General features: G+C 58.0%; 99 protein-coding genes and 1 tRNA gene (1 of these 100 running past the window's edge). 73 read left to right on the plus strand and 27 right to left on the minus strand.

Annotated elements, in window-relative coordinates:
• Positions 1–370: 370 nt before the first annotated feature.
• Complete coding sequence (locus IE079_RS18745) at positions 371–550, minus strand: hypothetical protein (RefSeq protein ID WP_227712296.1); 180 nt, start codon at positions 548–550, stop codon at positions 371–373.
• A gap of 9 nt (positions 551–559) precedes the next feature.
• Between IE079_RS18745 and IE079_RS18750 the strand changes: the two genes are divergently transcribed.
• The 3 genes from IE079_RS18750 (at position 560) to IE079_RS03540 (ending at position 2801) form a co-directional block, all read left to right on the plus strand.
• Positions 560–790: an LPD1 domain-containing protein gene (locus tag IE079_RS18750; RefSeq protein WP_227712297.1), complete on the plus strand. Its 231-nt coding sequence runs from the start codon at positions 560–562 to the stop codon at positions 788–790.
• Between the two features lie 5 nt (positions 791–795).
• Positions 796–2070 carry a translesion error-prone DNA polymerase V subunit UmuC gene (gene umuC / locus IE079_RS03535; protein WP_189573008.1) on the plus strand — a complete coding sequence of 425 codons (1275 nt, stop codon included), beginning with the start codon at positions 796–798 and terminating at the stop codon, positions 2068–2070.
• Between the two features lie 65 nt (positions 2071–2135).
• Positions 2136–2801: an SOS response-associated peptidase gene (locus IE079_RS03540; protein WP_189573010.1), complete on the plus strand. Its 666-nt coding sequence runs from the start codon at positions 2136–2138 to the stop codon at positions 2799–2801.
• A gap of 329 nt (positions 2802–3130) precedes the next feature.
• Here IE079_RS03540 and IE079_RS03545 read toward each other — a convergent pair whose 3' ends face one another.
• The 3 genes from IE079_RS03545 to IE079_RS03555 all read right to left on the minus strand — a co-directional run bounded on the left by IE079_RS03545 (position 3131) and on the right by IE079_RS03555 (position 6109).
• Positions 3131–3703, minus strand: coding sequence for a c-type cytochrome (locus IE079_RS03545; RefSeq protein WP_227712298.1), 573 nt, complete (start codon positions 3701–3703; stop codon positions 3131–3133).
• Complete coding sequence (soxC, locus tag IE079_RS03550) at positions 3696–4976, minus strand: sulfite dehydrogenase (RefSeq protein WP_189573013.1); 1281 nt, start codon at positions 4974–4976, stop codon at positions 3696–3698. Before soxC ends, IE079_RS03545 begins: the two co-directional genes overlap by 8 nt.
• 1056 nt (positions 4977–6032) lie before the next feature.
• Positions 6033–6109 (minus strand) — tRNA-Met (locus IE079_RS03555).
• A gap of 443 nt (positions 6110–6552) precedes the next feature.
• Here IE079_RS03555 and IE079_RS03560 point away from each other — a divergent pair.
• Positions 6553–7674, plus strand: coding sequence for a metallophosphoesterase family protein (locus IE079_RS03560; RefSeq protein WP_189573016.1), 1122 nt, complete (start codon positions 6553–6555; stop codon positions 7672–7674).
• Positions 7671–10319: an AAA family ATPase gene (locus IE079_RS03565; protein WP_189573019.1), complete on the plus strand. Its 2649-nt coding sequence runs from the start codon at positions 7671–7673 to the stop codon at positions 10317–10319. Before IE079_RS03560 ends, IE079_RS03565 begins: the two co-directional genes overlap by 4 nt.
• A gap of 98 nt (positions 10320–10417) precedes the next feature.
• Here IE079_RS03565 and IE079_RS03570 read toward each other — a convergent pair whose 3' ends face one another.
• From IE079_RS03570 to IE079_RS03580, 3 genes are all read right to left on the minus strand, one after another.
• The gene (locus tag IE079_RS03570; RefSeq protein ID WP_189573022.1) at positions 10418–12448 is read right to left on the minus strand and encodes a CocE/NonD family hydrolase; all 2031 of its coding nucleotides are present in this window, start codon (positions 12446–12448) and stop codon (positions 10418–10420) included.
• Positions 12445–13839, minus strand: a complete 1395-nt coding sequence (locus tag IE079_RS03575) for an ATP-grasp domain-containing protein (RefSeq protein ID WP_227712299.1) — start codon at positions 13837–13839, stop codon at positions 12445–12447. Before IE079_RS03575 ends, IE079_RS03570 begins: the two co-directional genes overlap by 4 nt.
• Positions 13840–14070: 231 nt before the next feature.
• On the minus strand, positions 14071–14865 hold the full coding sequence (locus IE079_RS03580) for a hypothetical protein (RefSeq protein WP_189573025.1): 795 nt from the start codon (positions 14863–14865) through the stop codon (positions 14071–14073).
• Positions 14866–14937: 72 nt separating this feature from the next.
• Between IE079_RS03580 and IE079_RS03585 the strand changes: the two genes are divergently transcribed.
• The 6 genes from IE079_RS03585 (at position 14938) to IE079_RS03605 (ending at position 20061) form a co-directional block, all read left to right on the plus strand.
• Entirely contained in the window at positions 14938–15786 is an 849-nt protein-coding gene (locus tag IE079_RS03585) for a crotonase/enoyl-CoA hydratase family protein (protein ID WP_189573027.1), read from the plus strand.
• A gap of 27 nt (positions 15787–15813) precedes the next feature.
• The gene (locus IE079_RS03590; protein ID WP_189573031.1) at positions 15814–17607 is read left to right on the plus strand and encodes an AMP-binding protein; all 1794 of its coding nucleotides are present in this window, start codon (positions 15814–15816) and stop codon (positions 17605–17607) included.
• A 210-nt stretch (positions 17608–17817) separates the two neighbouring features.
• Entirely contained in the window at positions 17818–18030 is a 213-nt protein-coding gene (locus IE079_RS03595) for a hypothetical protein (protein WP_189573034.1), read from the plus strand.
• Between the two features lie 3 nt (positions 18031–18033).
• On the plus strand, positions 18034–18612 hold the full coding sequence (locus tag IE079_RS18755; protein ID WP_227712300.1) for a hypothetical protein: 579 nt from the start codon (positions 18034–18036) through the stop codon (positions 18610–18612).
• An 18-nt stretch (positions 18613–18630) separates the two neighbouring features.
• Positions 18631–18987 (plus strand): M23 family metallopeptidase, encoded by a 357-nt coding sequence (locus IE079_RS18760; RefSeq protein ID WP_227712301.1) that lies wholly within the window; start codon positions 18631–18633, stop codon positions 18985–18987.
• Between the two features lie 66 nt (positions 18988–19053).
• Entirely contained in the window at positions 19054–20061 is a 1008-nt protein-coding gene (locus tag IE079_RS03605; protein WP_227712302.1) for an Acg family FMN-binding oxidoreductase, read from the plus strand.
• Positions 20062–20106: 45 nt separating this feature from the next.
• Here the strand turns inward: IE079_RS03605 and IE079_RS03610 are convergent, their stop codons facing one another.
• Positions 20107–21003, minus strand: coding sequence for a cation efflux transmembrane domain-containing protein (locus IE079_RS03610; protein ID WP_189573037.1), 897 nt, complete (start codon positions 21001–21003; stop codon positions 20107–20109).
• A 160-nt stretch (positions 21004–21163) separates the two neighbouring features.
• Here IE079_RS03610 and IE079_RS03615 point away from each other — a divergent pair, with 160 nt between their 5' ends.
• The 3 genes from IE079_RS03615 to IE079_RS03625 are packed head-to-tail and all read left to right on the plus strand — an operon-like array spanning position 21164 to position 22471.
• A complete protein-coding gene (locus tag IE079_RS03615; RefSeq protein ID WP_189573040.1) occupies positions 21164–21484 on the plus strand; it encodes a type II toxin-antitoxin system TacA family antitoxin in 321 nt (106 codons plus the stop codon).
• The gene (locus tag IE079_RS03620; protein ID WP_189573043.1) at positions 21447–21962 is read left to right on the plus strand and encodes a GNAT family N-acetyltransferase; all 516 of its coding nucleotides are present in this window, start codon (positions 21447–21449) and stop codon (positions 21960–21962) included. The genes IE079_RS03615 and IE079_RS03620 overlap by 38 nt, the downstream gene beginning before the upstream one ends.
• Positions 21963–21964: 2 nt before the next feature.
• Positions 21965–22471, plus strand: coding sequence for an opioid growth factor receptor-related protein (locus tag IE079_RS03625; protein WP_189573046.1), 507 nt, complete (start codon positions 21965–21967; stop codon positions 22469–22471).
• Positions 22472–22481: 10 nt separating this feature from the next.
• On the opposite strand, the gene IE079_RS03630 is transcribed toward IE079_RS03625, so the two are convergent.
• Positions 22482–23153: a hypothetical protein gene (locus IE079_RS03630; protein WP_189573049.1), complete on the minus strand. Its 672-nt coding sequence runs from the start codon at positions 23151–23153 to the stop codon at positions 22482–22484.
• Positions 23154–23267: 114 nt separating this feature from the next.
• On the opposite strand from IE079_RS03630, the gene IE079_RS03635 reads away from it, so the two are divergent.
• Positions 23268–23906, plus strand: coding sequence for a metallophosphatase domain-containing protein (locus tag IE079_RS03635; protein ID WP_189573052.1), 639 nt, complete (start codon positions 23268–23270; stop codon positions 23904–23906).
• Between the two features lie 48 nt (positions 23907–23954).
• On the opposite strand, the gene IE079_RS03640 is transcribed toward IE079_RS03635, so the two are convergent.
• A complete protein-coding gene (locus tag IE079_RS03640; RefSeq protein ID WP_189573055.1) occupies positions 23955–24329 on the minus strand; it encodes a hypothetical protein in 375 nt (124 codons plus the stop codon).
• Positions 24330–24480: 151 nt separating this feature from the next.
• Positions 24481–24741: a hypothetical protein gene (locus IE079_RS03645; RefSeq protein WP_189573059.1), complete on the minus strand. Its 261-nt coding sequence runs from the start codon at positions 24739–24741 to the stop codon at positions 24481–24483.
• Here IE079_RS03645 and IE079_RS03650 point away from each other — a divergent pair.
• From IE079_RS03650 to IE079_RS03680, 7 genes are all read left to right on the plus strand, one after another.
• On the plus strand, positions 24721–25257 hold the full coding sequence (locus IE079_RS03650; protein ID WP_189573063.1) for a YqiA/YcfP family alpha/beta fold hydrolase: 537 nt from the start codon (positions 24721–24723) through the stop codon (positions 25255–25257). The two genes, IE079_RS03645 and IE079_RS03650, sit on opposite strands and share 21 nt — an antisense overlap.
• A gap of 553 nt (positions 25258–25810) precedes the next feature.
• Positions 25811–29854, plus strand: a complete 4044-nt coding sequence (locus IE079_RS03655) for an NERD domain-containing protein kinase family protein (protein WP_189573065.1) — start codon at positions 25811–25813, stop codon at positions 29852–29854.
• The gene (locus IE079_RS03660; RefSeq protein WP_189573067.1) at positions 29854–31422 is read left to right on the plus strand and encodes a hypothetical protein; all 1569 of its coding nucleotides are present in this window, start codon (positions 29854–29856) and stop codon (positions 31420–31422) included. The genes IE079_RS03655 and IE079_RS03660 overlap by 1 nt, the downstream gene beginning before the upstream one ends.
• Complete coding sequence (locus IE079_RS03665; protein ID WP_189573071.1) at positions 31419–36752, plus strand: ATP-binding protein; 5334 nt, start codon at positions 31419–31421, stop codon at positions 36750–36752. Before IE079_RS03660 ends, IE079_RS03665 begins: the two co-directional genes overlap by 4 nt.
• The gene (locus tag IE079_RS03670; protein ID WP_189573074.1) at positions 36749–37588 is read left to right on the plus strand and encodes a hypothetical protein; all 840 of its coding nucleotides are present in this window, start codon (positions 36749–36751) and stop codon (positions 37586–37588) included. Before IE079_RS03665 ends, IE079_RS03670 begins: the two co-directional genes overlap by 4 nt.
• The gene (locus IE079_RS03675; RefSeq protein ID WP_189573077.1) at positions 37572–42074 is read left to right on the plus strand and encodes a coiled-coil domain-containing protein; all 4503 of its coding nucleotides are present in this window, start codon (positions 37572–37574) and stop codon (positions 42072–42074) included. Before IE079_RS03670 ends, IE079_RS03675 begins: the two co-directional genes overlap by 17 nt.
• 220 nt (positions 42075–42294) lie before the next feature.
• Positions 42295–44496, plus strand: coding sequence for a DUF262 domain-containing protein (locus tag IE079_RS03680; protein ID WP_189573080.1), 2202 nt, complete (start codon positions 42295–42297; stop codon positions 44494–44496).
• Between the two features lie 93 nt (positions 44497–44589).
• On the opposite strand, the gene IE079_RS03685 is transcribed toward IE079_RS03680, so the two are convergent.
• The 3 genes from IE079_RS03685 to IE079_RS03695 are packed head-to-tail and all read right to left on the minus strand — an operon-like array spanning position 44590 to position 49842.
• Entirely contained in the window at positions 44590–45426 is an 837-nt protein-coding gene (locus IE079_RS03685) for a phosphoadenosine phosphosulfate reductase family protein (RefSeq protein ID WP_189573083.1), read from the minus strand.
• Positions 45413–48811, minus strand: coding sequence for an ATP-binding protein (locus IE079_RS03690; protein ID WP_189573086.1), 3399 nt, complete (start codon positions 48809–48811; stop codon positions 45413–45415). The genes IE079_RS03685 and IE079_RS03690 overlap by 14 nt, the downstream gene beginning before the upstream one ends.
• The gene (locus tag IE079_RS03695; protein ID WP_227712303.1) at positions 48811–49842 is read right to left on the minus strand and encodes a DUF4007 family protein; all 1032 of its coding nucleotides are present in this window, start codon (positions 49840–49842) and stop codon (positions 48811–48813) included. Before IE079_RS03695 ends, IE079_RS03690 begins: the two co-directional genes overlap by 1 nt.
• 42 nt (positions 49843–49884) lie before the next feature.
• Here IE079_RS03695 and IE079_RS03700 point away from each other — a divergent pair, with 42 nt between their 5' ends.
• Complete coding sequence (locus IE079_RS03700; RefSeq protein WP_189573091.1) at positions 49885–51036, plus strand: cysteine desulfurase family protein; 1152 nt, start codon at positions 49885–49887, stop codon at positions 51034–51036.
• On the opposite strand, the gene IE079_RS03705 is transcribed toward IE079_RS03700, so the two are convergent.
• A complete protein-coding gene (locus tag IE079_RS03705; RefSeq protein WP_189573094.1) occupies positions 51023–51268 on the minus strand; it encodes an addiction module protein in 246 nt (81 codons plus the stop codon). The two genes, IE079_RS03700 and IE079_RS03705, sit on opposite strands and share 14 nt — an antisense overlap.
• A gap of 182 nt (positions 51269–51450) precedes the next feature.
• On the opposite strand from IE079_RS03705, the gene IE079_RS03710 reads away from it, so the two are divergent.
• From IE079_RS03710 to IE079_RS03750, 9 genes are all read left to right on the plus strand, one after another.
• Positions 51451–51831, plus strand: coding sequence for a gamma-glutamylcyclotransferase family protein (locus IE079_RS03710; protein ID WP_189573097.1), 381 nt, complete (start codon positions 51451–51453; stop codon positions 51829–51831).
• Positions 51832–51932: 101 nt separating this feature from the next.
• Positions 51933–52391, plus strand: coding sequence for a helix-turn-helix domain-containing protein (locus IE079_RS03715; protein WP_189573100.1), 459 nt, complete (start codon positions 51933–51935; stop codon positions 52389–52391).
• Positions 52392–52725: 334 nt separating this feature from the next.
• Positions 52726–54840, plus strand: coding sequence for an AAA family ATPase (locus IE079_RS03720; RefSeq protein ID WP_189573102.1), 2115 nt, complete (start codon positions 52726–52728; stop codon positions 54838–54840).
• Between the two features lie 152 nt (positions 54841–54992).
• Complete coding sequence (locus tag IE079_RS03725) at positions 54993–55343, plus strand: hypothetical protein (protein WP_189573105.1); 351 nt, start codon at positions 54993–54995, stop codon at positions 55341–55343.
• An 11-nt stretch (positions 55344–55354) separates the two neighbouring features.
• Entirely contained in the window at positions 55355–56710 is a 1356-nt protein-coding gene (locus tag IE079_RS03730; RefSeq protein ID WP_189573108.1) for an APC family permease, read from the plus strand.
• A gap of 27 nt (positions 56711–56737) precedes the next feature.
• Positions 56738–56965, plus strand: a complete 228-nt coding sequence (locus tag IE079_RS03735; RefSeq protein ID WP_189573110.1) for a hypothetical protein — start codon at positions 56738–56740, stop codon at positions 56963–56965.
• Positions 56958–59312 carry a heavy metal translocating P-type ATPase gene (locus tag IE079_RS03740; protein ID WP_189573112.1) on the plus strand — a complete coding sequence of 785 codons (2355 nt, stop codon included), beginning with the start codon at positions 56958–56960 and terminating at the stop codon, positions 59310–59312. The genes IE079_RS03735 and IE079_RS03740 overlap by 8 nt, the downstream gene beginning before the upstream one ends.
• Positions 59313–59336: 24 nt before the next feature.
• Positions 59337–59723 (plus strand): DUF302 domain-containing protein, encoded by a 387-nt coding sequence (locus tag IE079_RS03745; protein ID WP_189573114.1) that lies wholly within the window; start codon positions 59337–59339, stop codon positions 59721–59723.
• Positions 59724–59781: 58 nt separating this feature from the next.
• Entirely contained in the window at positions 59782–60132 is a 351-nt protein-coding gene (locus IE079_RS03750; RefSeq protein WP_189573116.1) for a DUF3147 family protein, read from the plus strand.
• A 79-nt stretch (positions 60133–60211) separates the two neighbouring features.
• On the opposite strand, the gene IE079_RS03755 is transcribed toward IE079_RS03750, so the two are convergent.
• Complete coding sequence (locus IE079_RS03755; RefSeq protein WP_189573118.1) at positions 60212–61426, minus strand: acyl-CoA dehydrogenase family protein; 1215 nt, start codon at positions 61424–61426, stop codon at positions 60212–60214.
• A gap of 293 nt (positions 61427–61719) precedes the next feature.
• On the opposite strand from IE079_RS03755, the gene IE079_RS03760 reads away from it, so the two are divergent.
• Positions 61720–62859, plus strand: coding sequence for a C4-dicarboxylate TRAP transporter substrate-binding protein (locus IE079_RS03760; protein WP_189573120.1), 1140 nt, complete (start codon positions 61720–61722; stop codon positions 62857–62859).
• Positions 62860–62929: 70 nt separating this feature from the next.
• On the opposite strand, the gene IE079_RS03765 is transcribed toward IE079_RS03760, so the two are convergent.
• Positions 62930–64408 (minus strand): amidase family protein, encoded by a 1479-nt coding sequence (locus IE079_RS03765; protein ID WP_189573122.1) that lies wholly within the window; start codon positions 64406–64408, stop codon positions 62930–62932.
• 39 nt (positions 64409–64447) lie between these two features.
• Entirely contained in the window at positions 64448–65482 is a 1035-nt protein-coding gene (locus tag IE079_RS03770) for a hypothetical protein (RefSeq protein WP_189573125.1), read from the minus strand.
• A 335-nt stretch (positions 65483–65817) separates the two neighbouring features.
• Here IE079_RS03770 and IE079_RS03775 point away from each other — a divergent pair, with 335 nt between their 5' ends.
• Together IE079_RS03775 and IE079_RS03780 are read left to right on the plus strand one after the other, a co-directional pair.
• Positions 65818–67578 carry an autotransporter assembly complex protein TamA gene (locus tag IE079_RS03775; protein ID WP_227712304.1) on the plus strand — a complete coding sequence of 587 codons (1761 nt, stop codon included), beginning with the start codon at positions 65818–65820 and terminating at the stop codon, positions 67576–67578.
• Positions 67575–71330 carry a translocation/assembly module TamB domain-containing protein gene (locus tag IE079_RS03780; RefSeq protein ID WP_189573129.1) on the plus strand — a complete coding sequence of 1252 codons (3756 nt, stop codon included), beginning with the start codon at positions 67575–67577 and terminating at the stop codon, positions 71328–71330. The genes IE079_RS03775 and IE079_RS03780 overlap by 4 nt, the downstream gene beginning before the upstream one ends.
• A gap of 46 nt (positions 71331–71376) precedes the next feature.
• Here IE079_RS03780 and IE079_RS03785 read toward each other — a convergent pair whose 3' ends face one another.
• Genes IE079_RS03785 through IE079_RS03795 form a run of 3 tightly spaced genes read right to left on the minus strand, consistent with a single transcriptional unit; the run spans position 71377 to position 73844 of the window.
• On the minus strand, positions 71377–72087 hold the full coding sequence (locus IE079_RS03785; RefSeq protein ID WP_189573132.1) for an SIMPL domain-containing protein: 711 nt from the start codon (positions 72085–72087) through the stop codon (positions 71377–71379).
• Between the two features lie 19 nt (positions 72088–72106).
• The gene (locus IE079_RS03790; RefSeq protein WP_189573135.1) at positions 72107–72856 is read right to left on the minus strand and encodes a gamma-glutamyl-gamma-aminobutyrate hydrolase family protein; all 750 of its coding nucleotides are present in this window, start codon (positions 72854–72856) and stop codon (positions 72107–72109) included.
• Positions 72849–73844 (minus strand): amidoligase family protein, encoded by a 996-nt coding sequence (locus tag IE079_RS03795; protein WP_189573138.1) that lies wholly within the window; start codon positions 73842–73844, stop codon positions 72849–72851. Before IE079_RS03795 ends, IE079_RS03790 begins: the two co-directional genes overlap by 8 nt.
• A 262-nt stretch (positions 73845–74106) precedes the next feature.
• Between IE079_RS03795 and lexA the strand changes: the two genes are divergently transcribed.
• Together lexA and IE079_RS03805 are read left to right on the plus strand one after the other, a co-directional pair.
• Positions 74107–74724, plus strand: a complete 618-nt coding sequence (gene lexA / locus IE079_RS03800) for a transcriptional repressor LexA (RefSeq protein WP_189573141.1) — start codon at positions 74107–74109, stop codon at positions 74722–74724.
• A 53-nt stretch (positions 74725–74777) separates the two neighbouring features.
• Positions 74778–75308 (plus strand): cell division inhibitor SulA, encoded by a 531-nt coding sequence (locus IE079_RS03805; protein WP_189573144.1) that lies wholly within the window; start codon positions 74778–74780, stop codon positions 75306–75308.
• Positions 75309–75397: 89 nt separating this feature from the next.
• Here the strand turns inward: IE079_RS03805 and IE079_RS03810 are convergent, their stop codons facing one another.
• The gene (locus tag IE079_RS03810; RefSeq protein WP_189573147.1) at positions 75398–75658 is read right to left on the minus strand and encodes a hypothetical protein; all 261 of its coding nucleotides are present in this window, start codon (positions 75656–75658) and stop codon (positions 75398–75400) included.
• A 30-nt stretch (positions 75659–75688) separates the two neighbouring features.
• On the minus strand, positions 75689–76162 hold the full coding sequence (locus IE079_RS03815; RefSeq protein WP_189573150.1) for a DUF6586 family protein: 474 nt from the start codon (positions 76160–76162) through the stop codon (positions 75689–75691).
• A 217-nt stretch (positions 76163–76379) separates the two neighbouring features.
• On the opposite strand from IE079_RS03815, the gene IE079_RS03820 reads away from it, so the two are divergent.
• The 22 genes from IE079_RS03820 to flhB all read left to right on the plus strand — a co-directional run bounded on the left by IE079_RS03820 (position 76380) and on the right by flhB (position 97324).
• Positions 76380–76709 (plus strand): SOS cell division inhibitor, encoded by a 330-nt coding sequence (locus IE079_RS03820; RefSeq protein WP_189573153.1) that lies wholly within the window; start codon positions 76380–76382, stop codon positions 76707–76709.
• Between the two features lie 207 nt (positions 76710–76916).
• Entirely contained in the window at positions 76917–78368 is a 1452-nt protein-coding gene (locus IE079_RS03825) for a sigma-54 dependent transcriptional regulator (RefSeq protein ID WP_189573156.1), read from the plus strand.
• Between the two features lie 143 nt (positions 78369–78511).
• A complete protein-coding gene (locus tag IE079_RS03830; protein WP_189573160.1) occupies positions 78512–79792 on the plus strand; it encodes a sensor histidine kinase in 1281 nt (426 codons plus the stop codon).
• 35 nt (positions 79793–79827) lie between these two features.
• On the plus strand, positions 79828–81303 hold the full coding sequence (locus tag IE079_RS03835) for a sigma-54-dependent transcriptional regulator (protein WP_189573163.1): 1476 nt from the start codon (positions 79828–79830) through the stop codon (positions 81301–81303).
• 250 nt (positions 81304–81553) lie between these two features.
• Positions 81554–81922, plus strand: coding sequence for a flagellar hook-basal body complex protein FliE (gene fliE / locus IE079_RS03840; RefSeq protein WP_189573166.1), 369 nt, complete (start codon positions 81554–81556; stop codon positions 81920–81922).
• Between the two features lie 42 nt (positions 81923–81964).
• On the plus strand, positions 81965–83680 hold the full coding sequence (gene fliF, locus IE079_RS03845) for a flagellar basal-body MS-ring/collar protein FliF (RefSeq protein ID WP_189573168.1): 1716 nt from the start codon (positions 81965–81967) through the stop codon (positions 83678–83680).
• Positions 83673–84707, plus strand: coding sequence for a flagellar motor switch protein FliG (gene fliG / locus IE079_RS03850; protein ID WP_227712305.1), 1035 nt, complete (start codon positions 83673–83675; stop codon positions 84705–84707). The genes fliF and fliG overlap by 8 nt, the downstream gene beginning before the upstream one ends.
• A complete protein-coding gene (locus IE079_RS03855; RefSeq protein WP_189573174.1) occupies positions 84707–85555 on the plus strand; it encodes a flagellar assembly protein FliH in 849 nt (282 codons plus the stop codon). Before fliG ends, IE079_RS03855 begins: the two co-directional genes overlap by 1 nt.
• Positions 85536–86912 carry a flagellar protein export ATPase FliI gene (fliI, locus tag IE079_RS03860; protein WP_189573177.1) on the plus strand — a complete coding sequence of 459 codons (1377 nt, stop codon included), beginning with the start codon at positions 85536–85538 and terminating at the stop codon, positions 86910–86912. Before IE079_RS03855 ends, fliI begins: the two co-directional genes overlap by 20 nt.
• Complete coding sequence (fliJ, locus tag IE079_RS03865; RefSeq protein ID WP_189573179.1) at positions 86909–87355, plus strand: flagellar export protein FliJ; 447 nt, start codon at positions 86909–86911, stop codon at positions 87353–87355. Before fliI ends, fliJ begins: the two co-directional genes overlap by 4 nt.
• A 133-nt stretch (positions 87356–87488) precedes the next feature.
• Complete coding sequence (locus tag IE079_RS03870; RefSeq protein WP_189573182.1) at positions 87489–87794, plus strand: STAS domain-containing protein; 306 nt, start codon at positions 87489–87491, stop codon at positions 87792–87794.
• A gap of 52 nt (positions 87795–87846) precedes the next feature.
• Positions 87847–89607, plus strand: a complete 1761-nt coding sequence (locus IE079_RS03875; protein WP_227712306.1) for an ATP-binding SpoIIE family protein phosphatase — start codon at positions 87847–87849, stop codon at positions 89605–89607.
• A gap of 97 nt (positions 89608–89704) precedes the next feature.
• Positions 89705–90052, plus strand: a complete 348-nt coding sequence (locus IE079_RS03880) for an Hpt domain-containing protein (protein WP_189573186.1) — start codon at positions 89705–89707, stop codon at positions 90050–90052.
• 117 nt (positions 90053–90169) lie between these two features.
• Complete coding sequence (locus IE079_RS03885; RefSeq protein ID WP_189573189.1) at positions 90170–91516, plus strand: flagellar hook-length control protein FliK; 1347 nt, start codon at positions 90170–90172, stop codon at positions 91514–91516.
• 216 nt (positions 91517–91732) lie between these two features.
• Complete coding sequence (locus tag IE079_RS03890; RefSeq protein WP_189573192.1) at positions 91733–92236, plus strand: flagellar basal body-associated FliL family protein; 504 nt, start codon at positions 91733–91735, stop codon at positions 92234–92236.
• A 90-nt stretch (positions 92237–92326) separates the two neighbouring features.
• On the plus strand, positions 92327–93325 hold the full coding sequence (fliM, locus tag IE079_RS03895; RefSeq protein ID WP_189573196.1) for a flagellar motor switch protein FliM: 999 nt from the start codon (positions 92327–92329) through the stop codon (positions 93323–93325).
• Positions 93318–93863: a flagellar motor switch protein FliN gene (gene fliN / locus IE079_RS03900; protein ID WP_189573200.1), complete on the plus strand. Its 546-nt coding sequence runs from the start codon at positions 93318–93320 to the stop codon at positions 93861–93863. Before fliM ends, fliN begins: the two co-directional genes overlap by 8 nt.
• Positions 93864–93865: 2 nt before the next feature.
• On the plus strand, positions 93866–94351 hold the full coding sequence (gene fliO, locus IE079_RS03905) for a flagellar biosynthetic protein FliO (RefSeq protein ID WP_189573203.1): 486 nt from the start codon (positions 93866–93868) through the stop codon (positions 94349–94351).
• On the plus strand, positions 94351–95097 hold the full coding sequence (fliP, locus tag IE079_RS03910; protein WP_189573206.1) for a flagellar type III secretion system pore protein FliP: 747 nt from the start codon (positions 94351–94353) through the stop codon (positions 95095–95097). The genes fliO and fliP overlap by 1 nt, the downstream gene beginning before the upstream one ends.
• 10 nt (positions 95098–95107) lie before the next feature.
• Positions 95108–95377 (plus strand): flagellar biosynthesis protein FliQ, encoded by a 270-nt coding sequence (gene fliQ / locus IE079_RS03915; RefSeq protein WP_189573209.1) that lies wholly within the window; start codon positions 95108–95110, stop codon positions 95375–95377.
• 7 nt (positions 95378–95384) lie between these two features.
• Positions 95385–96170, plus strand: coding sequence for a flagellar biosynthetic protein FliR (gene fliR, locus IE079_RS03920; protein ID WP_189573213.1), 786 nt, complete (start codon positions 95385–95387; stop codon positions 96168–96170).
• 17 nt (positions 96171–96187) lie between these two features.
• The gene (flhB, locus tag IE079_RS03925) at positions 96188–97324 is read left to right on the plus strand and encodes a flagellar biosynthesis protein FlhB (RefSeq protein ID WP_189573216.1); all 1137 of its coding nucleotides are present in this window, start codon (positions 96188–96190) and stop codon (positions 97322–97324) included.
• A gap of 262 nt (positions 97325–97586) precedes the next feature.
• Here the strand turns inward: flhB and IE079_RS03930 are convergent, their stop codons facing one another.
• Both IE079_RS03930 and upp read right to left on the minus strand, forming a co-directional pair.
• Complete coding sequence (locus IE079_RS03930; protein ID WP_189573219.1) at positions 97587–98891, minus strand: uracil-xanthine permease family protein; 1305 nt, start codon at positions 98889–98891, stop codon at positions 97587–97589.
• Between the two features lies 1 nt (position 98892).
• Positions 98893–99531, minus strand: a complete 639-nt coding sequence (upp, locus tag IE079_RS03935) for a uracil phosphoribosyltransferase (RefSeq protein ID WP_189573221.1) — start codon at positions 99529–99531, stop codon at positions 98893–98895.
• Between the two features lie 193 nt (positions 99532–99724).
• Between upp and flhA the strand changes: the two genes are divergently transcribed.
• From flhA to IE079_RS04005, 14 genes are all read left to right on the plus strand, one after another.
• Positions 99725–101896 (plus strand): flagellar biosynthesis protein FlhA, encoded by a 2172-nt coding sequence (flhA, locus tag IE079_RS03940; RefSeq protein WP_189573225.1) that lies wholly within the window; start codon positions 99725–99727, stop codon positions 101894–101896.
• Between the two features lie 25 nt (positions 101897–101921).
• Positions 101922–103247, plus strand: coding sequence for a flagellar biosynthesis GTPase FlhF (gene flhF / locus IE079_RS03945; protein ID WP_189573227.1), 1326 nt, complete (start codon positions 101922–101924; stop codon positions 103245–103247).
• 88 nt (positions 103248–103335) lie between these two features.
• On the plus strand, positions 103336–104154 hold the full coding sequence (locus tag IE079_RS03950) for a MinD/ParA family protein (protein WP_189573229.1): 819 nt from the start codon (positions 103336–103338) through the stop codon (positions 104152–104154).
• Between the two features lie 31 nt (positions 104155–104185).
• A complete protein-coding gene (locus tag IE079_RS03955; protein ID WP_189573231.1) occupies positions 104186–104935 on the plus strand; it encodes an RNA polymerase sigma factor FliA in 750 nt (249 codons plus the stop codon).
• A gap of 200 nt (positions 104936–105135) precedes the next feature.
• Entirely contained in the window at positions 105136–105519 is a 384-nt protein-coding gene (cheY, locus tag IE079_RS03960; protein WP_189573232.1) for a chemotaxis response regulator CheY, read from the plus strand.
• 49 nt (positions 105520–105568) lie between these two features.
• Positions 105569–106351 (plus strand): protein phosphatase CheZ, encoded by a 783-nt coding sequence (locus IE079_RS03965; RefSeq protein ID WP_189573234.1) that lies wholly within the window; start codon positions 105569–105571, stop codon positions 106349–106351.
• A gap of 13 nt (positions 106352–106364) precedes the next feature.
• Positions 106365–108554: a chemotaxis protein CheA gene (locus IE079_RS03970; protein WP_189573237.1), complete on the plus strand. Its 2190-nt coding sequence runs from the start codon at positions 106365–106367 to the stop codon at positions 108552–108554.
• Positions 108555–108582: 28 nt separating this feature from the next.
• Positions 108583–109725 carry a protein-glutamate methylesterase/protein-glutamine glutaminase gene (locus IE079_RS03975; protein ID WP_189573240.1) on the plus strand — a complete coding sequence of 381 codons (1143 nt, stop codon included), beginning with the start codon at positions 108583–108585 and terminating at the stop codon, positions 109723–109725.
• Positions 109725–110468, plus strand: coding sequence for a flagellar motor protein (locus tag IE079_RS03980; protein WP_189573244.1), 744 nt, complete (start codon positions 109725–109727; stop codon positions 110466–110468). The genes IE079_RS03975 and IE079_RS03980 overlap by 1 nt, the downstream gene beginning before the upstream one ends.
• Before the next feature lie 31 nt (positions 110469–110499).
• Positions 110500–111300 (plus strand): flagellar motor protein MotD, encoded by an 801-nt coding sequence (gene motD, locus IE079_RS03985; protein WP_189573247.1) that lies wholly within the window; start codon positions 110500–110502, stop codon positions 111298–111300.
• A gap of 150 nt (positions 111301–111450) precedes the next feature.
• Positions 111451–112239, plus strand: a complete 789-nt coding sequence (locus tag IE079_RS03990) for a ParA family protein (protein WP_189573250.1) — start codon at positions 111451–111453, stop codon at positions 112237–112239.
• A gap of 54 nt (positions 112240–112293) precedes the next feature.
• Positions 112294–113088: a chemotaxis protein CheW gene (locus IE079_RS03995; protein WP_189573253.1), complete on the plus strand. Its 795-nt coding sequence runs from the start codon at positions 112294–112296 to the stop codon at positions 113086–113088.
• Positions 113089–113276: 188 nt separating this feature from the next.
• Entirely contained in the window at positions 113277–113765 is a 489-nt protein-coding gene (locus IE079_RS04000; protein ID WP_189573256.1) for a chemotaxis protein CheW, read from the plus strand.
• A 103-nt stretch (positions 113766–113868) separates the two neighbouring features.
• Positions 113869–114267 (plus strand): DUF2802 domain-containing protein, encoded by a 399-nt coding sequence (locus tag IE079_RS04005; RefSeq protein ID WP_189574625.1) that lies wholly within the window; start codon positions 113869–113871, stop codon positions 114265–114267.
• Between the two features lie 28 nt (positions 114268–114295).
• Here the strand turns inward: IE079_RS04005 and IE079_RS04010 are convergent, their stop codons facing one another.
• Together IE079_RS04010 and fliK are read right to left on the minus strand one after the other, a co-directional pair.
• Positions 114296–114601 (minus strand): EscU/YscU/HrcU family type III secretion system export apparatus switch protein, encoded by a 306-nt coding sequence (locus tag IE079_RS04010; protein ID WP_189573259.1) that lies wholly within the window; start codon positions 114599–114601, stop codon positions 114296–114298.
• A 15-nt stretch (positions 114602–114616) separates the two neighbouring features.
• Positions 114617–115343: the 3' portion of a flagellar hook-length control protein FliK gene (fliK, locus tag IE079_RS04015; RefSeq protein WP_189573262.1), read on the minus strand. It continues 665 nt past the right edge of the window; 727 of the gene's 1392 nt are visible here — the last part of the coding sequence; its start codon lies beyond the right edge, outside the window — the gene reads right to left on this strand; it ends in the stop codon at positions 114617–114619.

A 115343-nucleotide genomic window follows, 5' to 3' on the forward strand; every position in this document is an offset into this window, starting at 1 on the left:
GACCGCTACTGATTAAATATTAAGCGGTTAGACCCTGACCTGAACCGGTATGGCGATAGGTCGACCCGTCTGCGAGACTTGTTGGCGGCCTATGAGAAATCCGGGCTGAGGTCACATCCTTTGTCTAGCTATGCATGTGCCATAAAACGGTCGTTTTCTATCCTGCTTGATCGGGCCTCATGCGCCAGTCAGCACCCAGGATCAGAATCCTGAATTTCAGGTCGATACTCTTGAAGAAGCAGTGTGTGATCAAATCTGCCAGGAGAATTTTACTGGCAAGCTCTGAGAGCGACCTGAGTTGTCGCAGTGTCTTCGTAAACTTCGGAAGAGCGATGCGCTGATCATCTGAAAGCGAGATCGACTGGCCCGTTTACTGAAAGACCTGATTGAGGATCGCCATGATCGAGAAACCAGCGCGTGGTTGAATAGTGCCAACGCCCGGCATCATCCCCTTAATCAGAAGTTGCATTACTGCTTCCGAACCATCCTGCTGAGTGACGATGGTGCGGCGCCCAGTGAGCTGTTCCGTTGTTCCCAGAAAGCCGATCATGGTTTGGGTGTGCTTTATTACGCCCGCCCGGAAGAGGTCTGTGCCCGTGCCTTTGAGGCGTTTGTGGAAGACTCTCAGCCGGCCAACAGCTTTCTGGTGCGAGGAACCCGATCTTCGGATGAAGCGCGGGCCGGGTTATATCCTCAGGGAGAACACCGACAGCATATCCGGCAGGCTTTTACGGCGTACTTCGCTGCACTGGGGGCAGCACTCTATCGGGAACAGGCCAGGGCCGGGTGAGGTCGATGTTCGCACTGGTTGACTGCAACAACTTCTACGCTTCCTGCGAAAAACTGTTCCGGCCGGATCTGCGGGATAGGCCGGTCGTGGTGCTGTCCAATAACGATGGCTGCGTTGTCGCCCGCTCCCGGGAGGCCAAGGCCCTGGATATCAAAATGGGTGTACCGGTACACCACATTAAAGCGGAGATGCGCCGCTACGGCATTCAGGCCTTCTCATCCAACTATGCTCTGTATGGCGACCTCAGTCGTCGGGTCATGACCACTCTGGAAACCCTCGCACCGCAGGTGGACGTCTATTCCATCGATGAGGCCTTCCTGGACGTTACCGGAATCAATAGGGTGATGAGTTTCGAGGCATTTGGCGGTCAGGTCAGAGACACCGTCGCCCGTAACGTCGGACTGCCCGTGTGTGTGGGATTTGCACCGACACGCACACTGGCAAAGCTTGCCAACTATGCCGCCAAGAAGTATCCGGCCACCGGAGGTGTCGTGGGCCTCACCGAGACCGCCCGGCAAAGGCGACTGATGGCGAAAGTGCCCGTGGACGAAGTGTGGGGGGTAGGGCGCAAGATCGCTGGCAAATTGCAGGCGATGGGCATCACCACGGCACTGCAGCTGGCCGATGCCGATTCGGCGACCGTGCGCGAACGGTTTTCGGTGGTTCTGGAGCGCACCGCCCGTGAGCTCAACGGCATCCCATGCATTCCCTGGGAAGACGCTCCTGCACCCAAAAAGCAGATCCTGTGTTCCCGCTCCTTTGGCAAACCCGTACAGGCGCTTGCGGGCCTGGAAGAGGCGGTGGCCCACTTCGCCACCCGGGCGACCGAAAAGTTGCGTGGTGGAGGGCAGTATGCCGGGGAGCTGATGGTCTTTGTCCGTACCAATCCGTTCAAGGCGACGGCCCCTCAGTATTCCAGAAGCAGCTCAGTGCGATTGGTGACACCCACACAAGATTCCCGGGAGGTAGTCCGGCAGGCGCTGAACCTGCTCCGGCCCATGTATCGCTCTGGCTACGACTACGCCAAAGCGGGTGTGATGCTGGGTGAGCTGACCGACGAAACCGGTCTGCAGGCCGACCTGTTTGAAGCCTCTACCAAAGACCAGTTCAGTGATGACCGCTCGACTCGGCTCATGTCGTTGATGGACGACATCAACCGCAAATCCCGGGCCTCAATCCGGACTGCCCGCCAGAGCGGACCGGCAGCCTACGCCATGCGTCGGGAACACTTGTCGCCGGCGTACACCACCGATTGGAAGCAGCTGCCCCGGGTGACATGAGAGCATCCACAAGGGACAGTGCGACCACTGAACTATACTGACTGTCTCAATCCGGGAGGTGCTTTATGTGTGGCCGTTACAACGTAACCGACTCGCCAGAGATTCAGGATTTGATGGCTGAGCTGGGCATGCCCGGATCAGCGCCCCGCCCTCAATTGAATGTTCCACCCGGCGGGACCGGGGAGTTTGTAGTAGAGGCTGGTGGTGATCGTTACCTGGAACCTGGCATCTGGTCGCTGCTGATCGAGCCTCATCCTGACGGCCATGGCTACCGCCCGAACCCCAAATTCCACACCTTCAACGCCAAAAGTGATCGACTCTCCTCCAGCCCATTATGGAAGAAAGTCTATCCCTGTAAGCGCTGTGTCATCCCGGTCAGTGCTTTCCATGAATGGAAAGGTAAACAGGTCTACAACATCCATCCTCAAAACGAAGCCACTGCGCTGGCGGGATTATGGCAGTCCTGGCATTTCGGAGAGGAGCAGGTCAGTTCGTTCACTGTGATCACCCTGCCACCACACCCCCGGTTCAGTCATATCCATTCGAAAAGCCTTCCGCTCATGTTGCGACCGGACGATTTTGATCTGTGGCTGGATCCGGATTTTCATCATACGGATGCGTTTGCGCATCTGATGAAAACCCATATTCCGGCGCCGTTGGTTTGTGAGCCGGTCAGGGGCACGAAGGACTTGACGTTGGTCGGAGACGCCGAAGTCCTGGATTCCGACTGACCCTGCGTTTATCTCTCCTACTTGCCAACTGACGCTGTCACCCCAACTCTCAAGCGTTCCATGACAGGTGCACGTCGGGGGGGGGCTGGCCTCCGCGCGAGCTCCGCAGAATAAAATGCCCGCCAGGCAATACTCTTGCATTCCGGGAGGGGCCAGGCAGCTCGATTTTTCATTTCAATAGGGATCGTTGATCAACACCAAAAAACGATAGTCCGATCTCCGACGACTAGGCGAACCGGCCTTTCTGGCGGGTATTTTCATGTAACCATTTTAACAGCGTTCAGATTTGAGGTGGTGCCCTGTAATAGGCCTACTGTTCACCTCGTTTCTTACTTCCCACTTTTACAGTCACTCATACACGCCTCGGCATCGACATCCGGCCGTGGGTCTGGTCGAACGAAGCCATCCCGGTTGGGCATTTTGATTTTTGGAAGTGAGTTGGCGTCGAGGGTTGTGCCTTCGTCCACAATGCCGTTGAGATGAAGAACATAGGCGGTGACGGCATAGGTTTGATCCGGTGAGAGGCTTTGTGGTGAGTGGAATGGCATGGCACGGTGGACGTAGTCGTAAAGTGTGGTGGCATAAGGCCAGTAACTTCCCACAGTCTTGACCGGAGAGTCACTTGCCAACGTACCTTTACCGCCTACAAGTCGGTCCATCTGGCCACTTTTACCGTCAGCGCCGTGGCAGCTCTGGCATTGAGCCTGGTAAACCTCCTTACCTTCAGGCACGCTTCCGGAACCATCGGGCAGACCTTCACCGCTGGGCGGCACATCAATGTTCCAGCCCGCGATTTCCTTATCGGTGGCTTCCCGGCCCAACCCGTAATCTTCATCCTGAGCCATAACCGTGACAGTCCCAACCAGGAACAAAAACATAATGGATGCGATGGTTTTATACATGAACATTGCTGACCCCTCCATCAGAGCTGACTTCCCATGTTTGTATGGCATTCAGGTGATAGACCGAATTCAGCCCTCGCACGTCAATTAACGCCTGAAGGGTGGGCTGAACGTATCCGGTTTCATCAATGGCACGGCTCTGGAGTAGTGCGCTCCCACCTTTCCACCGCCATGGAAGTCTGAATGCAGTCAGTGCCTTAGGCTCCACCGGGCCTTCGAGCTTCGCCTGTGTCCAGTTACGGCCCCCGTCGACGGAGACGTCGACCCGGGTAACCTTGCCGCGGCCAGACCACGCAAGCCCCCGTATTTCGTAAAAGCCCTTTTCCGGAAGTGTGTGCCCCCCTGACGGAAAGGTGATTACCGACTTTGCTTCCATCACGTAGGTAAACTGACGGGCGCTTCCATCTGGCATCAGGTCGGTGTATTTGGACGTTTCTTCCCGGGTCATATAGGGCGCGTCACTGACTTCGAGCCGGCGCAGCCACTTGATCTGGGTGTTGCCCTCAAAGCCTGGCAAGATGAGACGCAAAGGGTAGCCCTGCTCGGGCCGCAAAGCCTCTCCATTCTGGGCGTAGACCACCAGCGCATCGTCCAGTGCCTTTTCCATAGGAATGCTGCGGGTCATTGCGGCGGCATCGGCTCCCTCTGCCAGAATCCATTTGGCCTTATCCCTGACGCCCGCTGCCCGCAGCAGGGTAGACAGGCGTACGCCTGTCCATTCACAGCAACTGAGCAGACCATGCGTGTCCTGAACAGTCTTGCCGGTTGGCTGTTTCCATTCGGTCAGAGTGTTGCCCGAACATTCCAGGAAGCGCTTCATTGATACTTGGGGGAAGCGCTTTATCTCGGCCATATCGAAGATTATCGGCTTCTCGACCATACCGTGCAGCATCAATTGGTGCTGATCAGGATCAATATCCGGAACTCCACCGTGATGACGTTCGAAGACCAGGCCATTGGGTGTAATGGTGCCATTCATATCCTGTAAGGGAGTAAAGCTCCAGGACGAGGTTTTGGTGGGTGTCAGATCCGTGGGTGTGCGGACTACGCCGTCTTCAAACCTGGAGGGGTGACCATAGGGCGGCGACAGAATAGGCTCGCCTTGTGTCAGGGTCCATTTCGGAACATTAGGTGCAAGGTTTCCGCTGCCATTGCTGGCCGCCAATGCCTGGCTGATCGGTAAAGGCAAACTGGCTACCCCGACCGCCCCCAGGGTGCGTTTGAGAAATTGTCGCCTCTCTATCTGCCCGTCAGTGCGGTTATTGTCAGCCATCATTCGATTCCTTGTTATTGTTACTACAACTTTATCACTGCACCTGATGCCTGGATGCTTCATCAATTGCCAGGACAATCTGGTCGACAGGCCTTGAATATTTATTGAACAATTATTAACCACTTAGCAGTAGCCTTAGGTCCTGTCAAATCAGGAAAACCGGGAAAGTTTTATTTTTAAACTGTCTTGGTAGAAAAGCCATGTGAATCTTCATCGGATTCACAATTTGACTGACTTCGAACCGAGTAACGAGCCTATGGCTGAGACATTCACTGTGGCTGTGGCCGAACAACCGAGATAAAACATTGCAAGATGCTCTGCAAGTCCTGGCCGGGGAGGATGTGGGATCGGGCGAGGTTTTGGCTCAGGTGCTCAGCCAACTGCTAATCTCAGTCCTCTACCTCGGATTTTTTCCGGGGCTTGTTTGTTGTCGGTAGGCGGGGTCCGACTGGTGATTTGTAAGCAACGGGCAAGAAAGACCGTTGTTCCCACAAGTGCGTAGCGGTGCCCGTTTCCTTGGCGGCTTGGGTGCGTTGCGGGTGATCCTGGCCCAGTTAGGGGCCTCACTTAATTTTGTCAAGGCCATGGCCTGGTTGGGCTTGGAGGCCCTTGGATTTTTGTGGCCTGGCTGACTGGCGGGCAGTTGATGAAAGGGGGGAATGACGCGCCGCGAACGGATCCGTCTATCCGTCAACTGGTCGAAAATCTGTTTCGGTATTGGCTACAAAAATGGTCGTGGGTGACGGTACTGGCAAATTTCCGTCGTGCCCTGAAAAGCCTTACGGTCAAATTCCATCGGAGTCTAACAAGGACCTGGCCGTAAATGGCACGGGTGGGGCACGCTCAGGGCACGGAGGAAATTCCGGAGAGCTAAACGAAAAAAGGCAGACCAGTAAGTTACTGATCTGCCTTTCTTTTATATGGTAGCGGGGAGCAGGGGCGGCTGAGCGCCTGCGGCAGCAACATAGCCGCACGCAGTGCGGATAGAAGGTGCTGACACAAATAGCCCCCTGCACACACAAAAAAAGCCAGCTTTCCAGCTGGCTTTTTTTAATATGGTAGCGGGGGCTGGATTCGAACCAACGACCTTCGGGTTATGAGCCCGACGAGCTACCAGACTGCTCCACCCCGCATCAAACTTGTCGTTGCAACAAAAAGTTCTGGTTAACTTTCTGTTTTGGAAGCGTTTTTGCTTTGCTGCTCCCTTCAACGTGTGCGTATATTAAGGATTCGTTGGTGGACTGTCAACGGGTATTTTCAAAAAGATCAGGTTAAAACGAAAGTCGGGTCCTCAAACGCCTGGAGTGGGTCGGTCGACCTTCACTATGGTTTTGTCGTAACCGGATTAGTGGTCTGTTCCTTGGTGCTGTTCTTCACCGGCGCCGGGGGGCAATATCTCCATCGTTTGCCACCCGGTGTATCATTCTGATCGTCGTCTGATAATGTCAGCGGACTCCCATGTGACGCCGCAGGTCCGACACGATGTGGTATTGGGGCGCTATGGTCCCGGCAAACAAGGATTCGGGGTTCGCCGGCACGCTAACTGATGAATTTCTGACTGGTTGAGGGTTAATAGATGCCGAGGTTTCTGCACACGGCGGACTGGCAAATGGGGCGGTCATACAGCCGCTTTGAGGCAGAGGATGCGGCCGCTCTGGTTGAGGCGAGGTTTCAGGCTATTGAGAAGCTCGCCGGGCTGGCGAACGAATATGAGTGTGACGCGGTGTTGGTGGCCGGCGATGTGTTTGATGCTCAAACCGTATCCGACCGCACCATTCGCCGGGTGTTTAACGCAACCAGAGGTTTCTCCGGCCCCTGGGTCATGCTTTCCGGCAACCATGATGCGGCACTTGTGGAAAGCGTCTGGACCAGAGCCCGGCGCCTGGAGGCCGTGCCCGGGAACGTCCACCTCGCCCTCGAACCCGGCGTGATCGAACTGGAACAGGCGGGTCTGGCAGTGCTTTGCGCTCCACTGACGCAGAGGCATACCTATAGCGATCTGACTGAGCCGTTCAACTCCCTGGAAACCCCGGAAGGCCTGGTCAGGGTTGGCCTTGCCCATGGCGGCGTGCAGGGCTTGTTGTCCGAAGATATCGATGCCACGAATCCCATTGCCCCTGAACGTTCAGAGGTTGCCCGGCTGGATTATCTCGCCCTGGGGGATTGGCACGGCACAAAGCGGATTGATGAGCGTACCTGGTACTCCGGGACGCCGGAGCCGGAACGGTTCCGGAATAACGAGGCCGGACAGGCGCTGGTGGTGGATATCGCCGGGTCGGGTGAAAAGCCGGAAGTAACCCCGATCCGAACCGGTCGTTACCAGTGGCACCAGTGGCGTGAAACGCTGGCTGTCGAATCCGACCTTGCTCAACTGTTGGAACGGCTGCAGGCCCTGCCCGAATCGTCGGTTATCGACCTGCGCCTGGAAGGGTCGGTTACCCTTGCCGGCGAGGAAAAACTGCTGCGGGCCCTGTCAGTGGCAGAAGCAAGATTCCGGAGCACCCAGTGTGACCGGAGTGAACTGCATCTCGAACCCACCGAAGATGACATTGCCGAGCTGAAAGCCGATGGCTATGTGGGAGAGGTTGTTGAAGCTTTGCGCAACCAACAGCAGGACGATGACAGTGATGTTGCCAGGGAGGCACTGGCCATCCTCGCGGGGCTGTTGCGGGACAAAGAACAGGAGGCCGACCAATGAAGCTGCAACGTGTGCGCATCGAGCAGGTGCGTCAGTTCCGCAAGCCACTGGTTCTGGACAGCCTGCAGCCGGGTCTGAACCTGATCCATGGTCCCAATGAATCCGGCAAAAGCACCCTGGTACGGGCCATTCGCGCCGCGTTTTTCGAGCGTTATCGTTCAACAACGGTAGACGACCTCGCCCCCTGGGGCGATTCAGCGGCAGCACCCACCATCGAGCTGGACTTCGAGCATCAGGAGAAGAGCTGGCACTTGACCAAGAGTTTCCTGAAACGAAAACGGTGCAACCTGAAAGTTGGTACAGACAGTTACAGTGAAGACGAGGCGGAAGAAAAGCTCGCAGAACTGCTTGGCTACCAGTACCCGAAACGCGGTGTCAGCAAGGCGGAACACTGGGGTATCCCGGGATTGCTCTGGGTCGAGCAGGGTACCGGCCAGGATATCGAGCAGGCCGTAGAGCACGCCGGAGACCATCTGAAGTCCGCCCTTAATTCACTGGTGGGGGAAGTGGCCAGCTCCGGTGGCGACGAACTCATTGAATCCGTGCGTTCCCGACGAGATACCCTGCTCACCTCAACCGGCAAACCCCGTGGTGATTACCTGCAGCTGGAGAGAGATCGTGATCAGTATCAACAGGACATCGAAGCGCTCGAGGAGCGGATCCGCAATTACCAGGACCAGGTTGACCGACTACAGGAGCTGACCCGGGAGTACGAGCAAGCCGAGGAAGAACGCCCCTGGGAAGACGCCCAACGGCAACTGGATCAGGCCAGAGAACGATACCAGCAGGTAGAGCGTCTGGAGCAGGATCAGAAGCAGGACGAGGCTGCGCTCGAGCAATTGCTACGGCACCAACATCTGCTGAAGCAGAACAGGGACCATCTTGAAAACCTGACCCGCCAGCTTGAGGGGCGAAAAGCCGAGCTTGACAGGGCACAGCGTGAGTTCGAGCAAACGCAGGCAAGCACTGCGGCCATTACCAGTGGTCTGGCTGATGCAACGTCCGCCTACGAGACCGCTGAAAAGCAGCTTGAAATGGCCCGCCTGCTGGAAACCCGCACCAGACTGGAACAGGACATTCGCCGCCTTGAGCAGCAGAACCGGACGCTGTGCCAGAACCTGGACAAGGCTCGTGACCACCAGAAACAGCTTGACGAGGCCAGGGCCGAAGCCCGGGTGAATCAGATCGATGCCAGCGCAGTAAAAACGCTGAAACGCACCGAACAGCAGCTGAACGAAGAAACCATACGCTCACAGACCATTGCCACCCGCCTGAGCTGGCAACTGGAACCGGGTGTATCGGTCACCCTGAACGGTGCACCAATTGATGAGCAGGGAGAGAAGCAACTGCTGGAGGAATCCAGCCTGGCCATTCCCGGTGTGGGTACTCTGGGCATCACCCCCGGGGGCGAGGAACTGGCCAGCACCCGTCGCAAACTGAATGCGTTGCAGCAGACCCTGGCTGAACAGATCAAGACTCTGGGTGTGAATTCGGTTGAGCAGGCGGAGACCCGGCTGGCGGCTTATGAAACGGCCCGGCGCACGCTGCAGCACGCCGAAGAGTTGTTCAAATCGGTCGCGCCGGCCGGTATCGATCCGTTGGCGTCCGAGCAGAAGGACATCGAGGTTGGACTGGATAAGGCCAGAGCCCAGCTGCAGGCGACACCCGAACCGGATACGTCCCAGGGAGTGCCTGACATGGCCGAGGCCGAAGCGGCCTTTACCCGGGCAGCAGGCAGACTTGAAAAGGCCGAAACCGAGGAACAAAAGCATCGGGCGGATTTGCTGACCAGAAAACAGGCACGGGACAGTGCCAGCGCAGAGTGGCAGCGCCTGGCCGAGGAAGAACAAAGCCCGGAGCGCCAGCAACAACTCCGGCAGCTGGCCGACGATCTGGCCGACAACGAAGCCCGGAAGACGGAACTGGAAACCCGCCTCAGAAACCGTGAGCAGGAAATCCGGGAAGCCCGCCCGAACATGCTCCGGCAGGATATCGAACGCTACCAGAAAAGCATCAGCCATCTTCGGCAGGCACAGGAAACCCGGGGGCGCGAGCTGAGGGATATCAGGGTCAGGCTGGAAGCCTGGGGTGCGGAAGGCCTGGAAGAACAACTGAATGAACAGCGGGCAAAGCTGGAGCAATGCGAGCGCCGCTATCAGGAGCTGCATCGCCGGGCCCTCGCCCTGGACCTGTTGCTGTCGTTATTGACGGAAAAGCGCCAGGCACTGACACGCCGCCTACAGGCACCGCTGCAGAAACACCTCAATCACTATTTATCGTTACTGTTTCCCGACGCCTCACTTGAAGTGGATGAGCAGCTGAAACCCGGAACGTTCAGCCGGGGCACTGAGCTGGGTCAGATTGTCGAATTGAGCTTCGGGGCCAGGGAGCAAATGGGGCTGATCAGTCGTCTCGCCTATGCGGATCTGTTGCGGGAAGCGGGAAGACCCACTCTGGTGATCCTGGACGATACGCTGGTACACAGTGACAGTGATCGGCTTGAGGATATGAAACGCATCCTGTTCGACGCGGCCAGTCGGCACCAGATCCTGTTGTTTACCTGCCATCCTCAGAACTGGAATGACCTTGGTGTTCCACCCATCGACCTACAGAGCCTGAAGGTTCAGGCCGTTGCAGCGTTATGAGCCGGTGCCGGCGTAGCTACGCTTTACGGTATGAACCTTCAGGCGGCGCATAACACGGTGTTCCCGGTGAGACCGGCGCGCTCGCGGACAGGGCGGGGTCAGACCATGTCCCGTGGAATGGTTTCATTCCAGTTTCTTGAAAACACGCGCGTCTCTCCCTCCCAGGCATCCAGTTGTGCATGGATGTAGAAGTGCTCGGCATCGCAGGTCATCACCGTACGGGTGACGGTTTCCACGTGCCAGTCGCCACGACGAAAACCCCATTCGCACAGGGTTTCGCCACGCAATGAGCTGAACTCGTCGTTACAGTAGGTGTACCACTCACGGGTACTGCGCTTTATTTCCAGGTCCACGTCGGTCAGACGGGTCCAGCCTGGATCATTGACCACCTCAAGCGTTGATATGTCGTTGGCCAGGTCGCGTTTTACCCACCAGTTGTTGTGCGCCCTTTCCAGCGCCACCTGACTGATCGGGGGGGCACCCTCCGGTTTTTCAAACTCGGGTTCCGGCGGCTGGTCATGAGGTTGATGGGCAGGAATGATGAAGCGGCTGCCCGACGGGAAAATGGTCAGCCTGGCCGGTTCGGGAGCGGCCCAGGCGAGCGGGAAATAGGAGGTAGACAATGACAGGCGAAGCCGGTGTCCCGCGGGAAAATGCTGACCGCAGCCATTGAGTGTCAGCCGGATCCGGTAACGCTTGCCGGGAACCAACTCTTCCGGGGACTCGTGGCTGTCCCGATGGCAGAGGTTGAGGACACCATAGGTCACCCGTGTGGTCTTGTCATCGGGCGCCATGTCTGACAGCCGCGCGGCCAGCATGGCCACGGGGCGGTCCGAAGACAGCTCCACCTCCAATACCGGTGAACCCAGCAGTTCCAGCGGCTGCTCCAACGGCTCGGATTCGAATATCAGGGCGCCGCCATCCTCTTCACGTTGATCATGGGGCAGGTCCGGGGTAGCCGCGTAGGAACACCATTTGCCCGCGAACAGCCCCACGCTCAGTGGCGATTGTACGGTTCGCGGCTTATCGTTCGTTACCTCACCTTCTGGCAGCAGGCGGTTGCCACTGTCCAGTTGTAGCGTCTGCATGACCACATGGCGGCTGGGCCACTCCGGTTCCGCCAGCCAGCGTCCCGGCCTTTCCTGATAACGGGTAAAGGGCGGAAGACTGTCTTGCAGCCAGGCGCGCAGCACCGGCTCGCGGTCCATACCGTTGTCCTTGCCCTTGAGCCAGTGGTCCCACCAGCGCACCGCCTCCTGCAGGAATCCGATGGCGGGGCCGGGCACGCCCTCATGGGGATACATGTGGCTCCACGGGCCAATCAGGCCCTGGCGCGGTACCTTCAGGTTTTCCATCAGGCGGAAAACCGCATTGGAATAACCGTCCGCCCAGCCGCTCACCGCCATCACCGGGCACTGGATATCGTTCCAGTCCTCGCACACGGAGCCATGCTTCCAGTAGTCGGTGCGATGGGGATGACGCAGCCACTCGACCACCCAGGGTTCATTGGCGCGCAGGCGCTCGAACCAGAGGGCGCGCCACTGCTCGCCGACCATCTCGGGATCCGGTGGCAGAGAGTTGAAAGCGAACATGGTGGAGGCCCAGGACAGATTATCCCCTAGCAGGCAGCCACCCATGTAATGCACATCGTCGGCGTAACGGTCGTCGGTGGCGCAAACGGAGACTACCGCCTTCAGTTCCGGCGGCTGCATGGCGGCGATCTGCAGGCCATTGAAGCCCCCCCAGGAGATACCTATCATCCCGGCATTGCCATTGCACCAGGGTTGTTGTGCCAGCCAGCGCAGGATTTCGCAGCCGTCATCCAGCTCCAGCTGGACATATTCATCCGTCAGCGCACCATCGGAGTCGCCGCTGCCTCGCATATCCACGCGCACAGCCGCATAGCCGTGGCCGGCAAAGTAGGGGTGCATCACGGCGTCTCGCGGACGGGTCATGTCCCGGCGACGATAGGGGATGTATTCCAGTATCGCCGGAACCGGCGCATCCTCTGCCCCCTCAGGCAGCCAGATGCGGGCGGCAAGCTCCACGCCATCAGGCATGGGGATGCGTACATGCTCCATCTCACGAACATTATAAGGCAGGTCGTTTGCTACCTGGGGTGAGCTCATCCGTCCTCCTGGTGGCCGTGACGAAACCGGAAATCCAGTCGTGCCTTTATCTGGTCTGCCTTTTGGTCGATGTCTTCCACACTGTCGCCGCCCACGAACAGCACGGCGTACTCGAAGCTGTAGCTGTCCTGGTGGAGCATGTCGCTGAGCCTGCTGCCCTGTTCCGCCTCCACCTGAATTTGGCACCCCGGCATATCGTTCTCAATGGCACGAACCTCATCCGCATCGGGCACCCGCTCGACCACGCCGTCCTGATGTTCACGCAGCATGATCTTGGCAGCATATTGGTACTTGCCGCCTTCCGGAGGAAAATTCGGCTCGCGCCCCAACGCGACGTCCACCATGGCCTGAAGGTTGGAGCTTCCGTCCACCATTTCGAATAGCGGACTATGCGATTTGGAGCAACGGGTATTCACTTCCAGCATCCACACGGAGCCGTCTTCCTCGTTATAAAAAAACTCGATATTGAACGGCGAGTTGTCGAAGCCCGTCTGCTCCATAAAGCGTTGACAATCTTCGAACATGATGTCCTGAATCGATGCCGGCATGCCGGAAGGATACTGATAGCGAGAGAAGGAAGAACCGACCGCACCCTCGCGCAGCGAGTCCACTACCCCGTAGATTGTGACCTCTCCATTGAGCACATAACCTTCCAGGGTGCACTGCACTCCCGCAGAGACGATTTCTTCGGCGATACAGTGCCAACCGTCGACAGGCGCGATATCGTCCGGAATCTCAGCCATTGCCAGGATATGGTTGAAGGGTTCGGCAAACACATGGATACGATCACGGGTCTGCCTGATGGCATGTTCAAAGTCCTGCCGGTTATCGACATGAAAACCCAATTGCGAGGAATGCGCCCGCACAGGTTTGATCCAGAAGGGGTAAGGTAGTGGCGGCTTGTCCAGCACGCTCTCGTCGAATGGGTTCACGCCCGCGAAACTGGGTGTCTGCCGTGGCGCCACCCGTCTTTCTTCCACCCGCGCCCAGTACTTGTGCTCGCAGCGCAAGGTGGCTTCCAGGGAGGGGCCCCGCAGGTTCCACTCTCGCCGCAGGACGGGTAGCATGCTGGCAGTGGGGAAGTCCCAGTATCCAACGATGGCATCCACCGTCCCGGGAAAATTCTTCAGCGTCTGCCGGGCACGGTCCAGAAGCTCTGCCATATCATATTCTGTTGTGTCGACAGCCGTCTTCATATCAAGTACGGGACGGAAGACCATCTCCTCACTGCCCCGAAGCCTCTCAAGCATGGCCTGGTTAAAGTCATCCATGGCCAAAACAAATATGTTCTTTTTCGACACTGCCATTTCCTCCACCCGGATCATTGAGTCCGGCGACTTACTGGTCAGTTGAAGGGTCTCGCTAACACGTGCTGCATCGTCGGATACCACTAACAGTAACCATAGCACACACAGACATTGGTGGGCCGGCCGCCTTCTTGCGGGAGGCAACCGCGAGAAGGCGGGTAGAGGGTAAAGCCGGAATGGACTGTGCCACTAAAGCAGCACAGTCCATCGAGGCGTCAGCATCCTCGGATCCGTATGCGGAAGATCCGGATTCAACATGGCAGACGGAGCAGAAACGGTCATCGTGAGGAGAGCCTCACTATCAATGACCTTATTTTAAGCCACCCCTAGTTGCTCAAACCAAAGCTTCTTCCCGCTTGCAATAAAGCGCGGCATGAGGCTGAGCAAATAATGCCGGTCCTCAGGGCCGTCCCACTCTTCGGGTAGCAGCGGATCCGTATTTAACGCCCATACTGCTTTTCGGCCAACACGAAGGAAGTGGCGGCAGGCTTCCCGTTCGGTGTTCCCATCGGTTGGTGTCGAGCTTATTAGAACTTCAATCTCGCGTGCGAGAGCCTGGAAAAGATCATTGCGAATCGACGTTCCCCAGAGCTGTTTCTCAGGCATGACAGAGAGGTCTGTTGCATGGAAAACCAGTGATTCGTTTGCCATGCCAAGCGCGCCCAACTCGTTGAGCAATTGCGGAAAAGAAAGATTAAGGTTTGCCGGACGCACAAAATAATCTCTCCGCGCTTCTACAAAGCCTCGATGCCAAAGCGCGTTTTCGTGTGAGCGCCAATCCGAACGATTGGACCGGGACACCAACTGCGTTGACGCCACCCACCAGTCTTTCTGCCACGACTTGACCAATTCTTCCAGACGCGTCCATCGGGACTGTTCATTGATCCAGGTGCCTGTCTTCGCCAAGTGCCATTCACCCCTTCGTGGACTTTCGATTAACCCATCTGTGGCCAGACGGCTTGTGGCAACCCGCATGGAGCCCGACTTGAAGCCCATGATTTCGCCGCTTCGGGCCAGCATGGGAGACGTAAGGGCAATATCGGCGGCAACCGACAGTACATCCAGGATGACCAGCCTGGGAGTCATTTCCGGTAGATCGAGTTTTTTCAAGTTGACACTCACGGTGGTAAAGTTACACTTAAATGCAATAGATGAACAAAAACGTAACAAAAGGATCAAGGCATGGCTTTTGAAAGTATTTCCTACTCGGTCGCTGACCGTGTTGCCACCATTATGCTGAATCGACCGGAGTCATTAAACGCCATCGACGCGAATATGCCGTCGGAGTTGGCACAGGCTGTCGATATGGCGAACCGGGACAAGAATGTACACGTGGTTGTTCTGACCGGAGCAGGGCGCTCCTTCTGCAGTGGTTACGACCTGAAGCATTACGCGCAAACGCCGGGTGCCAATGAGGGGCAGCAGGAGATGCCCTGGGACCCGATGGTCGATTTCGACCTAATGTACGGTAATACCGAGAAATTCATGTCTCTTTGGCGCTCCAACAAGCCCACCATTGCCAAGGTGAACGGATATGCCGTGGCTGGCGGCAGCGATATCGCGCTGTGCTGTGATCTGGTGGTCATGACCGATGAAGGCAAGATCGGGTATCCACCTGCACGGGTATGGGGTATCCCGACACCTGCCATGTGGGTCTTCCGCCTGGGCGCGGAGAAAGCGAAACGGATGCTGTTCACAGGTGACCTGATCAATGGCCAAACCGCCAAAGACATGGGGCTTGTTCTCGATTCGGTTCCTGCGGATCAGTTGGATGAAATCGTGGATCAGCTGGCGGATCGCATCAAGGGTGTGCCCAGAAACCAGTTGATGATGAGCAAGCTGATGATCAACTCCGCGTTCGACAACATGGGGCTGAAGACCACTCAGATGTTTGCATCCCTGTTCGATGGTGTTGCGCGGCATTCTCCTGAAGGCGTCTGGTTCAAGGAAAGGGCGGAGGAAGTTGGCTTCAAACAGGCCGTGCAAGAGCGTGATTCGGGCGATCCCATTGCGCCCGATGTCTCCAGATAACTACAAAAGCCGTTAACAAGGAGAGCAATGATGAAACCTGCAATTGAAAACAATAACGAACATGTCCGTGAGCTTTTGAACGAAAACCCCACCCCTCTGCAATTGCTTCGGCGCGCAGCCAGTCGTCATCCTGATAAGTCGGCCGTGGTCTACCTGCCATCTGCCGATGGTGCTGAGCCTCTGTCGGTGACATACAGCCAGTTGCTGGCAGAAACGGAAAAGGTGATGGCAGCGATTCAGTCCAGTGATATCAAGCCGGACGAGAGCGTTGCGGTGTTCCTGCCGCTATTGCCTCAGGCCATTTCTGCCCTGATTGCAGCATCCAGCGCTGCGGTGGCATTTCCGGTAAACCTTTTGTTGTCGGCGGAAGCGTTGGCTTCGCAATTCCGTCTGGCCAGGACACGGTTGGTTATTACCATGGGCGCCCATCCTGCCCTGGACGTGCGGGATCGCGTTGGCAAGGCGGTGAAGGCTACCGGCGACATCAAGCTGGTGGAACTCCCGTTGGCAGGAGAGGTATCGCCAGATAGTGTGAGCTGGGCAGACTTTCTGTCTCAGGGTGACCTGGCCAGCTCAGGGGCCGATCAGGATACGGACAGAGTGGCTGCACTTATTCACACTGGAGGCACCACGAGCGAGCCCAAACTGGCCGGCCTTACTCAAAGAAATCTGGCCGCAGGCGGTCTGATGGCAGCGGCAGGTTTTGGCTACAGCTTCGATGACCGGATCGTTAGTGGCCTGCCGCTATTCCACGTTGGCGGTCTGGTTGATGTGCTTTTGGCTTCTATTGCTGCCGAGGCAACGATTGTTTTCCCGACCGCGTTGGGCCTGCGAAACCCTGAGGTCATCAAGAACTTCTGGCCTGTTCTTAACCAGGTTGAAGGTACGATTATTGGTGGTGTGCCCACCATGTTGTCTGCGATCAGCGATGTCCCACGAAACGATCTGAGTGTTCCCACGCTTCGCGCTTCTGTGACCGGCGGGTCACCGCTGCCACTGGATCTGGCCAAACGTGTTGAAAAAGCCACCGGCTGCCCGGTTTATCAGCTTTATGGCATGACAGAAACGGCAGGTATCGCCTGCAATCAGTTTATCGACGGCGTGTTTCGCTCTCCCTGTGCGGGTAAACCGGTACCACTTGCGGAAATTTCACTGGGCAAACCCGGGGCTCCGCTTGAACCCGGTGCCTCCGGTGAGCTCTATGTCAGAGGTCCACAGGTTTTTGCAGGCTATCTGACAGAAAACGGGTATCACAAAGAGGATCTGGATGGCTGGATAAGCTCCGGCGATCTTGCAGTAGTAGAGGAGACCGGTGACATCCGGCTCACAGGCCGCTCGAAGGAAATTATCATTCGTAGTGGCCATAACATTGACCCGTTAGTCATCGAGGAAGTCGCCATGAGCCATCCGGCCGTTGCCGAGACAGCCGCGATTGCCATGCCTGATGCCTATGCTGGGGAGCTTCCGGTCCTGTATGTGCGATATCACGAAGGTGAGTCGGTAACTGACGCAGAGCTTGAGGCGTTTATCGCGAGGCAGATCAATGAGCCGCCTGCCCGCCCGAAGCTTGTCCTTCCCCTGGACGAATTCCCCTATACCCCGGTTGGCAAGATCGCGCGATATCGACTTCGTCAGCTGGCGGCGGAAAGAGCAGCACTGGAGATTCTGGAACAGAAGGGAATTAAAGGTGAGGTCGTTGCCAGAGATCCCCAGGCAAAAGAGATCGAGATACGACCGGAACAATCACTGAGCCAAGAGCAGTCGGAAGATCTTTTGGGCGCACTTCAGGCTCTTGGTTTGACGGGGCGGTTGGTGACGTAACTGCCACCTGGTACACGTTGTAACTTAAGGAATTGTTCAGAGCCTCGCGCACGGCCGGGAGCCATCATGCGCTCCCGACCAGAACAGGGTGGCCTGGTGTTACTCGCTGGTAGAATCTGGCGAAGAGAATGATCGTGTTGACGTGCCTGAAACAGCGACGAGATCACGGCAGTTGCCGAGGCACAGGGTGTCGAGATTCAGGAAGACGACGTGGTGCTTTTCCACACCGGCTCGCTCATTATGGTGGGTGAAGATAATGAACGGTCCGGTAAAGCCTGGCCCGAGGAGGGCGGCGTCGCCATGGGTGCCCATAACTGGGGCCTTGAGGTTATTCCATTCGAAGATAGCATGAGCTTTTTTGACGTTCATCAGAACTGGCTGGCCAAGAATGGTGTAAACCTTCTCGAAACTGTGGATACCTGACTCATGCCCTTGATGGTTCTGATTACCCAGATTGTTCTGCCGGTCCTCCTGCTGATCTGGCTGGCGTGGTTTCCAGCGGTCGGGTTGCTGGCGCTGGGGTTGCAGGTACTTTCTGTCGGCGCTGTGCTGCTGGGTATCGGGCAGGCGGCTTTGTGGACCATGCCTCCTTTCTGGGTGCCCTACCTGTATTACAGCGTGTTCGTGCTGATCGTGGCGTGGCATCTGTTCCGGGGGCGTTTCTCCGGGAGCGGCTTCTGGCGCGCAGGCGGTGGGGCCACAATACTTATCCTGATGGCGTTCGGGCTGGGTTGCATTGGTGTGTACATGGCTTCTCTGGCCTATCAGGGCAGAGCCTTGCCGCCGGTGGAAACGGTCGACATTGACCCACCTTTCGGACCGGGTACCTACCTTGTTGCCCATGGTGGCTCCACCGACATGGTGAATGTACACCTGAAAACCCTGGGCCCGGCTGTCGAACGTTTCAGGCCCTGGCGGGGGCAGAGCCGGGCCCTGGATATTTTCCGCATATCGTCCGCTGGCCTGCACAAGAGCGGGTGGGAGCCTTCCGACCCGGCCCGCTAAGCAACCTTTGGAACCCCGGTGTTGGCACCTTGCGACGGTACCATTGCCAAAGTGGTGGACGGCCTGCCCGACATGCCGGTCCCGGTGATGGACCCGGGCAACAGGGCCGGGAACTATCTGGCCGTGGACTGTGAGCGCTTCTTTGTGATCCTGGCTCACCTGAAGCAGGGCAGTATCCGCGTACAAACCGGAGACAAAGTTGAGTCCGGCCAGCCATTGGGCGAGATGGGCAACTCCGGGAACAGCTCGGAACCCCACCTTCACGTTCATGCCCAGCGGGGGCTTCCGGAAGCCGCGCCCCTCGGAGGTGAGCCGCTGGCGCTGACGATCAACGGGGTTTTTCCTGTGAGAAACGACAGGATTCACATAAAATAAACTAAGCCAGCAACAGTCTGTCCCCCCGTGAAGCATTGAATAACCGGATTATTATGTGAGGGCGAGATGAACTACTCAGAGCAGGCAATGAATACGTGGCGTCACCTGTCGCTGGATAACGCAGCGCACGATTATTCCGTGCTCGTGCATTATGCGACGCTGGCGGCATCCAGTCACAATACACAGCCCTGGCTATTCAAGCTGGAAGAAAACCGGATCAGAATTCTTCCGGATCTTTCACGGCGTTGCCCGGCGGTCGATCCTGACGACCACCACCTGTATGCGAGCCTCGGCTGTGCCGCCGAGAATCTTCTGCTGGCGGCGGAAGCGGCGGGGTTGAAGGGCCGCCTCTGCTATGACCCAGAGACCTCGGGTGTGCAGATTGATCTGCAGGAAGCACCCCCTTATCGGTCGCCTTTGTTCGAGGCCATTCCTGAAAGACAGTGTAGCCGGGTCGAATACGATGGATCAGAGCTGACTGCTGACCAGCTGCAGTTGTTAGAAAAGGCCGGGCAGGGCGATGGGGTTTCCATCCTGTTGTTCACGACTGATGATGAAAAAGAGCAGATTGCCCGATATGTGGCAGAGGGCAACAGCGCCCAAATTGGCGACGCTGCATGGATCCGTGAGCTGAAATCCTGGGTTCGCTTCAATGGGCGTGAGGCAGTGGCCAAAAGTGATGGTTTGTATGGGCCGCTGATGGGCAACCCGGCCGTACCCCGATGGCTTGGCCTATTGGCGATGCACTTCGGGTTCTCGGCGAAGAAGCAGAACCAGAAAGACCTCAGGCTCATCCGGAGCTCATCTGCCATTGCCGTACTGGTGTCTGAAACGGACGACAAACCTCACTGGATTGAGGCCGGCCGGTGCTATGAGCGGCTCGCTTTGCAGGCAACGGCGCTGGAGCTGAAGACAGCCTTCATTAACCAGCCGGTTGAGGTGACTCCATTGCGGGCGGAATTTGCCCGTTTTCTCGGGGCCGGAAACCAACGGCCAGATCTTGTGGTAAGAATCGGCCGTGGGCCTGATGCACCACGATCACTGCGCCGACCGGTGGAGCAGGTCATTGCCTGAAAAGCAATCCGCCAGAAGGTCGACGGGCCTGGCGTCAAACCGGCCTCACTCCTTGAGTGCCAGAATCCGCCTGGCGCCGGTGAGCACAATGATCCCGACGACGGTGCCGATCACCAGGTCCGGGTAGTTCGAGCCGGTCCAGGCAACCAGTGCCCCGGCCAGAATGACGCCCAGGTTGATCACCACATCATTGGCGGAAAATATCCAGCTGGCCTTCATGTGGGCGCCACCTTCCCGGTGTTTGAAGATCAGCAGCAAACAGGCGGTATTGGCGATCAATGCCAGGGTGGCGATGGCCATCATCATCACCGATTCCGGCTCGCTGCCGAACACAAATCGCCGGCCCACTTCCACCAGCACCCCCAGTGCCAGAATCAGCTGAAGCACGCCCGCTACCCGGGCTGCCCGCAACTGCATTTTTACACCGTGGCCGACGGCATAGAGGGCAAGGCCGTACACCGCCGCATCGGCAAACATATCCAGCGAGTCGGCAATCAGGCCGGTCGACTGGGCAATCAGCCCCATGGTCATCTCGACCACAAACATCAGACCGTTGATGGCCAGCAGAATCCACAAGGTGCCGGACTCTTCGGCTTCACCGGCCCTGGAAGAAGCCGCAGCCCGCACAGTCTCCGGGTCTGCCGGACGGGTTTCCCGGAGCGAGGCACCCAGGCCCAATGGTGTCAGCTTGCCGGTAATGGGCTCGGCCCCGCCATCATGAAGCACCTCCAGAGTGCGGCCAGACAGGTCGAACGAGAGCCCCTGAATACCTTCGAGCCCGCCCAGTGCCATGCGGATCATCCGCTCCTCCGAGGGACAGTCCATCTTTGGCACCGAGTAGACACTGACCCATTCGCCGGACGGGCCGGACGTCTCCAGGGAGGAGGCCTCATCAGTACCGGGGGTGTCACGGTTGCGTTGGTCGTTGCCGGCGTTGCTCATGGATAAACCTCAAAAGACTGTGATAGCGCGTATGTTATCGCCGACGAAACGTTCGGCAAGCAATTCTATTAAATGTGTGCCATTATGGCATACACATTTACGGCCTGATGTTGAGCGCCTATACTATCCGCGAGACAGTCATCCTCGGAAGGAGCAAGCAATGACCGTTGCTGCCGAAAGGTCCAAAGACACCCGGGTTGTGGCCCGCGTGGATCAGGAGACCCAACAATTTATTGCCCAGGCTGCTGAGCTGGCCGGCATGAGTGTCAGCCAGTTCCTGGTGGACGCTGCCCGATCCAGAGCCGAGGAGGTTGTTGACCGGGCCACACGTATTCAGGTTTCTGCCGAAACAGGCAACCGCATGCTGGATATTCTGGATCGGAAGCCAGGGAAGCCGTCGAGCAAATTGCTGCGTAACGCGACCAGCTACAAGGAAGCCGTGAATGACACTGAAACTGGTGGTCATCCAGAAGAGGCATGACCGGAAGAACTTTGATTGCGGATACCAGGCGCTGAACCAGTTTCTGGCCCGAAGCGCCAGAACATCCAGCGACAAAAGAATGACCCGGACCTACGTGCTGGAAGCCTCGCAGGACCCCGACACAGTCATTGGATTTGTGACCCTGACTTATACCAGCATCGAGATTCCGGACGAGTGCCGGCCCGGCAGGAACCTGAAAAGCCCGGTGCCCGCCTTGCTTCTTGCCAAAATGGGGGTCTCGAAACAGCACAAGGGCCAGGGATACGGCAAGCACCTTCTGACCTTTGCGATCAAGCAAGCGGCAGAAGTATCCAACCAGGTCGGCGGTGTCGGTCTTGTGGTAGACGCCAAGGATCAAAAGGCAAAGTCGTTTTACCTGGACCAAGGCGGTGAGGATTTTGAAGTGATCGACGACACCGGGCTCAAGCTCTGGTTACCAATTGATATCTGCAATGCGATAGCGCAGGCCACCCTGTAGCCATGCCTGACCAGAATCCGTTGATAGCGTTTACCCTCGGCACCGGCACCGATCACAAGGGCCGCACCATCGAGGACATTCTGGCCCTGGACGACTTCTGGCTGGAGCATACCCACGACTACATCCAGTGGCTGTTCCCTATTCCCGAGGCGGGGCGGTTCAACGGGTTTGCGCCGGTGCTGGACCAAACAGTGCGGGAGCGGTTTGCCAATGACCCGGTGATGCAGGCACAGCAGCGCCGCGCCCTGGATCGCATGCTGCGGTTCCTCGGATTGGTCCGACAGGAAACCACTATAGAAGCGGGCCCCGAGCTCAATCCCCGGGACCATATCTGGTTGAAAAGAGGTGGGCACAACCATTTGCGCCTGACTCGTATGATCCGGAGCCTGCACTGCTGCCATCAGCACGACCTGGCTGAGGGCCTCAAGACGGCAATCATCGGACTCGCCAGGACTCGCGGGTACGTTCGGGACGAAACCCTGGAATACTGGCTACGTGCGACAGACTGAGGACCGATATTCAGGTCCGGGTGCGTAGCTCCACGATCACAACCGAGAAAGGCTTGGTTTTTTTACCGCTTTTCTTGTCGTCGGCAAACATTTGGGGCAGGGCGGATTCCTCTCTCCAGACCGATTTTACCTTGCAGGTCATTGTTTTTCTGAATTTCTTCCTGCTGATCAGGCTGTCTTCCACAATCTCATCCAGCCTTTGCTGCCAGCTTTCCTGATCCCGCTCGGATTTACGCTTGGTGATGAAAACCAGGTAGTTGGTTTCAAGACGGCTTCGGGCACCGACACTGTCGGCGAGCAGAGCAATACGGTCGATATCATACCTCAGTGAGGTGAACTTGCTGCCTTTCTTGAACTCGATAATGTGGGCTGCTTTTCCGGATTTTTTGGTGAACAGCACCACATCAAACCGGCCGGAGGCGCGGGTCTCTTTCTTCTTGAGGAGTGATTTTTCGCCGGGTATCGACAAACTCCTGATAATTTGCGAAACAGAACCCTCCAGGCGATATCGGAAGTTGGAGAACTGATGATCAAAGTGCGCTGCAACACTGGTGCACATAAAGTATTCCGGCATATCACTAAGAGGTCTGCCGCAGGCATCCATTGCGTGCTGGTGTGCAGCCATCAAAGCCTGTTCAATATGCTCGACACGGTTGTTGCTGGAAGAACGGACCTGGGACATGATTCGGGTCTCTGGGGAGATAAATGAAAATCCGGCCAGGCAGTATGTATGCCGCTTGTCAGTAGAGCGATAACATTCTGAAAGATTTAACATTATTTTTGATGAGGCAGTTTCATGAAACTCGTCTGTATCTCTGACACCCACAGCCTGCATCGCCAGATTCCCGAGGTTCCGGACGGGGACGTGCTGATCCATGCCGGCGACTGCCTTGGTTCCGGCACCATTGAGGATGTCGCCGAACTGAACAGCTGGTTTCGACGCCTCCCTCATCCTCACAAGATCCTCATTGCCGGCAATCATGACTGGGTGTTCCAGGAAGCGCCGGAGCAGGCCAGGGACAGGTTGAGCAACGCGACCTACCTTGAAGACAGCGGTATCGAGATCGACGGGGTGCGCTTCTGGGGCTCTCCGTGGTCACCCACTTTCATGGACTGGGCGTTCATGCAGGACCGGGGCGAGCCGATCAACCAGTACTGGCAGCGCATACCTGACAATACCGATGTGCTGATCACCCACTCGCCGCCCCACGGGATCGCAGATCGGGTGGATACGGGCCTCGAGTTCGAAAACGTGGGATGCAGGGATCTGCTGGCAAGGGTGCGCCAGCTGAAACTGAAGGCCCATATCTTCGGGCACATCCACGAAGGCTACGGCGAATACGTCGAGGGCAGTACCCGGTTTATCAACGCCAGTACGTGCAATGTGCGGTATGAGCCGGTTAACCCGCCGGTGGTGGTTGAGTTGGGGCGGTAGTGTCCCTGCGACCGGGCCAGAAAAGAGGGCTGCCCCGGTGCTGGGCACTTACTCAATGAGTCCGAAGTGGGCAATGGTTCCAATGAACAGAAAAGCTATAACGGAACCAATCCAGGTATAGAAAAAGAGGCGCCCCAAGAATCGATCGAACCAATTCGTATGCGCATAAATGGGCCGCTCATCCGCTGCTGTAAAACTGAGCCGGGACTTTCGCAATCTAAGGCTCAGCCAGTGAGGGCGAGAGAGCGCGCCCGCAACATTGAGTATGTCCCAGCCACTAGCCAACTCCATTCCCAGTTTGTCGCGGACCTCCGGGTTCTTGCGCAGTCTTCTTACGGTGACCTGCCCAAATATCACGTAAAGCAGGGCCGCAAGAAACATGAAACCTGCAGTGATGCCCAATAATTGAGTGGATAAAGTCATTGCCTAGCCAGTCCATGATCGCGTCGTACCACTCCCCGGCACGAGCCTTGGTGAACAGATCGGCGCGAAACCTGCGCTATTGGTTTAGTGGCAGTGCCGGTTATACAGTGAATCGTCTGTCAGGCTGCATTGGCCGAGTGCCGCACGGGCGTCAGAGGAAGTGCTGGAGAGCAGGATTTCTGGCATGGTCAATTCCTTTTTGGCTGGCCTCGCCGAGAGCCAAAGCTCTCTGGCGAAGCGTAACTTCATCCATGGAGTTCGCTTTTGCTGACTGGAATATAGCACCAATGGAAAGCGGGTCAAAGCATGGTTCATCTGGTTCTGGATCGGGTTCCGGAACCCGTGTAGGGGCCAATGCCTGATTCGTCATCACCCGATAGAAGGCTGAGCAATGAACATTCTCTATATTCACGGCTTTGACTCCTCCGTCAAAGCCCAGAGCCCCAAATACGATGCTCTCGCAGAACTGGGAAAGGTCACGGCCATCGCGCCGGACTACGCCGAGGGCAGGGCAGCAGCCGTTGAGCTGGCAACCCGAACGGTCAAGGAACTCGATATCGACCTGCTGGTCGGCACCTCCATGGGCGGCTGGCTGGCTGCGCAGATCGGTGAGCAGGAAGGGCTGCCCTTTGTCGCCCTCAACCCGAGTATTGAGCCCCACCTGACCCTGGATAAATACGTGGGCAAGGACCTACAGGGCAAACTGTCCCATGAAGCGGTGAGCAGTTATGGTCCATTTCCGGTAAAAGGGCGAGGCATGGTGATTGTGGAGCTCGGTGACGAGGTGATCGATTCACGGCGTACCGTCGAGACATTGTCACCCCATTTCCCGGTTATACAGTTTTCTGGTGGGGCCCATCAGTTTGAGAAGGTGGACGAGATTGTGGCGCCGATTCGGGAGTTTCTGAGTAAGAAGTCGGCAATTTGATATGATTTTTCATGGTTTTACATTTCATAACAGCAAGCTAATTGCCCCATGTGTCTCCGGAAGATATAACAGAAAATAACGGAATGCATCCAGACCCTTCATGCACACACTAAACAGGGATGTGACGTGGACGTTCAATATGCCCTCAACAGACGAAACACTACGGTTTCTCAGGTGGTCAGCCTCAGCGTATTTCTTGAAGCCCTAACACAGCACTGGCTAATTGAGCCGACGGAGGGGATTGGGTTGCTGCTTCTTAGGAGCAGGCGATAGGCTTGGGTGACACCTTAAGGGCCTGTAGCCCCGGAGCAGCAGTAAATTTTTGAGGCCATAGATGGTTTTTGGGAGGGAGACCGGACTGCTAAAGTCAGATTTTTATGTCTCGTGTGGAGCTAGAGTTTGTGGGGATAACCTCTCAAAATATGTGGCAGTCAGTTTCAGAAAGCATGAGGTGTGTAGTTCAGCGCGGTTTCATGATTTTTCTTAAGAATTTATAAAACAGTGCAGTGACTAAAAAATATCAGGTTTTCACTTTTTATATTTAGGTGCGAGTATGAAGCCGTTCGACCACTCTGAGTTTGCGCATGAGCGTCGCGCTTTTGCTGAACTAAAACCGCTACTTCTTCCCTCAGAACATCATGAATTTTACCCGAGTATCCACATCACGGATCCCGGGCGTAGGGTATGCGAATGCGATGCGCTCTTTATCTCTGAGAGCTTTGCGGCAGTGATTGAACTCAAGGATTGGCGCGGGGAAGTCGATGTCGCGCCAAACTCGTGGTTTCGAAATAATCAGGCAGTCCCCAATCCGCATAACGTAAATTTGCCTAAGGCAAAGGTGTTTAAATCCCTTATAGAGAAAGTTTTACCTGCTGTACGATCGCCCTTTGTGCAGTCGATCGTCGTACTGACATCTGAAAAATCCTCCGTCGAGGGCGCAGATAGCGCCTTCGAAATCATCCGACAGCTTGACCAGAACAAGCGTTTGCCTGACCACCTAACGTTCGTCGGGATGGCAGAACTGGCGAAGTATCTGCGTGAGAGGGTCAAGCGCGATCTGGAAAACGGCAGGTCGGTGCTTAGCACCCCAAATTTCCGCAAGTTGCGCAGAGTCTGGGATGAGAACTTCGAGGTAGGGTGTCGCCGAGAAGACTACGCGGATCAGATCCATGGATATCGAATTCTGCATGACCTTGAGCACAACGATCGCTATGTCAGCTATCTCGCCGAGGAAAGCCCAAAGCGCGGTGACGCACTCTATCGATTACGAGTATTTGGTATTGCAGCGGAGGCGCCGGACCAGCAAGAGCGCCAATTTCGCAGTCTCGACGTACTCGAACGTTTGCCACCGCATCCACATATCAGACCTGTCAAAAAACAGCCGAACGAGAAGGGGCTCGTTGTGGAAGTTTGTCGGTGGGGAGATGTTAAAACTCTCGATCAGGTCTTGGAAACTAACACTAACGTGAGCCTAGAGTTCGGTGTGCGGGTGGTGCGCGACATCGCCGGAGCGCTTGTTCATCTTCATGACTCCGAGGCGAGCCTTATTCACCGTAACGTGACGCCGCGAAGCATTATTGTCGGGCGAGACGATCATGTTGAGCTCACGGATTTTGACTTGGTGTTCGATCCCGTCGCTGATTATACAGTCATGGCGGATAGCCTTTCGGACTATGAAAAGCGTTTCTTTCCGCCAGAGGCACTAGCCGGGAAAGCGGATTACGGTTTCGACGTTTATAGCCTGGGGCAGACGTTTAGCGAACTGCTGGAGAGAACAACAGACGAAGATAAAGTTCAGCTGAACGAGCTCGCCCAACGAATGACAGCGGTAGATATCGCCGATCGGCCAAGTGCCCAGGAAGTTTTTAGTGAGCTCACTGACTGGCTTGGAGAAAGCCCTGCTGAAATCCAAAACGCTATACCTGAGGAGAACCCAAGAAAACCCCAAGTGGGAGATGAACACAATATCTGGATTCTTAAAGAGAGTCTTGGCTCTGGTGGCACTAGTGATGTCTTTCTAGGAGACAGCCTTGGCGATTTGGCCGCATTGAAGATCTTCAACGCCGATGTGCCCAGAGACAAGGTCCTTGCGGAACGAGATTTTCTACGGGCGGCAAAGCACAATCTTTTTGTCGCCAGATATCGCTCGTTTCTTCAGTGGAATAGCGCCTATTGGTGTATCGTCGAGGAGTACGTTGAAGGCGACACGCTCAAAAGCCTTATCTCTAAGGGCGATCGACCCAATTCCAAACCCTTCCTGTTGGTGGCAGATCAGATTTTGCAGGGTCTGGCGGGTTTGCATGAGCTGGAGCCGCCGCCAAGTGAAGGGGACGCTGACGCGCGGAGCAGCATCACCCATAATGATGTCACGCCTGGGAACATTGTCTTTAACGCCCAGACAGAGCTCGCCAAATTGATTGATTTCGGCTTGGCAAGCTACAGCGGTGACAAAGTCCTTGGAGGCACCCCTGGTTATGCCTCTGACGCCCTGATGACCAAAGAAGGCTACCTCGCGTCACCTACGGGAGATCTCTATTCCCTGGCGGTTACCCTGATTGAATGGGCGACCGGAAAACGGCCTACCGGCTCCGAAGAGGTGCCACTGCTGTTCGAGTCTGGTTTGACTCCGCACCAATCCGAGCGTCTTAAACAAATCTTGCAGTCCATGCTTGAGGCCAAAGACGATTCGGTATCTGCATCGATGATTCGACGGGAATTCTCTAGTCTACTCGTTGATGAGGACAGAGGCGCAGAGGACGTAGATTCTGCCGGTGACACACCGAAAGACGAGCCGAATCCTCTAACAGATGAGGAAGCGGGTGTCTCTGGAGGGGAGCTTGGAAAAGAGCACGCTCGAGCAGCTGATGGTTTTGTTCGATATCTGAACAGCATACATAATATCTCCGCCGACAATCGGTATGCGCTGGCGGAAGCTCAGGCGATCAGTCCCTACTTTACTGACCTACATGTTGAGCTTGATCTTGTTTCAAGCATTCGGGAGTTGCTGGCCAATCAGAGTGATGTCGTGGTTGTATTGACCGGGCATGCAGGCGATGGCAAGTCAACCGTGGCTGTGGATATCTGGAAGCGCGCCCTGGGCGTCCCGGGCAACGAGCCGGCACCGAAATCGCCTGAAGAAGAAGAGATCGTCGCTCTCGAGGGGCATAAGCTTACGATTGTGAAGGACATGAGTGAGTTGTCAGCACAAAGTCGAGCACAAAAGCTAGACAGTGCATGCAACCAACCCGGCAGTGCTTTAATCGTGAGTAATACCGGACCCCTCCTAAGTTCGTTTACGGAACTGATGGCGAAAGCAGGGCATGGCCAGAGAGACGCTCAGCAAAAGATCCTAGAGTGCCTGAACCAGCCGCTCCTAAAGGACAAAGTCTCGGACGCGAACTTGCTGCAACTTGATGGTACGAAACGGGTGTATGTGGCCAACCTTAGCATGCTCAGTAACGTCAACACCGCTGAACGACTGCTGTCAAAGCTCGTCTCCCATCCCGGCTGGGACTGGTGTAGTGGCTGCGAAGCGAAAGATCGCTGCCCGATACGGCGCAACGTTGAAGTGATGAATAAGTGCGCTGACACCGTTGGCGAACGAGTCGGAGACGTCTACCGTCGACTCGATGCATATGGCCGGCGTATGACCATGCGTCAGATAGCGGCCCATTTGAGCTTCAGTCTCACGGGTGGGCTGTCGTGTGAACAGATCCGGCAAGATCCGCAAACCAAATTCCGGGGCGTGTTCAGCGAGACCTTCTTTGGCCATGGTAGCCAACATAGTCTTCAGGCGGTGGACGCATTGTCTTGTCTACGCCAAATGGCAGACCTTCATTTTGGCATTGCTGCGTCGCCGACCTTCGACCAACAGATGCACGAAGGCAAGCTTGAAGACGCTTGGCTTTATCCCATCCAACTCGGTGAAGTGAGGGCGCACTTTGCTTCGCGCTTTGGCAGTTCGAACGACGGGAACGCTCGGCGGGAAATTCGGCGCCTCACCTACATGTTCGGTTCGCCTCGTGAGGAATATCACGCATCAGCTGAGGTTTTCCTCGATGATTTTCTGCAGTCTCCAATGCTCCGAAAACTCCGGGCCTGGTCCGAAAACCACAATTTGTCGGGTATGGAAAAACAGCGCTTTGTGAAACAAGTGTTGGGAGTGTTAATGGAAGAGTACATCGGCGCCTCAGTGCCCAGAAATAAACGTGAAAGCTTATACATCACGCTTAAGCGCCCCGATGAGAAGGTGTTCCAGTCTGTTCAAATCGTGCTTGGGAAGATTCCGTTTGATGAATTCACCGTCGACCTCGACGAGGTCAGTGGCTTGCCGGTACTGAAGCATCACCTCACGGAAGCAAGCCTGGAGCTGAGTTTGCCGTTACTTGATTACATCATCAGTAAAGACCTGGGCGAGTTAACGAGTGACTTAGACGCCATCCACGGGGCGAGCTTGGAACAGTTCCGTAGCGACTTGTTGGAGCGGATACGGGCCTCGGCCGATAACGTTAAACTCCTTGAGATCGATGCCCAAGGTGATCTTCGGATCCACAAATTCACGCCGGTCGACGGCGGCCAGAAGTTGGTTTACCAATAATGAACACGACACGATTTCCAAATATCTCTATTGAAAAGCAAACGGATAGTAACCCTGCCGTGAGGGCGTTCGGACGTCGATTCTACAAAGATCAGACCCCGTTGGAGTACCTGGCAGAGTTTCTATTGTGTTTTAGCTCTGAGAAGGAAAGCGAGGCTGGTGAGATAGGAAGAGGCTTTCCTGATCTACCTGAAGATCTCAAAGGCGGATTGGAGTACTTGCCCGAGAGTCGGCTTGCCGTGAAGCTGTTCTCCTTCTTCCCGTCATCGAAACTCGAAACCCGCCACAAGACACATGTTGAGCGATTTTCACAGTTGGTCAAGGACATGCAATCCAACATCGAGAGCGACAGTGGGGAAGGCAGTGAACGAGCGGTTCGGGTTCTGCAACAGTTGTTCTCAGGTTTCGTGGGCGTTGCTGGGGAGCGGACTTGGGTCACCCACAGTTTCATTCCGGCTTCGAACTTTCTACTTGCACGTGAGATTGACTGGCGCCATACCGACGCGAAAGGGGCCAATGTCGAGGATTGGCCCGCCGCTGAGAGGCACTTTTCAACGGGCAGCCATAACTTTATGGCGCGTGGTGGCGAAGTCTTGTTTTTGCAGCTTTGGCACGTGTTACAGGAAGCGCGATGCGGACAGGCCTCTCAGTGGCTGAATGATGAATACAGTTACGTGGATTGGGCGGCTGTCCGTGGTCAATTGGCCGACGGGCTAAGCGACACTTTGTTTGCGATCGATGGGCCGATTTCGCAATTGGGTGCGGTGATTGAACACGCCGCAGGGGAGACCCCGGCCATTAACGAAAAACTCTCGCATCAGGCGTTTGGATGGGTACATACCGCAAGCTGGCGTGAGGCAGCACTGTTTGCCTGGGAATTGAGCAATGTTGTCCTGTCCAATCAAGATGCCCTCAAAAAAATGCGCGTGCTTCAAGACCTTTGCTGTTTGCACGTTTTGCGCAGTGTCTGCTTCCAGTCTGTGCGGTGGGTTGGCGAACGATCTAGTGGTGGCAAGAAACAGTTTGAGGGTGGGTACAGCTGGGTGACCGTCGGCCCCAATGCTGGAGTAGGTACAGACCTTGGGAAAGCATCTAGCGCATCCGTCAGTGCTACCGAGGAACTATTGTACGGCGCGGTGCGCTCGACAAAGCTACCGACCCTCTCGGCCCAAACCGATGACGATAAAAGTTTCAGGAATGCGGATGCCCATGGCTTCAAGCTCTTTCGGTCGCTTGGAAAACAAATTGGGCTGATCGTTCCACCCAAAGGCCCCATGCGTTTCACGCTCCCTTCGTCGTTGGTAGAAACCTTGGTTGCGGTATTGCTGGAACCGGGCGAGCGTCTTCCTTTTGACGAATTCTTGCAGCGTTTATACCGTCACTTCGGTATCGCTGCGGGTGCGACTCAAATCCAGGAGGCGCTCTCCACGCTCGGCGCCGGCATTCGACCAGCAGTCCCCAATGACTGTGCCGCTTGGCTTGAAGATGAGCTGAAGCGTGGGGGGTTCTTAATCCCCCTTTCTGATGCAACGCCTCTTGTTAAAAACCCGGCTAAGAAGAAAACATGAAATTTTATACCCAGACCGTCGTCGACTATGTAAAAGAGCAGGTTGAGCGAGAGCTTGCGGATATAACCCCGGGTGAGCCGGCAGAACTCCGCGTGTTTACTCAGTCCATGCCACCACAAGCCATCCACGCTATCTTCGAACAACTATTGGATTATGTGGCTTCTAAAAACGCTAAGATTGAATACCACATGAAAGTGGCTTTTGGGCTTAATCAACATTGGTTAAGTAGTGGATTGCAAACCGATTCTGAAGAGGCAATTCGGCTCCAAAACAAAGGATGGGTGGATACGGAAGATCGCCTTACTCATTACCGCAACTTAACCGCATCGAAGGGGCAAGATCTCCTGTTGGTGGTGCTGGCGGGTATCGACCATGCTACGGACCGAGGTGGCTTAGCTGATTTCAATGTCGTAAACGAGACTGTGCTTTTCAGGGAACGGCTGAACAGCGATTACACGGATTGGGCTCAAAGATTTTTGCACGAGGCCAATCTGCCCGATATCGACGGCGGTGTTGTTCATAAATTTAATGCGTTTTTTGAACAGCTATTTAAAATTCGGCCTAGGAATTTGTTCCAGCTATCGGAGTTCCTTGAAAAAAATCTGCTTCCCAAGGCCATCAACTGTAACAATGCCAGTGAAACTTTGGCTCTGGCTTATGAAAATCTGCCAGTTTGGGGCATCCCGCCTATTTTTTCCCCGGCCAATCCTGCCAAGCGATTGACCTTGCTCGATGACGCCGCACGCTTGTTTAAGAGGGATGCGTATCGGGAAGCCAGCGGTCGAAAGAAGGCTCTACAGAATATCGAGCAGGCTAGGAAGGACTTGGCGGTCGCACCTGAGGTGATCAATCACACTCCTTATGACTCTACTGACGATTTTCTCGATACGCTTGAGACGTTCGTCCAGCAGGGAACGCGTGAATCAGAAAAGCGGCTTCTGCACACAGATTTTGCACCCGTCATAAAGATCCTGAAGACCAAGACGAAGAAAACGTCAAATCGTCGTAACACGCCAACGCGTCTCCGAGGGCCGGCGTTTTCAACCTTGGCTAACGCCATCTTTTCGACTGTTGAGGAATTCGCCAAGGGTTGTGGGACCGATTGGGCCCCCTTACACCTCAAACAGATTCGAGTGACTATCGAACGGTTCGAGTTTGATACTCCCAAGCAGGGAGAGGATTCGAGTATCGCTGAGGAAGCCTATCGTGGACTGATCGGTGGGATTGACGGCTTTCTTAGCGACTTTGAATTGGAACTAGATTCCGACCCTAATGATGACGATGTCGAGAAAAAGGCCGTCCCTCTATCCGTTGCTTTTGGTCGAGATGAGCGACCGGTCGATATTTTTTCGAAGGGGATTAAGGAAAGTCGGTTGACTTTTCGTGTCACCGCCGAAGCCGAAGTCAGCCGGTTGTCGGTGGACCGGTCGTTCATTTGGATCATACCGCCCAACCACGAGGAACGTGTTAGGCATAGTTTTGCCCAATTCATGCTTGAAACGCTGGAGAAAGAGCCCACGTTGCGATTGCCAGTTATCCACATGGGATCGGCCCTTGATGAGCTGTATTTCGCAATTGACGACGAAGAAGCTAATCGGCTGCTTTCAACCGGGATGTGGGAAGCGTCTGTCAGGGATGTCTTAGAAGGAATTCCGGAAGAGGATTTGGACACTAAGACGCGTGACGCTTTTGATCAACTTTCGAGTGCTTATAGGGGGTTTATTTCAGCGCTAGCTAACGAAGGCTATTTTGCGGCGATCGATAAACCACTGATTGATCTTGTGAAAAGCTACAGCGAAACGGTGGACTTGGCATTAAAACGAGACGAGGACCGTTGTGCACTAGGAGCTGATCTACTAAGGCGCCTCTATCAGGCCTTCGTCTGCGTTCCTGAGAACCTGTCTCCGACAAATGCGTTTGTCCCCGCCTTAGTGGCTACTGGCATCACACCCGCCATCGCGGAAACGGTGCAGGCAAGAGAAGTGTTCCTACGCGATGGGCTTGGTGAAACGCTTCGGACCCTACTACAGAAGGATGCAAAAGCCGGTAAAGCTGCCTTTGATCGTTTGCTGGGGTTGGTCGAGTTGCGTCGCCCACTTTACGGCCTGGTATTTGATGCTTCGCGGACGCTCACGACTAATCTTCGATCGTTCGGTTTGATTCACCGTTTGGGCGAGAAACCGAAGAGGACGCCTACTTTGGCTGCTCAGGCGGAAATGCGATCTGAAGATGCGTCGTCCGAAGAGGGGTTGTCGGCGTATTTGCGGATCACGCCGGAATCTACAATGATCCAACGCACCCTCAAGGCGTTCAGTAAGATTCATCCATATGCGGCCGACCGCCTCTCCATTTTTGCGGCCAATGTCGAAGATCTACGTCCCATCATCGCCGGCATTGATAGCTTCGTTACCGAAGTAACCAAAGAGCAATCGGGGGCAACAGACGTTCCCTTTGTCGTAAGCGTACGTTTGGTTGGGCGCGGGCCCTCCGCAACCCGAGCCCAGGAGGTCTTGCTTCGCTGGCAAGAGCGTTGGAATGGGAGAGAGGAAAATCGCAACCGCCCGTGTAAGCTGAGAATTGCCTACCGTCCAGCCCGCACCCGTGAAGAGGTGCAAAGCTTATTGGAATCCGTGAACGGTGCTTATGACGTAGGGTTCCTGTTTGACTTTCTCAATGATCAATGCGGAGGCGACTCCGTTGTCCCAACCCAACCCTTCGAAATTGATTGGGCGGCGGGCCAAGTGGGCAAATTCCCTATCTGCGAGCATCCAAGGCTAGCGAGTTCAACCGATCCTAATCTGCGCCGAGGTTTGGTGAGCAATCGAAGGTTTAAAGTGGCTGCGCGCCATGCAGAAATGACGGCCCGTCTCAAAAATCCAGACTATCCAGGTAGCCATCATGTGATCTTTAATCAGGTCGAATATGGCAACTTAGAGCAGAAATTCACCCAGGAAATGCATCGCTGTTGTCGGTGGGTGACCTGTGTCGATCGGTTCGTTGATAAGACGCTGATCTTGAATGAAGGGGAAAAAGCTCAGGATCAGCGAAAGCTGGTTGGCTTTGCCTCTGGCGTTGGCTCGTATGGCGAACTCAACCTGACCCTGTCCACGGAAAGCAACACCACCGGAGAGTTGGCGCGAGGTGTCAGCCGACGGCTGGGCCAGATCTATCGCGAGTGGCCCGCCGAACAATGTGATACCGTTGCTCATACGCTCATGGACGAGGCGCAGTCCGTCACCGGACTTTCGCTCGTCAGTGCATTGGGGAACGAAGGGGTGATGCGGGATGTCATCGGTTACGCCATGGCTAATCGCCTGTACCTGGACCGCTCTGCTTCCTTGGTGTCTGCCGCTTTGCCTTTGGACTCTTTTGTTCATTGGTTCGACGGTGCGTCCGACGGACTCAGACCGGACCTGCTGCTGCTTGAGGCCAGCGTACAGCAGGAAACGCTGGTGATCGATGCAACCGTCGTTGAATGCAAGGTCGGCCAAGAGTCTAATTATCATGTGGAAGAGTCGGTGGCCCAGGCGGCCGCCGGACTAACCCACCTAAGCAGTTTGTTCCTTCCCGTCAGGGCTGAGGCCCCGCCGGCTGCGTTTGATCGACGCTACTGGTGGGCGCAGCTTCATCGCGCACTCGTAGTGCGCAATGTCATGTCGATCAAACCGTCCGACAAGGAAATGGTCGAACATGCCCTTGAACAGATGGCGGAAGGTCACTTTGTTATAAATTGGCGCGCGGTCGGCGCGACTTTTTGGACCAACGATCAACGTTCGGCCGAGGACGGGCTCGAGTTGCGAAGAGCGCGTTCAGCGGGCTACTTGTCGTTGAACGGGCACAAAGAGGCGCTTGAGGTTTACCATGCGGCCATTGGCCAAAATGCGGCGCTCAACGCCCTGCTCAACGATAGGAATGACGTAAAGCATCAGATATGGCCTTTGACCGCAGTCCAGGTCGGAGACTTGCCTGACAGCCGCGAAGCGCCGGGTGACTCGACACCAGCCTTGGCCAACCCGCTGCAGCCTTCAGCTCCAAGTACGCATGATTATTCGCCAACGACGCCTCGAGAAGAGACTCAACAACCGGTGGCAGAGATGCCGGTCACGAAAGCCTCTGAGCCCGCGGCCGAGCAAACGACAACGGGTATGCGTCCTCAAGAGACGTCACCAGCTGATCCCCCTAAAGATCCATCGTCGGGCGTTCCGGATCGCCTCTTGATCGGACAGGAGATAACCGCACACGGCGGGGAAGGCCAGCCTGTTTATTGGGAGTTTGGCCACAAACAGCTGCCCAATAGACACTTGCTCGTCTTTGGCGGGTCAGGCAATGGTAAGACTTACGCAATTCAAGCGTTGCTGCTTGAAATGGCGAAGGCCAAGCAAAGCTCCCTGGTTATTGATTACACAGATGGATTTCTACCGCGGCAGCTTGAAAGCGAACTCTTGACCGTGGCTCAGCCCCAAAGCTATGCCGTGGCCGCGGGCACAAAATTGCCCTTGGATCCATTTAAACCGCAGTCTGATGAGATTGAGGGTATTGGGGCGATCATGGAAAAACCCTTCGACGTGGCAAAGCGCGTCGCAAGTATTTTTACCGCAGTTTACAGCTCCTTGGGCGAGCAGCAGAAAGCGAATTTGGTTGATAGTATCGAGCAGGGTGTGAAAACAGGCCACCTTACACTAGAAAGCCTTTTTGACCAGCTGAAGGATGATGAGGAGGACCTGCTGGCAAATAAAATCATGCCTCTGGCTCGCACGGAGCCTTTTGCCAGCGCCAGTGAGAGTGCCTGGCCGGAGATATTCGGGGATGCACAGAGCTTGGTGAAGATTCTCCAACTCGTCAGTATTCCTTCGGAAATCCAACGCCTCATCATCGAGTTTGTTCTTTGGGATCTTTGGGATTTCATGAAGCGCACGGGCTCAAAAGATCGTCCACTACCGGTTGTGCTTGACGAAGTTCAAAACCTTAACCACCGCAGCGGATCCCCCTTGGAGAAATACCTCAGGGAAGGTCGGAAGTTTGGTGCGTCAATGATCCTGGCCACCCAAACGTTGAGTAACTTCAGTAGTGATGAGCGAGATCGACTGTTCCAAGCGGCACACAAGCTGTTCTTCGGGCCTGCCTCAACGGAGCTAAGGACCTATGCCACGATTTTGAAGAATATGATTCCAAACAGCTCGGCTGAGGACTGGGCCACACAACTGTCCGCACTGAAAAAGGGTGAGTGCCTATCGGCCGGCTATGAACGGCGTCCAAATGGGGATCTGCGTGTAACGGTTCGCAAGGTGGCGGTGACCGCGCTGAGTGACAGATTGGGAGAGGTGTCGTGAACGCTGCAAAAGAACGCTTGCCTCTTAGCTTCCATATGACGTTTCAGCCTGAGCGACACTATCTCAGTGCGTTGTTGACGTTTGCTCAAGGGAGTTTTGGCCCATTGAGTATCGACGCTATTTCGCAGCAAACGGGCATCCCAACCGGAAGCAGCTCTGGAAAGGTTCGGCCTCTTTTGCAGTACGCACGCGGCATGGGGTTGATTGAAACCACCAATAAGGCCGGCAAAGGCGTTCAGCTCCACATGACGCCGCTCGGAAAGACTGTCATTGAAGAGGATGGCCACCTAATTGAAGAAACTACCCAATGGGCATTGCACTTGATGCTGTGCCGGGCTCGTGGTGGCGCAGAAGCGTGGCACGCTGTGTTTGTAGAGGTGGCGAAAGCGCTCGGACGGAATCTGGACGAAGCCCAGTTCGACGCCTATCTAGAAAACAAATATGGTAGTAGCCGAGATGCCGTTGGCCCGTTGGTGCGCAGCTATGCCGATCCTGCGGCGTTTGGCAAAGCTGCGGCTATTCAAAAAGAAGATGGACGTATTCAACTGCGCAAGATGCCGTTGCAGCCGGCATTTTTCGATATGCTTGGAGCGCTTTTGTTTTTGGTGTGGGACGCCGTTTGCCCTGAAGAAGGTCAAGTGTCCCTGCGTGAGCTTGAAAGTGAAAGCGGCTTGATCGCTGCCACTGGTTGGAACGATGAGGAACAGAGTGATTTCTTAGCCGTTGGCGAAAACGCCGGATTATTCCGCGTGGATCGGCAAACCGGGGCACCGATTCTCACCCGTCTTATGAATACGGATGATGTGTTAGAGGTTATGTATGACCGGCTTATCTAATAATAACGACGGAATTCTTGTCCGAGATATCGTTCATTTTCGCGATGATTTGTTTTTCGAGGGTGCTGTCCAACTCCGCTGGGTAAAGGACAACCCGGAGCGAGCTGAGAGAGCCGCAACAAATTTCGTGTTTCATGGCCCACGGTATCACGCGGTTCATTCGAGTAGCGCTGCAGATGGCTATGTCCTGAAGGATACCGCTACGTTCGTTACCAATCTCGTAGAAGAAATCGCGCAAGGAAGCGAAAAACAGGGAAACCCCTTTTCACTGGCCATTGCCGGTTATGGTTCCGGCAAGTCCCACCTTGCCGTGACCTTGGCCGAGTTGCTTTCCAACCCCACTGCACCTAATGCGACCGCCATTCGTGAGAGTGTGGCACGCGCGGATGACGAAGTTGGGCGGAAATTATCTGAGTCGCTGACTCAGTTAGATAAACCGGTTCTAGTGGTTCCGCTCGATGGCATGGCAAATTTCAATCTAGGCTCGGAAATTGCTCGCCAGATTATTTTGCAGTTGAGGGACGCAGGTTGTGACCTATCGGTCATCGAGGAATTATCGCCAAGGTTCAAAATCGCTGCGAATTTCGTGCTGCGCAACTTTTCTCTGCGCCAATCCGATTTCGCAGATGCGCTGCAGGGTTTGGATGAAGCGACTATTATCGAGCAGCTCAATGAGCACGATGAACAAACGTACACAGCTGTTGACGGTATATACGAAAGCGCGAACGGTGCCCATATTCCGGTCGAAGGAAATGAGTCGGTCCAAGACCTCATTGCTGCAGTTACTACCCAATTCTGCCACGCTGAGGGACCCTTCAGTGGCTTGTTTATCTTATTCGACGAATTCGGGCGTTTTTTGGAGTATGCTGCAGAGCACCCCCATCTCGCAGGCGACTCGGCGCTCCAACAATTATTTCAAGGTATACAAGACGCCAGCGGCCGGGCACGTTTCTTGGGCTTTATTCAGTACGACCTGAAAGCCTATGTTAGCCGTTTAGACCGCCGGGATCTAATGCACCTGCAACGCTATATCACGCGCTTTGAGGCTGCGAAAAAATCCTATCTTTCCACCAATCTTGAAACCCTTTTTGCTCACTTAATCGAAAAAAAACAAGCTGGCTTCGTCGAGCGGGATGTCCTTCAGCTCGAACATGTTGAAGCCGAACATGGTCTGTTATTGCAGGCCGTGCCCGAGGCCAGTCGCTTCCCGGTCTGGAAAGAGTTCGATAAATTCAAGCAAGTCATCGCCTTGGGGTGCTGGCCGTTACATCCCTTCGCGGTTTGGTTTTTGACCCGACAGCAGGATGTGGTTCAGTCGCGCTCAGCCCTAAATATTGCGAAAGAGGCCATCGAGAGGCTCGGAGAGCAACCGATCACCTCGGCTAACGGAGTACCTACAACGATATCGGCTGCGGACCTGCTGCTAAACGGGATGCTGCCCGAATTCGTGGCGGCAGAGCAGGCTCGTGGGGGGAGCGTCGCAGAGACACTGCAGGGAATTCTGGAAGAACGTAAAGCGCTGCTTAGTCATCCTGACCGAAAAGTGTTAGCCGCTTCCGCCGTTGGCCTGAAGCTTGGTGTGCGTCTCCCAAGTAGAGAGTTGTACAACTACTTCTTGCGTCTCACTGCGGGGGTTAACGAAACGGTATTAGATGAGACATTAGCCAATCTGACCGAAGACCTGGGCGTCTTGGAGTGGAACCCAGATTTCGGGCAGTACGAGCTGGTGCAGGATGCGGCCACACGTGGCCAATTTATGCGCCTCATGCGAAGCCGCTGCAGTGACCCCAATATTGGTGATGCTGGGAACCTGTTTGTTAATTTTGGCCGAATTCTCTGCAACCTTTCTTACGTTGATACCAGTTTTGCAAACGAAAATTTAATCACCACGCAGGACTGGAAGTTCGATCCTCTGTTTGCATCATCTAAGTCTGTCACTGAAACAATTGCAAATGCCTTCAGAGATTGGTCGCGTGCCGTCGATGTAAATGAGGCTAAAGGCCGTATCATTTACACCTTTGTGTCCTCTGATGAGTCGCTGGAGGAGCTCCGTGAAGCAGTGGCTGGCATATTCAGTAATGAGCTGGAGCGAAAGGGGGTTACGCAGGCGCCCATATGGGTTGTCTATCTTCCTGATTCTAAAGATCGTTTAGCAGAAACTCTAAAGCGCTATTGGGTATTGGAACGTGGCTTATCGGTTGAGGATAGGGAGCGATACCGTCGATTCGTGGTTGCAGAGCTGTCTCGTGCTCAAAGTGTTGCGCAGGAAGTGACTGCGGCCTCTTTGTCAGAAGGACATCGCCAAGTCGCAGGAATCGGTGAAGGCAATGCAAGGCGATTAACAAAAGCTGGGCAAGAGATCTTCGCAGCTTGTTACCCGAGCGTCATTCCCTTCCCGTTCGACGGCTTCGCGACGGCGTCAGGCGCTGGCAGTCAGGCCAAGAAAGACGTTTTGGAGTTGGTTCGCGCACTGGTAAAAGGCGAACTGAACGACGAATGGATTCAGTCGCGCCCTTCAAGACTCCGTAACCGTGCAGCCCACGTGCTCGCGAATGCTTGGAGCATTTTGGACCAGAGCGGCAACGTTTCGAGCGTTCCGGCACATCCAAAAGTCAAAGCGGTTCTGGAGCAGATGGATGCGTGGCATAAGGATGATCCAGAGCGCTCTTTAGAGCAGACCCGACAAACACTGTTTTCGCCGCCGTTTGGCTTGAACGTCGCATCCGCTGGCCTGTTATTGGGGCTATTTTTGGGGCGCCGGGTCCCTCGTTGGCGGATCTCGGTTGCCGGGCAGACCTACGACGTGTCTTCCTGGCTGGGCCATGCGCTAAAGATCTCAGACTTTGATGCGAAGGCTCTGGCGCAGTCGACCGTTCAAGCAATCAGTGAAGGTGCGCTTGAGCGCTGGCAGAGCTTGATCGATCGCTGGCAGAGTGTGCCTCGGCACCGACAACGCCTCGAGTTTTATCGGCAGGCCAAATTAATGGAGAAAGAGGACCCCGTGCCAGACGAGCTTCTCTACAAATTTGAAAAGCTCGTTGATGAGGCTCGCGAATCTCAAACGCAGTTATCCGCGTTTGAGCGTCGCTCGGAAGAAATCCAGCGGGAGCTTGAACGACGGTTACAGAAAGAAAACTCAATTGGAGGCCTATCGGTTTGCGATCGAGTTCTCGGCTTCCATGAACTTGTGAACAACGGCGAATGGGAAGAGTCCCACATCGAAGAAGTCGAGAGTTTATTGCAGGTTGTTCAACAGTGGGTAGCCCAGGAGGGCGCCCGCTGGATTGAACGATCGGTGTGTCGCTCGCCCCAACAGGTGGCTGACTTCCGGAAGCAAATGGAGAAGGCCGAAACCACCCTTAAAAAGTTGGAACTGCCGAAACTGGCCGCTGCTGTTGAACAGCAGAAGACCCACTCCATCGCCCATGTGGAAGAGCGCTTTAAGTACCAAAGTGCCTTGACCGAAGCGAAGCAATTGGTCGAGGTTACCTCCATATCGTCGCAATCTACCATTCTCGAATTAGAAAACTACCGAGGCAAAGCGAAGCGGTTCATCGACGTCCTCGAGGAAGGCAGCCGGATCCTTAAAGATCCTGAACTCGAGGACCTTACAGACCGTCTCAAAAGCCTCGACGCGGAGGCTTCAGAGATGGTGAGTGAGCACCGAAGAACACTGGCGCAACTGTACGAAGCATATATTCATTCTCTGGATTCAGCTTACCAGCTTCGGTCCCAAGTGCAGCGCCTGCGCGATGTGTTCGCAGAACAACGAGACTACGGTGACATCGAAGATGCGCGCCGGCAGCTGGATAAGGTCTGTGCGGATTTCGAGGCGTGGACTGAGATTCCAGGGGGGCCTGAGGAGATCGAGGCGACGTTGGCCCGGGCAATTACCGAACGTTGTGACGAGCTAGAGCGCTGGTGCGAGCAAGAAGAAGTTGAACCGCTCTGGAGCTTTCAAGAGATCTACGATAGCTTTGCATGTGAACGTGTTGCCGCCGTGCGGGAGAGAGCGGCACTTTGGGTTCGAAGCTCTATCCCTTATGAGGAAGACATTCGGATGCTTCCTATGGACGAAGCTCAGCAGAAGCTCAGGGTCTTGGAAAAAGAGCCGCCCTCTTATCTGGGTCAGCCAGAGCTCGATGCCGTTAACGCTGCCCGCCAATCCATATCAAACCGGATTGTCAAACTGCAACAGATTAGAGCGCGAGAGGAGGCAGAAATATGGTTGAAACAGTTTGCGGATCTTCAACGTGAGGCGACTCAGCTTCCTCGTTCGGAATGCGAGAAACAGCTGCGCGAACTGAGAGCGGCTCCGGAAGGCTTGTTACCGGAAGAGAAGGAAACGTTGGGGAGGTTGATTTCCCTTGTAGAGGCACGTCTCGATGAGCTCGATCTGACGGACATTTTGGCTCGGATTAAGCGAATGAAACCTGATGTATTACGAGATTTGATGAGGCACGTTAGTGAATATCTAGGGCGTTGAAAGGAGTCAGCGAATTGTCACCGAGACCATTGAGTCAAATCTTTACTAACGGCAATGCGCTTCCCGAGAAGGGGGGGGGGGTAAATGAACGGGGTATCGACAATCTTGGGGCCTTGCGCCAGCGGGGCGGGCTAAAGAATTTTGGAATGGTCTCATTGTACTATTGAATTTTTGTTCGGCTGGTATTTAAAAGTAAAATTCAAAATATTAAGGGTAGCTTATGGAGTTGAAAGGCGCTGAAATTAGAGATTTTTATAGATTGACTGCTGACATGCCTAGTGGTGGATCGGCTTTGAAATTTCCTAAAAAAGTAAAAATTCCTCATTATCAGCGCCCATATAAATGGGAATCTGAAAACATTGAAAAGCTTATTGATGATTGGCGTTCCGAGCAAGGCGATCAGTATTTTGCAGGATCTATTGTAACCGTTAACAACGAAAAAAGAGAATTACACGAGTTAATAGATGGACAGCAGAGATACACTACAATCTACCTAGCAAACTTTCTGAGGTTCTTGGTTTCTCGAGTTGCGCTTCGTCAAGCAATATCTGAGACGACTAAAATTGTGCATGTAGGAAAGTTGGTTGAAAGCTATTCAGAGTCAGCCCGATTTCTTTTCTTAAATCAGCCAGGAGACGATTATTCTTTACAGAAAGAGCTCGATGATCTCCAAGAAATGGTGAATTCTGAGCTGGAATATTTCGAAGATGAAAATAAGTTCGCAGAGACTAAAGCTAAATTGCTTAACTTTGTTGGTCTTCCAGACTCATTTGAAGGATCAGATGAGTACTTAAAGGAACATTTTGTTAGTCTAGAATCTTTTCTGGATCACAAAAAGCTGGCTTTGTCATACGATCGATCATCTTTTGATTCAGCAATTTCATTGAGCTTGAAACGTTGCTGTATTTATCTCCACGAACATAGAAAGCCTGCTATAGATTTTTATGGTTTGGATGACGTATATTCGGAGCACGAGCAACGTTATATTGATGCGCTAAAAACAATATTTATTAAGTTTGACGATATCTTAGGTGATGGTTTCGATAAACCTTTTGATCGTGCCAAAGCTATTGTAGAAAAAATTGGAAAATTTCTTCATGGTCTTTCTCTTTGCGTGGTACAGACTGGAAATGCTGAGGATGCCTACACTCTTTTTGAGGTTCTGAACGACAGGTCTCTGGCGCTTGATGATCTGGATCTCATAAAAAACCAGTTTTACAAAAACTTTGTGTTAAAAAATAAGGTTCTTCAGGAAACTGAAGTCGATAGAATTCTTCAAAACCTGGATGATCGGTGGGTCGATAATATATTTGGGAATCAACCCGATCAAAAAAGAAAACTAATAGCCTACCTTGCCATTGTTTTTATTACAGGTGATGAAAGCATTGTTTATAATCGAGGGGATGGATATCGTCGTTCTATTCAAAATTATCTGGAGGGTCTTTCGGTCTATTCAGAAGATGATATTGAAAAGCACTTTAATATTTTTGAGTCCTGCAGGATTATCGTTGATCTAGCCGGCGTGAAGTTTAGGTCAAAGGATTTGGTCGCACTAGAGAATGAGTTTGACCAACAGAGCTCCACTCTAAAAAAGACGATTACCTTATTGATGGCGCTAAATCAGGAAGGTGTGTTGTCTGGTTTGATTAATTTCACATTGAAGTATATAGAAAAAGAGGCTGGAGAAAATACCGCGCAACGTGAGTCTCTATCTAAGTTTGTGCCTGATGCGGTTCGACAAATTGCTAATGAATATATGTTTTCTGGTTTGTCAGAGAAAGTTGAGAAGCAAGCCCGTAGAGTGTGGCAGATTTCGATGCTCTCTAGCTCTGCAGATATCCCCAGAGATTTCGCGGTAGGTCTCATTAAACATAATAATCTTTCCTCTGATTCCATCGATTTAAGAGATTCTGGAGATAGAGAGAAGGCGAATCTGGAATTTAAAGCTTGGGTATCTAATTGGACATATAACTCACAGCATCTGAAAGTAAGGCTGCTCTTTGCTAGATTGATTTCGCTAAGCCCTGATCAATCTGGAGAGGCTTTAACTAAAAAGACCATCTCTTTGGGAGTTTCAGAGGTTTCGAAGCTACAGCTAGACCACATTGAGGCGAAACGCCCTGATCCGTCTCATGCTGAAAAATATTTTGATGATGATGATCGCGAGGTTTACATCCAGGGGCTTGGAAACATGATGCCATTACCGTCTGCGGAAAACATTAAGAAGTCTAATAAACCCATGAGTGAATCGTTTGGGTTTTATCAGGAAGCGGGAATTGGTCCTGGTCATCACTTATATGACTCAGCCTTAAAGCTTTTTGAAGATCACAAATCAGGTGATAAGCCGACTAAAGAATTCTTCCAGAAAAGAAAGGAGCATTTAATTTATTTATTTAATATTGCAGTAAAATATCAAGGATGATGGATAGAATAGATGGACCGCCAGGTGTACCCGGCGGCTGCACTGATGCCCTACAGTTGCCTTTGGCGGTTCTCTGGGATTTTATGCATAGCCCTATTTGTGACAAGCCACGCAAAACTTTGGCTGTCCATAAACATCATCTATGTCGATCAGTTCGGCATCCGGCCGCAAAGGGTTTTGTCGTTTTTTCGCTTTGATCTTTAAAAGACGTTTTTCGTAATCGTCTTTGATCTGACGAATACGCTTGGGCTGAGTTAATTCATCAAGTGACTCTCCTTGGCTCCAGGTAAAAGGCGAGCCATTTTCAAGGGCATCCTTTTCGTATGCTTTGGCCTCCTCAAAGGCTTCAGGGTGGCGTTCTTGTAGTCGCACCCATTCGATCTTCTGTTGGTAGAAGCAGAAGGTGCAGCCACTTCTTGATCTCCACTCATAATATTTGGGCCAGCCTAGGCCCGAGCTCTCCAAGATTTCAGCTACGCCGGGCTTGTCGATCCCATCGTGTTTAAATGGTAGGTGGATTTTAAGGTTATCTTGCTTGGCGTTATAACCTTCGCGATAGGGCTCGTCAGCCCGAATCGCTACATAGCTGTGCACCATTATGCCTTCGGCAAGGAATGGCTTAATCCAATCCTCGAACGGTTTTAACTTAAGTTGGCGCGTGCACCAGCGGGTCTGAGCCGATGGCAAAAAATTGTTGTATTGTTTCAACCAGTAATCGAAATCACGATTAGGATTGAGTCTTAAAATTGGTTTCCCCAGGAAACCTTCAAGTTTGCCAAGAAACTCATAGACTTCCGGAAGCTCTTTACCGGTGTCCGTAAAAAAATAGTCGATGTCTAGTTCCGGATAATTTTGGCGCATGTATATTGCTAGTGCGGCACTGTCCTTCCCGCCTGACAAGCCGAGCACGTGTTTCTCATGATGTGACATCGGTTTCCTCCAGAAAGCTCAATTGTTCGGTGTCGGTCTCTAGGCTCATATATTCACTGCTCAACTCAGCAAGAGCGGCTAGTATTACGGCCTTTTTGTTGGAACTATCTGATTGCACAGATTCCTTGAGTCGTGATACCAACTCATCAACTTTTGGGCGATCTCTCTCTGTAATCTGAAAATCGGCCTCCATAGGTTTGGGTTGCCCATCTCTGGAGATAATTACTGCCATAGCATGGCGTTTGTCTTTTCGGCCTTGGACTCGGGCATAGGATTCGGTCCGTACGAACTTTTGTGCCAATGCGGCGGTCTCGATAAATGCAGCATCTAGGTCTGCGTCGACCCAGTCCCTCGGCGGCTTATTTGCGGCAAGGCTCCCGACACCCTCAATCGATTCATTGGTGCCATCGAGCACCGCAATGCGATTGGTAAAGGCGTCAAGCCTAAAATCTCCCGACATTTGCTTGATATTCTCGGCGCGATCTCGGAGTTCAGTGAGGGCCTGCGGTGAATCGCTGGGAACCTGGAGCTCCGTCAAAAGAATACTGGACATGCGCTCAAGCATCTTCGGATAGGCGTCATCGAGCTCTTTCATTGCCTCTCGTATGGTCGTGATGACCGCATTTGCCACCTCACTCTTTTGGATATCCGCGTTTGCTTGGTACACGCCGGGAAGGTCTGAAAAAAGCAGCTGGTTAGGGTCACTCGCGTGCTTGAATATGGTTCGCACTTTCATCGCCGTAGCAGAGAGCCTTTGAGTGCGTTTGGTCCAATTTGGCAGTCGGTCAAAGATCGCGACCAACCCGCGAGCGACATCGATTGGCTCTAGTTCTTTCAACGGATTCGCTGTATCTAGCTCACGTACAACCTCAGCCAAACCCGAAAGAAGGGTTTTTGATAGGTGATTTAGGTCCATCCACCTAACTTGGATTGAAGCTGGGTCTTTCGCCAGGTAATCAACATCGAGATCGGTGAATAGGGGTTGAAAGATCCCTTCGCGGTAAAAAGCAAGGTTGCTGCGCTGAGACAAGATAAACGCAACTGCTAGAATAGGCATTAAGCCTCGTTTTAAGCCGATCGGTTTGTCTTCCCAAATTTCGTATAGCTCATCGATGCCAATAGAACGATCGGAGTTCGCTTCCAAGTGCTCTGCGGCCTTTCTCCATGCTGTATAAAGTCGGGCGGGGTCTTCTTCCCAGCTTGGCTTAAGAAAGTCGAGCACTTCCTTATTACTGCCATAGAGTTTGGTGTATTCCAGGAGAGATTCGAACAAACCGCCTTCAGCCGGGTACCCACTGATACCTAGCCGGCTTTCGCCTAGGTTGTTCGCCATCGCTTTAAGGAGCGAATTTTGTGCAGCAATGGCGCTACTTGAGGGTTTTGTCCTATTGAGGAGCTCGTTTTTGATCCGCGGAGTCTCTGGATAAAGTTCTTCTGCAACATCGGACGCTTTGTTGTTAAGAGACCTTATGGTCATGCGTTTTAGCTCTTGCCCGTTTTCAAACCAAACAGCATTCAACATTGCCTGTTGCAGCTCCGCTTCTAGCTGGTTTTGTAATGCAATGAGGCGACTGTTTACTTCTCTGTGAGCAACGAGATCACCCTGAATTTCAGTGTGCTCCTCACGGACTTTCTCCAGAGCTTTTAGTTCCTTGGCAAGTTCTATAATGGTCCAAGCTTGCAGTGGAAAACCTACGATTACGTTTAGATCTTCCTTTGACGCTTTCTTTGAAGCCTCTTTGCAACGAGAGCGAGCGGATTGAGTGTCTTCTCCCTCGGTGGGCAGTGCTAGCAAGTAGAGACCGATAGTCCCTTGGTGGGCAATGAACTGTGTGGCATTTGAAGTTGCCGCGGTCAGCGAGCCAAGCTGGACGTCAAACCAACGTAGGGCGCCAGTTTCAAAATAATGTCGCTTGGCAAGAATGGGTTGCATTCCGGCCATGCGTTGCAAGGTTTCGAAATTTACGTCGCGGACTTCCTGCAAAGCTTGCTCGATGGCCGACTCAATATCAAAGTCGCTCCCGGCATAGATTGCATAGGAGGAAAGGTGTTTTCGGTAGATTATGAAGGACCATCGTCTAAGGTCTTCAAGAGCGGCATCTACCGCCTCCGTTGGAGCTTGCGTTGTCGTATACAGGAGCTCTTTGCCGGGATAAAGCCCAGAACGTTCACGGAAAAGATCGAGCACTGCAATCGTTTTGAGGAGCTGAATATGAACTGGGCTGGCTCCGTTCGCTTCACAACGATCAAGTGCTTCAGCGGCCATGGCCCAGCGATGACCATCGGGTGATGCAATGATGGACGGCTCTAGATTCACTCTCAGGTAATCCCATAGACGACCAGGGCTATATGTCTCCTGGCCATCTGATGTTCTGAGAAAGTCCTGGAAACCGTTCGGTTCTGCGGAATTTAGAAACCCGAAAAGACTCCTTTGGTTTTGTCCAAAACGCCGGCGTGAAATTGGGCCGAGTAGGGCGGCAACCACCGGATGCAAAGGCCAGGTGTTTTCGAGCAGAAGCGCAAGGTTTTCACTAACGCCCGGTTTATGGGAGCGTATCGTCTCTGCAGTAACGGAAGACTGATGACCAACAGTGTTGGAGTCATGGTCGGAGTGAATTGCCCGGGCGAGCAGGTCAACTTGTTCTTCTCCAGCGGTATTGACAGCAAGGTCTACAAAGCGCCCCTGAATCTTTGACCACTCATCCCGAGCATCACGAGAAAGCCGGTTGGCGTATTCTTCAAATGCCTGGTGGAGAATACCAATGACTACAAGCTTGCCATTTGAGCGAGATGCAATCTCTGCTAGTTGCTGGAAAAGATAGAGATCAGAACCATCACGGGCCGCGGCTTCGAGGAACTTGCCCATCTCATCAATGAATAAAATGAGACCAGCTTTACCTGGTATATTGTTCGCTGCATTAAGGAGTGTTTGGACGATGTTTGTATCATTCCAGCCCTCGTCCGGTTCCAGGTACGCTAAGCCATTCTGGATGAGCGCTTCTCCGATTACTTTTCGAGCGGAGGCTCGTTGTCCCACCACGGGGATTACAGTCCAGCCTTGTTTGCCAGGGGGTAAGGCGCTCCATACTTTCTGGGCGGTTGCTTCACCGACTGCATGTTTCGCTTGATCGCGCTGGGCCTTACTTTTGGCCGTGAGGGCGCTCAGAGCAATGACAAGACTGGATTTTCCGCTTCCGTAAGGGCCGGTCCAAGTGAATGCCGCCTGGCCGCTCTCGGCAATATGGGTAGCCATGGTGGATAGAACAACGGCAGAAGATTCTGGGCAAATGAACCCCGTTAGGGCGTCCGGGTTTTGTAAGTCCGTGTCGATCCGAATTGAGCGCTGGAAACGCCTCTCAACGTAAACAGTATCTGATAGCGGCATTAGGCAACCTTTCCTTCGTATTCGCCTTGATAGTCAATGTCGATTAATTGAAGTGCATCTTGGTCCTGAATCTTTTCGGATCGGACTAGCTGTTTGAGGCCAGCCGTTTCAGACCACTTCAATCTCCCATTTGTCGCCATTTCGATGCGCGTGAGTCGATCAGTGAGATCATCTTCGCTTAACTGAAAGACTTTGCCGGGTGAACCGGGTTGATGTGCCAGCGCCTCAAGAGAGATCGTATTTGCCGTGGAAAAACCGTTCCAAAAATTAATAACAGCATATGCGAATACTCCGTCACCTAGTGTCGCTTTCGGACCACGAACAACGCGGAATCCATCCTTCTTGCCAATAGCCTTGAGAAGGCCGAGTTCAGTAAGCGGAGACTCCATTGTGTCCTCGTGTGTTTGCTTCCCTGTTGCCGGCTTAGCTGCGTAGGTGCGGACAAAACACTCTACGTCACGCTTGATAGTAGATTTCGACATTCTGGACCATGCTTGCTCATTGCCCAGCTTATCGAGTGCCTGAACAATGTTATCTCGCTCAAAGCTATCCGTGGGGAAGTGGCTAAAAACCCAAAACCATGTCGTCAACTTCTTGTTGGAAGCGAGTTTCCAATGCAGTAACCAAGGAGTTGAGGGGTATTCCATGAATGGATCTAACCCATTGTCATCAAATATTTTTTTTCCGATTTCGCTTACTTCAGCCTGGTTGCCTTTATTGCCAGGTTTAATCACGTCACATTGCGTTGCCCAATGGCGTATTGAGGCAACCATGTTTTTGCCCACGCCTAACCGAGCGATTGCCCCCTCATCGTTGAAGACGGAGTGGTCGTTACTGCTTTCCTGTGATTCTTTTACCGCATCGTACGCCTTCTTTAGCCATCCGTAGCGCATTGGGAAGGTTTCGTGGCCTGAAAATTGCGGTTGGTATCCGGCCTTAAACAGTGGACTATTAAACATCGTTTCCCCTGGATTGTCGCTCCAGTCTCGACAATAACGATCGTCGGAGTTAAGGTCAACGGAAAATCCCACTGGAAAGTCCTTCCAGTTTAATGATTGATCTAGGAGGTGGTTGTGCGGGTCGGTGAGTCGATTTATCTTGACTATCAATCATCTACGCCAACCGATGAGCGCGTTGTTGAGGCGATGATGCCCTATTATAGGGCGGTTTTTGCTAACCCGCATTCGTCTAACCATATTCTCGGGTGGAGGTCGGCGGATGCGGTAGAGACAGCAAGAGCTGAGGTCGCTTCCTTGATAGGCGCTTTGCCCGAGGAGCTGATCTTCACTTCTGGAGCAACCGAATCTAACAACCACGCCATTTCAAGCGTGCTGACCGCCAACCGAAGCAGCCGTAGAAAGGTATTGGTAAGTTCGATTGAGCACAAGTGCGTGAAGGAGGCTGCGCAGTTCTTTTCTGAGCAGCTTGGCTATCAGGTGGTTGAAGTGCCGGTTCTTTCCTCAGGGCGTATAGATATTGATGTTTACAAAGAGTTGCTGTCGGACGACGTTCTGCTCGTGAGCATCATGGCTGTCAATAATGAGGTAGGGACGATTCAGGACACCCCGGAACTTGTCAGGTTGGCTCATGAAGCGGGTGCGCTGTTCCACTGTGATGCAGCACAGGCACCAGAAGCTCTCGATGTAGACGTGATCGAATGGGGGGTGGACCTACTCAGTCTGTCTGCTCACAAAGTGTACGGTCCAAAGGGAGTTGGTGCACTTTTCATTGAAGCTTCGTTACAGGGTGAACTTCCTGCGTTCGTGCATGGTGGTGGACAGCAGGGCGGCCTGAGATCAGGCACCGTGCCGACGCCTCTCTGCGTTGGTTTTGGTGTAGCTGCGTCAATTGTTCGCTCCGAAGGTAAAGCCAATAGGGCAAGGCTCGAAGTTTTGGCAGGCTATTTTCTAGACAGTTTAAAGACGGCGGGTGTTGATTTTCGTATTAATGGAGACCCGAAGCAGAGGCATCCGGGGAATCTCAATCTCGAGTTTCCGGGGCGCGATGCTGAATCATTGTTAAACTCGCTCCAACCATGGGTCTGTGCCTCAACCGGGTCGGCGTGTAACAGCGGTTTTATCCAATCCTCCTACGTCTTGGATGCGCTTGGCATGCCTGAGGGCAGCGTCGCTTCGTCGATTCGCTTCAGTATTGGGCGGTATACGGATGAGCAACAATTGTCGGACACTGTGGACCATCTTGCAGAGGTCATCAGAGCGGTTTGACATGCTGGCATCGCTGAGCCCGGCTCCTGATCTTCCTGAAAACATCTTCACCGGACACGGCTTCCGCTTCCCCTGACTCCAATTCGGCAAGGCGGGCTTTGGCAACGGCTGCCCATTTGTCGTCGATAGCACTGTCGGTCGGGTTAAGGCTTTGCAGCAGTGACTCAACGACATGCGCCCGCTCATCAACCGGCAGGGCGCTTGCTTCGTCTATCAGTTCTTGAATGCGCATGGTGGTCATCTCCCAAGCCAGAGTATAGCCCTTTAACTATGGCTCCATAATAGCGACTTCCGGAGGATTTTTCTCCCCTATTCATCGCCAGCCAGAATACCGTAGATCTCGAAATAGTGGGGCTCCTCTGTTCTCATGTGTTCGGATGAAGTTCAGATGCTTTTCAATCACAGGAGCCGCTTATGACCCGGCATTGTCACCGCGTAGCCGTCTACGGCACCCTGAAACACAGCGAGCCAAACCATCACATCCTCGCCAGCTCCGATTTTCTGGGCACATGCTCGCTGTCGTCCATTGTCCTCTATGACCTTGGCCCATACCCGGGCGCAAAGCTCGGAAGAAGTGGCGGTGTTCTGGTCGAGGTGTACGCGGTGGACCCGCGCACCTTCACCCGGCTGGACCAGTTAGAGGGCTATAATGCCCGTGCGCCGAAGTCGGGGCTGTATGACCGTGTGCTGTTGGATACCCCCTATGGAGATGCCTGGGTTTACGTCTATAACCATGATGTGTCGGGTTGTCTGGCGACTCGGTCTGGTGGGTGGTCGACACGGGCCCGGTGTTGATGCTTTGACTGGCCCAGAATTTTTCGGAAAATTCGAATATTGACAGTGGGCTAATAATTTCGAATAATTCGAAAGTATGTTGTGTTGAGAGGTTGCCCGTAATGAACTCTGTAAAGGAAAAACTTCCGTCTCGCGAAGAGGCTTTGCTTGCCCGGGCGTGTAGCCAGGGGCTGTCTGCAGTTATTGATACCCGGTCTGAGGCGCAAGAGATGACTCTCACCGATCGCAAGGGAGTGGCCCATACAGTGTCCATCCCCGTCAGTGCGCTACGTCTGTTTGTGGAGCTGCTGACCCAGTTGGGAGAAGGCAATATGGTGAAGTTGGTGCCTATCCATGCTGAGCTGACTACCCAGGAGGCGGCAGATCTGCTCAATATTTCACGTCCAACCCTGATCAAGCTTTTGGACGAAGGCGCGCTGGCGTATCACCGCGTCGGTAACCGTCGCAAAATACTGTTTTCGGAACTTCAGGCCTATAAGAAACGGCTTGAAGAGGAGCGCATGGCGGCACTGGATGAACTGAGCAGCCTGGATCAGGACTTGGGGATGGGGTACGAGTGAACTCTTTCGCCGGATACTTTGATAATCCTTTCCCGGACGGTAACTACCAAGACATTTCTCGTCTCTGATTTTACTGGTGATCTTTCTGAGTACTTCCTCGCCCGAAATTGCTCTAATTTCGCCTGACACGGGTTTAGCGAGGCGGTTTTTTTGGAAGTGTTGGTTGTTCTGGCGCGGGTCATTGGCGGTGTTCAGGTTTGCCTGTTGGACCTGGGTGACCTTTCCACTGTGCTCGATTCGCATTTGGCGAAGGTTTGAATTGCCGTGTGCGTCACCGCCTGTCGCATGGATCGCGTACACTGGTCCGGCAACCTGAGAGGAGTGCCTATCGCCTATGAAGTGGAATGACCTGATTGATCGCCCGGAAAGCTCACAACTGCAAAGCCCGGAAACGGAACACGACCGTTACCTGGCGCAGGTGTATGTGTGCCGGTTGTACAATGTGCCGGGGATGCAGTTCATTCTGAACGACCGGGAGATCGACCAGTTCGCGGACGATCTGGAGATCCGGCTGGAGACCCGTCTGGATGATGACGGCGATCAGGTGCCTCCGACCGAGTCGCAGCTGAGGAAAGTCATGCGAGAGCGGGAGGCCGAGTTGCTGCCGACCCTGTCCGGCGAGGCGGATTTCTCGTTCACCAGCCTGGTGGAAGCCCTTAAGGCCCGGTTGCAGCTGGACTCGGCGGAAACCAAGCTGTTGGTGTTCGCCGTGCTGGGCGCCCGCTGCCCCTGGATGCGCAACATGTTGTCGGAGCTGGTCTGCCGTGAGGTGTCGGTGACGATTCGTGCCCTGGCGTACGCCCTGCAGGAATCCGCCGGGTCTATTTCAGAAGCGCTGGAGCCGAGCAGCACCCTGCATGCTGCCGGCCTGATTACCCGGGTCTGCCCGACGGATGACCTGGATGACATTGTGTTCCCGGGGGCCCTGTTGCAAAGGCTGTTGCTGCTGACCATAACCAGCGATATCTCCGGCCGGCAGATGGATGAGCTGATCTTCGCCAGCCTGTGCCCGCCGGCGCCCGCGTCGGACTTTTCCATTGCGGATTTTTCCGGTGTGGCGGACCTGCAGTTGATGCTGAAGTATCTGGGCAAGGCCATCGCCGAGGGCAGGCGCGGCCGCAATATTCTGCTTTACGGGCCTCCGGGCACCGGCAAGAGTCAGCTGGTCTATGCACTGGCCGGTCACCTGGGGGCACCCCTGTATGAGGTACCCACCCAGAGCAGGGATGCCGGCTCGGTAACTGGCAAGGCGCGGCTGGAGTCTGCCTTCCTGGCCCAGCGTTTTCTGGAGGATCACACCGGCTCGCTGCTGGTGTTCGATGAAATGGAAGATGCCTTCCGCAAGGAGTCGGACCTGGCCAAGGGCTGGTTCAACCAGCTGCTGGAGCGCAATCCCATTCCCACCCTATGGGTAAGCAACGAGATCGGCCAGGTGGACCCGGCCTTCCTGCGCCGTTTTGATCTGATTATCGAGATGAAGGGCGCCCGTCTTGGCCCCAATCCGGCCATTACCGAGCACCTCCGGCATCTGCCGGTCACCGAGCCGTGGATGACGTCTGTGCAGCAGAAAGCGTGGATGACGCCTGCGCTGGCCCGCAACCTGGCGGATATCGGCCAGTTCCTGCCTGTCAATCAGGTGGTGCGCAATCAGCAGAAGCTGGAGCGGTTGCTGGAGGAGCGACTGTCGGCCCTGCGCCATGAGCCGGTATCGATCTCGGTTCTGCCCAAAAAGCATGAGACGGACTTCCCCAGGTTCCAGACCCGTTGGCTGACGACCTACCCGAGCCTGCGCAATGTGGAGCGCATGCTGCAGGGCGACAAGCCGGGCCGCCTGTGCCTGTTTGGCCCGCCGGGGGCCGGCAAGACCGCCTATGCCAGCGAGCTGGCGGAGCGCCTGAAGCGTCCGTTCGAGCTTGTCTCCGGCAGTGATCTGCAGTCATGCCTGGTGGGAGAAACCGAAGCCAATATTGCCGCCATGTTCCAGAAGGCGGAGTCGTCTGGTGCGGTGCTGTTGCTGGATGAGGCGGATACCTTCCTGTTCAGCCGGGAAACCGCCCGCCAGTCCTGGGAGGTCAGCGCTACCAACGAATTCATGGTGCGCATGGAGCGCTTCTCCGGGGTGTTCCTGGCGACAACCAACCGCTTTGATTCACTGGACAGTGCGGTGATGCGTCGTTTCCACCTCAAGGTGCGTTTCGGCTATCTGGATAGCAAGCAGCTGAAGAATCTGCTGAAAGCCTGCGTGCTGGACCCGGAGAAGGTGGAAGACCTGCCGGCCGGCACCTGGACGGAACTGGACGCCCTGACCCCGGGGCTGGTTCGCACCGCCGTGCAGCAGCTTGGCATGATGGGCCTGCGCCCCCGCACTGCGCCGTTGTTGAAGGCCCTGCGAGAGGAGCAGTCGATGCAGGCCGGCACCTTCAACCGGCAGCCGATCGGCTTCGTGTAGCTATCCCGCTCCGGCGCCGTTTCCCTTCTCAGGTTTTGATACGGGTCAATTGTTCCCGGAACAGCGAGAACCTTGGGCGCTTTTTTTCAGCCGCAATTCAGGTTGGCATGGTGTGATGACCCCGAAGCAGGCTGGCTGAGAGGGCTATCACCATGAAAGCGCACAAACCGACAAGCCAGGTGCCGTTTCTGCTACGTCGGAAACTGGCTGTTGAAGACCTGGACGACAATCAGTGGGACGATTTGATCCACGAACTCAACCATCACCCGAGCGTTGATTTTGCCGAGCGTAAACCGGGCAATCGCCTTTGGGTCACCTATGATGGTGCCCATTGGTCCACCGACGCACTGCTTGAACTGATTGAAGCCAGTGGCGGCCGCCTTGAAACGGGCTGGTGGGTTCGCCGGAAGCTCGCGTGGTACCGGTTTACCGACGACAATGTCAGGGCAAACGCGAAGCACGAGCCATTCTGCTGTTCGAAAATTCCGCCGATGAAGAAATAGCCGGAGGTTGAATGCGCGAGGATCAGGACAGAACGACTCGCTACGAGGAAGGCAGCCTGTCGTTACCGGGGACCGTCATGTTGGGCACCGGTGTCATGATTGGTGCCGGTATCTTCGCCTTGACCGGGCAAATGGCGCAGATGACCGGTGTTCTGTTTCCGTTGGCGTTTCTGGCCGCTGCGGTGATTGTCAGTTTCAGCGCCTATTCCTACATCGTGATTTCCAACGCCTGGCCCTCGGCCGGTGGCATCGGTATGTACCTGCACAAGGCCTATGGTGACCGGCTGCCGACGGCGTTCAACGCCTTGTTGATGTACTTTTCGATGGTCATCGCCCAGAGCTTTCTGGCCCGAACCTTCGGCTCCTACACCATGCAGCTTTTCGGCGGCGACGAAAGCGGTCGCATGGTGCCGATTCTCGGTGTGTCGCTGATTCTGGCCGCTTTCGTGATCAATCTGCTGGGCAATCGGATGATTCAGGGCGTGGCATCCTTTATCGGGATCCTGAAAATCGGGGGCATACTGATCTTCGGGATTGTGGGTGTCTGGATTGCCGACAGCATTTCGGTTGACTTCTCTCGCCCGGGGGAAGCGGGAACCGTTGGTAATTTCCTCGGTGCCACCGCTCTGGGGATACTGGCTTTCAAGGGCTTCACCACCATCACCAACAGCGGCTCCGAGGTGAAAGACCCCCGCCGCAATGTGGGGCGCGCCATCGTTATTTCCATCGCGGTCTGCGTGGTGATCTACACTCTGGTCGGGTTTGCCGTCGCCAGCAATCTGTCGCTGGCTGAAATCATCAAGACCCAGGATTACTCCCTCGCCGCTGCCGCGCGGCCTGCACTTGGCGAATATGGTGTCTGGTTCACGGTGGCCATTGCCATGATGGCCACCGCCGGCGGCATTCTGGCAAGTATCTTTGCCGTCTCGCGCATGCTCGCCATGCTTACCGAAATGAAACTGGTGCCCCACCGCCACTTTCACATGCCGGGCAGCATCCAGAAGCACACCCTGGTCTACACTGTGGTTCTGGGGGTGGTGCTGACAGCGTTCTTTGATCTCTCCCGGATTGCTGCGCTGGGCATCGTGTTTTACCTGATTATGGACGTGGCCATCCACTGGGGCGTGCTTCGTTACCTGCGTGACGACGTGAAAGCCAAAGCCTGGGTGCCGGCCACGGCCATTGTGCTGGATTTGTTAGCGCTGGGGGGCTTTGTCTGGGTCAAGCTGAATACGGATCCGTTCGTTATCGGCGTGGCTGTCGTCACGATGATTGCCATCGCAGTGGCGGAGCTGATGTTCCTGAAGAAGTCCCGGGGCGCCAGGCAATCAGGGCATGAGGACTCTCATGCCCATCATCACCAGTAACCGATATTCGATGTGGAGAACACTGTCATGATGGGAAACACTATGTTTGGTCACACCATGTGGGCAGGGCACTGGCTGTGGATGCTGGTGATTGCCATTATTGTGGTGATTCCGGCCTGCCGTATTTGCCAGCGCACAGGGTACCCCGGGTGGATGGGGGTTCTGATACTGATTCCCATCGTCAACCTCGTTCTGCTTTATTTCATTGCGTTTGCAGACTGGCCTGCAGACAAGGCTGGAGATCGTAATGGCTGAGCACCAACACCATGGGCATGAACACCAACATGAGGATGCTGGCGAACACACCGTCAAGGATCCGGTCTGCGGCATGTCGGTGGACCCGCACACGGCGGAACACCGTAGCCAGCACGGCGGAAAAACCTGGTATTTCTGTTCTTCAAGGTGCCAGTCCCGGTTCGATGAGAATCCGGAGCAATACCTCGGCGAAGAACAGGCGCAGGAAGAGCCGGTAGCGCCGGGCACCATGTATACCTGCCCCATGCACCCGGAAATTCGCCAGCAGGGCCCCGGCGATTGCCCCATCTGTGGTATGGCTCTGGAGCCGGAGCAGGTGAGCCTGGATGACGGGCCGTCCGGAGAGCTCACGGACATGACCCGCCGGTTCTGGATCGGGCTGGTGCTGGCGCTGCCCGTGCTGGTGCTGGAAATGGGTGGTCATCTGATCGGGCTCGACCAGATTATTGCCCCGCAAACGTCCAACTGGATACAGCTGTTATTTGCCACGCCCGTTGTGCTCTGGTGTGGCTGGCCGTTCTTTGTCAGGGGCTGGAAATCCGTGGTCAGCCGTAACCTGAACATGTTTACGCTGATTGCCATAGGTACCGGCGTGTCGCTGGTCTATAGCCTGGTGGCGACGCTGGCGCCGCAGATCTTTCCGGATGCCTTCCGGCAGAACGACGGCTCGGTGGCGGTGTATTTCGAGGCGGCCGCAGTCATTGTGGTACTGGTTCTGCTTGGTCAGGTGCTGGAGCTACGGGCCCGCGAGAAAACCTCCGGTGCCATCAAGGCGCTGCTGGATCTGGCCCCGGCCACCGCGAGGAAGCTGGACGACGAGGGTGGCGAGTCTGATGTCTCTCTTGATCAGGTCAAGGTTGGCGACCGTCTGCGGGTGCGCCCTGGCGACAAGGTGCCGCTGGACGGCGAGGTGCTGGAGGGCAGTTCCAATGTGGACGAGTCCATGGTAACCGGTGAGCCCCTGGCGGTCAGCAAGAAGACCGGTGACCAGGTGATCGGCGGCAGCATTAACCAGCAGGGCAGCTTTATCATGCAGGCCGACAAGGTTGGCCGGGATACCATGCTGTCCCAGATCGTGCAGATGGTGGCCAACGCCCAGCGCAGCCGTGCACCGATCCAGGGTCTGGCCGACAAGGTCGCGAGTTACTTTGTGCCGGCGGTGATCCTGATCGCCATTATTGCGTTTATAGCCTGGTCGTTCTTCGGGCCGACACCGCCCATGGCATTCGGTCTGATTGCAGCGGTCAGCGTGCTGATTATTGCCTGCCCCTGCGCCCTTGGCCTGGCGACCCCCATGTCTATTATGGTTGGTGTTGGCAGGGGCGCCCAGAGTGGTGTGCTGATTCGTGACGCGGAAGCCCTGGAACGCATGGAAAAGGTGGACACGGTGGTGGTGGACAAAACCGGCACGCTGACCGAGGGCAAGCCTCAGGTTACCTCGCTCGTTCCGGCCGGTGGATTCAGCGAGGAACAGCTGATGCGTTTTGCCGCCGGTCTGGAGAAGGGCAGTGAGCACCCGCTGGCCCATGCCATTCTCGATAAAGCCCGGGCCATGGACCTGAAACTGCCGGACGCGGAAGACTTTGATTCCCCCAACGGGAAAGGGGTCACCGGTACCATTGATGGTCAGGGCGTTCTGCTTGGCAACCGGCTGTTGATGGAGGCGGAAGGCGTTGACACTTCAGGCTTTGACGCCGACGCCGATCAGCTCCGCAAGGACGGGGCAACGGTTATTTTCGCGGCTGTTGACGGAAAAGTCGCCGGTTTGCTCGCCATTGCGGACCCGGTCAAGGAAACCACGGAAACCGCCATTTCAGCCCTGCAGAAAGACGGCATACGGGTAGTTATGCTGACCGGCGATAACCGTACGTCCGCAGAGGCGGTTGCCCGTAAACTGCATATCGATGAAGTGGAGGCGGAAGTACTGCCTGAAGACAAGGGCAAGGTTGTTCAGCGCCTGAAGGACGAAGGTCGTATTGTGGTGATGGCCGGTGACGGCGTTAATGATGCACCGGCCCTGGCAACGGCGGATGTTGGCGTGGCCATGGGGACGGGAACCGATGTGGCCATCGAAAGCGCCGGTATTACATTGTTGCGAGGCGATCTGATGGGCATTGTGGAAGCCCGCCGGTTGTCTCTGGCGACTATGCGCAATATCCGGCAGAACCTGTTTTTTGCCTTTGTCTACAACTCTGCCGGCGTACCCATTGCTGCGGGCGTGCTGTATCCGTTTTTCGGCATACTGCTGTCACCCATCTTTGCCGCGGCGGCCATGTCACTCTCTTCGGTCAGCGTGATTGTTAACGCGCTCCGTTTGCGAGTGATCAAACTGAAGCAGAACAGCTGATTTTCTGAATCATCGGAGGTATTTATGTCTTACACGATTGATCGAGTCATCCCGGGTGGGGATTTTGAAGACGTGGACAAACGGGTCCGTCAGGTGCTGGCGGACCATGGTTTTGGCGTGCTGACGGAAATCGACGTCAAGGCCACCATGAAGAAGAAGCTGGACAAGGACATGTCTGCCTACCGGATCCTCGGGGCCTGCAACCCCGCAATGGCCTGGGAGGCCATTGGTCTGGAACCTCGTGTGGGTGCCATGCTGCCTTGCAACGTCATTCTCCGGGAGATTCCGGAGGGCGTCGAGATCAGTGCAATCGACCCTGTTGTGTCCATGTCAGCGATTGAAAACGACGAGCTCAAACAGGTTGCCGGAGAGGTCAGGGACAAGCTGTCGGAGGCGGTAAAGGCTGTGTGATGAATATCGCAATCGCGCCCGGTCAGCCTGCCTGGGCGGGCGCCCGGAGGACTTACCGATGGCATGGTTGATCACCAAATACGCCATTACCGCCGCACTGGTGGTTCTGGTGTCCGAAGTTGCCAAACGTAGCGACAAGGTGGGGGCGCTGATTGCTGCGCTGCCAATGGTGTCGGTGTTGGCGATGATCTGGCTTTACCTGGAACATCAGCCAGCAGATAAGATCAGCAACCATGCCTGGTTTACCTTCTGGTACGTACTGCCGACTCTGCCGATGTTCCTTGTTTTTCCCCTGCTTTTGCCACGGTTCGGTTTCTGGGTGTCGCTGGCCATGAGTGCCATTGTCACGATTGTGTCCTTTGGCTTGCTTGCCCTGGTCATGAAGCGATTCGGCATTCCCTTGTTGTAGCCTGGCCTGTGCTCGCAGATAACTGACTCTGGGCCAGTCAGGCAGGCAACGCCAGGCACGTGACCTCACGGCTTTGGTTTCAGGCGTTGTTCTGCTTCCAGTCGCGCTTGATTTTCTTGGCCAGGGACCACTTGTGCACCTCGGTGGGGCCGTCATATACCCGGAAGGCCCGGATTTCACGGAACACCTGCTCTACGATGGTGTGCTCGGTGAGGCCGTTGCCGCCCATCACCTGGACACATCGGTCGGCAATGCGCATCAGGGCCTCGCTGACGGCGACCTTGGCCATTGAGCTCTCGGTACCACCCTTTTCACCGCGATCCAGCACAGCGGCGCACCAGTCGATCATCAGGTGACACTGCTGCAGGTCGATCAGGTTCTCCGCCAGCATGAAGCCCACGCCCTCGTGGTCAACCAGCGGCTTGCCAAATGCCATGCGACGATTGGCATAGTCCGAGGCAATCTCGTTGGCCCTGATGCACGCGCCCAGCCAGCGCATGCAATGGGACAGCCGGGCAGGTGCAAGGCGCACCTGGGCGTAGCGGAAGCCGTCACCCGCAGCACCGAGCATCTGCTCGTCAGGTACACGGAGGTCTTTGATGGTGACGGTGGCATGACCTCCCGGCATGGAACTGTCGATAGTGCGGGGCACCTGGTCAATGCGGATTGCGGGGTTCGGGAGATCTGTCAGGAACATGCAGGCGCCTTCCTCGGCCTTGGCCATGATGATTCCAACTCCCGCTCCTTCGGCACCGGTAATGAATGCCTTACGACCATTGATCACCCATTCATTACCCTCCTTGTGGCATCTGGTGATCATCATTGACGGATCAGAGCCTGCGCCTCCCTCGTCAGCCGGCTCGGTCATGAAGAACGCTGACCGCTTCTTGCCTTCAACGATCGGCGTCAGGAACCGCTCCTGAATCATCGGACTGCCCATCTTGCCCAGCAGATACATGTTGCCCTCGTCAGGTGCTGCGGTGTTACAGGCCAGAGGGCCAAGCGGAGACAGGCCGCTCTTGATCAGAACCAGGGCGGTCCCGCGCTGGCTGAGGTGTCCTCCATCGGGGAAGATATGTGGCGTCAGAACGCCCGCCTGCCGTGCTTTCTGACGCAGCTCCAGGGTCAGTTCGTCAGTAGGGCAGTCATGATGGTCTCGCCGGAAGTCATGTTCATAGGGCATGATGACCTCACGAACAAAGCGCTCTACGTTTGCAGCGATTTCTTCAGCCTTTGCTCGGTCGGGGAAACTGTCGTCAGCGATTGCGCCCGTGTTGGTGTCGTTGTTGTTCATCTGTGCATCTCCGTTATATCTGTTGAATGGAGTCACTTCCGGGCAAGCGTGCGAATAAGCCCGATACTGCGACGAGTCTGGCGGTGCAAGCTGTTCTTACCATCGTCGCAATGGACGAATCGGATGGCTCGCCCGGATTCCGGTTCAGGCCCGGCTGAAGGAAATCAGAGCCAGGTATCCATTTAACGGCGGGCTTTAGTCAGGGAAATGGATTCCACAACATGGGATCCGTATAGTGGAAATCGAACCAATCTGGTTTCTTTATGAAACAACAATAACTGTGGAGTTCCCCCATGCATAAATACCCACTTGCAATGGCGATGGGCCTGCTGGCCCTGAGCCCCCTTACCCTTCAGGCGACCGAGCTGCGGTATGCGTCGGGTTATCCCCAGGGCAGTATCACCAGTGATGCCCTGGGCGTATTTACCGAGCGTCTTGACGAGGTATCCGGTGGTGATCTCGGAGTTCAGGTGTACGAGCTGTCGCTGCTCAATCTTCGCGAGACTCCGTCCGGTATCCGCGATGGCATGGCGGATATGGGGGTGGTTCTGACACCCTATTTTCCGGCAGATTATCCTCACACCAACATGGTGGCTGAGGTGTCCATGTCGATCGAACTGACTGAGGGCGGCTCGTCCCAGGCTGGCCTGGTCTACACCGGCGCCATGTCGGAGTTCATTTTCACGGAATGTGGGGAGTGTCGTGACGAGTTCGCCGCCCAGAATCAGTTGTTTCTCGGTAGTGCTGCCACGCCCCCTTATTCGCTACTGTGCCGTGAAAAGGTGGACAGCCTGGAAGCTCTGGAAGGCAAGAATCTGAGAACATCCGGGGCTCAATGGGCACGTTGGGCCGAGTCAGTAGGCGCCAACCCCATCACCATGTCCGTTAATGAAATCTACGAAGGCCTGAGTCAAGGCGTTGTCGATTGCTCGGTTCAGTCCACCTCGGAGTTGTCCGTTTTCAACCTGTTTGAGGTGGTGGATGACATCACCGTGAATTACCCCAGCGGCACGTTCAGTGGTGTGGGTTCCGCCAATATCAACCTGGACAGCTGGCGCTCTCTGAGCGACGAGCAGCGCCGGTCTCTGCTGGAGGCCACCGCAGTGCTCTCGGCGGAGTTCAGCTGGGGCTACGAGAAGGGAGCTGTGGACAACGAGCGCACTGCCGAGGAACAGGGCATTGGCCTGACCCAGCCGACCGAAGCCATGTTGCAAAAGAACCGCGAATTCATTCGTGAGGACCTGAAAACCATCGCCTCTGCCTACGAGGAGCGTTATGGGATCGAGCAGGCCGACGAAAAGATTGCCCGGTTTCGGGAGCTGCTGGCCGAGTGGCGTGATCGCATCGATGGTATCGAGAGCGGTGACGAGCTGGCGAAACTTTACTGGGAGCACGTGTTCTCCCAAGTGGATGCCACACAGTACGGTCTGTAAATAGCAATCGGGGCCAAGGACCGGCCCCTCTTTACCAGGTAGCTTGCTACCTGATCGGTCCCGTTTTCTTTCAGTAACCTGGCGGTACCCTGAATCCCGCCAGCCCTTCATCTTCCAGCAACCCGGCAAACGCCAGCGTGGTCAGGTCTCGCCCCGGAGCACCGATGACCTGGATGTTGTAGGGCAGGCCCTGCCGGGTGACGCCGATGGGTACCGAGGTGGCCGGCAAGCCCAGCAACGTGGCCAGGGCGATCCAGCAGAACTGGTCATGGTAGGCCCGTGCCTCGCCATTGACCTGGATCTGGCGGCGATACTGCGGGTCACGCTGGTCATGAGGAATGGCCGTTACCGGGTTGACCGGCGCCAGTATCACGTCCACTTCCCGGAATATCTCTTCCACCTGTTCGCGCATTTTCTCGCGGGTTTCGTTCCACCGCATCCAGCGGCTGATGCTCTGGCTGGTGCCGCGGGCGAATTCCGACATGCCGATGGTCATGGGGCCCATTTTTCGCAGCGGTCTTTCGGCCAGGGCGAAGAGCTTCAGGCGCCGTTTTTGCCGGCGGCTCATGCCACTGCTCAGCAGGCTGCCAAGCAGGTTGAAATAGACCGGCATGATGTGTTCCAGGGACAGCAGGGGATGGCGCAACGGGGTGACCAGGCTGCCGTGCTCGGCCAGTTGGTCGGACAATCGGCGCAGGCCGTTGATCATCTCATGGTCCACCGGGCAGTCCGGGTCGTCCAGCCACAGGCCAACCCGGGCCTGTTCCAGAGACCCGAGCTGCGGGGGCTCCATGGCAAGCTGCCAGCTCCGTGCGTGGTGCGGGCGTGGGCCGACGATCACCTTCAGCAGGGTTTCCAGGTCGCGGGCGGAACGGGCCATGGGACCACCGTCGGCAAGGTCCGGTTGGCTGATGGTGCCGGGCGGGCCCGGTATGTGCCCGCGAAAGGAAACCAGGGTACGGCTGGGCTTGTGGCCGAAAACGCCGCAGAAATGGGCCGGGGTGCGGATGGAGCCGGCCAGGTCGCTGCCCACTTCCAGTGGCGTCAGGCCTGCTGCCAGGGCTGCCGCCGAGCCGCCAGACGAGCCGCCCGGGGTATGGTCCCGGTTCCAGGGGTTGTTGGTGGTGCCGAAGACCCTGTTATAGGTTTGCAGGTCCGACGCGTAATAGGGCACGTTGGTCTTGCCGATTATGATAGCGCCGGCATCCTGCAGGCGCCGCACGATATCCGCTGGCCGCTCGGGCCGGTGGCTGGCCAGCAGTGGTGCCCCCGAGGTGCAGGCCATGCCCGGCACTTCCCAGGTGTCTTTCAGGGTCAGTGGCAGACCCAGCAGGCTGCCCCCGGGGCCGCCCGCCCGTCGCTGGCGGTCAGCTTCCCTGGCCTGGGCCATGGCCTGCTCCTCGTTGACCGTTACCACGGCATTCAGCGGCGGGTTGCAGGCCTTTATGCGGTCCAGCAACGCCCGGGTCAGGTCTTCGCTGGTCAGCTCGCCAGCGTCCATCATCCGTACCAGCTCGTCAGCGGTACAGTAGTGCAACGGTTGTTTCATCAAACTCTCTCGGCTGTATAGGGCGCAGGCAACGGCACACTAGAGCTGTTCTCGCCAGCGCTTCTTGTGTACCTGCTCCTTTATAGCGTCAATGATCTCGAGCGTCAGGTTGATCAATACCTCGTTGTCCTGGCGCTGGGCCAATTCGGTATCGTCGGTACCCTTGTACACCAGTTTTTTCTGGTGATCCGGAAGGAATACGTCCACCAGGTCATCGATGAAGTCGTGGTTGCGGCTGCTGGACAGATCTTCCATGACCTGGTTGATGACATGACTGGTGATGTCTCCGACGGCTTCTTCCATGGTGCCCCGCACCTGCTTGCCGAAAATGGGCAGCAGCTTCAGGCGGGCCAGTTCCGGGTTCTGATGAACTGCCTCGGCAACGCAGCGTTCAAGATATCGCCGCAGGGCGTCACGGTTGGGGGCATACCCCTGGGAAGCCAGGTCGGCGACCCGGTCGGAAATCCAGCCAACGAGGATGTCCTTGCGGGGATAGATGATGTTTTTGTGAACGCTCTCCAGCAGCGGCGAGCCCCGGCGCACCTCTTCCTGAATGCCTGACAGCACCTTCAGCACGATACGGTCGGACAACTCCTCCATGAACGCGTCGTAATAAAAGGCGATAAACCGATACAGGCGGGTGCGAGTAAAGTCTATGATGCCGTAACGGTGCAGGCGGTAGACAATGCTGATAACACGCAGCACCCTCAGGAAACGCATGCCGCTGGTCGGAATGCAGCCGAGAAGGTCGTACCAGTGGATAAAGGGGTAGAAGTACCAGCGCTGGTAGGTTTTGTGCCATACGGCTTCAGCCCAGCGCACAAAAAACTCGGTCAGGAAGATGCTGACAAAAATCAGATCATAGAAGATGAAATTGCGGTGAATCGGCTGATAGAAGTTGTAAAATGCCGGCACGGACTGCTGGAAGAAATCCTGAACGCCTGCAAATCCATAGGCGGAATCGAAAATTATCAGGGCCAGGTTGAAGATCAGCAAGCCAAGCATCAGGAAGTCGATGACAAACCAGATCGTCTGGTGGCTTTTCTTGAGATTCTCCCGATTTATGGCGAACATTCGCTGGTTGCAACTCCCGTAATGGCCTGTTTGTTTAACCACTGTATTGACGGAGCTCCTGACCGGGCGTGAACCGCTTGAGTGTGTTCAGGAAGGTCAGGGTGGCACCTTGTTTGTTTTCTCCGGGCACCGCTGACAACGCGGGCCCAAAAGCGCCCGAGGTGCGCAGCAGACTAACGACTTACCCAGACGGGACACCAGATGAATCATCCGCGTGCCGGAGATTTCGTAACAGATTAGCGTATTTGGACGTTCACGACGAACCTGTAGGAGGTGGGGCATCAGGCTCCCCGGGGAAACCCACCCCTTCAGGGCGTCGTCGGCCGGAGTGGAATTTGCAAATCAGACAAGCATCAGGACGATATCGGGCCTGCAACAGACTCCTTCGGCTGCTGGCATGGGCAACACTGTCGCTGGCGCCGACCGCCAGTCTTGCCAACCAGGTGGATATTCGTATAAAGGGCGACTATCCCGGCTTACTGGACAATGCCCGGGCATTTGTCGGTGAGGTGGAAGGCCGCAGCCTCTCGTCCCTGCGCCGCTACGGCGATACCGTGGAGGAGGATATTCGCCAGGCTGTGCGGGCGCTGGGCTATTATGACCCGGCCATCAGCCGCCGCATCAAGGAGGGTGACCCTCCGGTGTTGATCATGGAGGTGACCCCGGGCGAGCCGGTGCGGGTGGCGTCGCGGCAGGTCACCATTACCGGTCCGGCCGGGGACGACCCCGAATTCAACACCACCTTACCGGAGCAACCGGCCGTGGGCGCCGTGCTGAACCATGGCCAGTACGAGTCGTTACGCCAGACCATCAGCAGCCGCGCCTCGCGCCTCGGTTATTTTGACGGCAGCTTCGAGCAGCGCCGGCTGGCGGTGAACCCGGAAACCCGTGAAGCGGACATCCTGCTGCGTTTTGCAAGTGGCGAGCGTTACCGCCTTGGCGACGTGACCTTCAATGAGGATCAGGTCTTCGACCAGTCGTTTCTCGACCGTTTCGTGCAGTTTGAACCGGGCACGCCTTACCATGCCGACAAGGTTGCGAAACTGAGCTCCGACCTGAGCAACAGCGGCTACTTTTCCCAGGCACTGGTGACTGCTCCCCCCGGCGAAGCCTCGGATAAGGAGATTCCGGTCTCTGCCCGGGTCAGTGAGCGGGAACCCCGTTCGCTGGGTGTCGGCGTTGGCTTCTCCACCGATGTCGGGCCCCGCTTCCGGGGCACCTGGGAGGAGCACTGGATTAATCCCCAGGGGCACCGGCGGGGCGCGGATACTGAACTCTCCGTACCCCGGCAGAACCTCACCGGCTGGTATGAAATACCGCTGGACCCGCCCATGACAGACTCCATGCGATTTGGCGCCGGCTACCAGCGGCAGGATATCGAGGATGTGCAGTCAGACCGCCTGACCTTTGGCTCCCAGTGGCGCCACCTGATGGATAACGACTGGAGCCGGGTGGTGTCGCTGCGCTGGGAACGGGAGCGTTACGACATCGGCGACTCGGAATCGGGCAGCAGTCGCCTGTTGCTGCCGGGAATTTCCTTTTCGAGGCTGGAGTCGGATTCGCCCATCGACCCTTCCCGGGGTTACCGGCTGCAGATGGATGTGACCGGCGGGTCCCGGGAGATCTTCTCCACCGTTGATGTATTGCAGGTGACCAGCAAGGCCAGGGGGCTGATCACGCTGGCGGACAATCATCGTTTCCTGGCCCGGGTTGAAGCGGGCGCGGTGGGTACTAACGATTTCTCCGGTGTGCCGCCGTCGTTGCGGTTCTTCACCGGCGGTGACCAGAGTGTGCGTGGCTATGGTTACGAGACCCTGTCGCCAGAGGATGACGCCGGCGACGGGGTAGGTGGTCGCTACAAGCTGGTGGGCAGTGCCGAATACCAGTACGAATTCGTCGAAAACTGGCGGGTGGCCGGGTTCATGGATCAGGGCAATGCCATTGATCATCTGAACGATCCCCTGGCCACCGGTGTGGGTGTGGGTATTCGCTGGATCAGCCCGGTGGGCCCCCTGCGTCTGGATGTCGCCAAAGGGCTGGATGAAGAATTTGGGGGAGGCTGGCGATTGCACTTTTCCATGGGGCCGGAATTATGAGCAGGCTGACGTCGGTGCTGAAAAGCGGGCTCAAGTGGCTGCTCATTATGCTGGCGATCATTCTGTTGCTGGTGGTGGTGCTTGTTTCGGCCGTGCTGCTGGCCTTGCGCTCGGATACCGGCACGGCCTGGGTGCTGGATCAGATTCCGGGTCTGGAAACCACCGCGGCCAGCGGTTCTCTCCTCGGTGAGTGGCAGGCCGAGCACCTGGCCTGGCAGGGTTACGGGGTAACCCTGGAGATTGCTTCACCGCTGATCGACTGGTCGCCCACCTGCCTGTTCCGCAAGGACCTCTGCCTGGACCGCCTGGAAGCCGCATCGCTGGATGTCACCAGGGCGGGCACCGCAACGGCCGAAGAGGATCCGGATGGCGGCCCCATGGAGCTGCCGGATATCACCCTGCCAGTAAATATTGATATCCGCTCGGTACAACTGGGCCCGTTCCACTACAACGGTACCCTGGTCTGGGACAGCCTGAGCCTGGAGGCCGCCGGTAGCGGCTCCGATTTCCATATCCGTCAGTTTGCCCTTGGCCGTGACGATGTGGCGGTGGCCCTGGATGGCCGGGTGGAAACCCGGGGTGACTGGCCCCTTGCCGTCAATCTCGATCTGACCCTGCCGCCGCCCTACGGTGACCACTGGCGAGTGCAGGGGGATTTGCGGGGCAGTGTCAGGGACCTGCGTGCCAGCCTGGCGTCGTCCGGCTATCTCGATGGCGAGATGGAGGCGGAGCTCGAGCCCCTGGACCCGTCGCTGCCCGCCAATATCGAGTTACGTTCCGACGCCTTCCTGGCGCTGGAGACCCTGCCGCAAACCCTGACACTCAGAAACTGGACACTGACCGGGCAGGGCAGTCTGGCCAATGGCTACCGCTTAAACTCCCGGGCCCGTTTGCCGGGCCAGCAGGGCCCGGTGGACATGGCGCTGTCAGGGCGAGTGACACCGAAGGCGGCCCGGGACCTGCAGTTGACACTGACCGGCCCGTCCGCCACGGGTGACGGCCAGGCGGAGCTGAAGGCAGCGGGTGACGTGACCTGGCAGGACGGCCTGGTCGCCGAGGCCAGTGTGACCATGGGGGCTTTCCCCTGGTATTCACTGTTGCCGCAGGTCGAGCCACCACCAGTGACGATCCGCTCACTGGAAGCCAGCGGCCGCTTCGCCGGCAATGAGTACCAGGCCAGCCTGGATATGGATGCCTCCGGCCCCATGGGGGAGGCTGGCCTGGTGACCGAGGTGGATGGCGACCTGCAGTCGGTGCGCCTGACCGAGCTGACCATGACCACCGGCGCCGGGCAGTTGCAGGGTGAGGCGGAGGTGGGTTTTGCCGACCAGCTGAGCTGGCAGGCTGACCTGACGCTGGATTCGTTCAACCCCGGTTTCTGGGTGCCCCGGGCCACCGCCAGCATCAATGGCTCGGTAACCAGCCAGGGTCAGCTGGGCGCGGATGGCAATCCGGATTTTACGGCGAACTGGGACTTGCAGGGCCAGTGGCAGGAGGCGCCTCTGGCCAGCCGGGGCGAGCTGTCGGCGCAGTCCGGCCAGTGGCAGATTCCGGAAATACTGGCCACCATCGGCAACAACCGCGTGGCGGTCTCGGGGCGATTACAGGACCCGCTGGCCGAATCCGGGCAAATGCAGGTGGAGGCAACGCTGGCGCTGCCGGAACCCGGGATCATCGTGCCGGGTCTGGAGGGCGAAATCGATGCCACTATCGCCCTGAACGGCCCCATCCGGTTGCCGGCCGGTAACCTGGAGCTCTCCGCCACCGGGGTCGCCTGGCAGGAGCAGATCCGCATAGCCGCACTGGAGCTGGATGCGAGTCTGGATGACTCGCAGGCACTGGACGCCAGTCTGGAGGCCTCCTCTGTGCTGGCGGGCGGGCAGACGGTCGACCAGGTGCAGGCCGACCTTGGCGGAACCCTGGACGACCATCGCCTGACCCTGTCCGCGCACCATTCGGCTGCCGTGGTGGATGCGGTTCTGTCCGGGGCCTGGCTGACCGGTGACGCTGGTGGCCGCTGGCAGGGGCAGCTGGCCAGTAGCGAGGTGCAGTTGACCGGTCCGCAGCAGACCTGGCAACTGCAGGAGCCGGCGCCCATCAGCTATGCCGGTCAGACACTGACCCTGGGTGCCCATTGCTGGCGCTGGCAGGACAGCACCCTTTGCGCGGGCGAGCAGACACTGCTCCCGGATACGGCGCTGGACCTGGAGATGAGCCAGCTCCCGGCATCCACGCTGGCGCCCCTGTTACCGGAGAACGTCAGCTGGAATGCGATGATCAACGGCACCCTGAACATGGAGCTGGCGGAAGCGGGGCCCCGGGGTTCGGTCCGGCTCAGTGCCGGGCCCGGCAATGTGGACGTGGCGGTGGAGGAGGAACAGCAGTCTCTCGAGTACGACACCCTGACGGCGAACCTGAATCTGGAGCCGGAGGGGGCGACCGTTGCCCTGCGCCTGGATGGACAGGACGTGGGGGTTCTGACCGTGGACCTGGAGGTGGACCCCAATGCTCCGGACCGGCCAACCACGGGATCCTTCAGCCTGGAGGGTTTCGACCTTGCGGTGGTCGGCGCCCTGCTGGACATTGAGGACCTCGCGGGGCAGATTGGCGGTTCCGGACGTCTGGAAGGCCCGCTGCTGGCGCCCCAGGTGTATGGGCAGTTGCTGCTTTCCGACGGCCGGCTGGTGGATGAACGGCTGCCGATACCCATCCAGGATCTCCGGCTACAGGTGAATTTCAATGGCAGCCGGGCGGACCTGGACGGTAGCTGGAAAAGCAACGGAACCGGCACCGGTGAGATCGGCGGTAGCCTGGACTGGACGGGCCCGCCGCGGCTGACCATGACTCTGACGGGCAACAGGCTGCCGCTGTTCCTGGAGCCCTATGCCGAACTGGCGGTTTCCCCGGACCTGGAAATCAACTTTGTCGAGGGGGAGCTCAGTATTGCCGGCCGGATTGACATACCCAGCGGTCGCATCGAGGTTCGCGACCTGCCGGAGCAGGCGGTAGCGGTTTCCGACGACGAAGTGATCGTCGGCGTTGAATCCGAAGAGGAGTCGCCACTGGGTCTGGCCATGGATGTAACCGTGGTGGTGGGGGCGGAAGAGGTTACCTTCGAGGGGTTTGGCGTTACCGGCGAGCTTGAGGGTGAACTGCAGATCGGCAATGAGATGGATACCCGGGGCGCTCTGCGGATGGTCAATGGCCGCTATGCGGCCTTCGGCCAGGAACTGCAGCTGCGGCGGGCGCGACTGGTGTTCGTGGGACCTGTGGGTGAGCCCTACGTGGACATCGAGGCGATCCGCAGGGTGGATGACGTACTGGCGGGCATCCGCCTGTCCGGCCCGGCCCGGGAACCGGAAACAGAAATCTTCTCGGAGCCGTCCATGTCCCAGAACCAGGCGCTGTCCTACCTGGTGCTCGGGCGTCCCCTGCAGAGCCAGGGTGACCAGACCTCGGTCAGCCGCATGGCTCTGTCGCTGGGCCTGAAACAGGCCAGCGGCCTCACCCGCGGTATCGGCGAGACCTTCGGCATTCAGGATCTGACCCTGGAAGCGGAGGGGTCGGGGGAAGACGCCTCCGTGGTGGCCAGCGGCTACCTGACCGAAGATCTGAGTATCCGCTACGGCGTGGGCCTGTTCGAGCCGGTGACCACGGTGGCCCTGCGCTATGATCTGGGGCGCCGGGTCTACATTGAGGCCGCCAGCGGGTTGGCGGCTTCGCTGGATATCTTCTACAACCGGAATTTCTGACCCGGCTTTCCGGTTACAGGCAGGCGCTTCACACCGTGCCCGCGGTTCACTTCATGGTAAATGTGGCCTGCACCGTGGCACTGACTTCCCGGGGGCCGACCTGGCTTACCGTGTCCGCGGTGGCGGAAGCCTCCTGCATACGCATCATGATCGGCCCGCCCCCCGACGACTGCAGGTTCAGCGACCTGACCTGGCCACAGGCCATGTCCAGCTGCTGTGCCGCGAACTGGCAGCGCTCCCGGGCGTCATCGATGGCTCTGGCCAGGGCCTCGCGCTGGAGCGCTTCCTCGTCGGAATGGAAGAACTGGTGCTGGCCCAGGTTGTAGTTCATACCCAGGTTCTGGGCTTTGGTGAGCACCGGGTTCAGCAGTTCCAGGTCATGAATCTCGAAGCTGATCGTCTGGCTTGCAACGGCGATAGTCCGGGGTTCGCCGGGCTCGCCGTCCTGCTGGCGTGGGGAGTGCTGGCGCTGGTACAGATGGGCAGACGCGTCAGTGTAGTCCACCAGTTGGTCACGGAGTTCGGCGATGCTTTCACGCCACTGTTCAATGGTGCCCCTTACCTCGCTGATGGCCCTGTCGGAATCCGCATGCTGCGCGGTCACCGTGAAGCTGAGCCGCGCGCTGTCTGGTACATAGCGGACCTGGCCCTCGCCGGACAGGCTGACTTCCGCCGGTGCCGCCAGCGCAGGTCCCGCCAGGCTTATCAGGGCTATTACCGCAGGCCCGCAAAGCCGCCGGGTGATGGTTGTAATCATCCTCAATCTCCTTCTGATGTCAGGGTTGGTTCGCCGCATCGGGTACATCTTCCCGGGTCAGGCGGGCCAGCTTCAGGCGTTCCGCCGTGCGCACGAAATCGGCGAAGATCCGCCGGTGCGCGCTATGGTAGAGCAGGTATTCGGGGTGCCACTGCAGGCCCATCAGCCACTGGCCATGGGTGTTTTCGATGGCCTGGACAAACAGGTCGTTGTCCAGGGCGCTGACCCGCAGCCCCCGTCCCAGCCACTTGATGGCCTGACTGTGAATGCGGTTGGCGCCGATACGGGGCGACCGTATGATCTGGCCGAGACGGGTCGGTGCCACGATCCGGACGCTTTGCAGCGGCAGCAGCAGGGGCCGGTGACGGGTATGGACACGCAGCGGCGTCACGTTCTGGCACAGGGAGCCACCCCGGAATACATTGATCAGCTGGGCGCCCCGGCAGATCCCCAGCACCGGCAGGTGCAGCCGCTCTGCCTCCTGCAGGAGTCTCTGGTCAGTCTGGTCACGGTGGCGGTTATAACGCGCCTTGACCTGCTCACCCTGGTCATACAGGTCCGGGTGAATGTGGGTTCCGCCGGACAGCACGATGCCGTCAAGCAGTGACACATCGACCTGACTGCCCGGGGGAATGAAATAGGCCCGTGCCCCATACAGCCGCAGGCCCAGGCTGATCAGGCGGTCCGAGGTACGCCAGCGGGAGGGGCTGCTGATGCCGATGGTGATACCCGGAACCTTGACCTCTTCAGCGGTGCTGGATTCAGACATAGCCACGGTTCTCCAGCCACTGGTGACAGCGGGTGCGCCACGTACTGGTCAGGTTGCGGAACGACAGGGTGCGGCCTTGCCGGAACAGGTCGTTCAGCTCCCGCTGGTGAGTGGGGTGAGCCACGATCTGTTCCAGGATCACCCAGTCGTTCCACACCGTGGAGAAATGCCAGCGGGGGTTGTCGATATCGCAGTCCGGCAGCCGGTAGTGCAGGGTCGGCCGCGATTTGATGCGGGGGTCGTCGACATACTGCGCCAGCAGATCAGCGTCAATGTGCGCGAACAGGGGCAGCAGGTCCAGCGCGCGGTTGCGGGTGGGGTTCTCTTCCAGATAGTCCCGCATCAGGCCTTCCATGTCCGGCGAGTAGTCCGCCGCCACCAGGCGATCCACATAGCGGCTGGACCAGGGTTCGATGTAGGTGGTCAGTTTGCGGCTGAAATCCAGTTGGTGGCGGGATTTCAGCCAGTCATAAAGGGCAGCGAAGGTCTGCAGGTAGCGCCGCAGGGTGTCCGCCTCCAGGTCGGGCAGCTCGGGGTTCAGCTGCAGGCCGAACGCATAGACGATGGCCTCTCGGCTGCCCACGGCACCCGCTTCGCGCAACTGGTCTGACAGGGCTTCGATGGTCTCCAGCTGGTCAAAGGCTACCGGTGGCGAGATGATTTCCAGCGGCACCAGCCGCTCCGCCGCATAATCAATCACATCCATGGCGTGGCCGCCGAGTTCCCGCAGGGATTCCGGTACCCGCTCTTCCTGAAGATTCAGGTCCTTGATGGGGTCGGAATCCAGCTCCACCGCAAATTCGCCCAGGGCGGTATCCACCTTGCTGACGTAACGACCAACGTTGCGGGCGGTGCCGTTCAGGATTTTCGCCGTGAGCGAGACCAGCTCCAGGTACCCCGGTCCGGATATCTCGATCTCGACGCCGACCCGGCGTGGCTTTCCCTCCCGAGTGGTCATGACGTCGGGCATCTGGCAACGGCTGGGCATGGGTGTGATTCCCCCTGGTGATGGTTCCGGCAAGTGAGCTCGGGTTGCGTGTGAGCACAATGTAACAGGTTGGCCCTGGCAGTGCCCGGTAGCACGGGCTCCGGGTGAGTGGGCATTCCGGGACTGCAGGGGGTTTACACTGGATAGAATACTGTATAAAGTCGGTATTACTGTATATAACCCCAGCATCCACGGGCAACCTCTCTGGTTATTGTGCCGGAGGAAGGCCGGGGCAGGGAACTGCCACAGGAGGCAAGAAGCGATGAAGCTCACTGCAAGACAGAGCCAGGTACTGGACATTATCCGTCGCTACGTGGATGAAACCGGTTATCCGCCCACCCGGGCGGAAATTGCCCTGGAGCTCGGCTTCCGTTCCGCCAATGCGGCAGAAGAACATCTCCGTGCACTGGCCCGTAAAGGCGCCATCGAGATGGTACCCGGCACCAGCCGCGGCATTCGCCTGCCCGAAGTAGAGGCAGATCCCGGCTTGCCGGTGATCGGTCAGGTGGCGGCCGGTAACCCCATTCTGGCCCAGGAGAATATCGAGGACTACTGCACCCTGCAGCCGGAATTTTTCACACCGTCGGCGGATTACCTGCTGCGGGTGCGGGGTATGAGCATGAAGGATATCGGCATCCTGGACGGCGACCTGCTGGCGGTACACCGCACCCAGGACGTGCATGACGGCCAGGTGGTGGTGGCGCGGGTGGGTGAGGAAGTCACCGTGAAGCGTTTCCGCCGGGAGGGCCCGGAGGTTCTCCTGATTGCCGAGAACGAAGAATTCGAGCCCATTGTGGTTGACCTGCGGGAGCAGGAGCTGGTGATCGAGGGTCTCGGGGTCGGCGTCATTCGCCGGTCCGACCTGAACCAGGTGCATTAATTCGTCAGCGATGCCCGCGGGGGTGTCGCCAGCAGCGAGTCGGGGAGGAAGTCATGGAACAGTTGGGTTTGAGCATGAATACCGGGGCAGCGGCAACCGCCGCGCCGGCAATGGCTCCACAGCAGCCGGCACCGGTTCGCCGGCAGCCTGCGGCGGAGTTACCGGCCAGCCCCCGCGCCCATGGTATGGCGGGAAAGGCCGACGATGATGCCGCGTCACCGGAACACCGTCGCGGCAACGTGACGGAAGTGATCATGCCCCCGGGGCAGGTGGAAAATTTCCAGTTGCTGCTGCCCATGCTGACTCAGCTAAACCAGGAACGGCGCTGGCTGGCGTGGATTGACCCCCCGCAGGCGCTGGTCAGCAAGTGGCAGACCACCCATGGTATTGTCACCAGCGAACTGCTGGTGTTGCGGTCGACCCGGGATTACTCGGCCTTCGAGCTGGCGGAAATAGCCCTGGGCGCCGGTACCTGCCATGCCGTGGTGATGTGGACCAGCCGCCTGTCCAGCGGAGATTTCGGCGCGCTGGAGCAGGCATCTGCCAGGGGCAACAGCCACGGGGTCATTCTCAGGACTCGCTGATAACGGGGCCGGCCGAAAGGCTGACAAGAGCCCCGAGAAAGCAGCGGACGCCCGTTGGCGACCGGGGCAGTCGGCGTGCCCCTGCCCGGTCAGTGAAGGGTGTGGTGAGCCTGGGGCTCGAAATCTTCCAGATCGGCGTCTTCCCACTCGACGGTATCGTTAATCTGCCCTACCGCCTGTATGCCGGCGTCGATCATGGCCCGGGCTACGGTCATATCCCGGTTTTCCATCATTTCCCGGGCTTCCTGGGAAAAGGAAATTCTGACCAGTGGCGCGGAATCATCGTCCACACGCTTCAGAGCGTAGTCGCCGTTGTTCAGTTGTACGATTTCAAAGAATGAAGGTGACATAGAATCCTTACTTCGGGCCTGGTTAACGGGTTACCACTCGGCGTGCCGGTCACCCAGGTCAGTAACAAATGATTTCATGGCTGCCAGCGTCTCAAGCAGACCCTCGACGGACCGGTCGGGACCTGAAGCCACCGATACCGCGATAACGTTCTCGTCCGATACACTTTTCTGCTGCTTTGGCGGTTGGCTCTGGGCCATTTCAAGCTGATCCAGATGTTGCCACCAGCTACCCGGTGTACGGGCAAGTTCCGCCATTACGTCAGCGTCCGGTGTGCTCTCGATCAGGGCGATCAAAGCTTCCAGTGACGCCGGCATGGCCTGTTTTTCCTGGTGGTAACGGGCCACCAGTGTCAGTACCAGCTGCCGCGCCCGCAGGGACAGTTCAATGGCTCCCTGCAGGCAGGCTTCCCGCTCGGTGGCGGAGGCCTGATCCCGGGACAGCGCTGCAAGCTGGGTGGCCAGGTAGATTTTCTGTGACACCAGTGATTGCCATTGTGCTGACATATCGTGCCTGTCCCCGTGCTGCGCGTGGCTTATTGGTAAACATCCTAGTATACCAGAAGTGCCAACCGGATTCTTCTGTTAACCGGCAAACTGCCAGCCCCGGCAGTGGCCAAAGGGTCAGGACTTTTGCGGATGCTCCCCTGTATACTCACGTAAAGTCTCTGACATTCACCGGCGCCCCGTTCACGGGGGCACCGGTACAGCAGTGAGGTGGATCATGTCTGACGAAGCCAATGAGGCGCTGGCCCGCCTCGACGATCGTATCGCGGAACTGCAACAGGCGCTGCAGGACAGCGACTGGCAACGGCTGGCCGAGTTGAACGGTGATGTCCGCTCACTGGTCGACCCCGTGATGACCGCTCTCGAAAACAGGCAACTGTCGGCAGCCGCCGTTCAGCGAAGGCTTGGTGAGCTCGATGAGTTCGTGCGCCACGCCGATGAGGCTGCCCGCGAGGCGCGTCAGGAAGCGAAGGATGCCCTGGATCAGGTGGGCCAGAATCGCAAGGCTGCCAGTGCCTACGCCAGAGTGTCGAGCCGGAACAAGTAGTTCCGTTGCCGAACCGCCAATGACTGAAGCTTGCCGGATCGGGGGAAATGCAGACCCGGGTCAATCCATTGCGTCATAAAATTGACTCTCTTCGCTTAAACGTCTTAAATACCGCACAAACAAATCACGCCGTCCGGGAAGCTGTTAATGGAACAGATATCCCGGGTGACTCTCAAAATGCTGCGCTGACCAAGAGATTCCATCTGCATGTCGATGACCGATACTGTGCTGGTGTTGAGCAAGGACGCGTCACGGGCTAGAGATCTGATAACCATTCTTGAATTTGTGGGGGAGGAATCCGTCCTGGACGACGAGGCTTCCCGCAAGCTGCTCGCTGATGGTGATAGTGAGGACCTTGCCAGCCTTGGTATGGTCATCGTCGCCAGTGAGGACTGCTCACAGGTCCGCGCTGACATTGAAATGGTCTGCAAGGCCGAGGCCGGCCTGCCGCTGCTGGTTGTTGGCAACCCGGACCTGGAGCCGCTGGACAGCGACTGTCAGGCAAGGGTTATCGCCCGGCTCGAGTGGCCCCCCAATTATACCAAGTTCGTTGACTCCCGCTACCGCGCCCAGATCTATCGTGACCAATACCAGCGCAACCGGGGGCAGGGCCACGGCCAGCAACGGGGCGTGATGCTGTTCCGCTCCCTGGTGGGAACCTCCCGCAGCGTGAAGGGGGTACGGGAGCTGATGGCCCAGGTGGCCGACAAGGATGTCAGCGTGATGATTACCGGCGAATCCGGTACCGGCAAGGAAGTGGTGGCCCGTAACCTTCACTACCACTCCCCCCGTCGTGAAAAGCCGTTCGTGCCGGTGAACTGTGGCGCAATACCTGGTGAGTTGCTGGAAAGCGAGCTGTTCGGTCATGAAAAAGGTGCCTTCACCGGGGCTATCACGTCCCGGGTGGGACGCTTTGAGCTGGCGGAGGGTGGCACCCTTTTTCTTGACGAAATTGGCGACATGCCCCTCAGTATGCAGGTCAAGATTCTCCGTGTGTTGCAGGAACGCACTTTCGAGAAGGTCGGCAGCAACCGGACCCAGAGCGCGGACGTGCGGGTTGTGGCCGCTACCCACAAGAACCTCGAGGACATGATCGAGAAGGGCGATTTCCGGGAAGATCTCTACTACCGGCTGAACGTGTTTCCCATCGAAATGCCGGCCCTGCGGGAACGGGCGGAAGATATTCCGCTGCTGATCAACGAACTGATCGCGAGGATGGAAAAGGAAAAGCGAGGCTCACTGCGTCTCAATTCCGCTGCTATCCTCAGCCTGTGCCGGCACGACTGGCCGGGCAATGTCAGGGAGCTGGCCAACCTGGTCGAGCGCCTGGCCATCATGCACCCCTACGGTGTAATCGGTGTGCAGGAGCTGCCCAAAAAATTCCGTTACGTGGACAACTACGATGAAAGCCCCGTTGTGGAAGACGACGCCATGCCCTCCGGTATACCCGGTCTGGTCGGCCTTGACGCGCCCGCGTTGTTGCCGGTCAACGGCATCGACCTGAAGGATTACCTGTCCAGCCTCGAGAAGCAGCTGATTCAGCAGGCACTGGATGAAACCAATGGTGTGGTGGCCCGGGCGGCGGAGAAGCTGCGTATCCGCCGCACGACCCTGGTGGAAAAAGTCCGCAAATACGGTCTCCGGGAAGAAGAGGGCTGACGGTTTTCCGTCGGTCCCGCCTGGAAGGGGTGAAGGATTTCCCTGTAGCCGCTCCCTTCCCCTTGTAATTAAACAGAATATATAACCTGGCATGGCTTCTGCTATACAGCTCCTGAATCATTACATTATGGTCAGGGGGAAGCATGAGACAGTTCCAGACGGCAATACCTGCCTCCCGTTCCGGGGAGTCCGGCTCTGCAGCCGCCGCCGATGCCGCGGCAGAAGCCAACGACAAGGTAACCGCACTGTTTCCGGCACAGGATGACGATGCCGCTGTCGACACGGCGCTGGATCTGTTCAACCAGATGTCGCGGCAGATTACCGATTCCTACCGCACCCTCGAGTCCCGCGTGAATCAGCTTTCCGGTGAACTGACGGCAGAAAGCCGTCAGCGTCAGCATGAACTGGAAGAAAAGGAACGCCTGGCCGACCGCCTCTCGACCCTGTTATCGGCGTTGCCTGCCGGGGTCATCGTGCTCGACAGTCAGGGTGCCGTGGCCCAGTGTAATCCGGCCGCCGTTGCCCTGTTGGGCGAACCTCTGGAAGGCGAGCGCTGGGTCAGCGTGATCCAGCGTTGCTTTGCCCCCCGTCGCGACGATGGTCACGAGGTGTCCCTGAAAGATGGCCGACGCGTGAGCATCGAAATCCGCACCATGGAGAACGAACCCGGCCAGCTGATCCTGCTTACCGACCTCACCGAAACCCGTCAGCTGCAGTCACAGCTTGCCCATGCCCAGCGTCTTTCTGCCATGGGCAAGATGGTGGCCTCGCTGGCCCATCAGATCCGTACACCGCTGTCGGCTGCCATCCTTTACGGTGGCCACCTGTCCCAGCCGGACCTGGATGAAGAGCTGCGCCAGCGTTGCGCCAGCCGCCTCATGTCGCGGCTGACCCATCTGGAATCCCAGGTGCGTGACATGCTCACCTTCGCTCGGGGCGAAACCCGGCTGGCGGAGAAGCTGTCGTCGGAGCAGGTGAAAGACGGTCTGCAGGCCGCCGCCGACGGCCTGAGTCTGGCCGATGGCCAGCAGGTCAAGGTAACCACGGAAGGATCGCAGATACCGTTGATGTGCAATCGCGAGGCGCTGGTGGGGGCCTGTATGAACCTGGTCAACAACAGCCTGGAAGCCGGTGCCAACCGGGTCGCCCTGACCCTGGCGGCAACCGGTGATGAGCTGGAGATTGCTGTGGTCGACGACGGCCCGGGTTTCTCACAGGGCAAGGTCAATGAGCTGATGGAAGCCTTTTATACCACCAAGTCCCATGGCACCGGCCTGGGGCTGGCCGTCGTACAGGCAGTGGTCAAGGCCCACAACGGGCAGTTCAGCCTGGCCGCCATGCCCGGTGGCGGCGCCTGCGCGTCAATCCGGCTGCCGGCGGCCCACACTGGCGCAAGCATCCAGAACCAGAATACACACTCCTGACAGGGTACTGACAGGAAGGACAGGCGGAGAACGTCATGGCACGACCCCAGATTCTTATCGTTGAAGATGATCACGACCTGCGCGAAGCGCTGGTCACCACCCTTGAGCTGGCCCGGTTCCGGGTGCGCGAAGCCGCCAATGGCGAGAAGGCGCTGGAAGAGCTGGCGAAGGGGCAGGTGGATATGGTGGTCAGCGACGTGAACATGCCGGGCATGTCCGGCCATGATCTGCTGGGCGAGGTGCTGAGATCGTACCCTGGCCTGCCGATGATGCTGATTACTGCCTATGGCCAGATCAGCGATGCGGTAAATGCCATGCAGACCGGTGCCATTGATTATCTGGTCAAACCCTTCGAGCCCCAGGTGCTGGTGGATGCCGTGGAAAAGGTTGTCGGTGCGGCGGCCAGGCGCAATCGCCGTAGTGATGAGCCGGTGGCGGAGGACCCCATCAGCAAGCGCCTGTTCCAGCTGGCGAAGAAGGTCGCGGCCAGCGACTCCACGGTGATGATTTCCGGTGAGAGTGGCACCGGCAAGGAAGTGCTGGCACGGTTCATTCACCAGAATTCCGGCCGTAGCGACCAGCCCTTTGTGGCCATCAACTGTGCCGCCATTCCCGAGAACATGCTGGAAGCCATTCTGTTCGGTCATGAAAAAGGCGCCTTCACGGGCGCCCATGCCTCGTCGCCGGGCAAGTTCGAGCAGGCCAACGGCGGTACCATACTGCTGGACGAGATTTCGGAGATGGACCCCGGCCTGCAGTCGAAGTTGCTGCGGGTTCTGCAGGAGCGTGAAGTGGAGCGGGTTGGCGGTCGCCGCACCATCTCCCTGGATGTTCGTGTGCTGGCCACCACCAACCGGGATCTGGCGGACTATGTGCGTGAGGGTAAATTCCGGGAAGATCTGTATTACCGCCTGAGCGTGCTGCCCATGCATTGGCACCCGCTGCGGGACCGGCCACAGGATATCCTGCCGCTGGCGGATCACTTGCTGCGCCAGCACAGCCGCAAGATGAAGCTGAGCGGCGTCAGCCTGGGTGCTGAGGCACGTCAGGCCCTGCGCTATCACCGCTGGCCCGGCAATGTGCGTGAACTGGACAATGCCATTCAGCGGGCCCTGGTGTTGCATCAGGGGGCCGAGATTCAGGCCGAAGACCTTTGCCTCGACATGGGTATTACCGGTATCGAGCCCTCGCCACAGCCTTCCGCACCGGCGTCCCGGCCGCAGCCGATACCGGTCGTGCCTGATAGCGCTGGTGAGGTAGCAGCAGGCGCGGAACCGGATGGCGCTCCGTTAGCGGCAGCGACAGTGGCCGACGATGATGGCGGCTCTCTGGGTGATGAAGTCCGCCGTCGTGAATTCCGTATTATCATCGACACCCTGAGACGCGAGCGGGGCCGGCGTAACCGTGCCGCGGAACAGCTGGGCATCAGCCCACGGACTCTCCGTTACAAGCTGGCGCAGATGCGGGACTCCGGTATTGATCTGGATGCCGAGCTGGCTGTGGCCAGTTAGAACGTCTGCCTGTCAGACATTGTTTTGCTTTCGGCGCCTTCGGGCGCCGTTTTTGTTGGGGAGAGGGGCCGTCAAAAACCCGGCAGCAGCAATTTTACCCGCCATTAAATATTTCTTAAACACATGTAATTAAAGATAAAAAAGGAGTTGGTCAGTAGTTTGCATTCCGCACCCCAGACAATCTTTTAACCGTCAGCCCCTTCCGGGGCAGCGGGCACCGGAAAAGCTTTCGGAAGTCGGGAGACAAGCCATGGTCGAGCGAGCAGATATCAACAACGTTCTCTCCGAGATGCGTAACCTCCGCTCCCAGATGACGCAGAATCAGCAGATGGGGAATGACCTGGCCGTCAAGGGCCAGGTGGACAAGCCCGCCGGACCGGAAAAAGGGCAGGAGACGCCGGGGTTTGGCGATATGCTGAGCCAGGCGGTAGACAAGGTGAATGACCTGCAGTCGACCACCGGGGACATGCGGACGGCCTATGAGCAGGGCGACCCCAACGTGGACATCACTCAGGTGATGGTGGCGTCGCAGAAATCCTCGGTTGCCTTCGAAGGCCTGAGCCAGGTGCGTAACCGGGTGGTGAAGGCCTACGAAGACATCATGAACATGCCTATCTGACGCCTTCTGGCGGGCTAGACGAGTTAGCAACGGAGCAACAACATGGCCAGTGTATCCGCAGAAGCCACCTCCAACGAGCTGTCCACCACGGGCGGCGAAGAGGAAACCGAGAGCAGCAGCCCGCTGTTGTTCGGCTTCAACCGCCTGAATCTGCTGCGCCAGATTGGCCTGATGGTGGGTCTGGCCGCCAGTGTGGCCCTGGGCGTTGCGGTCGTGTTGTGGGCCCAGGAGCCCAACTACCAGCCGGTGCTGGGCGACCTGTCCAGCTACAACCCGCAGGACGTGTCCAGCATTCTTGATCAGAGTGGCATCCAGTACCGTATGGATCCGCGCACCGGTGCGCTACTGGTGGCTTCCGATGACGTTTACGACGCGCGCCTGAAGCTGGCCGCCGAGGGCGTTACCGACAAGGAAACCATGGGCTATGAAATCCTGGACCAGGAGCAGGGGCTGGGTACCTCACAGTTTATGGAAACCGTCAGTTTCCGCCGCGGCCTGGAAGGTGAGCTGGCGCGTACCGTCAGCAGCATGCGCAGTGTCAAATCCTCCCGGGTGCATCTGGCCATCCCGGAACGGTCGGTTTTCGTTCGCGACGCCCGGGAACCCAGTGCCTCGGTGTTCCTGAACCTGTTTGCCGGGCGTCGTATCGAGCAGGAGCAGATCAACGCCATCGTCAATCTGGTGGCTGGCAGCGTGCCGGAAATGAACCGCGAGAACGTCACCGTGGTCGACCAGAATGGCAACCTGCTGACCGGTCGGGACGAGGATCCCGAGCGCCAGGATATGCAGGAGCAGTATCAGTACACCGACAGGGTCGAGGAGCGGCTCACCAGGCGTGTGGCCTCCATGATCGGTCCGATTGTCGGCGACAGCCGCTTCCGCGCGGAAGTCAGCGCCGACCTGGATTTCTCGTCAGTGGAACGGGCGGAAGAGCTGTTCAATCCCGAGCAGCAGGCCGTCCGCAGCGAGCGGGAGTCGTCTGAGCAGCGTGCCAGCGGTACCCAGGGTGGCATCCCGGGTGCCTTGTCCAACCAGCCTCCGGGTGAGGCCACTGTGCCTGAGCAGGCTGGCGGCGAAGGCGAGGAAGGAGAAGAAGGCGGCGCGGGCCAGCCGGTGGATATCCGCCGTGAAAGCACCCGCAACTACGAGATTGACCGCACCGTCAGCTATATCCGTCAGGCCCAGGGCGATGTGAAGCGGCTGACCGTGGCTGTGGCGGTAGACGACAAGCGCGTTGTGAACCCGGACACCGGGGAGGTCAGCTACGAGCCCTGGCCGGAGCAGGAACTTCAGCGCCTGAACATGCTGGTGCGGGACGCCGTGGGTTACTCGGCGGCCAGGGGAGACAGCGTGACAGTGATGAATACGGCGTTTGCCCCTGAGGAGGAAGTCCAGTTCGAAGCGCCGTCCTTCTGGGAGCAGCCATGGTTCTGGAACCTGATGAAGCAGGTACTGGCGGGCGTGGTGATCCTGGCGCTGGTACTGGGTCTGCTGCGGCCGGTACTGAAGACCATTTCCGGCGGCGGTCGCCGGGATTCCGGCATGGATGAGGACGGTGTTGGTGGCTCCTACGACGATCTTGGGGGTATCGGTGGCGACAAGGCCCTGGCGGATGCCATGGGTGGTCAGGACGAGCTGCTTTTGCCCGGCGCCACGGACAGCTATGATAGGCACCTGAACGCATTGAAAGGGCTGATTGCCGAAGACCCTGCCCGGGTTGCTCAGGTAATGCGCCAGTGGGTGAATGTTGATGAGTGAAAACAACCAGGACAATGACGGCAAGCAGCTGCGTCGCAAGATTCCCCGGGTCGAGCAGGCCGCTATCCTGCTGATGTCACTGGGGGAGTCTGATGCGGCGGAGGTCCTCAAGCACATGGGGCCCAAGGAAGTGCAGCGCGTGGGTGTCGCCATGGCGCAGATGAAGGACGTCAGTAAGGAGGAAGTGTCCTATGTGATGGACGAGTTCGTTGGCGCCGTGGGTGGCCAGACCGGCCTGGGCGTGGGCAACGACGATTACATCCGCACCATGCTGACCCAGGCCCTGGGCGACGACAAGGCCAACAGCCTGATTGATCGCATCCTGATCGGTGGCGATACCACCGGCCTGGATACCCTCAAATGGATGGAGCCCCGGGCGGTGGGCGACATCATCCGTTACGAGCACCCCCAGATACAGGCCATTGTCATCTCCTATCTGGACCCGGACCAGGCGGCCGAGATTCTCGGAACCCTTGACGACAAGGTGCGCCTGGACGTGATGATGCGGGTGTCGACCCTGGAAAGCATTCAGCCCCAGGCTATGCGGGAGCTTAACGACATCCTCGAGAAACAGTTCTCCGGCGGTTCCGCCGCCCAGACCAGCCGTATCGGCGGGGTCAAGCGTGCGGCGGACATCATGAACTTCATGGACCGCTCCATCGAGGGCGGGCTGATGGATTCCATCAAGGATATGGATCCGGACCTGGCCTCCACCATCGAGGACCTCATGTTCGTCTTCGACAACCTGGTGGATATTGAAGACCGTGGCATTCAGGCGCTGCTGCGTGAGGTATCGTCCGATGTTCTGGTGGTCGCACTCAAGGGAGCTGACGATGCCGTCAAGGACAAGATCTTCCGTAACATGTCCAAACGTGCCGCTGAGCTGCTGCAGGATGACCTCGAAGCCAAGGGCCCGGTAAAGGTCAGCGAAGTGGAGGCCGCCCAGAAGGATATCATCACCATTGCCCGCCGCATGGCGGAAGCCGGTGAGATTACCCTCGGTGGTGCCGGCGAAGAAATGATGTGATGAAAGACCCGCGCCGCCGCACCCGTATTCCCCCGGAAGAACTCAGCGCCTGGGAGCGCTGGGAGTTGCCGCTGCTGGACGATCGCGGCAACGAGGTACCCCGGGAGGAAGAGCAGGAGGTCAAACCGCTGACCGCGGCCGATATCGAAGCCATCCGCCAGTCCGCCTGGGAGGAGGGCCTGGAGGAAGGGCGTCAGGCCGGCCACGAGAAAGGGCTCGAACAGGGGCTTGAGGAAGGCCGGGAGCAGGGTTACCAGGAAGGCCGGGAAACCGGTGAACAGGAAGGCCGCGAACAGGCGGAATCCGACACCCGGGCAGAAATCGACGAAAAACTGACACGGCTGGAGTCGGTGATGGGCGAGCTGCTGGCGCCCATTGAGCGCCATCAGAACGAGCTTGAGTCGGCGCTGGTCAATCTGGCCACGGTGCTGGCCCGGGCGGTCATTTATCGCGAACTGTCGGTGGATTCGTCACAGATCACCCAGGTGGTTACCGATGCGGTCAGCAGCCTGCCGTCGACCCGGGAAAACGTGCGCGTACGGGTTCATCCTTCCGATGCCCAGTGGGTGCGGGAAGCGGCCAGCCGCCTGGATGCCGAGATGTCTGTTACCGGCGACGACAGTATTCTCGCTGGTGGCTGCAAGGTGGAAACCCGGCATTCCCTGGTGGATTACACCGTTGAGAAGCGGTTCCAGAAGGCCGTCCAATCGATGCTGGAGCAGCAGCTCGGGTCGGCCTCGGCTGGCGAGAGTGAGGAGCTTGCATCCGCTATGGGCGACCTCTCTGATTTTCATCGTGATGTTCTGGAGGAATCGGGGGAGTCGGACGATGACCAGCAGCCTGGCTGAACGCCTTCAGCAACTGACCGACAATGTGCCGCCGAAACCCCGGCCGGAACTGTCAGGACGCCTGACCCGCATGGTGGGTCTGACCCTGGAATGCGTGGGCTGCCCGATGGTGGTGGGAGACCGCTGCCTGATTCAGGGCCAGGACAGCGCCACGGTAGAGGCGGAAGTGGTGGGCTTCGAGGATGAGCGGGTCTACCTCATGCCGTTGACGGCCATTGATGGCCTGCGCCCCGGTGCCCTGGTGATTCCCTTCTCCGCCGCCAGCCGGGTGCCGGTTGGCAACGGTTTGCTGGGGCGGGTGGTCAACGGCAACGGCGAACCCCTGGACGACAAGGGCCCCCTGGAGGTCGAGGCGCGGGTTCCCCTGTCCGGCGATATTATCAATCCCCTCAACCGGGCGCCGGTACGAACGGCCATGGATGTGGGTATTCGCAGTATCAATGCCCTGCTGACGGTTGGCCAGGGGCAGCGCCTGGGCCTGTTTGCCGGCAGCGGCGTGGGCAAGAGCGTGTTGCTGGGCATGATGACGCGCTTCACCGATGCTGACATCACCGTGGTTGGCCTGATTGGTGAACGGGGCCGTGAGGTCAAGGAGTTCATCGACGACATCCTGGGGGACGACGGGCTGTCCCGCTCCGTGGTGGTGGCCTCGCCGGCGGACGACTCTCCCCTGATGCGGCTGCGGGCCGCCATGCTCACCACCCGGATCGCGGAATACTACCGTGACCAGGGCAAGCGCGTGCTGCTGCTGATGGACTCCCTGACCCGCTATGCCCAGGCCCAGCGGGAAATTGCCCTGGCGGTGGGCGAGCCCCCTGCTACCAAGGGGTATCCGCCCTCGGTGTTCGCCAAGCTGCCGCAGCTGGTGGAGCGAACCGGTAACGGCAAGCCCGGGGGTGGCTCGATCACCGCGTTCTACACCGTGCTGACGGAAGGGGATGACCAGCAGGATCCGGTGGCGGACTCCGCCCGCGCCATTCTTGACGGGCATATTGTGCTGTCCCGCCGCCTGGCTGAAGAAGGCCACTACCCGGCCATCGATGTGGAAGCCTCGGTCAGCCGGGTCATGCCCCATGTCACTGAAAAGGATCATTTCGCCCGGGCGCAGCGCTTCAAACAGACCTATTCCCGTTATCAGCAGGCCCGTGACCTGATCAGCGTGGGTGCCTATGTGAAGGGTTCAGATCCGGAAACCGACTTCGCCATCCGCTACATCGACCGTATGCGGGACTTTCTGCAGCAGGGTCTGAACGAGGCCTCTCCCTATCGTGAATCGGTAGACCAGCTGCTCTCGCTGTTGCCCGAGCAAGCGCCGGCGCAAGGGGCCGAAAAGGCCCGCAATGGAGGTAATCAATGACAGCGCGTTCGCAGCGGCTGCAGGTGGTTCTGGCTCTGGAGGAACGCAAGGAGCAGCGGGCGCTGGATGTGATGAACGAGGTGCGCAGCCAGTGGCAGGCCGAACAGGATCGGCTGGAGGAGCTGCAACGATACCAGCAGGAGTATCACCAGCAGATGCGCGCCCAGCAGCAGGGGACCGTGCCCGTCACCCGCCTGCAGGGGTGGCAGAGCTTCATTTCCCGCCTGGACTTGCTGATCGGCGACCAGCAAACCCGGATTACCCGTGCCGCCGAGCGTCTGGAGCAGGCCCGCCAGCAGTGGCAGCAAGCCTGGGAGCGGCGCCGGGGCATGGAAAAGTACGTTGATACCTGCCGCGCCCAGGAGCAGCGCGACCGTGACCAGGCGGAACAGAAGCAGGCCGATGAAGCGGCCATGCGTCAGTTTTCCCGCCGTCGTCAGTGACCCCGTAAACGCCGCCCTGCCGGCGCTCAGGCCCGTGGCCGAGGCGCAGTGACCTTGTATTGCAATACAAATCCGGTTCCATTGACTATCCTGAAGGGGCACTTTCCCGGCCATCTTTTTGTGGAGGAAACCTATGCCGGTGAACACCCGACGAAGTGATGATGGTGAAACGCGGATCATTGCGATCGAAGGCCGTTTCGATTTCAGCACTCACCAGGCATTCCGCGATGCCTACGAGAAGGATTCCGAGGGCATACGGCACTGGGTGGTGGATATGTCCGATACCACTTACCTGGACAGCTCCGCCCTGGGCATGCTGCTGTTGCTGCGGGATTTCGCTGGTGGCGACCAGGCCAGCATCCGCATCAAGAACTGCAACAACGATGTTCGCCGTATCCTGACCATTTCCAATTTCGAGCAGCTGTTTGCCATAGAGTGATGTTCCGGAAAGTTGTGTCCGGGTTCTGCCACACCGGTGAGAGGACGCGCCAGTGACGGATTCCGCAAATCCCAGGCAGCTGCGACTGCTGATTGCCGATGACAGTAACACTGACCGGTTGATACTCCAGGCCATCCTGACCCGGCAGGGCCATGAGGTGCAGGCGGCCGTGGACGGTGAGGCCGCTGTGAACCTTTACGAGTCCTGGCAGCCCGACATGGTGCTGCTGGATGTGATGATGCCCCGGCTCGATGGCGTTGAAGCCGCCCGACGTATCAAGGAGCTGGCCGGGGAGCGGCTGGTGCCGGTGATTTTCCTGACCTCCCTGTCCGATTCCGGCGCGCTGGCGCAGTGCCTGGAGTCCGGCGGCGACGACTTTCTGCCCAAACCCTATAACCCGGTCATCATCCGGGCCAAGCTGGGCGCCTTCGATCGCATGCGCCGCATGCACGAGACACTGACCCGGCAGCGGGATCTGATACGGGAGCGCAACGAGCAACTGCTGTCGGAACAGGTGACGGCCCGCCGGGTATTCGACAACATTGCCCATACCGGCTGCCTGGATGTGGCCGACATCCGTTACCACGCCTCGCCCCTGTCAGTGTTCAATGGCGACATCCTGTTTGCCTGCCCCAGGCCGGCTGGCGGCATGCACCTGCTGGTGGGGGACTTCACCGGCCACGGTCTGCCGGCCGCCATAGGCGCGCTGCCGGTGGCCGAAATCTTCTATGGCATGACCAGCAAGGGCTTCAGCGGCCCGGATGTGTTGCGGGAACTGAACCAGAAACTGGTTCGCATCCTGCCTACCGGCATCTTCTGCTGTGCCTGTTTCGTGGAGGTGGATTTTCGCGATCGTCGCGTCCGTGCCTGGAACGGTGGTTTGCCCGACGGCTTTATCCTGCGCGTGGATGGCAGTCGGGATACCCTGCCGTCAACCGGGCTGCCCCTGGGTGTGCTCGCGCCTGAACGATTCGCCGCTTCCATGTCCGAATATGTGGTGCGGCCGGGGGATCAGCTTCTGCTGATGACCGATGGTGTTCTGGAGGCCGGCAACGCCGGGGGTGACTGGTTCGGCGAGCAGCGCCTGGCCAGGGTCCTCGACGAATGCCCGGCGGACACGTCCCCGGCCGACTTCCTGGTGGAACAGGTGCAGGCGTTCAGTGGTCGTAGCGAAGATACCGACGACCTCACCATACTGGCGCTGAAGATATCGGCGGATGACCCGGTGGCCAGCCGGCCTCCGAAGGCCAGTCATTCAGCCCTGACCGGGCCCGCTTCCTGGTCTTGCCGTTATCAGTTGGACGGTGAAACCCTGGCGGGGTTCAACCCGCTGCCACTGTTGCTGCATGTATGCATGGCAGTTGCCGGCCTGCGTCAGCACAGTGGTCCGGTCTACACCATACTGTCAGAACTCTACAACAATGCCCTTGAGCACGGGATACTCCAGCTGTCGTCGTTGTGGAAGGATGGCGCGGAGGGTTTCAACCGGTATTATGCTGAACGTCAGGCACGTCTGAAACAGGTGGGCAGCGACCAGTACATACGGTTTGACCTGGAGCACCGGATGCGTGCTTCCGGGGGGCGGCTGATCATCCGCTGCCAGGATTCCGGCAAGGGGTTCAAGGTTGACCGCAACCCCGGGCCGGTTCTGTCAGTGGGTTCGGAACGGGCGTTTGCCGGGCGGGGGATCCCGCTGATACAGCAGTTGTCCAGTGATCTGACATACAATAAGGAAGGAAATTGTGCCGAAGTAGTATATGATTGGAAGTCAGTTGATACCGGTTTTGAGGAGCGCGCCGGCTTTTCGGATTGATGTCCGGGCAATGGGTTGTATTTTTTTGATACACCCAGATTATAGGTACAAAATACATCAAGAGCCTGATGTATCTTTGGCTCCCAAGAGGTTGGTTATGAACGACAAGCCACACCTTGATGAAGAAGCTCTGGCAGAACTGCGGGATGTGATGGAGGATGAATTTGATATCCTCATACAGACCTACATCACCGATTCCAGCGAACGTATTAAAGCACTTCATCAGGCACTTTCCGGTAACGACCAGGATTCCTTTGCCAAGACCGCGCATAGTTTCAAGGGCAGCAGTATCAACATCGGGGCCTCTCGTCTGGGAGATCTCTGCCTGTCCGCCGAAAAGGCTGGCCGCGAAGGGCGCCTGGACGACGCCAGGCAGGTGCTGCCCGAGCTGGAAGCCGAGTTTGTTACCGTTCGCCGAATGATGGAAGAATCCCTCCACGTTTAGCTTCCTGGCCCGATCAGGCTGCCTGGCACTGCTTTTGCGTTTGGCACCGCTTTTGCAATAGTCCTGATGAACACGCCCCGAGGGGCGCCCACAGTGAATCAGCGGCAAGAGGTTGCCATGTCCGGAATGGTGCTAACCCAACTACTCAACCCTGAATCGGGTATTGACCGTCCCGCCGCCGACAAGTCCCGGGACGGTGTCGGCCAGGGCCGACCCGAGAGCGGGCCCAGTCGGTATGACGAAGTGGTCCGCCAGCAGGAGAAGCGCCTGGAGCAACGACGTGCCCAGGAGCGCGACGTCCAGCAAAAGCGCCAGGAAGCTCGCCAACAGGAAGCTCGGCAACAGGAAACGCATCAGCAGAAAACGGCCCAGCAGAACGACAAGCCGGCAAAGCCAGGCGCCGATGACCAACGGGCGGAAAAGTCCACCCGGGCGGCAAATGAACGCCGCACCGACACCGATCAGGCCGGCCGGTCCCGGGAGCAGGCCGGGCGCGCCGAAGAAGGGTCCGGACGTACCGCAGAAAACTCAGAGACCGTAACAAAGACCGATGCGGGCGGTCAGGTGGATAGCAGCGATGATCAGCCGGTGGTTTTCGAGATGGTGGAGACCCTGGACGGCGCTGACGATGCCGGCATCGTGGGGCTGGTATCAAGCGGACAATCCCCGGAACAGAAACTGATGGCGCCAAGCGGCGAATCCGCCCGTTCTGCGGCCCGGGTGATGGCCTCCCTGACCGGAACCGGCCAGAAACCGGGTGGTCTGCCGACCACGGGCGCGATCTTTGCCGCCATGCTGGAAGCGGGGCAGGAAAAGGGCAAGCCGGGCGGTGATCTGTTGGCAGGGCTGCAGGGCAGCAACCTCCAGGGCCTGGCGGACAGCACCACCGCCAAAGCCACCGATAGCCTGACGGCCCAGGTGACAACCCGCCTTGCTGCGCCGGAGCTGTCGCAGCCCCTCAACCAGTCCGCGAGCCTTCGCGGGGTCGACGCCCAGGCGTTGATGAAGAACTACAGCACCAGTGTCGACGTGCCGGTCGGGGCCGATGAATGGGGCGAAAAGGTGATGGGCAAGCTGGCGTGGCTGACCGCCAGCCAGATGTCGGTGGCGGAGATTCATATAACGCCACCGGATATGGGTCCGCTGGATGTCCGGGTTCAGGTGCAGAATGATCAGGCGGTGGTCAGTGTGCATGCGACCACACCGGCGGTGCGGGAACAGCTCGAACTCCATGGCCATCGTTTGCGGGATATGCTGAACGAACAGGGCCTGAGCCTGGAAGGGTTTGACGTATCCGACTCCCCCGGACGGGAGGCGGCGGACCAGCAGGGCGAGGGTGAGCAGTCCGGCGACGGCCGGTCCGGGCAGTCTCTGGCCGGCAATGAGGCGACCGGTGAGGCTGATATAACCGAAACCGGAGAGCTGGACCTTTCCTGGAAAGGCGAACTGGACCTGTACGCCTGATCCGGCGTACGGGCCCGGGATTAGCCAGACCCTGATCCAGCGGTTACACTTTGCACAGTAGAGGAAAAGCCAGCCTGAGGGCTGGCTTTTTTGTAGTACGGCTACCGGGAGCCGTACCGGAAAGGCGCAAATGGAATTATTGGCTCGGGGTTTGCTTTACCTCTTGTGAACAGGGATTTTCAGGCAATGATCGGCAAAAAATTGACGGAATTCTGAATGGCTGAAAATAACGAAGTGGCGGCAGCGCCGAAAAAGAAGGGTCGGCTCAAGACGATCCTGCTGTTGATTGTGGTGCTGGTGTTGGCAATAGGCCTGTCCATCGCAGGAACCTTGTGGTTCCTCGGCCAGGGCGACGACAGCACGGCCGACGGCGACACAGAGGCGGCCGCCGAGGAAGTCTTCGTGCCGGCCAGCTACCTGGTGATGGACAAGCCGCTGGTGACCACCATCAGCAACCCGGGCAGGCAGCGATACATTCAGGTCTACCTGGCCCTGGAGTCCAGCCAGGAGGCGGCGTTGCAGGCCGCCCGGAAGCACTTGCCGTTATTGCGCAACGCACTGATTTCCGAGTTGGGCACATCGGAATTCACGGCACTGCAGACAGTGGAAGGGCGACAGGCCCTGCCAGAGCGTTTGCTGGCAACGGTCAACACGACCCTGGAAGCGGAGGGAGAGCCCGCCGTGGACCGGGTTCTGTTACGGAACTTTGTCGTTCAGTAAAACGTGATTCAGTGAAAACCGTTCAGGGCAGGGACCGACCGATGCACCGGTCATGTCCGACTGAACTGCAGGCAGTCAGAGGCTGAAACTATGCAGGATCTACTCTCGCAGGACGAAATCGATGCGCTACTCCACGGTGTGGACGATGGCGACGTTGATACCTATGACGAGACCGACGAAGAGGGTGTCAAGAGCTACGACCTGGCCAGCCAGGACCGTATTGTTCGTGGCCGGATGCCCACCCTCGAAATGATCAACGAGCGTTTCGCCCGCTATACCCGCATCAGTCTGTTCAACCTGCTGCGCCGCAACGCCGATGTATCCACCGGTGGCATCCAGATCATGAAGTTCGGTGAGTACATCCACACCCTGTATGTGCCCACCAGCCTCAACCTGGTCAAGGTACGGCCGCTTCGCGGGGCCGGGCTGTTTATCCTGGATGCCAAGCTGGTGTTCAAGCTGGTGGACAACTTTTTCGGTGGTGAGGGCCGCCACGCCAAGATCGAGGGGCGGGAGTTCACCCCCACCGAAACCCGCATTGTGCAGATGGTTCTCGACCAGGTGTTCGTGGACATGCGGGAAGCCTGGCAGGCGGTTCTCAAGGTGGATTTCGAGTACCTGAGTTCAGAGGTCAACCCGGCCATGGCGAATATCGTCAGCCCCAGTGAGGTGGTGGTGATCAGCACCTTCCACGTGGAGCTGGACGGCGGCGGTGGCGAGCTGCACATGGCGCTGCCGTACTCCATGATCGAACCCATCCGGGAGATACTTGATGCCGGCGTGCAGAGTGATATCGACGATGTTGACGAGCGCTGGGTCAATGCCCTGCAGGAAGACATCAAGGATGTGGTGGTGCCGGTGAATGCCATGGTGTGCCGGCGCCGGATCTCGTTGCGGGAGGTGGCCAATTTCAAGGCCGGTGACGTGATTCCGGTGGAAATGCCCGAGACCATGGACATGACCGCCAACGGCATTCCCATCTACAAGGCAACCCTGGGGACCCGTGACGGCAAGATGGCCCTGAGAATCAGGGAACGCGCCAAGATTCCGAAGGTGAAAAAACAACTGAAGGTAGGTAAACATGGCTGACGACGACAACAAAGACGACCGCGAGCTCAGTGAGGACGAAAAACTGGCGGCCGAGTGGGAAGCTGCCATGGAGGAGTCCGGCGACGATGACGGCGATGAGTCGTCCGCAGACGATCGCAACGATGAATGGGCCGCCGCGATGTCGGAAGCCGAGGACGGCGGGGACTCGAAGAGTGCTGGTGACAAGGGTACAGACAGTGCCGGCAGGCAGGTAAAGGCCGCGCCCATGGAGGACTTCGGCGACGTTACGGAGCCCCAGGGGATTCCGGGTACCGAGCCGGACCTGGACGTGATTCTGGATATCCCGGTGACCATCTCCATGGAGGTGGGCAATACCCAGATTCCCATCCGCAACCTGCTGCAGCTCAACCAGGGCTCGGTGATCGAGCTCGACCGCCTGGCCGGCGAGCCTCTTGACGTGCTGGTCAACGGTACCCTGATTGCCCACGGTGAGGTGGTCATGGTGAACGAGAAGTTCGGTATCCGCCTGACCGACGTTATCAGCCCCGGCGAGCGCATCAAGCGCCTGCAGAAATAATCATGGTCTGGCGATCCGGCAGTCTGTCCGCGGCGGTGTTTCTGACCCTGTTGCCCGCTCTGGCTATTGCCCAGGAGACCACCACGCCGGTGTCACCGGAGTCCGGCGGGTCGTCGGGGCAGGGCGATGCCATTGCGTCACTGACAACCATGGGCATCGGCCTGCTGGTGGTGGTGGCGCTGATCTTCGGCTGCGCCTGGCTGGTAAAGCGCATGAGCGGCCTGACCGGGATGAATTCCGGCACCATGAAGGTAGTCGCTGTCATGGGCCTGGGTGCCCGGGAAAGGATTGCCCTGATCGACGTGGCAGGCACCCAGATCCTGGTGGGTATCACGCCCTCTGCCATCCGCACCCTGCACGTGTTCGATGAGCCGGTCGTCAGCCCGGGGCAGGAAGCCAGCGGTGATTTTGCCCGCAAGCTTCATGGCCTGATCGGCCGCAAATGGAAACCGGACAGCGCAGACCACCGTCAGGGAGGGCCGGACTGATGCGCTGGCTGTTGATTCTGGCGGGGCTGATGCTGGCCCCGGACGTATTGGCCCAGGACGGCTTTGGCGGCATTCCCGGCATACCGGCGGTGACCATGACCCCGGGCGAGGAGGGGCAGGAATACTCGGTTACCCTGCAGATCCTGGCCTTCATGACGGCGCTGACCTTCCTGCCGGCCATGCTGATGATGATGACCTCGTTCACCCGCATCATCGTGGTGTTTGCCATCTTGCGCCAGGCCCTGGGCCTGCAGTCGACGCCGTCGAACCAGATCCTCCTCGGGCTGGCGCTTTTCCTGAGCATTTTCATCATGAAGCCGGTGTTCGAGGAGGCCAACCAGGTGGGGTTGCAACCCTACATGGCGGAGGAGATCACCTCCCTGGAGGCGGTGGAGGCAGCCAGCGGCCCCTTCCGGGAGTTCATGCTGGCGCAGACCCGGGAAAGCGACCTGGGGCTGTTCATGCGCATTGCCGACGAGCAGTACGACACTCCCCAGGATGTCTCGTTCTGGGTGCTGATGCCGGCCTTTGTCACCAGTGAGCTGAAAACCGCCTTTCAGATCGGCTTTATTCTGTTCATCCCCTTTCTGATCATCGACATGGTGGTGGCGAGCGTGCTGATGGCGATGGGTATGATGATGCTGTCGCCCATCATTATCTCGCTGCCGTTCAAGATCATGCTGTTCGTGCTGGTGGACGGCTGGGCGCTGATCATGGGCACACTGGCTGCCAGCTACGGAATATAGGGAGTTTGCCATGACACCGGAAACCGTTATCGACATCATGCGCGAAGCACTGTGGATGATCGTGATGCTGGCTACCCTGATTATCGGTCCGGGGCTGGCAATCGGCCTGGTGGTGAGTACTTTTCAGGCCGCCACCCAGATCAACGAGCAGACCCTCAGTTTCCTGCCGCGGTTGCTGGTTACCCTGTTGATGATCATCTTTGCCGGGCCCTGGATGCTGACCCAGTTGCTGGACCATGCCGAAGGGCTGATCGGCAGCATTCCGTACCTGATCGGATGAGGCGGGCATGATCCCCGCCGATCTGAGCGCGGAGGTGATCAGCCAGTGGGTGGGCCAGCACCTCTGGCCGTTGTTCCGTATTGCCAGTTTTTTCATGGTGATACCGTTCATCGGCACCCAGCTGGTGCCGGCGCGGATTCGTCTGGGGCTGGCACTGCTGACCACCATCCTGATTGTTCCCATGTTGCCGCCAGTCCCGCAGGTGGAAGCGCTCAGCGGCGATGCGGTGATCATTACCCTGCAGCAGATCCTGATCGGCGTCGGTATGGGGTTCGCGCTGACCGCGCTGTTCCAGTTGTTTGTGGTCGCCGGCCAGATGATAGCCATGCAGATGGGGCTCGGTTTCGCCTCCATGAACGATCCCGCCCATGGGGTGAACGTCACCATCCTGTCCCAGATCTACAGCATCACCATCACGCTGCTTTATCTGTCGATGAATGGTCATCTGGTGGCCATCGAGGTATTCCTGGAGAGCTTCCGCACCATTCCCATCGGCATGGAAGGGCTGGGCCAGGAGGGCGTCTGGCAGCTGGCCCATCGGATCAGCTGGATGTTCGTGTCAGCCGTGCTGCTGGCACTGCCGGCGGTGACCGCTGTTTTCATCGTCAATATTTCCTTCGGTGTCATGACCCGGGCGGCACCGCAGATGAATATCTTCGCCCTGGGTTTCCCGATTGGCCTGATTTTTGGATTGTTCTCTATCTGGGTGCTGCACGCCAATTTTCTGCCACATTTCGAGCAGTACACCCGCGAGACTTTCCAATTCATGCGACAGCTTCAGGGGCAACCCTGAGCTAACAGTGACGGGCCATGGCTGAAGAGAACGACAACAGTCAGGAAAAAACGGAAGAACCGACCCCCAAACGGCTCGACAAAGCCCGTGAGGACGGCCAGACCGCTCGTTCCAAGGAGCTGGCGACCATGGCGGTGTTGCTGGCGGGCGCCGGCGGTCTGCTGGTGTTCGGCAAGGGCCTGGCGATGTCCCTGGAGTCCATCATGCGGGGGGCCTTCGTGCTGGAACGCGGCGAGATCTTCGATACCCGTTTCATGAGCACGCAGCTGGTCGGTTCCGCCTGGGAGGCGACCGTTGCCCTGAGCCCGCTGTTGTTGGTGCTGCTGATTGCGTCCATTGCCGGCCCCATCGGTATCGGTGGTTTGTTGTTCAGTGGCAAGGCGATTGCCCCGAAGTTCAATCGCATGGACCCCTTCAAGGGGCTCAAGAAGATGTTTTCAATGCGGTCGCTGATCGAGCTCGTCAAGGCGATTGCCAAGGTCTCGCTGGTGCTGGCCGTCGCGATTCTTATACTGAACCTGCGTACGGATGATCTGCTGAGCATTTCCGAGGAGCCTGCCGTGCCGGCCATGGCGCATGTGGTCTGGACGCTGGCGTGGAGTTTTTTCCTGCTTGCGTGTGCAACCATTGTGATTGCCATCATTGATGTTCCCTTCCAGATCTACGATCACCAGAAGAAGCTGCGCATGACCAAGCAGGAGGTGAAGGACGAGCACAAGGACACGGAGGGCAAGCCGGAGGTCAAGGGCAAGATCCGTCAGTTACAGCGCGAGATGGCCCAGCGGCGGATGATGCAGGATGTGCCCGGCGCTGATGTGGTGATTACCAACCCGACCCACTATGCGGTGGCACTGAAGTATGACCAGAAGTCGATGGGGGCGCCGGTGGTGGTGGCCAAGGGTTCCGATGAGGTCGCCTTCAAGATCATGGAGATTGCCCGCGAACACAAGGTGGATGTGATGCGTGCGCCGCCGTTGACCCGGGCGGTGTATCACAACACCAAAATCGGGGAGGAGATTCCCGACGGCCTGTACATGGCGGTGGCCCAGGTGCTGGCCTATATCTTCCAGCTGCGGCAGTTCCGCAAGGGGCATGCGACCAAGCCTACCGTGCCGAATATGCCTATTCCCAGGGATATGCGGCGGGATTTGTGACGTCGGTTTTGTATCGGAGGGATTGATTTCGGCGTCAGATTGCGTGTCATGGGGCATGCACAGACTGGCCGGGGGGCTTTCTTCACCGCATCGGAGGGGCGTCCTGCCACCCCAATGCTACCGCGACATCCCTGTCGCTGTTACGAAAGCCCCCCGGCCAATCTGCGCCCGAACAGTGTTGCTGGCCGCAGAATAAAAGACACTGGCACCAAGTATTCGAGTTGCCGCCTCCCCCATTAGAGGCGGCGCCATACGAGCTTGCTTAGTGCTCATGTTGATGAGCACGCTCACCCCACGCCGAATCAGCCCCGGGCAGTAGCAGATTCAGGGCGATGGCAACGATGCCGGAAAGGGCAATCCCCTCCACGCCGAGGATGCTCATGCCGCCGATACCGAAGACCAGTGTGACGCCCACAATGACCAGGTTACGGGCCTGGGACAGGTCTACCTGGTTGCGGATCAGGCTGTTGAGACCGACCACGGCGATGGAGCCGAACAGCAGGCACAGGATGCCGCCCATGACCGGTACCGGGATGGTCTGCAGGGCCGCGCCGAACTTGCCGACGAAGGCCAGCACAATGGCAACGCCTGCTGCCCAGATCATCACCCTCGGGTTGAAGTTCTTCGTCAGCATCACCGCGCCGGTGACTTCCGAATAGGTGGTATTGGGCGGACCACCCAGGAAAGCGGCGGAGCTGGTGGCCAGGCCGTCGCCCAGCAGGGTGCGGTGCAGGCCCGGCTTCTTCAGGAAGTTCTTGCCGGTCACATTGCTGATGGCCAGCACGTCGCCGATGTGCTCGATGGCCGGGGCAATGGCTACCGGAATCATGAACAGGATCGCGCCCCAGCTGAAGCTCGGCGCCTGGAAGGCCGGCATCGAGAACCACGCCGCCTCGGCAATGGGTGTGAAGTCCACGATCACCGGCGTCAGGCCGGTGGTGCCGGCGAAAAAGGAAAGCAGATACCCCACCACGATACCGAACATGATGGGAATCAGGCGGAAGATACCCCTGGCCCACACCGACACCACCACGGTTACCAGCAGCGAGATCATGGCGATGATCACGGCGGGCTGGTAGGGCACCAGCTCGGTACCGCCATCACCGGTATGGCCGGTGGCCATGTTGACAGCGACCGGCGCCAGGCCCAGGCCGATCACCATGATTACCGGACCAATCACCACCGGCGGCAGCAGGCGGTTGACGAAACCGGTGCCGCGCATGCGCACGGCGCCACTGAGCAGGATGTAGAGAATGCCGGCGGCCACCAGGCCACCGAGGATCTCCGGAATGGCGAACTGGCTTTTCGCCGCCATGATCGGGGCGATAAAGGCAAACGACGAGGCCAGGAACACCGGCACCTTGCCACCGGTCACGATATGGAAAATCAGCGTGCCCATGCCGGCGGTAAATAGTGCCACACTCGGGTCCAGCCCGGTGAGCAGGGGCATCAGCACCAGTGCACCAAATGCCACCAGCAACATCTGGGAGCCGGCCAGTGCCTGGCGCCAGACCGGATCGCCGGCGTAGTCCTCCCGCAGGGAGGTGGTGTGATCGGTATCCTGCATGTCAGACATCCTTCTGCTTGGTGCCAAAGATCTTGTCGCCGGCATCACCAAGACCAGGCAGGATGTAGCCTTTCTCGTTGAGTCGCTCATCGATGGAGGCGGTGTAGATGGATACGTCCGGATGTTGTGCCAGTACCTTCTCGACGCCTTCCGGCGCCGCTACCAGAACCAGTGCGCGGATCTCGGTACTGCCTGCCTTCTTGAGCAGGTCGATGGTGGAAATCAGTGAACCGCCGGTGGCGAGCATGGGGTCGACAATCAGCGCCATGCGCTGGTCAAGTTCGCCCACCAGTTTTTCCAGGTAGGTGGAGGCTTCCAGGGTTTCCTCGTTGCGAATCTGGCCCACCACGCTGACCCGCGCCACCGGAATCAGTGTCAGCACGCCGTCGAGCATGCCCAGGCCGGCCCGCAGGATGGGTACGATGGTCACTTTCTTGCCACCGATCTGCTCCACTTCCACCGGGCCTGCCCAGCCTTCGATGGTTTCCTTGCTGAGGATGAAATCCTGGGTTGCTTCGTAGGTCAGCAGGGCAGCCACTTCCTGGGCCAGCTCCCGGAAATTCTTGGTGCTGATGTCCGCGCGGCGCATGATGCCGAGCTTGTGTTGTATCAGTGGGTGTTTGACTTCGTGAATGGGCATGGCTCACCTGTCGACTGGTCGGGTGGAATTTGCGCAAGGATACCGTATCGGGAGGGTTCAGTCAGGGGGAGTCTGAAGATTCTGTAAGAAATGGTATGGATCTTGCCGCTGTCACTGGTGAAGCGATCCGGGCGTCAAAAAACCGACCCGGGCCAAAGCGTGATTGCTGTCAGCCGTGGAGAGTTCCTTCAAGATGGATCGGGCCCTTGTCCTGAACAACGTCAAAACCCTGACACGGGGGAACCTGGGTGTTCCCGTGATGCTCATGGCATTGCTGGGTATGATGATCCTGCCCATGCCGGCGTTCCTGCTGGACGTGCTGTTCACGTTTAATATCGCGCTCTCCATTACCATCCTGCTGGTGTGTGTCTACGCCCTGCGGCCCATGGAATTTGCAGCCTTCCCCACGGTGTTGCTGGTGGCCACGCTGCTGCGTCTGGCCCTGAACGTGGCCTCGACCCGGATTGTACTGCTCAATGGCCACGAGGGCGGTGACGCTGCGGGCAAGGTGATCGAATCCTTCGGCGCGGTGCTGATTGGCGGTAACTACGCCGTTGGTCTGGTGGTGTTCGCCATTCTCATGATCATCAACTTCCTGGTGGTTACCAAGGGCGCCGGACGGGTGTCCGAGGTGAGTGCCCGCTTCACCCTGGATGCCATGCCCGGCAAGCAGATGGCCATTGATGCCGACATGAACGCGGGCCTGATCAATCAGGAGGAAGCCAAGCACCGGCGTGAGGAAATTGCCCAGGAGGCTGACTTCTACGGCTCCATGGACGGTGCCAGCAAGTTTGTCAAAGGTGATGCGGTGGCCGGCCTGCTGATCCTGTTTATCAACCTGATCGGTGGCATCGCCATCGGTATGCTCCAGCACAGCCTGGCGTTCATGGACGCCACCCAGACCTACGCATTGCTGACCATTGGTGACGGTCTGGTGGCACAGATTCCGTCGCTGCTGCTGTCGACCTCTGCCGCCATTATGGTGACGCGGGTAACCTCGAGCCAGGACATGGGTAGCCAGATTCTCCAGCAGATGTTCGACGCGCCCAAGGCGCTGGGCATTGCCGCCGCTATCCTGATTATGCTGGGCCTGATTCCGGGGATGCCTCATGTGGCCTTTCTTGGTCTTGGCTTGCTGGCGGCCGGCGCGGCCTGGTGGGTCTGGAAGCAGGGTCACCAAACCGTCGAAGAAGATGGCGGTGGCGGCTGGCCAGCGACCAAACGTGAAACCGGGGGTAAACCGGCACCCACCGGTGGTGCCCGCCCCGACTCTGCCGATCAGGGATTGCCGGCGCCGCCCGAACACAAGGAACTGGGCTGGGATGACGTGTCCACGGTGGATGTTGTCGGTCTGGAAGTGGGCTACCGGCTGATCCCCCTGGTGGACAAGTCCCAGGGCGGGCAGTTGCTCAGCCGCATCAAGGGCGTTCGCAAGAAGCTGTCACAGGATCTGGGTTTCCTGATGCCGTCGGTTCATATCCGCGACAATCTGGATCTGATGCCCAACGTCTATCGAATCACCCTGATGGGCGTGACCATTGCCGAAGCGGAGATCCACCCGGAGCGTGAGCTGGCCATCGACCCCGGCCAGGTGTTTGGCAAGGTGGAGGGGATTGCCGGCAAGGATCCGGCGTTTGGCCTGGATGCCATCTGGATCGAGTCGGATCAGAAGGACAATGCCCAGACCCTCGGCTACACCGTGGTGGACTCCAGCACCGTGGTGGCCACCCATCTCAATCAGATCCTGCAGAGCCATGCCCATGAGCTTCTGGGCCACGAGGAAGTTCAGAAGTGGCTGGACCAGCTGGAGAAGGTCTCGCCCAAGCTGGCGGAGGAACTGGTGCCCACCACCGTGTCCATCTCCATTCTGCTGAAGGTGCTGCAGAGCCTGTTGCAGGAGGAAGTGCCGATCCGCGACATGCGCTCCATTGCCGAGGCCATCGTCAACGTTCATCCCAAGAGCCAGGACCCGAAGCTGTTGACCACGGCCGCCCGCCAGGCCCTGCGACGGATGATCGTGCAGAGCATCTGCGGCAACGAGAAAGAGATACCGGTGATTACCCTGGATCCGGAACTGGAACAGTTATTGCTGAAGAGTCAGCAACAGAGTCAACAATCCGGCGGTGGTGACGACATCGGCATGGTGCTTGAGCCTGGCATGGTGGAAAAACTGCAGCGGTCGCTGCAGGAAAGCGCCCAGCGGCAGGAAATGATGGGCAAGCCAGCGATTCTGCTGGTGTCCGCGCCGCTGCGGCCGGTGCTGGCGAAGTTTGCCAGTTACGGGGTCGAGCGCCTGCACGTGCTGTCGTACCAGGAAGTGCCGGAAAACAAGCAGATTACCATTGTGGCGTCGGTCGGCCAGTAACGGCCCACTTGGGAGGTAGAGTCAGATGAAGGTCAAACGGTTCTTTGCGGCAACCATGTCCGTGGCCCTGAAGCAGGTTCGCGAGACAATGGGAGACGATGCGGTAATCCTGTCCAGCCGGCGGGTAGACGGCGGTGTGGAGATTGTCACCGCGCTGGACTATGACGAAAACATGGCGCGCCAGAAGCTTGGCGATGCCGCGGCCGATGCCACCAGCGGTGGTCGCCTGGGTGAACTGCAGGCGGAACAGCATCGCCGCCTGGAGGAAGAGCTTGACCGCTCCCGCAATCGTATTCAGGGTCTTCGCGGTCAGCGCAGTGGTCATGATTCGCAGCCGCGATCCTCCGCTAGCGAGTTCCGCCTGGATATGGACAATCTGCCGCCGGTGCCGGAAGCCCGCCAGGAGTCTGCCGCCGATCCGTCGCCGGCAGCCGGCGATGAGCTTGCGGTCATGCGCCGCGAACTGGATTCCCTGCGGGCGATGATCAGTGAGAAAGCGCCCTCCGGGCAGCCTGCGGCAGACGCGGAGAAGCCTGCCGAGGAGGCCATTGATGCCGTGCGCAAGCGTCTTGGCGAGCGTCTGGAGGAATTCGGGCTGAGCCCGCAGCTGGCGGCCAGCCTGGCGCGGCAAAGTGGTCGCGGCAAGCTGGAGGATAACTGGAAGCGGTCACTGCGGACGCTGGCGACAGGCCTGAAAACCGGTGACAGCGACTGGGCTTCCCGTGGCGGCATCTATGCCCTGGTGGGCCCGACGGGATCCGGCAAGACCACCACCATCGGCAAGATTGCCGCCCAGTACGTGCTGGAACACGGTGCCGATTCAGTGGCGCTGGTGACCACAGACCGCTATCGTGTGGCAGCCCATGAGCAACTGTTCGTGTTCGGCCGTATTCTCAATGTGCCGGTCCGGGTGGTGGATGACACCCACAGCCTGGATGCGGTGCTGGATGAACTGGAAGACCGCCACCTGGTGCTGATCGATACCGCCGGGCTGTCCGGCGCCGATCCCGGTTGCCAGGAACAGTTGCGGGAGCTGGCGCAAAGCCGCCATGGGGTGCGCCCGCACCTGGTGGTGCCGGCAACCAGCCAGTCCCGGATCATGAAATCCATGTGGCATTGCTATAAGATGGCCAATCTTGCAGGTTGCATCATGACCAAACTGGATGAAGCCCTTACCCTGGGCGAGGTGCTTGGCTTCGCCCTGGAGACCGGGTTGCCGGTTGCCTGGATAACCGACGGTCAGAAGATCCCCCGGGATCTGCATCCTGCCAATGCGGCATCGCTGGTGCGCCTGGGGGTCGAGCGCTTGCGTGAGGCTCGCAAACAGCAGACCATGGCGGAAGGTGCCTGAGGCGGCAGCACACGGCCTGACCGGTGTGGTCTCCGGCACGGCAGAACTCAACAGTGAACGACAAGAATCTCGGCGGACTACAACCTCTATGAGCAGACCACATCCGGTTCAGGTTATCGCAGTCACCGGTGGCAAGGGTGGCGTGGGCAAAAGTAATGTCTCGGTGAATCTCGGTATTGCCCTGTCACAGATGGGTCGGCGTGTGGTTCTGCTGGATGCGGACCTGGGGCTGGCCAATATCGATGTGCTGTTGGGCATTACCGCCGCCCGCAACCTGTCCGACGTGCTGTCCGGAGAATGTGACCTGCGGGATGTGCTGGTCAACGGGCCGGGGGGTATCAAGATTGTACCGGCTTCCTCCGGCACCCAGAGGATGACCCAGCTGTCGCCCATGGAGCACGCCGGGCTGATCAATGCGTTCAGCGAACTGGGGGACCAGGTGGACGTGCTGATCGTCGACACCGCTGCCGGCATTTCCGAAAGCGTGGTGAGCTTCCTGCGCGCCTCACAGGAATTGCTGCTGGTGGTGTGTGACGAGCCCACGTCCATCACCGACGCCTACGCCCTGATCAAGCTGATGAACCGTGACTACGGCGTCAACCGTTTCCGCATTCTTGCCAACCAGGTTCGCAACGAACAGGAAGGCAAGCATCTGTTCGGTAAACTGACCCGGGTCACCGAACGCTTCCTGGATGTTGCACTACAATACGTTGGCATGGTTCCTTACGATGAGGCCGTGCGCAAGGCGGTTCAGCGTCAGCGTGCCGTGCTGGATGCCTACCCCAGGGCAAAGGCTTCACTGGCCATCAAGGCCCTGGCCGATCAGGTCGACAGCTGGCCGCTGCCATCGTCCCCCAGAGGGCACCTGGAATTCTTCGTGGAGCGCCTGGTAGGCACAAGCGCCTGATTGACTCCTGTCGTATGGGTTAACCGGATACATGACATTGGCCAGAAGTCTCGGAATCTATCATCAGACCGGTCGCAGCGATGCCCATCAGCTGGTGGAGCAGCATGCCCCGCTGGTCAAGAAAATCGCCCTGCACCTGATGGCCCGGCTGCCGGACTCGGTACAGCTGGATGATCTGATGCAGGCCGGCATGATGGGGCTGCTCGAGGCCGCCGCGAAATACCAGTCGGACCGGGGGGCCTCCTTCGAGACCTATGCCGGCATCCGCATTCGCGGCGCCATTGTCGATGAAATCCGCAAGGGTGACTGGGTGCCCCGTTCCGTTCACCGCAACGCCCGCCGGGTATCCTCCGCCATCAAGGCGGTGGAAGACCGGGAAGGCCGGGAAGCCCAGGATCACGAAGTGGCGGACGAGCTGGATATGACCCTGTCCGAATACCATGCCTGCCTCAGTGACGCCAGTTCCGGTCGACTTTTTTCCCTCGATGAACTCAATGAATCCGGAGAGCTGCCGATACATGAACAGGAGGCCTCGGATAATCCCCTGGATGATGTCTCGGGTGCCGCTTTCCGGCACAGTCTGGCGGCTGCTATTGCCGACCTGCCGGAGCGCGAAAAACTGGTGCTCGGCCTGTACTACCAGGAAGAGCTGAACCTGAAGGAAATCGGCGCCGTGCTCGGGGTCAGCGAAAGCCGGGTCAGCCAGATCCACAGCCAGGCCGCCCTGCGATTGCGGGGCCGTCTGTCCGAATGGCAGGCCTCCGACGCCGGCAAGCAGTAGCCGTTTCCAGTGATCAGCTGGCAAGGGCGAACCGGTGTGGGTGTGCTGCGATAACACATTGAAACGGTAAGCGACGCTGAGGCTGCTAGAATGGCGCCATCAGTCGGGAAATGGCGGCTGCACAGTCGTGTCATCAGTGTTTTCCAGGCCCGGTATCCGGGCCCGGCCATTATTCCAGCGACGACCAACTGGAGGTCCCATTGGACAAGAATATGAAAATTCTCATTGTGGATGACTTCTCCACAATGCGGCGGATTATCAAGAACCTGCTGCGTGATCTCGGGTTTACCAATACCGATGAGGCGGACGACGGCAATTCGGCACTGCCCATGCTGCGTTCCGGGAAGTACGACTTCCTGGTGACCGACTGGAACATGCCGGGCATGTCAGGCTTTGATCTCCTCAAGGAGGTTCGTGCTGACGAACAGCTCAAGGACCTGCCCATCCTGATGGTAACGGCGGAGGCCAAGCGCGATCAGATCGTGGCGGCGGCCCAGGCCGGGGTAAACGGTTATGTCGTCAAACCGTTCACGGCTGCCGTACTCAAGGAGAAGATCGAGAAGATCTTCGAACGTATTCAGTAAAGCGTCAGTGGCGCTTTGAAACCTGAACAGACAGCCCGGATGTGCTCCCATGAGCGAAGATAATCAGAACGGCCCTGGCCTGGACCCGGAAATCACCAGCCAGTTGAAAGAACAGGCCGACGAGTTGGTGAAGCAGGTCAATGCCGGTGATTACGCCAGCGCGATGACCGTGATCAACGACCTGAGCGAAGTGAGAGACCAGAGCCTCTATCGTGAGGTGGGTCGCCTGACGCGAAGCCTCCATGAGGCCATTCGCAATTTCCAGGTTCAGCCCCAGAATCCCGAGCAGCAGGAAGCCCTGTCCAAGATGTCCGACGCCTCGGACCGGCTCCAGTATGTGGTGGAGATGACCAACAACGCCGCCAACCGGACCATGGACCTGGTGGAAGACGCCATGCCCCGGGCCAACGCCATGTGTGAGCAGGCCAAATCGTTGCGGGACGACTGGCAACGGCTGCGCCGCCGCGAAATGGCACCGGCGGAATTCCGTGAACTCTACGGTCGTATTGACCGCTTTTTCGAGAGTCTCTCGGAGGATGCGGAGAAGATGTATGGCGACCTGTCGGAAATTTTGCTGGCCCAGGATTTCCAGGATCTGACCGGTCAGGTCATCCACAAAGTGACCGCACTGGTGAAGGAAGTGGAAGACAATCTGCTGGGTCTGGTGGTAATGGCCAGCCATGTGGACCAGCTTACCGGCACCGTCCACGACCTGAAGGAAAAGGAAGCCTCTATCAAGGGGGAAGGCCCCCAGATGCGCGCCGCAGAGCGGTCTGACGTTGTGTCCGGACAGGACGACGTCGACGACCTGCTGTCCAGTCTCGGCTTTTAATTGAGGTGAATGCATGGCATTAGATGCAGATGAAGAAATTCTCCAGGACTTTCTGGTTGAGGCTGGCGAAATATTGGAGCAGCTCTCGGAGCAGCTGGTAGACCTGGAGCAGCACCCGGATGACGGTGATCTGCTCAATGCCATCTTCCGCGGCTTTCATACCGTCAAGGGTGGGGCGGGCTTCCTGCAGCTGGAGCCACTGGTAAACTGCTGCCATTCCGCTGAAAACGTGTTTGATACCCTGCGCAACCACAAACGTGCGGTCACGCCGGAGCTGATGGATGCAGTGCTGGAAACGCTGGACCATGTCAACGCCATGTTTGATCAGGTGCGCAGCCGTGAAGAACCCCAGTTCGCGCCCCAGTCACTGATCAATACCCTTGATGAGTACGCGCTTCCGGAAGGAGCAGCGCCGGCAAAACCCGCTGCCCCGGGCAATGCCGGACAAGCGGACAGTGCCGCTGACACGTCAGCCGTGGCGGCGGGCGAAGATCCCGGTGACATCACCGACGAGGAATTCGAACAGCTGCTGGATGCCCTGGACGATGGCAAGCAGGCGCCTGAAAAGAGCGCGGCACCCGCTGATGACAAGGGTGCCGGCGGCGAAGACAGCAAGGGCGGCGATGACATCAGTGATGACGAATTCGAGGCACTGCTGGACCAGCTCCATGGTCAGGGCCGTTTTTCCGGTGAAGTGGCCTCCTCGGAGGTGCCGGACCCGGATGGTGAGGACAACACTGATTCAGACGACAAGCCGGCCGAAAAAAGCGAACAGTCTGGTGGCGGCGACAGTGATCTGATCAGCGACGACGAATTCGAGCAGCTGCTGGATGAGCTCCACGGCAAGGGCAAGAGCCCGGCTGAGACCGCGAAAGCCGGGGCGGCCGGTGAGACGCCGCAAAAACCGGCTGAAGGGAAACCGGAGGATAAGCAGCCCGAGCCCGCGCCGAAAAAGGCTGACCAGGCGGCCGCACCTGCCACTGAAGCCGGCAAGGGCGGTGGCGGCAAGCCCTCTGCGCCCGCCCGGGAAAACCAGCCGCCGGTCGAGACGTCGGTACGGGTGGACACCAAGCGCCTGGACGACATCATGAACATGGTGGGCGAGCTGGTATTGGTGCGCAACCGTCTGCAGCGCCTGGGTAACGAAAGTGAAGACAGCGAGATGCACAAGGCGGTGTCGAACCTCGACGTGGTTACCACCGATCTGCAGTCCGCCGTTATGGCCACCCGCATGCAGCCCATCAAGAAGGTGTTTGGCCGCTTCCCGCGGGTGGTGCGCGATCTGGCCCGCAATCTGAAGAAGGAAATCGGCCTGGTCATGCACGGTGAGGATACCGACCTCGACAAGAACCTGGTGGAGGCCTTGGCCGATCCACTGGTGCACCTGGTGCGCAACTCGGTGGACCATGGTATTGAAGGGCCGGACGTGCGTGAGAAGGCCGGCAAGCCCCGCCAGGGCACCGTGACCCTGTCTGCCGAGCAGGAGGGGGACCATATCCTGCTGTCCATCGAGGACGACGGCGGCGGCATGGACCCGGAAAAGCTTCGTCAGAAGGCCATCGACAAGGGCATCTATGACCAGGATGCCGCTGACCGCCTGACCGAGTCCGAATGCTACAACCTGATCTTTGCCGCCGGCTTCTCCACCAAGGACCAGATTTCCGATGTGTCCGGCCGTGGCGTGGGTATGGATGTGGTCAAGACCAAGATCGGCCAGCTCAATGGCCAGATCGAGGTCCAGTCGAAGCTGGGCAAGGGTACCTCCATCCGTATCAAGGTGCCGCTGACGCTGGCCATCATGCCCACGCTGATGATCATGCTGGGCAACCAGTCCTTTGCGCTGCCGCTGGTCAATGTGGTGGAAATCTTCCACCTGGATCTCAGCAAGAAGAACGTTGTCGACGGTCGTGAATGCATCGTGGTGCGTGACAAGGTCTTCCCGCTGTTCCACATCAAGCGCTGGCTGGTGCCTTCGGATACCGGCAGTGCCGAGCCCGACAACGCCCATGTGGTGATCGTCGCCATGGGTACCAAGCAGGTGGGTTTCGTGGTGGACCAGCTTATTGGCCAGGAGGAAGTGGTGATCAAACCCCTCGGGCGGGCCCTGCAGGGCACCCCGGGTATGGCGGGCGCCACCATTACCGGCGATGGGCGTATTGCCCTGATCATCGACGTACCCAGTCTGCTGCACCACTACGGCTGATGGGGCGTTTCACCAATAGGGGGAGTGAATGACGGTTTCTGTCCTGGTCGTTGATGATTCCGGTTTTTTCCGCAAGCGACTGACGGAAATCCTCAATGCGTCCGCCAATATCCGTGTTGTCGGTGCCGCCAGTAATGGCAAGGAAGGCGTTGAGCTGGCGGAGAAGCTGCGGCCTGATGTCATCACCATGGACTATGAAATGCCGGTGATGAACGGCATTACCGCGGTGAAGGAGATCATGAAACGGTGCCCGGCGCCGGTGCTGATGTTTTCCTCGCTGACCTACGAGGGCGCCCGGGTCACCCTGGATGCCCTGGAGGCAGGGGCTGTCGACTTTCTGCCCAAGAATTTCGAGGACATCGCCCGCGACGGTTCGGAACTGCAGCGCATCCTGCGCGAGCGCATTCTTGATGTCGCCCGCAGCAGCCCCCGGGCCGGGCATGGTGGCGCGGCGCCGGCGGCCGATCACCATCCGGCACCGGCGACGCCGGAGCGGCAGCCTTCGCCCCGGGATACACGTCCCCACCAGCCGCAAAGCCGTCAGCCACAAACGCAGTCCCCGGCCCCGCCCCGCTCCGCCAGACGCCGCACAGCCGCCCGCCATTATGAGGTGGTCGGCATCGGCACCTCCACCGGCGGCCCTATTGCCCTGCAAAAAGTGCTGGTGGACCTGCCCGCCAGTTTTCCCGCGCCGCTGGTGCTGGTACAGCATATGCCCGGCAGTTTCACCCCGGCCTTTGCGGAACGCCTCAACAAGCTGTGTCGTATCGAGGTGCGTCAAGCTCAGGACGGCGACATGCTGCGACGCGGCGTTGCCCTGCTGGCGCCCGGTGGCAAGCAGATGATGGTCGAGAACCGCGGTGGTCAGGGGCGGATACGTATCCTGCCCGGCGACGACCGGCTCAATTACAAGCCCAGCGTGGATGTCACCTTCGGCTCCCTGGCCCGCAGCTTTCCGGGCAAGACCCTCGGTGTCATCCTCACCGGCATGGGCGCCGACGGCAAGGAGGGTTGCCGGCTGATGAAGCAATCAGGATCGGTGATCTGGTCCCAGGACGAGAAAACCTCGGTGATCTACGGCATGCCCATGGCCGTGGCCCGCGCCGGCCTGAGCGACGAAGTGCTACCCCTGGATGAGGTCGGACCCCGTCTGGTTGAAGGGGTAAGCTGATGGATATCCTCAGCCTGCTGGGCATTATCCTGGCATTTGCGGCGTTGCTGGGCGGCAACCTGCTGGAAGGCGGCAACCTGGGGTCCCTGTTCAATCTGCCGGCGGCGCTGATCGTGGTGGGGGGTACCCTGGCAGCGACCATGCTGCAAACCTCCGGAGGCCTGCTTCGCCGGGCCTTCAGCCAGTCGCGCTGGGTTCTGTTCCCCCCCTATATCGGGCTTGATGAAGGCATTGGCAAGGTCATGGACTGGAGTGTCCGGGCCCGCAAGCAGGGTCTGCTTGGTCTCGAGGCGATTGCCGAGAAGGAACCGGAGTCCTTTGCCCGCAAGGGGTTGCAACTGCTGGTGGATGGTGCTGAACCGGAGACTATCCGCAGTGTACTGGAGGTGGACCTGGAATCCCGGGAGCAGCGCGATCTGGAGGCCGCCCAGGTGTTCGAGGCCATGGGCGGCTATTCACCCACCATTGGTATTATCGGGGCGGTGATGGGCCTGATCCAGGTGATGACCAACCTGACCGACCCGTCCGCACTGGGTACCGGTATTGCCACCGCATTCGTGGCCACCATCTACGGCGTGGCGCTGGCGAACCTGTTGTTCTTCCCCGTGGCCAACAAAATGCGTGAAATTGTCCGCCGGCGTAGCCGCTACGAGGACATGATCACTGATGGCATCATCGCCATTGCGGACGGGGAGAATCCCCGCTCCATCGAGATGCGTCTGCGAGGCTTCGTACAGTCCTGAGCAGACCATAACCCGGTCGGGGGAGATGACCATGAGGCGTCGATCAAGAAGGGCCGAGGCGGCCCACAATCAGGAACGCTGGCTGATCTCCTACGCGGACTTCATCACCTTGCTGTTCGCCTTCTTCGTGGTGATGTATTCGGTATCGTCGGTGAACGAGGGCAAGTACAAGGTGCTTTCCGAGACGCTGACCGGTGTGTTCAATGCGCCCCAGCGATCCATCCGTCCGATTCCGGTAGGCAGCGAGCCCGGTGTGTCGTCTCCGGCGGACGACCAGGCGGTTATTCCGCCACCGGTTGCGCCCGAATCCGCTCCGCAACCTTCCACTACCGTCCGCGAGCAGGCTCAGCGCAGCGAGGCGCTGCAGAGCATGGCCAATCAGTTTGCCATGGAGTTCGACAGCCTGATCGATCAGGACGTGGTCAACCTGCAGGCCAGTGACCAATGGATCGAACTGAGTATGCGCGACAGCCTGTTGTTTGGCAGTGGCCAGGCAGAGCCCCACTACGATGCATTCCCGGTGATGGAACGTATTGCCAACATCATCGGCGGCACCGATAACGCCATCCGGGTTGAAGGTTTTACCGACAACCGGCCCATACGCACCGGCCGTTTCCCCTCCAACTGGGAGCTGTCGGCGGCCCGGGCGTCGGCAGTGGTCCGTATGCTGGCGGCAGAGGGTGTGGCACCGTCGCGAATGGCGGCAATCGGGTATGGCGCCTACCAGCCGGTGGCCCGCAACGATACCGAAGAAGGGCGCCGCCGCAATCGCCGGGTGGTGCTGCTGATATCCCGGGATGCGGCCATCCGCGGCGCGATCCGTGCCCGCTGACCACCGGCTGGCATGATATCTGAATAGGTAGTCGCTGAAGCCGGATGGCAGAGTGCGGGCGGCAAAGTGCTGCCGCTTGCCAACGGCTCAAGTTCTGGCCATGGATGCCGTTAAACCAATGCGAAAATTGCGGGACCGGGAGAGGTATCAGTGCGGATCTGGGCAGTAGCGAATCAGAAAGGCGGGGTGGGCAAGACCACCACCGTGGTTACCCTTGGCGGCCTGCTGGCGGAACAGGGCCATCGGGTATTGATGGTGGATCTGGACCCGCACGGATCGCTGACCAGCTGGTTCGGACTGGACCCCGACCGTATCGCCCACAGTGTGTTCGATCTGTTCCAGCATCAGGGCAAGGTACCGGATGGCCTGCCCGCGCAGCTGGTGACGGATACCGGCTGTGAAGGCCTGTCGCTGTTGCCGGCCAGTACTGCGCTGGCCACCCTTGAGCGCAAGATGGTGGGCGTGGAGGGTATGGGGCTGATTGTGTCCCGGTCGCTGGCCCAGCTGTGGGACGACTTTGACTATGTGTTGCTGGACAATACACCCTCCCTGGGGGTGCTGATGGTCAATGCGCTGGCCGCTGCCCAGCACCTGATCGTGCCCGTGCAGACGGAGTTTCTGGCGCTCAAGGGGCTCGAACGCATGCTGCACACGCTGGAAATGATTGTGCGGTCGCAGAAGAACCAGCTGGCATACACCATCGTGCCGACGCTTTACGACAAGCGCACCCAGGCCTCGGTGGGCAGCCTCAACCAGCTTCGCAAGTCCTACCCGAATGACCTCTGGCGCTTCATGATTCCGGTGGATACCCGTTTCCGGGATGCCAGTCAGGCGGGCAAGGTACCGTCACAGCTGGATTCGGACAGCCAGGGTGTGCGGGCCTACCGGCGCCTGCTGAAAGATCTGACGGAGGGGACCACGTCATGGGCCGACAACTGACCGTTGCCGGCGTCGGATTTCTGACGGGTGACGGAAACCGGTCGCGGAGGCATCATGGCCTCTGACCGCAAACCCGCAACCGGGCTGGCGGATCCTTCCACCGCTCTGGTCAGCTACCTGGACGATTTGCTGCATACGGCCACCTCGACCTACACGGACGAGGAGGAAACAGCGGCGGTGCCGGAGCCGCAGCCGGTGGAGCCGGATACCCGGGCCCTGGCGGACGAAGCACTGGCGCCGGACCTGCCTGCCGGGGAGCCGGAACCGGAACCGGTTGTTGCCAAAGCTGAAGAAATCGTCGAGCCGGTCAGGGAAATGCCGGTCAAGGCATCGGCGGACGCTCCAGCCCGGGAACCGCCGGCGCCGGTTGAACCCGAAGGCACTCCCGAATGGGCTGACCGGCCGTTCGAGTGTCTTATTTTCAAGGTTGCTGGTCTGCAGCTGGCGGTGCCGCTGGTGCTGCTGGGTGCCATCCATCGCATTGATGACAGAATCAAGCCGATTCCGGGGCGGCCGCCCTGGTACATGGGCATGCTGCTGGACCGTAACCAGAAGCTCAAGGTAGTGGATTCCGCCGAGTGGATCATGTCCGGCCGGGTGCCGGAAGGCGCCCGCGAGGGGTACCGCTTCGTGATCCGTCTGGATGACAGCGACTGGGCCCTGGCCTGTGATGAAGTGGCCGAATCCTTCACCCTGAGTCCGGATCAGGTGCGCTGGCGAACCTCCCGCAGCAAGCGCCCCTGGCTGGCGGGCACGGTGGTAAAGCATATGTGTGCGCTGATTGATGTAGGCGCCATGGCCGGTTTGCTGGCCCGCGCCGAGCGGGAGCAACACCTGGACCTGGATTAGTTGGCCGCCGGTTCGATTTTCCCTCAAGTTCCGGCCTGGTTCAGCCGATACTGAACAGAGCGGTTACCAAATGAAACCGAGCCACTCTGGCACGGTTTGTGCCCCTGACTATAGTATGGGGCACTGACGATGGTTTTTTGACATCAGGCTGTCCCGTTAACGGATAGCCTGCGAGGAGACAAGGCAATATGGCATCCGATAACGGACAACAGGGTCAGGCCCAGAACGACAAGGTCCTTCAGTACGTCACTTTCCGTCTTGACGAGGAGACCTACGGTATCGATGTAATGCAGATCCAGGAAGTGCTGCGCTACACCGAGATTGCTCCGGTACCCGGTGCGCCGGATTATGTCCTGGGCATCATCAACCTGCGGGGCAACGTGGTCACGGTGATCGATACCCGCCGCCGGTTTGGTCTGGCGGATGCGGAAATCACGGACGCCTCCCGTATCGTGGTGATGGAGTCCGCCAGCCAGGTAATGGGCATTCTGGTGGATTCCGTGGCAGAGGTGGTGTACCTGAAGGCCAGTGAGATCGAAACCGCACCCAACGTGGGGAACGAGGAAAGCGCCAAGTTCATCCAGGGTGTGTGCAACAAGAATGGCGAGCTGATCATTCTTGTGGAGTTCGACAAGATGTTGTCTGATCACGAGTGGGCGGAGATGGCCACACTCTGACCCGACCTCCGGCAGGGCCTGAATGGCGGTTTGCCGGAGCAGGGCGGAGCCGGTGCCAGTCGCCACCCGGTTGTGATCACCACCAAACGAGGATTGAGTGATGATGACCACCGACTGGACCCAACTGGCCCCCTGGGCCCTGACCATTCTTGCTTTTGTCCTGCTGGCCTGCCAGGGGCTGATCAACAGCCGCCGCATCGACCGGGTGCACCGGCAGTTGCGGGAAAACAGTGAAAACCTGGTGCGTGAGCTCAATGCCACCGCCAGTGGCAGCGCCGGTGTCGGCAACCGGGTCATTGCCTGCGAGCGGCAGCTCCATGAACTCCGGGCACTGTTCGATGAAATGCGCCAGAACGATCCGTTGCGGGTGTCTTATGACGAAGCGTCCCGCCTGGTGGACCTGGGCGCCGGCGTGGATGATCTGATGAACACCTGCGGCATTTCCCGCCCCGAGGCGGAACTGGTCTCGGCACTGCGCCAGCGACAGCAACGGGCTGCCTGACCGGTTATAGCTTCGCAGGCGGGATTGCTCAGGCGTCCCCGGTGTCGCTCCCGCTGGCATCCTGTGGGGTCCTGCCCTGCAGGTGGAACGCAAAGGCCAGTATTTCCGCGATCACCCGGTACAGGGTTTCCGGAATCTCCTCATCCAGATCCAGTTGCGCGAGAATGCCGGCGAGTTCGGCATTCTCGTACAGTGGCACTTTGTGTTCCCGGGCGATACGGATGATCTCCTCGGCCACTTCGTCCAGCCCGCTGGCCGCTACTGTGGGCGCCTTTTTGCCGTCGTACTTCAGGGCGACGGCGGTTTCCCGGCCGCCCGTCGTCTGGTCACTCATGGCGGTTGCTCCTGTTCATGCCCGGGTATCCAGCAGCCGGTGTTCCAGGCGGGTGGCTGCCGTGGGTGGCTGACCGCGACGGCATTCCAGTTCCGACACCTCCAGGCCCAGATCGGTCAGTCGCGATCGCAAGGCTCCCAGTTCCTGATTGACCTGCCGCGCGGTGGCCTGCCGTTCTGCCCACACCCTGGCGGACAGGGCATTCTGCCTCAGGGCCACGTCGAAGAAGACCTTGCCCGCTTCGTCCAGGTCCATGGCCAGGTTCAGGCGCCATTCGGATACGCCGGCGCGCCGGTTTTCGGGCTTTTCCTCCCGTTCCGGTTTGTCGTAATCAATGCGTAGCTGGGCCGTTTTCACCTCTCCGCCGGGGGCCATCCAGGGCAGGTCGGTTATCAGGGTGTTGACCTGGGGGGCGCCTTCGGCACCACTGCGGGTAGTCAGCAACTGGCTGTGCAGCTGGTTGACGGTGATGCGGTTCAGCATCCCCGCCAGCAGTCGCAGCATCTGCCCCGGGGAGGCTGCTTCCCGGCCGCCATCGGCGTTGCCCAGTGGTGCGGTGGTCGGCGACGGAAACTGGAGCGGGGCGGTGACCAGCTCATGGCTGGGCAGCGGCGTGAAACGGGTGAACTGATCGGCGCCCAGGTTCTGATGTTGCAGCAGCGTCAGCGCCAGCCGACCCAGGGCCAGTTTCAGGTCCGTGGGGGCTGCCTCCAGAGTGCCCTTCGCCAGACGTGCTTCCGTC

The sequence above is a fragment of the Marinobacter zhanjiangensis genome (genome assembly GCF_014651935.1).
Lineage (GTDB): Bacteria > Pseudomonadota > Gammaproteobacteria > Pseudomonadales > Oleiphilaceae > Marinobacter > Marinobacter zhanjiangensis.

Bases quoted from the DNA above. Each gene is read 5' to 3' on its own strand.
- IE079_RS18745 (WP_227712296.1), bottom strand. From the start codon at position 550: ATGATCGGCTTTCTGGGAACAACGGAACAGCTCACTGGGCGCCGCACC.
- umuC (WP_189573008.1), top strand. From the start codon at position 796: ATGTTCGCACTGGTTGACTGCAACAACTTCTACGCTTCCTGCGAAAAA.
- IE079_RS03540 (WP_189573010.1), top strand. From the start codon at position 2,136: ATGTGTGGCCGTTACAACGTAACCGACTCGCCAGAGATTCAGGATTTG.
- IE079_RS03545 (WP_227712298.1), bottom strand. From the start codon at position 3,703: ATGTATAAAACCATCGCATCCATTATGTTTTTGTTCCTGGTTGGGACT.
- soxC (WP_189573013.1), bottom strand. From the start codon at position 4,976: ATGGCTGACAATAACCGCACTGACGGGCAGATAGAGAGGCGACAATTT.
- IE079_RS03560 (WP_189573016.1), top strand. From the start codon at position 6,553: ATGCCGAGGTTTCTGCACACGGCGGACTGGCAAATGGGGCGGTCATAC.
- IE079_RS03565 (WP_189573019.1), top strand. From the start codon at position 7,671: ATGAAGCTGCAACGTGTGCGCATCGAGCAGGTGCGTCAGTTCCGCAAG.
- IE079_RS03570 (WP_189573022.1), bottom strand. From the start codon at position 12,448: ATGAGCTCACCCCAGGTAGCAAACGACCTGCCTTATAATGTTCGTGAG.
- IE079_RS03585 (WP_189573027.1), top strand. From the start codon at position 14,938: ATGGCTTTTGAAAGTATTTCCTACTCGGTCGCTGACCGTGTTGCCACC.
- IE079_RS03590 (WP_189573031.1), top strand. From the start codon at position 15,814: ATGATGAAACCTGCAATTGAAAACAATAACGAACATGTCCGTGAGCTT.
- IE079_RS18755 (WP_227712300.1), top strand. From the start codon at position 18,034: ATGCCCTTGATGGTTCTGATTACCCAGATTGTTCTGCCGGTCCTCCTG.
- IE079_RS03605 (WP_227712302.1), top strand. From the start codon at position 19,054: ATGAACTACTCAGAGCAGGCAATGAATACGTGGCGTCACCTGTCGCTG.
- IE079_RS03610 (WP_189573037.1), bottom strand. From the start codon at position 21,003: ATGAGCAACGCCGGCAACGACCAACGCAACCGTGACACCCCCGGTACT.
- IE079_RS03615 (WP_189573040.1), top strand. From the start codon at position 21,164: ATGACCGTTGCTGCCGAAAGGTCCAAAGACACCCGGGTTGTGGCCCGC.
- IE079_RS03620 (WP_189573043.1), top strand. From the start codon at position 21,447: ATGACACTGAAACTGGTGGTCATCCAGAAGAGGCATGACCGGAAGAAC.
- IE079_RS03625 (WP_189573046.1), top strand. From the start codon at position 21,965: ATGCCTGACCAGAATCCGTTGATAGCGTTTACCCTCGGCACCGGCACC.
- IE079_RS03630 (WP_189573049.1), bottom strand. From the start codon at position 23,153: ATGTCCCAGGTCCGTTCTTCCAGCAACAACCGTGTCGAGCATATTGAA.
- IE079_RS03635 (WP_189573052.1), top strand. From the start codon at position 23,268: ATGAAACTCGTCTGTATCTCTGACACCCACAGCCTGCATCGCCAGATT.
- IE079_RS03640 (WP_189573055.1), bottom strand. From the start codon at position 24,329: ATGACTTTATCCACTCAATTATTGGGCATCACTGCAGGTTTCATGTTT.
- IE079_RS03650 (WP_189573063.1), top strand. From the start codon at position 24,721: ATGAACATTCTCTATATTCACGGCTTTGACTCCTCCGTCAAAGCCCAG.
- IE079_RS03655 (WP_189573065.1), top strand. From the start codon at position 25,811: ATGAAGCCGTTCGACCACTCTGAGTTTGCGCATGAGCGTCGCGCTTTT.
- IE079_RS03660 (WP_189573067.1), top strand. From the start codon at position 29,854: ATGAACACGACACGATTTCCAAATATCTCTATTGAAAAGCAAACGGAT.
- IE079_RS03665 (WP_189573071.1), top strand. From the start codon at position 31,419: ATGAAATTTTATACCCAGACCGTCGTCGACTATGTAAAAGAGCAGGTT.
- IE079_RS03675 (WP_189573077.1), top strand. From the start codon at position 37,572: ATGACCGGCTTATCTAATAATAACGACGGAATTCTTGTCCGAGATATC.
- IE079_RS03680 (WP_189573080.1), top strand. From the start codon at position 42,295: ATGGAGTTGAAAGGCGCTGAAATTAGAGATTTTTATAGATTGACTGCT.
- IE079_RS03685 (WP_189573083.1), bottom strand. From the start codon at position 45,426: ATGTCACATCATGAGAAACACGTGCTCGGCTTGTCAGGCGGGAAGGAC.
- IE079_RS03690 (WP_189573086.1), bottom strand. From the start codon at position 48,811: ATGCCGCTATCAGATACTGTTTACGTTGAGAGGCGTTTCCAGCGCTCA.
- IE079_RS03705 (WP_189573094.1), bottom strand. From the start codon at position 51,268: ATGCGCATTCAAGAACTGATAGACGAAGCAAGCGCCCTGCCGGTTGAT.
- IE079_RS03710 (WP_189573097.1), top strand. From the start codon at position 51,451: ATGACCCGGCATTGTCACCGCGTAGCCGTCTACGGCACCCTGAAACAC.
- IE079_RS03715 (WP_189573100.1), top strand. From the start codon at position 51,933: ATGAACTCTGTAAAGGAAAAACTTCCGTCTCGCGAAGAGGCTTTGCTT.
- IE079_RS03720 (WP_189573102.1), top strand. From the start codon at position 52,726: ATGAAGTGGAATGACCTGATTGATCGCCCGGAAAGCTCACAACTGCAA.
- IE079_RS03725 (WP_189573105.1), top strand. From the start codon at position 54,993: ATGAAAGCGCACAAACCGACAAGCCAGGTGCCGTTTCTGCTACGTCGG.
- IE079_RS03730 (WP_189573108.1), top strand. From the start codon at position 55,355: ATGCGCGAGGATCAGGACAGAACGACTCGCTACGAGGAAGGCAGCCTG.
- IE079_RS03735 (WP_189573110.1), top strand. From the start codon at position 56,738: ATGATGGGAAACACTATGTTTGGTCACACCATGTGGGCAGGGCACTGG.
- IE079_RS03740 (WP_189573112.1), top strand. From the start codon at position 56,958: ATGGCTGAGCACCAACACCATGGGCATGAACACCAACATGAGGATGCT.
- IE079_RS03745 (WP_189573114.1), top strand. From the start codon at position 59,337: ATGTCTTACACGATTGATCGAGTCATCCCGGGTGGGGATTTTGAAGAC.
- IE079_RS03750 (WP_189573116.1), top strand. From the start codon at position 59,782: ATGGCATGGTTGATCACCAAATACGCCATTACCGCCGCACTGGTGGTT.
- IE079_RS03755 (WP_189573118.1), bottom strand. From the start codon at position 61,426: ATGAACAACAACGACACCAACACGGGCGCAATCGCTGACGACAGTTTC.
- IE079_RS03760 (WP_189573120.1), top strand. From the start codon at position 61,720: ATGCATAAATACCCACTTGCAATGGCGATGGGCCTGCTGGCCCTGAGC.
- IE079_RS03765 (WP_189573122.1), bottom strand. From the start codon at position 64,408: ATGAAACAACCGTTGCACTACTGTACCGCTGACGAGCTGGTACGGATG.
- IE079_RS03770 (WP_189573125.1), bottom strand. From the start codon at position 65,482: ATGTTCGCCATAAATCGGGAGAATCTCAAGAAAAGCCACCAGACGATC.
- IE079_RS03780 (WP_189573129.1), top strand. From the start codon at position 67,575: ATGAGCAGGCTGACGTCGGTGCTGAAAAGCGGGCTCAAGTGGCTGCTC.
- IE079_RS03785 (WP_189573132.1), bottom strand. From the start codon at position 72,087: ATGATTACAACCATCACCCGGCGGCTTTGCGGGCCTGCGGTAATAGCC.
- IE079_RS03790 (WP_189573135.1), bottom strand. From the start codon at position 72,856: ATGTCTGAATCCAGCACCGCTGAAGAGGTCAAGGTTCCGGGTATCACC.
- IE079_RS03795 (WP_189573138.1), bottom strand. From the start codon at position 73,844: ATGCCCAGCCGTTGCCAGATGCCCGACGTCATGACCACTCGGGAGGGA.
- lexA (WP_189573141.1), top strand. From the start codon at position 74,107: ATGAAGCTCACTGCAAGACAGAGCCAGGTACTGGACATTATCCGTCGC.
- IE079_RS03805 (WP_189573144.1), top strand. From the start codon at position 74,778: ATGGAACAGTTGGGTTTGAGCATGAATACCGGGGCAGCGGCAACCGCC.
- IE079_RS03810 (WP_189573147.1), bottom strand. From the start codon at position 75,658: ATGTCACCTTCATTCTTTGAAATCGTACAACTGAACAACGGCGACTAC.
- IE079_RS03815 (WP_189573150.1), bottom strand. From the start codon at position 76,162: ATGTCAGCACAATGGCAATCACTGGTGTCACAGAAAATCTACCTGGCC.
- IE079_RS03820 (WP_189573153.1), top strand. From the start codon at position 76,380: ATGTCTGACGAAGCCAATGAGGCGCTGGCCCGCCTCGACGATCGTATC.
- IE079_RS03825 (WP_189573156.1), top strand. From the start codon at position 76,917: ATGTCGATGACCGATACTGTGCTGGTGTTGAGCAAGGACGCGTCACGG.
- IE079_RS03830 (WP_189573160.1), top strand. From the start codon at position 78,512: ATGAGACAGTTCCAGACGGCAATACCTGCCTCCCGTTCCGGGGAGTCC.
- IE079_RS03835 (WP_189573163.1), top strand. From the start codon at position 79,828: ATGGCACGACCCCAGATTCTTATCGTTGAAGATGATCACGACCTGCGC.
- fliE (WP_189573166.1), top strand. From the start codon at position 81,554: ATGGTCGAGCGAGCAGATATCAACAACGTTCTCTCCGAGATGCGTAAC.
- fliF (WP_189573168.1), top strand. From the start codon at position 81,965: ATGGCCAGTGTATCCGCAGAAGCCACCTCCAACGAGCTGTCCACCACG.
- fliG (WP_227712305.1), top strand. From the start codon at position 83,673: ATGAGTGAAAACAACCAGGACAATGACGGCAAGCAGCTGCGTCGCAAG.
- IE079_RS03855 (WP_189573174.1), top strand. From the start codon at position 84,707: ATGAAAGACCCGCGCCGCCGCACCCGTATTCCCCCGGAAGAACTCAGC.
- fliI (WP_189573177.1), top strand. From the start codon at position 85,536: ATGACCAGCAGCCTGGCTGAACGCCTTCAGCAACTGACCGACAATGTG.
- fliJ (WP_189573179.1), top strand. From the start codon at position 86,909: ATGACAGCGCGTTCGCAGCGGCTGCAGGTGGTTCTGGCTCTGGAGGAA.
- IE079_RS03870 (WP_189573182.1), top strand. From the start codon at position 87,489: ATGCCGGTGAACACCCGACGAAGTGATGATGGTGAAACGCGGATCATT.
- IE079_RS03880 (WP_189573186.1), top strand. From the start codon at position 89,705: ATGAACGACAAGCCACACCTTGATGAAGAAGCTCTGGCAGAACTGCGG.
- IE079_RS03885 (WP_189573189.1), top strand. From the start codon at position 90,170: ATGTCCGGAATGGTGCTAACCCAACTACTCAACCCTGAATCGGGTATT.
- IE079_RS03890 (WP_189573192.1), top strand. From the start codon at position 91,733: ATGGCTGAAAATAACGAAGTGGCGGCAGCGCCGAAAAAGAAGGGTCGG.
- fliM (WP_189573196.1), top strand. From the start codon at position 92,327: ATGCAGGATCTACTCTCGCAGGACGAAATCGATGCGCTACTCCACGGT.
- fliN (WP_189573200.1), top strand. From the start codon at position 93,318: ATGGCTGACGACGACAACAAAGACGACCGCGAGCTCAGTGAGGACGAA.
- fliO (WP_189573203.1), top strand. From the start codon at position 93,866: ATGGTCTGGCGATCCGGCAGTCTGTCCGCGGCGGTGTTTCTGACCCTG.
- fliP (WP_189573206.1), top strand. From the start codon at position 94,351: ATGCGCTGGCTGTTGATTCTGGCGGGGCTGATGCTGGCCCCGGACGTA.
- fliQ (WP_189573209.1), top strand. From the start codon at position 95,108: ATGACACCGGAAACCGTTATCGACATCATGCGCGAAGCACTGTGGATG.
- fliR (WP_189573213.1), top strand. From the start codon at position 95,385: ATGATCCCCGCCGATCTGAGCGCGGAGGTGATCAGCCAGTGGGTGGGC.
- flhB (WP_189573216.1), top strand. From the start codon at position 96,188: ATGGCTGAAGAGAACGACAACAGTCAGGAAAAAACGGAAGAACCGACC.
- IE079_RS03930 (WP_189573219.1), bottom strand. From the start codon at position 98,891: ATGCAGGATACCGATCACACCACCTCCCTGCGGGAGGACTACGCCGGC.
- upp (WP_189573221.1), bottom strand. From the start codon at position 99,531: ATGCCCATTCACGAAGTCAAACACCCACTGATACAACACAAGCTCGGC.
- flhA (WP_189573225.1), top strand. From the start codon at position 99,725: ATGGATCGGGCCCTTGTCCTGAACAACGTCAAAACCCTGACACGGGGG.
- flhF (WP_189573227.1), top strand. From the start codon at position 101,922: ATGAAGGTCAAACGGTTCTTTGCGGCAACCATGTCCGTGGCCCTGAAG.
- IE079_RS03950 (WP_189573229.1), top strand. From the start codon at position 103,336: ATGAGCAGACCACATCCGGTTCAGGTTATCGCAGTCACCGGTGGCAAG.
- IE079_RS03955 (WP_189573231.1), top strand. From the start codon at position 104,186: ATGACATTGGCCAGAAGTCTCGGAATCTATCATCAGACCGGTCGCAGC.
- IE079_RS03965 (WP_189573234.1), top strand. From the start codon at position 105,569: ATGAGCGAAGATAATCAGAACGGCCCTGGCCTGGACCCGGAAATCACC.
- IE079_RS03970 (WP_189573237.1), top strand. From the start codon at position 106,365: ATGGCATTAGATGCAGATGAAGAAATTCTCCAGGACTTTCTGGTTGAG.
- IE079_RS03975 (WP_189573240.1), top strand. From the start codon at position 108,583: ATGACGGTTTCTGTCCTGGTCGTTGATGATTCCGGTTTTTTCCGCAAG.
- IE079_RS03980 (WP_189573244.1), top strand. From the start codon at position 109,725: ATGGATATCCTCAGCCTGCTGGGCATTATCCTGGCATTTGCGGCGTTG.
- motD (WP_189573247.1), top strand. From the start codon at position 110,500: ATGAGGCGTCGATCAAGAAGGGCCGAGGCGGCCCACAATCAGGAACGC.
- IE079_RS03995 (WP_189573253.1), top strand. From the start codon at position 112,294: ATGGCCTCTGACCGCAAACCCGCAACCGGGCTGGCGGATCCTTCCACC.
- IE079_RS04000 (WP_189573256.1), top strand. From the start codon at position 113,277: ATGGCATCCGATAACGGACAACAGGGTCAGGCCCAGAACGACAAGGTC.
- IE079_RS04005 (WP_189574625.1), top strand. From the start codon at position 113,869: ATGACCACCGACTGGACCCAACTGGCCCCCTGGGCCCTGACCATTCTT.
- IE079_RS04010 (WP_189573259.1), bottom strand. From the start codon at position 114,601: ATGAGTGACCAGACGACGGGCGGCCGGGAAACCGCCGTCGCCCTGAAG.